Consider the following 115343-nt stretch of genomic DNA (forward strand, 5'->3'; position numbering starts at 1 on the left):
TGGCGAGCAGGACGGCTCCAGCGATCGACGCGCCGACGATCTGCGCGGCGGCGTATGGACCCACGTCACGCCACGGGAAGCGCCGTGCCACGGCGAGGCCGACGGTGACCGCGGGATTGAAATGGGCCCCCGAGATGTGGCCGACGGCGTACGCGCCCGTCAGGACGGTCAGGCCGAACGCGAACGCGACGCCGAGGTGTCCGATGCCCAGGTTGCCGACCTCGGGTGTCACGAAGACCGCTCCGAGGACGGCGGCGCCACAACCGCCGAGCACCAACCAGAACGAGCCGAGCACCTCGGCTCCGAGACGAGCACGTAGATCGGGCGTCATGGATCCCCCCTCGTGGGCGGGACGTCCCCCTGACAGTCCCGTCTCGCATTGTGCTCGCCCTGCGCCCGGTGTGCACCCCGGGTCGTGGCACGCCGGTCGTCAGTCGGCCGGCAGCACCCAGATCGCCTCGGCGGCGCGCAGTCCCAGCTCGGTGGCGATGCCGCCGATCTCGACAGCGAGCGTCCCCGCGAAGTCTCGCCGCTCCACGAGCACCAGGGGACTGTCGAGCACGACGCCGAGCCCGGTGAGGTGGCGCAGGAGGTCGGGATCTGCGTCGGAGACGCGGGCGACGACGAACGTCGCCGGATCGTGCCTCTCGCTCAGGCGTACGGCACCCAGTCCGGGGACGGACCCGTCACGTGAGGGGATCGGGTCACCGTGCGGGTCCCGGACGGGCCGGCCGAGCCTGTCGTCGAGGCGTTCGACGAAGGCGTCCGACACGGCGTGCTCGAGGATCTCCGCCTCGTCGTGGACCTCGTCCCACGCGTAGTCGAGGTAGTCGACGAGGAAGGTCTCGAGGAGGCGGTGGCGACGCACCATCTGCACGGCCGCGGCACGACCGGCCTCGCTGAGCTCGATCGTCCCGTACGGCGCGTGGCGCAGGAGTCCGTGCTCGGTGAGACGGCGCACAGTCTCCGAGACGGTCGACGGCGGCTGGCCCAGCTTGGCGCCGAGCGCCTTGGACGTCACCGGCTCGGCATCCCACTCCGTCATCGCCCAGATGGTCTTCAGATAGTCCTGGTGGGCGGTGGAGAGGGCGGTCACGATCACGCGCCTCAGCGTAGCGGCGAGAAGATTTCGGTGATCCGAACTTTATCCTTCGATCTGCCGTATGCTGTGATGATGGCACCGGAAACCGTGCGGCGCGGCATCGCCGGCCTCCTGCGGACGACCGCCTTCGTGGCGGCCTTCGTCGTGGTGGTCGCGGTGTTGTCGGCCTGGGACTTCTGAGCCCTCCCGCGAGCGAGTGAGCGACCTCACGCCCTGACCTCGGGAATTGTTTTCTCCCCGAACTTATTCTGGAAGGGATGCAGCTCACCGCCTCCCCACCTGGTCGTACCCGCACGCCGCGCGTCCTGCGTGAGCGGCGCGATCGTCGTCCCCGCCTGCTCCTCGCCCTGCTCGCGCTGGCGCTGGGCGGCTTCGCCATCGGGACCACCGAGTACGTCACGATGGGTCTGCTGCCCGAGATCGCCTCCGGGATGGGGGTGTCCATCCCCAGCGCCGGTCACGTCATCTCCGCGTACGCGGTGGGCGTGGTCGTCGGTGCCCCGGTCATCGTCTCCATGACCGCGCGGCTGCCCAAGCAGGCACTCGCGATCGGGCTCGTGGCCGCCCTCGCGCTCGGCAACCTGCTGACCGCGATCGCGCCGTCGTACGAGACCCTGCTCGCCGCACGGTTCCTCGCCGGCCTCCCGCACGGCGCCTACTTCGGAGTGGCCTCGCTGATCGCCGCCTCGATGGTCTCGCCGCAGCGGCGCGGCCGTGCGGTCGCGTCGGTGATGATGGGACTCGCGGCGGCGAACCTGATCGGCGTCCCGGCGAGCACGTTCCTGGGACAGCTGCTCGGGTGGCGCTCGGCCTACTGGGTGGTCGTCGGCCTCGCCGTGGTCACGATGGGCTTCATCGGGGCCTTCGTCCCGCAGCAGCAGCGTGACACCTCCGCGACGGTGCGCCGCGAGCTGCGGGCGCTGCGGCAGCCCCAGGTGCTCCTGACCGCCGGGGTCGGAGCCGTCGGCTTCGGCGGCCTCTTCGCCGTCTACAGCTACATCGCCCCCATCACGACCGACGTCACCCGCCTCAGTGCGGGGTTCGTGCCGTGGGTGCTCCTCGTCTACGGCATCGGGTCGATCCTGGGCACCGAGATCGGTGGCCGCCTCGCCGACCACGCGTTGTTCGCGTGGCTGTGCGCGACGCTCGTGGCGATGGCGTTGCTGCTGGCGCTGTTCGCCTACACCGCGCAGCACGGGATCCTCCTGCTCGGAGGCGTCTTCCTCCTGTCCACGGCCGCCGCCGCACTCGGTCTGCTGCTGCAGATGCGCCTGATGGAGGTCTCGGGCAGCGCCAAGATGCTCGGCGCCGCGCTCAACCACTCAGCGCTCAATGCCGCGAACGCGCTCGGCGCCTGGCTCGGTGGCGCGGCGATCGCGGCCGGCCTGGGATACCTCGCCACCGCGTGGGTCGGCGTGGGTCTCTCGCTCGCCGGACTGATCATCCTGGTCGCCTCGGCCTGGCTGTATCGCGGCGAGCGGCTCTCCCTGTCGCTCTCGCACTGAGCCGGCGCCGCCGTACCCGCGCTGCCTCGGCGTCGGGCCCCCGCGAGAGTGGGCCCGACGCCGGAGCTCACGCGGGTACGGGGGAGTGGGCGCCGTTGACCGGCGCGACCTCACGGAGCCAGACGGTCGACCCCTCGGCGAGCCCACGCTGGAGCGCGTCGTTGCGGGTGAGCTGGACCTGGACCGGGTCGCCGCCGCTCGTCGGCGTGACCTCGAGCCGCACCTCGTAGCCGATCCGCGTCCACCGCGTGATGGTGCCGACGACGGAGTCCGGCACGGGTCCTGCGGCGACCTCGATGTCGTGCGGCCGTACGAGTCGCCCGTCGAGGGTCGTCACCGGGCCGAGGAAGGACAGGACGAAGTCCGACGCCGGCTGGTCGTACAGCTCGTCCGGCGTCCCGATCTGCTCGATCCGGCCCTGGTTGATGACGACGATCTGGTCGGCGACCTCCAGAGCCTCCTCCTGGTCGTGCGTGACGAACACCGTCGTCACGTGGACCTCGTCGTGGAGGCGGCGCAGCCAGTCGCGCAGCTCCTTGCGGACCTTCGCGTCCAGCGCGCCGAACGGCTCGTCGAGCAGCAGCACGCTCGGCTCGATGGCGAGCGCACGGGCGAGCGCCATGCGCTGGCGCTGACCGCCCGACAGCTGGGCCGGGTAGCGGTCGGCGAACTGCTCGAGGTGCACGAGGCGGAGCATCTCGCGGACCCGCTCGGCGACCTGGTCCTTGGGCTGCTTGCGGATCTCGAGCCCGAACGCGACGTTGCGAGCGACCGTCATGTGCTTGAACGCGGCGTAGTGCTGGAAGACGAAGCCGACGTTGCGCTTGCGGGCCGGGAGTCGCGTGGCGTCGTTGCCCTCGATCGTGACCGTGCCGCTGTCGGCGTTCTCCAGGCCGGCGATGATCCGCAGCAGCGTGGACTTCCCGCCGCCGCTGGGCCCGAGCAGGGCGGTGAGCTGCCCGGCGGGGACCGACAGATTGATGTCCTCGAGGGCCACGAAGTCGCCGAAGCGGCGGCCGACCCCTGCGATCTCGATGCTCATGCTGGGTCCTTCTCGGTGGTGAGGGGGGTGGCGACCTCGGCGGACGCCCGAATGGTGGGCGCCGCGGCGTGCCCCGGTCGCAGGAGCGTGACGACGATGAGGGCGAGCACCGCGGCAGCGGCCAGCACGAACGAGGCGGCGTACGCGGCCGTCTGCTCGAAGTTCTGGTAGCGCTCCTCGACTACGAGGGTCGCGGTCTGGGTCTGCCCGACGATGTTGCCGGAGACGATCTTGACCGCCCCGAACTCGCCGAGCGACCGAGCGAGGCTGAGGACGACGCCGTACACGAGCGCCCAGCGGATCGCCGGGAGCGTGATGCGGCGGAACGTCTGCCAGGCGTTGGCCCCGAGGCTGACGGCGGCCTGCTCCTGCTCGGTGCCGATCTCGGTGAGCACCGGGACGACCTCGCGGATCACCAGCGGGAGCGACACGAACGCCGTCGCCATGATGATCCCTGGAGTCGCATAGATGACCTGGAGGCCGGAGCTCTCGAGCGTCGGCCCGAACCAGCCGTTGGTGCCCCCGTAGGCCAGCAGCAGGGCGAGCCCCACGACGACCGGGGAGACCGAGAGCGGCAGGTCGATGAGCGCGGAGAGGATACGGCGGCCGGGGAAGGTGTAGCGGACGAGCAGCACCGAGATGAGGACGCCGAAGACGGTGTTGATGACGACCGCCCAGGCGGCGACGACCAGCGTCAGCTCGAACGCGTCGACGGTGGTCGGCTCGGTGAGGGCGTCCACGAACGCCCCGGTCCCCTCGGCGAACGCGTTCTTGCCGACGAGGAAGACCGGCCACACGATCAGCAGCGTCAGATAGACGAGGACGATCGCGCGCAGGACGTAACGGACGGGACCGCGCTCGTTCATCGTCGGGCCACCCTCCGTGCGATGACGTCCAGGGCGATGATCGCGAAGAGAGCCACGAGGAGAAGCAGCGACGCGACGGAGGCGGCGGCCGCCATGTTGCCGTTCTCGATGTAGGTCAGGATGCGCACCGAGGTGACTTCCGTGCGCATGGGGAGGTTGCCCGACAGCAGCACCAGGGAGCCGTACTCGCTGATGGCGCGGGCGAACGACAGCGCCGCACCGGCGGTGATGGCCGGCGTCAGCGCCGGGAGGAGGACCTTGCGGAAGGTCGTGAGCCGGCTCGCGCCGAGCGACGCGGCGGCCTGCTCGGTCTCCGGGTCGAGCTCGAGCAGGACCGGCTGCACCGTCCGGACCACGAACGGCGTGGTGACGAACAGCAGTGCCAGGAAGACGGCGACGCGGGTGTTGGCGACGTCGATCCCGATCGGGCTGCCGGGACCGTAGAGGCTCAGGAGCACCAACCCCGCCACGATGGTCGGCAGGGCGAACGGGATGTCGATGACGACCTCGAGGATCCCCTTGCCCCAGAAGTGGTCACGGACGAGGACCCAGGCGATGAGCGTGCCGAAGACGACGTTCGTCACGGTCACCAGGACGGCCTCGCCGACGGTGAGCTTGATCGCGGCCCACGTCTGCGGCTGCTGGATCGTCTCGACGAAGGTGGTCCAGCCACCCTCGGTCGTGGTGAGGACGACGGCCGACAGGGGCAGCATCACGAGGATGCTGAACCAGATCAACGCGACGCCCAGCCCCAACCCCGCTGCGGGGGTCAGGGCCGTGGCCGCGCGGGCCCGGCGCCGGGGACCCCGGCGCCGGACCCGCGTGAGGGTGGACGTGGTCACGACTTGCCCGTCTCCTGCTGGATCTTGGTGACGACGCCGTTCTTCTCGTCGAAGAACTTGGTGTTGATGGCTTCCCAGCCGCCGAGGTCACCGTCGATGGTGAAGAGCTTGGACGGCGTCGGGAACGGGTCAGACGGATCGTTCGCGCCCTTGACCTTGCCGACCTTCACGTCGGGGCTGATCGGACGGAAGCCCTTCGAGACGTACAGCTCCTGGCCCTCCTCGCTGAGCACGAAGTCGAGGAACGCCTTCGCCTTCGGGTCGGCCTTCTTGGTGACGGCCCCGGGGTTCTCGATCAGCAGCGTCTCGTCCGGGACGACGTAGTCGAACTTCTCGCCCTGCTGGCGGGCCAGGATCGCCTCGTTCTCGTACGAGATGAGGACGTCGCCGGTGCCGGCCTGGAAGGCTGCGGTGGCGTCGCGGCCCGAGCCCGGGAGCGCGGCGACGTTCTTGAAGAACTTCGTCAGGTACGCCGTGCCGGCGGCGTCGCCGCCGTCTGCCGCAGCCTGCTGCCACCCGGCGAGGATGTTCCACCGTGCGGCGCCGGACGAGCCCGGGTTGGGGGTGACGATGGAGACGCCCGGCTTCACGAGGTCGTCCCAGGTCTGGATGTTCTTGGGGTTGCCCTCGCGCACCACGAGCACGACGACGGAGTCCGTCACGATGCCCTTGTGCTCGCCGTCGTCCCAGGACTCCTCGACCAGTCCCGCCTCGACCAGGCGTGTGACGTCCGGCGTGACCGAGAAGTGCACGTAGTCGGCCTTCAACCCGCCGGCGACGGCGCGGCTCTGGTCGCCGGACGCGCCGTACGACTCCTTCCAGACGACACCCTTGCCCTCGTCGGTCTTCGCAAACTCCTTCTGGGCGGCGTTGTTGCCCGCCTTGGGGACCGCGAAGCCGACCAGCGACAGCGTCGTGCTGGAGCTGTCGGCGTCGGCGCCCCCGCACGCCGACAGCCCCAGCGCGGCGGCGAGCGCGGTGGTTGCGGCGATCAGGCGGGTTGCCCGCTTCCGAGTGAACATGTCGTGCCTTTCGACGTGCGCCTTGTGCGCTGTAATGAGTGAGTTACTAATCCCGAGTAGATTACTCGACTATAGCGACACAGGAACCCGCAGGCGCCCTTTCTCACGATGTGGGCGCGGCGCCTGCGGGTGGGCTGGGAATCTCGGTGCTACCGGCCGGTGGCCGTCCAGGAGGTGTGGGGGTCCGTCCAGCACGACGCCGGCGGGTTGACTTGGTCGTCGTACTTGTCGTCGTACGAGAAGGCGCCGTCGGTGACTTTGCCGGAGCGGACGGTGCCGCGGATCTTCACAGTCTTCGTCAAGCCGGGATCCGCCGGCAGGGCGACCTCGGCATTCACCGTTCCGTCGGCGCTGACCGGCACCGTCGGGACCACGATCTCGCCGAGCCAGTATTCAAATAGTGGAGGATCCACCCAGGGCCACCAGCACGAGCAAGGCGCGTCCTTGACAGTGAAGTTGCGGATCGTCCGGCCGTCGGCGCTCATCGTGAAGCTGAGGGGCGCACGCGTGCCGCCCGGCTGGAGCGAGCCGGTCCATGTCGTGGCGCGTGGAGCGATACTGACGGTCGTCGTGCGCGTGCGTGCTGCCCGGGCGCGGGCGGAGATCTTGACGGTCCGCCTCGCGGTCACGTCGAGCCGCACCCGGACCACGGTCGTGCGCGACTTCCCGGCTCGCAGCGACCCGAGACGTCGAACCGACGGGCGGACGGTCAGTCCGCTGCGCTTCGCGACGCGGACTCGCACCGACCGGGCCGTCGTGCGACCGGTGTTGCGGACCTTCACCCTGATCTTCGTCCACTGACCAGGAGCGAGCGATCGCGAACGGTCACGGACGGTGACGCGAAGCCGCGGTTTGGCGCGCTCCGCCGCGGCGGCGACGACTCCGGCAGCCGGCGGGGCACCAGCTCGGAGATCGGCAGCCGTCGCTGTGGCCGGGCTGCTGTGGGCTGTGGCCGGCAAGACGCTGAGAGTCAGCGCCGCCGCGACGGCCAGGGCAGGTGCGATTCTGGTCATCTTTCACGATAAGAACCGTCCCCGGCGACTGTCGAGGGTTTTTGTGGCAGCTCTTGCCTCAGGGGAAGACGACGGTCCGGGAGCCGTTGAGCAGGACGCGCTGCTCGGCGTGCAGGCCTACGGCCCGCGAGAGCACACGGGTCTCGACGTCGCGGCCCGCCTGCACGAGCGAGGCCGGGTCCTGCTGGTGAGCGACCCGGGTGACGTCCTGCTCGATGATCGGGCCCTCGTCGAGGTCGGCGGTCACGTAGTGGGCCGTGGCGCCGATGAGCTTGACCCCGCGCTCGTACGCCTGGTGGTACGGCTTGGCGCCCTTGAAGCTCGGCAGGAAGCTGTGGTGGATGTTGATCGCCCGTCCCTGGAGCCGCTGGCAGGCGTCGTCGGACAGGATCTGCATGTAGCGCGCCAGGACCACGAGGTCGATCCCGAGCTCGTCGACGAGGCCGAACACCTGCTCCTCGGCCGACGCCTTCGTGCCTGCCGTCACCGGCACGTGGTGGAACGGGACGTCGTACGACCTCGCCAGTCGCTCGAGGGTCGTGTGGTTGGAGACCACGGCACCGATCTCGATGTTGAGAGCGCCGATGCTCTGCCGGAACAGGAGGTCGTTGAGGCAGTGACCCTCCTTGGAGACCATCACCAGCGTCCGGCACGGCGCCTCGGCCACGACCAGGCTCCACGTCATCGCGTGCTCGTCGGCCACCGGAGCAAACCCGCCTCGGAGCGCGTCCACGTCGTACGGGTCACCGACGCTCTCGAAGTGCACCCGCAGGAAGAACCGTCGCGCCGTCGCGTCCGTGAACTGCTGCGCGTCCACGATGTTGCCTCCGCGGTCCACGATCCACGACGAGATGGCGTGCACCAGCCCCGGGCGATCGGGGCAGGTCAGGGTCAGGACGTACGTGGAGGTGGTGGTGGACATGCCGCACAGCGTACGGCGGGCCCACCGTGCGGATGCGCGACAGCCCCCTGGCCACGGGGCCAGAGGGCTGTCGGAGAGTGCGTGCGGAGGGTCAGGCCTGCTGCGCCGGCCCCTGCTGTGCCTGCTGCTCGGCGACCTGGGAACGGACCTCGTCCATGTCGACCTCGCGTACGGCGTCGATCACCTGGTCGAGCGCCTGTGCGGGCAGCGCCCCGGGCTGGTTGAAGAGGAGGATGCCGTCACGGAAGGCCATCAGCGTCGGGATCGAGGTGATCTGGAGCGCACCGGCGAGATCCTGCTCCGCCTCGGTGTCGACCTTGGTGAACTTGATGTCCTCGTTCTTCTCGGCCGCGGCCTCGAACACGGGGGCGAACTGGCGGCACGGGCCGCACCAGGAGGCCCAGAAGTCCACCAGCACGATGCCGTCGGAGGAGATGGTGTCCATGAAGCTGTCGGAGGTCAGGGCAGTGGTTGCCATGTCACGTCCATTTCGATCGGGTGCGTCTGTGCGTCTGCGGTGTTCAACAGCGGTCGGGCCCGCAGGATTCCCACCCGTACCTCCACCCTAGGCAGCCGCCAGGTCAGGCGTCAGGGAGGCGAGCGACATCGGGGTACCCGAGCCGAGGCGACGAATGGTGCGGCGCTCGATGGAAGAAGAGAGCCTCGTATGACTGGAACTGTGTTTCGCGACCCGAAACGGCGGTAGAGTCCGGCCATGTCTCGTCGAGGCGATCGACGGCTCCCGCGCGCGCTGCGAAAGAAGCGCTCCCCGGTCGAGGTCGCGGCCTCCGCCCTCCTGTCGTCGGGTTTAGGGCTGATCGTGGTGGTGATGCTGCCGATCGGTTGGCGGCGAGCGTATGACGGCGCCGTCCTGCTCGGCGGAGTGACGCTGCTCGTCGCGTGGGCGATCGTCGACGTCGTGTCGGCCTCGCGCCGTCCTGATGAACCGCGCTGGTCGTTCGGGGTGCGGCCAGTCGGGCTCGCGCTGAGCCACGCCGGGTTGATCGTCATGCTCGCGGCCACGGGGATGATGTTCGTCTGGCCTGACCCGCCGTTCTGGCTGTGGGTGGTCCGCACCGTCGGCGGCGTCGTCTTCGTCATCTGTGAGTCCGTGGAGCTCTGGGTCCGCCGCGCGGAGCGCGCGCGGGAACGCCTGCGCGAGCGCGAACGACTGGCCTACGAGCAGCGGCGCTGGGAGGCGGCTCGGGTTGTTGCCGAGGCAGCGGCCGAGAGTGCCCGTACGCAGGCCGCCCTGATCGCCCTGGACGGGTACCGGAGCCGAGAAGCCGCCCGGGTCGACGAGGCTACGCCTCGGCGAACCGGTGAGGGTGCGCCGGATAGACGCCCATGACCTGAACGTCGGTCGAGAAGAACGCCAGCTCCTCCAGTGCGCGGGCCAACGCCGGCTCCTCGGGATGGCCGTCGACCTCGGCGAGGAACATCGTCGCCGTGAAGGTGCCGCCGACCATGTAGCTCTCGAGCTTGGTCATGTTGATGCCGTTGGTCGCGAAGCCGCCCAGCGCCTTGTAGAGCGCGGCGGGGATGTTGCGCACGTTGAAGACGAACGTCGTCACGGTCGGCCAGTCGCCCCGCGGAGCGGTCTGCGGCTGCTGTGAGAGGACGACGAAGCGGGTCGTGTTGTGCTCCTCGTCCTCGACCGCGGTGGACAGTGTCTGCAGGCCGTACGTCCTCGCGGCGAGCGGGGTCGCCAATGCTGCCTTGGTCGGGTCACCCCACTCGGCGACCTCGCGGGCGGCGCCCGCGGTGTCGCCGGCGATCACCGGTCGCAGCCCGCGCTCGCGGATGATGCGGCGGCACTGACCGAGAGCGTGGACGTGGCTGTGGACCTCGGTGATGGTGTCGAGTGTCGCCCCGGGCACCGCGAGCAGGTCGAAGTGGATGGGCAGGAAGTACTCCCCGACGATGTGCAGCCCCGACGTCGGCAGGAAGTGGTGGATGTCGGCGACGCGTCCGGCGAGCGTGTTGTCGATCGGGATCATCGCCAACCCGGCTCGTCCGTCGGTCACCGCCGCGAACGCATCCTCGAACGATGCGCAGGCCATCGCCTCCCAGTCGGGGTAGGCGTCGGCGCACGCGATGTGAGAGTTGGCGCCGGGCTCGCCTTGGTAGGCGATGCGGCGGGGGAGGTCCACGTCCTGGGTCACGGCGCCATCATCGCACCGCCACCAGGCGGCGGTGCGCCCGACGACCCGCCGGCGGACGGCGGGCAGACGGGTCAGGAGACGCGCCGTGCCCCGTCGGCCGGCTCGACCACGAACGTGCGGGGCGCGGGGAAGTCGACCCTGGCGAACGCCGCAGCCACGGCCGCCCTCAGTGCGTCGACACCACCGGCCTCCACCAGCGCGATCGCGCTGCCGCCGAAGCCCCCACCGGTCATCCGGGCCCCGAGTGCACCGTGCTCGAGGGCCGCCTCCACGGTGAGGTCCAGCTCGGGGGCGCTCACGTCGTAGTCGTCGCGCAACGACACGTGGGAGGCGGTCATCAGCTGGCCGAGCTGCGGCCAGTCGCGAGCGGCGAGGGCGCGCACCGCCGACCGCACCCGCTGCGTCTCCGTGATCACGTGCCGGAGCCGGGCCTTGAGCGTGGGGTCGTCGACCTTGAGGACGGCGTCGGGCGGTGCGGCGGCCAGCGTCTCCAGGCCGAGGAGCTCGGTCAGCTCGACGGTCTGCGCGCGCCGCTGACCGTACTCGCCGCCGGCGTGGCTGTGCTTGGCCCGCGTGTCGACGACGACCAGGGCGTAGCCGTCGTCCACCCAGTGCGCGGGGACCGGTTTGACGGTCGGCGGTGCAGAGGCCGTCTCGATGAGCAGCGCGTGCCCCTGCTCGCCGCACATCGACGCGAGCTGGTCCATCGAGCCCGTCGGGGCTCCCGCGTAGTCGTTCTCGCCCCGCTGGCAGATCAGGGCCGTCTCGACCGGGTCGACCTCCCAGCCCTCCAGGCCGGCCAGCGCCACCGCGATACCGCACTCGATCGCGGCCGAGCTGGAGAGGCCGGCGCCGAGGGGGACGTCGGAGGAGATCACGAGGTCGGCGCCCCCGGTCGTACGGCCGGACTCTGCGAGGGCCCACACGGTGCCTGCCGCGTAGCGCGCCCATCCGTCGACGTCGCCGGGGGCGGTGTCGGCGCCGAACTCGACCGACCGGTCGGTGATCCCCGACCACACGCGCACACGGCCGTCCGTGCGCCGCCGAGCCTTCACGGTGGTCTGCAGGTCGATCGCGATGGGGAGGACCGGGCCGCCCACGTAGTCGAGGTGCTCGCCGATCAGGTTCACGCGTCCGGGAGCCGCCCAGACACCGACCTGACCATCGGGAACGGGCTCGGCTGCAGTCATGCGAGCCATCCTCGCGCATGGCGTCTCGCTACGCTGGAGGGGTGGACGAGACCCTGTGGAACATCGCCCTCGTGCTCGTGTTCATCCTCCTCGGCGGTGTGTTCGCCGCGGCGGAGATGGCGCTCGTCTCCCTCCGTGACTCCCAGCTCCCCGAGATCGCCAGCCGGGGCAAGCGCGGCGCGACCGTCGCGCGACTGGCGTCGGACCCGAACCGCTTCCTGTCGGCGGTGCAGATCGGTGTCACCCTCAGCGGGTTCCTGTCGGCCGCCTTCGGTGGCGCGACGCTCGCCAACGACCTGAGCCCGCTCCTCGAGGAGCTCGGCCTGTCGTCCGGCGTCGCCTCCGTCGCCGCGCTGATCCTCACCACCGTCGTCATCTCGTACCTGTCGATCGTCTTCTCGGAGCTCACCGCCAAGCGCCTCGCGATGCAGCACTCCGTGGCGTTCGCGCTCGCGCTCGCACCGGGGGTCGACGCGGTCGCCCGGTTCGCGACGCCGGTGATCTGGCTGCTGTCGGTGTCGACGAACGTCGTCGTGCGGATGCTCGGGGGCGACCCGTCGGCAGCCCGGCAGGAGATCACCGACGTGGAGCTGAGGGGCCTGGTCCAGACGACGCAGGGTCTCTCGGACGAGGAGCGCAGCATCGTCGAGGACGTCTTCGCCGCGGGTGACCTCCAGGTCCGGGAGGTGATGCTGCCGCGGACCGAGGTCGACTTCATGGACAGCTCGCTGCCGGTCTACAAGGCCGTGCAGCTGGCCCGCGAGAAGCCACACTCCCGCTACCCGGTGATCCGGGGGACCGCGGACGAGGTCGACGGCTTCGTCCACGTCCGCGACCTGTTCGACCCCGGCATGCGAGACCGCGCCGTACGGGTCGGTGAGCTGGTGCGTCAGGTCGTGATGATCCCCGGGACGCGGCCGGTGCTCGCCGCGATGACCGACATGCGTCGTGCCAACACCCATCTCGCGATCGTGGTGGACGAGTACGGCGGCACCGACGGGATCGTCACGCTCGAAGACCTCGTCGAAGAGCTGGTCGGCGACATCCGCGACGAGTACGACACCGCCGACTCCGAGACGACCCGGTTGCTCGGAGGCGCCGTCGAGGTCGACGGGCTGCTCAACCGTGACGCCTTCGCCGACGAGACGGGGATCGAGCTTCCCGAAGGCCCGTTCGAGACGGTCGCGGGATATCTGGTGGCCCGGCTCGGCCGGATCCCCGAGGTGGGGTCGTCGGTGCCGATCGACGGGTACCGCCTGACGGTGACCGCGATGGACGGGCGCCGCGCCGCGCGCCTGCGGGTCGAGCCCGAGTCCGCCGCAGCGAATCCGGAGGCGCCGCCCGAGGAGGGGCTGGCAGAATCGGAGCATGCCTGACGCCGCTACCTCGCCCCGCCGTGTGCTCTCCGGGATCCAGCCGACCGCGGACGCGTTCCACATCGGCAACTACCTCGGCGCGGTGCGGCGCTGGGTGGCGCTGCAGGAGGACCACGACGCGTTCTACTTCATCCCCGACATGCACGCGATCACCGTCGCGTTCGATCCCGCCGTCGTGCACGCCCGGACCTACCGTGCCGCCGCGCAGCTGATCGCGCTCGGCCTCGACCCGCGGCGGGCGACGCTGTTCGTCCAGAGCCATGTCCCCGAGCACGCTGAGCTCGCGTGGGTCCTCAACTGCATCACCGGGTTCGGCGAGGCCCGCCGGATGACGCAGTTCAAGGACAAGTCGGCCAAGGGCGGCATCGAGCAGGCCTCGGTCGGGCTCTTCACCTATCCGGTCCTGATGGCTGCCGACGTGCTGCTCTACCAGGCCGACGGCGTCCCGGTCGGAGAGGACCAGCGTCAGCACCTCGAGCTGACCCGCGACCTCGCGCAGCGTTTCAACAGCCGCTACGGCGACACCTTCACCGTGCCGAAGCCGCTCATCGTCGCCGACACCGCCAAGATCCTCGACCTGCAGGACCCGACGATCAAGATGAGCAAGTCGGCGTCGTCGCCGAAGGGCATCCTCGAGATCCTCGAGGAGCCCAAGTCGGCGGCCAAGAAGATCCGGGGCGCGGTCACCGACTCCGAGGCGGAGGTGCGCTTCGACGCTGAGGAGAAGCCGGGTGTGTCCAACCTGCTCTCGATCTACTCGGCCCTCACCGGGCGGTCGGTCGACGACATCGTCGCCCAGTACGCCGGCGGCCAGGGCTACGGCACCTTCAAGGTCGACCTCGGTGAGGTCGTCGCCGACTTCGTGACACCGCTGCGCCAACGCACCGAGGCGCTGCTCGCCGACAAGGCCGAGCTGGACGCCGTCCTGCGCGACGGCGCGCAGCGGGCACGCGAGGTCGCGTCCAAGACGCTCGGCGACGTGTACGACCGTGTGGGGTTCGTCCGCGCACGCTGACACGAGCCGTCGGCGGGGATCACTCGCTGCCCGGCCAGCCCGTACGGCCGAGCGCTAGGGTGGTCGCCATGCCCACGATCGGCGTCGCCATTCCCGTCCCCGAACCCTGGGGAAGCGAGCTGCGCGAGCACCGCGCGGAGTTCGGCGACACCCAGGCTGCGCTGATCCCGTCCCACGTGACCCTCCTCCCGCCGATGGAGGTCTCCGAGCGTGCGCTCGAGATGGTCAACGACAAGCTCCGCGTGGACGCTCGTGCCATCGAGCCGTTCGTGATGAGGCTCCGGGGGACGGGCACGTTCCGGCCGGTCTCCCCGGTGGTCTTCGTCGCGGTCAGCGAAGGCATCTCCAGCACCGAGCAGCTCGCCAAGCACATCCGCGACGGGCTGCTCGACGAGGGTGAGCTCGAGTTCCCCTACCACCCGCACGTCACCGTCGCGCACCGCGTGAGCGAGGCCGCGCTCGACCGGGCCTACGAGGAGCTCGCCGACTTCTCGTGCGAGTTCGAGGTCCGCGCGTTCGCGGCGTACCGGCACGACGACGAGGTGGGATGGGTTCCGTACCAGGAGTTCGAGCTCGGCTGAGGTCGCGGACGCGCGGACGGGGGGAGCGTCGTTGGGCAGGCTGATCGAGCGGGTCAAGGCCTGGTTCGCGTCGGTACGTCGTCGACGACCGTTCGTGGACCACGTGGCCCGGACCGTCGCGCACTTCATCGCGGTACGCGGCAACATCCTGTCGGGAGGCATCACCTACTTCGGGTTCCTCTCGGTGTTCCCGATCCTGGCGCTGGCCTTCTTCGTCGTCGGCTACCTCTCCGAGTACGTCCCCGGCGCGCAGGATGCGCTGGAGACCGCGATCGACCAGATCCTGCCCGGCATCGTGACGACGCAGAGCCCCCCGCCCGACGGCATGATCTCCTTCGACCAGATCGCGGCGAGCCGCAACATCGCCGGTGTGCTGGGTGTCCTGGGTGTCCTCTACACCGGCCTCGGCTTCGTCTCGAACCTGCGGACGTCGCTCGAGGCGGCGTTCGTGGTGCCGCCCAAACGGACGTACGGATTCCTGCCCGGCAAGCTGCGCGACCTCGCAACGCTCGTGCTGGTCGGCATCATCCTGCTGCTCTCGGTCGGGATCTCCGGCGCGGTCACCCGCTACACCGGTGACCTTCTCGACCGGATCGGGATCTACAGCCTGCCGGTCGAGATCGCCGTCGGCGTGCTGAGCGTGGTGCTGGGCGTCGCCTCGAGCACCCTCCTGTTCTTCGCGATGTACGCGATCCTTCCGCACACCGACGTGCCCCCGCACGCCCTGTGGCGCGGCGCGTTCCTCGCAGCGATCGGGTTCGAGGCGATCAAACAGCTCGCGTCGTTCGTCCTGGACGCCGCTGCCGGTGGGGGACTCGCGTCCCTGGCGCTCGCGGTGACGCTGCTGGTCTGGATCCACTTCTTCGCCCAGCTCACCATCTACGGCGCTTCCTGGGCGCTGACCTCGCCCGAGTCCCGCACGCGCGGCGTCGTCGTCGAACCCACGATCGTGCCGTCGATCGGCGCAGAGGTCACTCCGGCAGGCCTCGCCCCAGCGCCGCAGGCGGCGCCAGGGCGAGAGGAGACGGCCACGCCGTCGCGCGTCCTCCTGCTCCTCGCCGGCCTGGCTGTGGCAGCGTGGGCCTGGCTCCGGCACGACAAGGCGAGGAACACACTGTGACCAGAAGACTGCCCTCGAACGCCGAGATCGAGGAGGCGTACGCACGGGTGCGCCCGCTGGTGCGCCGCACTCCGGTCGGCGAGATCGACGGTGGAGACGTCGGGGTCGCCGGACGCGTCCTGCTCAAGCTCGAGCTGCTGCAGCACACCGGCTCGTTCAAGGCGCGCGGCGCGCTCAACACGGTGCTGAGCATGCCCGAGGGCACGACAGGTGCCGTGGCCGCGTCGGGCGGCAACCACGGTGCCGCGGTGGCGTGGGCCTGCGGCATCGCCGGCATCGAGGCGGACGTCTTCGTCCCCTCGACCTCTCCGACCGAGAAGGTGCGGCGGATCGAGCAGTACGGGGCGACCGCGCACGTCGTCGACGGCTGGTACGCCGCCGCGTACGAGGCCTCGCGTGCCTGGGCGGAGGGCCGCGCCGTGGTGCCGGTGCACGCCTACGACGAGGACACGATCGTGGCCGGGGCGGCGGGGGTCGGGGTCGAGATCGGCGACCAGGCGCCGTACGCCCGACGGGTCCTGGTGCCGTGTGGTGGTGGCGGGCTCTACAGCGGCACCGCGCTCGCCCTGCGCGACCAGATCCCGGTGGTCCCCGTCGAGCCGGACCGCTGCCCCTCGCTCACCGCCGCGCTGGCCGCCGGTGCGCGGGTCGACGTCGAGGTGTCGGGGGTGGCGGCGGACTCGCTCGGCGCGGCGCGGACCGGTGAGCGGGCGTTCGCGGTCGCCCGCGAGCTCGGAGCCGAGCCGATGCTGGTCAGCGACGACCAGATCCTCGCCGCACGACGTCTGCTGTGGGACGAGTGTCGGGTGCTCGCCGAGCCCGGAGGTGTGACCGCGCTGGCGGCGCTGGTCGCGGGCAAGGCGGACGTCCGCGAGGGCGAGACGGTGGTCGTCGTCATCTCCGGCGGCAACCACCCGACCATCCCCGACGACGTGGTGGCCACGGTCTCTCGCTGACTCGGGGCCGAGGCAGGTTTGAGAGGCAGGGTCAGCCGATCAGGTCCACGTCGACGCCCAGGTCCTCGGCGGCGAGCCCGCGCAGGTGCTCGACGAGGAGGTCGCGGAAGGCGCGGGGGGCCAGCGGGAGCGCCTCCGTACGGCGGTGTGCGAGCGCGATGGTCCGGGTGAGCTCCGGCTCGCCGATCGGGGTGCCGCGCAGCGACGGGCGTGACGGCAGCACCATGCCGGGGACCACCGCGTAGCCGAGCCCGGCCTCGACGAACCGCAGGACCGCGTTCATCTCGCCGCCCTCGATCGCCAGGGTCGGCTCGAAGCCGGCGTCGAGGCAGGCCTTCATCGTGGTGTCGCGCAGGTCGTAGCCCTCGCGGAACATCACCAGCGGCACGCCCTCGAGGTCGCGGACGGCGAGGGGATCTTTGCCGGGAGCCGGCGCGTCTGCGGGCCCGGCGACCACCAGGCGCTCGCGCAGCAGCGGCGTGGCGACGAGGTCGGGATCGTCGCTGCGCAGGGGCACGATCACGAGCGCCAGGTCCAGGTCTCCTCGGCCGAGCGCGCGGGTCAAGGTGCGGGAACCGCCCTCGGTCACCTCGAGCTCGATCCCCGGGTAGGCCGAACGGAAGGCGATCAGGGCGTCGGCCATCAGGCCCTCCCACATCGAGGGCGTCGCCCCGACGCGGACGCGACCGCGTTGGAGGCCGGCCACCTCCCTGACGGCGCGCAGGCCCTCGTCGTGCTCGATGATGATCTCCTGGGCGTGGGGGAGAAGCGCTTCGCCGGCGGGGGTGAGCCGGACGGCTCCACGCTCACGCTCGAACAGCGCGGTGCCGAGCGAGTTCTCCAGGACTCGGATCTGTTTGGACAGGCTCGGCTGAGAGACGCCGCAGTCGTCCGCGGCCTGGGTGAAGTGCCGCGTTCGGGCGACCGCGACGAAGTAGGTCAGCTGCTGGATCTGCACGACTCCAGTGTGCCATGCCTGTTGGCTATGAAAGTGAGCCTCAGTATGACTTAGCGCAGTCGGTGGAGTGCGGCCTATCGTGAGCGGGTGGCGACAACCGAGATCACCAAACCGCGACCGGGCGCCCGACGCTCCACGGTCGCGCTCAAAGCACTCATGGCGGTCAGCGGCCTCATCATGGTCGGCTACCTCCTGCTCCACATGTACGGCAACCTCAAGGTCTTCAGCGGCCAGGCGGCCTTCGACGAGTACTCGCACCACCTGCGCACGCTCGGCGAGCCGCTCCTCCCTTATGAGGGACTCCTCTGGATCATCCGCGTGGTGCTGCTCGCGGCGATCATCGCCCACGTCTACGCGGCCGTGGTGCTGACGATCCGAGACCGCAAGGCGACCCGCACCTCCCCGGGATCCCGCTACAAGTCGAAGAAGAACAAGCGCGGCTTCCAGCGCAGCTACGCGTCGTTCACCCTCCGGTGGGGCGGCGTGATCATCTTCCTCTTCATCATCTTCCACCTGCTGAACCTCACGACGAACGACATCGCCCCGGGCGGCGCCTCGCCGAGCCCGTACGAGCGGGTCCTCAACACGTTCGGCGAGTGGTACATGGTGCTCGCCTACACGGTGGCGCTGCTGGCGGTGGGCTTCCACCTCCGTCACGGCGTGTGGGCCGCGGGCATGACCCTCGGCGCCAACACCAGCGCCAAGGCACGTCGCAACCTCAACCTTCTCGCGTACGCGGTCTCGGGAATCATCACCATCGGCTTCCTGATCCCGCCGTTCGCCATCTTCTTCGGATGGGTGGGCTGACCCCATGACCGTCAACGTCTCGGAACGCACCGACGACTTCACCGACCTCTACGACCTCGGCGCCCCGATCGCCGACACGAAGGCGCCCGACGTCGACGTGACCAAGCGCTGGGAGACCCGCCGCTTCGAGGCCAAGCTGGTCAACCCGGCCAACCGCCGCAAGCTCAAGGTCATCATCGTCGGGACCGGCCTCGCCGGCGCCTCGGCGGCTGCCACCTTGGGTGAGGCCGGCTACCAGGTCACCAGCTTCTGCTACCAGGACAGCCCGCGACGGGCGCACTCGATCGCCGCGCAGGGTGGCATCAACGCCGCCAAGAACTACCGTAACGACGGCGACTCGATCTATCGGCTGTTCTACGACACGGTCAAGGGCGGCGACTTCCGGAGCCGGGAGTCCAACGTCTACCGGCTCGCCGAGGTCTCGGTCGAGATCATCGACCAGTGCGTCGCCCAGGGCGTGCCCTTCGCCCGTGAGTACGGCGGACTCCTCGACAACCGCTCGTTCGGCGGCGTGCAGGTCTCGCGCACGTTCTATGCGCGCGGCCAGACCGGCCAGCAGCTGCTGATCGGCGCCTACCAGGCGCTGGAGCGTCAGGTCGCCGCGGGGACCGTCGTCAACCACACCCGCCACGAGATGCTCGAGGTGATCGTCGCCGACGGCCGCGCCCGCGGGGTCGTGGTGCGTGACATGGTCACCGGCGAGATCGAGTCGCACTTCGCCGACGCCGTCGTCCTCGCGACCGGCGGCTACGGCAACGTCTTCTTCCTGTCGACCAACGCGATGGGGTCCAACGTCACCGCGCCCTGGCGGGCGCACCGCAAGGGCGCCTACTTCGGCAACCCCTGCTACACGCAGATCCACCCGACCTGCATCCCCGTCTCGGGCGCCTACCAGTCCAAGCTCACCCTGATGAGCGAGTCGCTGCGCAACGACGGCCGCATCTGGGTCCCCAAGAAGGCCGGCGACGACCGTCCGGCCGCGGAGATCCCCGAGGAGGAGCGCGACTACTACCTGGAGCGCCAGTACCCGGCGTTCGGCAACCTCGTGCCTCGTGACATCGCCTCGCGCGCCGCCAAGTACGTCTGCGACGAGGGCCGTGGCGTCGGTCCCGGCGGCCTCGGGGTCTACCTCGACTTCGCCGACGCGATCGCCCGCCTCGGACGCGCCACGGTCGAGGCGAAGTACGGCAACCTCTTCGACATGTACGCCCAGATCACGGGCGAGAACCCGTACGAGACGCCGATGCGGATCTATCCGGCCGTGCACTACACGATGGGCGGGCTGTGGGTCGACTACGACCTGCAGAGCTCCATCCCGGGCCTGTTCGTGACCGGCGAGGCCAACTTCTCCGACCACGGCGCGAACCGTCTCGGGGCGAGCGCGCTGATGCAGGGTCTGGCCGACGGCTACTTCGTCCTGCCCAACACGCTGGCGAACTACCTGGCCGACGGCCCGTACGAGCCGGTCGATGAGTCGCACCCCGCTGCCGTCGAGGCCAAGCAGCAGGTCACCGACCGCATCGAGAAGCTGCTGTCGATCAACGGCACCCGGACGGTCGACTCCTTCCACCGCGAGCTCGGCACCATCATGTGGGAGTACTGCGGCATGGCGCGGTCCGAGGGCGGGCTGCTCAAGGCGATCGAGCTCATCCGTGAGCTGCGCACGGAGTTCTGGCGAGACGTCAAGGTGACCGGCGTCAACGAGGACCTCAACCAGACCCTCGAGCGCGCCGGCCGGGTGGCCGACTTCATCGACCTCGGCGAGCTGATGTGCATCGACGCGCTCCACCGCCGCGAGTCCTGCGGAGGCCACTTCCGTGTCGAGAGCCAGACCGAGGACGGTGAGGCGCTGCGTCACGACGACGAGTACGCCTACGTCGCGGCCTGGGAGTTCGGTGGGGACGGCGGCAAGCCGATCCTGCACAAGGAAGCACTGGTGTACCAGAACGTCGAGATGAAGCAGCGGAGCTACAAGTGAAGATCACCATTCGTGCGTGGCGTCAGGCCAACACTTCCGACCAGGGCACGATGGTCGGCTACGAGCTGGACGACGTCTCGGAGCACATGTCGTTCCTCGAGATGCTCGACGTGCTCAACGAGCGCCTCACCCTCGAGGGGGAGGAGCCGATCGCCTTCGACAGCGACTGTCGCGAGGGCATCTGCGGCATGTGCGGCGTGGTCATCAACGGGCTGGCGCACGGCCCGGAGCGTACGACCACCTGCCAGCTGCACATGCGGTCCTTCAACGACGGCGACGTCATCGACATCGAGCCGTGGCGCTCGGCGAGCTTCCCGGTGGTCAAGGACCTCGTCGTCGACCGCGGGGCGTTCGACCGCATCATCCAGGCGGGCGGCTACATCAGCGCTCCGACCGGATCGGCGCCCGAGGCCAACAACCTCCCCGTTCCCAAGGAAGACGCCGACCGCGCCTTCGAGGCGGCCGCCTGCATCAGCTGTGGCGCTTGTGTCGCCGCCTGCCCGAACGGCTCGGCGATGCTCTTCACCGCCGCCAAGATCACCCACCTCGGCCTGCTCCCGCAGGGACAGCCCGAGCGCGCCGAGCGCGTGGTGAGCATGGTGGAGCAGCACGACGCCGAGGGCTTCGGCAACTGCACCAACATCGGCGAGTGCACGGCAGCCTGCCCCAAGGGCATCCCGCTCGAGACGATCTCGCGGCTCAACCGCGACCTGCTCGGAGCGCTCGCCAAGGGCAAGGACTGACCGACGTCCGTCCGACGGCCCGCACCTGGAGCAGGTGCGGGCCGCCGACTTGCCGCCGGCCGGGGCGGTGCGACCGAGACCTCGCGATAACCTGAGGCCATGCCCACGCCCGCGGACCTCGTCGCGGCCGTCGACGCACTCGTGCCCGACCTGCTCGACGTCCGCCGTGACCTGCACGCCCATCCGGAGCTGTCCTGGCAGGAGCACCGCACCACCGACGTCGTGGCGGGCTGGCTGGACAAGTTCGGGATCGAGTCGACGCGACTGGACCCGACAGGGCTCGTCGCCGAGGTCGGTGACGCCGAGGGACCCGTCGTGGCGTTGCGCGCCGATCTCGACGCCCTGCCCATCACAGACAAGACCTCCGACCCGTGGCGCTCGTCCGTGCCCGGTGTGACGCACGCGTGCGGCCACGACGTCCACACCGCGGCCCTCATCGGGGCGGCCGGCGCCCTCGCGCGGCACGCGCACGACGGAGGGCTCCCTGTCCGGGTGCGGCTGGTGTTCCAGCCCGCCGAGGAGGTGATGCCCGGTGGTGCGCTGTCGATCCTCGCCGCGGGCGCGCTGTCGGGCGTCTCTCGGGCGTTCGCGCTGCACTGCGACCCCTCTCTCGACGTCGGGCTCGTGGGGCTGCGAGAGGGCTCCATCACCGGTGCCGCCGACCGGGTGCGGGTCCAGCTCAGCGGCCGTGGGGGCCACACGTCGCGTCCTCATCTCACCCAGGACCTCACCTTCGCCCTGGCGACGCTCTGCACCCAGCTGCCCGCGGCGCTCTCGCGACGGCTCGACCCGCGCGCCGGGGCCAGTCTCGTGTGGGGCAGCATCAACGCGGGCAGCGCTCCCAACGTCATCCCCGCGACCGGCGAGGCCTCCGGGACGCTGCGCATGCTCGACGCCACCGCCTGGCACGAGGCGGAGCACCTCGTGCGGGCGCTCGTCCGCGAGATCGTCTCTCCGTACGGCGTGGATGCCGAGGTCACCTACACCCAGGGCGTCCCGCCGGTCGTCAACGACGTGGAGTCGACCGAGATCCTGCGCGACGCGGTCGCCGTCGCCCTCGGCCCGACCGCCGTGACGACGACCAGCCAGAGCCTCGGAGGCGAGGATTTCGCCTGGTTCGTCGAGTCGGTCCCTGGATCGATGGGACGGCTCGGGACCCGCACACCTGGCGGACCGACGTACGACCTCCACCAGGGCAACCTGCGCATCGACGAGCGGGCCGTGGCGATCGGCGCGAAGGTCCTCGCCATGTCGGCGCTGGCGAGCGCGACGGTCTGACCACCCCGCGCGGACCGGTGTGGCGCCGATAACAAGTGCGCATCTACCTGGGGGTCTGTGGTTCGTGCCGCAGACGTCGGGGTTATGGTTCGAAAATCCTCCGGGCCTGGCCCGGGCACGAACAAATTTCCTGACTGAGGAGTCCCCTTGCGTCGAATGGGCAAGATCACCGCGCTGGCCGCGGTGGCTGCGCTGGCTCTCGCCGGCTGCGGCAGCGACGATGACAGCGATGACGACAACGCGAAGTCGGGCGGCAACGCGCTCGACTGCGCGGCCGCCAAGGGGGACGGCCCCAACGTCGGCATCGCCTACGACGTGGGCGGTCAGGGCGACAAGTCCTTCAACGACGCCGCCGCCGTCGGCGTCAAGAAGGCCGTCGACGAGCTCGACGCCACCTGCACCGAGGCCGAGGCCCAGGACGGCGAGGCCGAGTCCGCTCGTGAGGACCGTCTCCGCCAGCTCGCCGACGGAGGCCACAACCCGATCCTCGCGGTCGGCTTCCTCTACAGCGAGTCGGTCAACAAGGTCGCTCCGGACTACCCGGAGGTCAACTTCGACGTCGTCGACGGCTTCGATCCCGACGACCAGCCCAACGAGAACGTCGCCTACCTCGGGTTCGCCGAGGAGCAGGGCTCGTTCCTCGTCGGCGCTGCCGCGGCACTCAAGTCCAAGACCGGAACCGTCGGCTTCGTCGGCGGCGTGAACTCCGACCTCATCAACAAGTTCGAGGCCGGATACGTCGCAGGCGCCAAGCAGGCCAAGCCGGACATCAAGGTCCAGGTGAAGTACATCGAGGAGTCCGACGCGAGCGGCTTCAACGATCCCGCCGGGGGCAAGGCCGCCGCAACCGGGATGTTCGACCAGGGCGCCGACGTGGTCTACCACGCCGCCGGCGGCTCGGGTGCCGGTGTCTTCCAGGCCGCTGTCGAGGCCGGTGACGGCATGTGGGCCATCGGCGTCGACTCCGACCAGTGGCTGACCGCCTCGAAGTCCGAGAAGCCGCACATCCTGACCTCGATGCTCAAGCGCGTCGACGTCGCCAGCTTCGACGCGATCAAGGCAGTCGACGAGGGCAAGCCGCTCGTCGGCTACAAGGTCTACGATCTCAAGTCCGACGGCGTCGGCTACGCCACCTCCGGTGGGTACGTCGACGACATCGAGGGTGAGCTCAACGGCTACGCGGACGAGATCAAGAGCGGCAAGATCAAGGTTTCGGCAGCGCCGTGATCGCCAGGTAGGGCCTCGAGTCCTATCGTGACGGTCGTGGCAGCGGACCCGGGGTGGCGTCCAGTCACCCCGGGTCCGAGCCCGTTCAGCTGGAGTTCAGAAGGAGCACGATGACGACCTCCGCGGTGGAGCTCCAGGGAATCGAGAAGCGCTTCCCCGGCGTAGTCGCGAACCACGACGTCAACATGCGGATCGCGCCGAGCACGGTCCACGCCGTCATCGGCGAGAACGGCGCGGGCAAGTCGACGTTGATGAAGATCCTGTACGGGGTGCAGAAGCCGGACGCGGGGACCATCCAGGTCGACGGTGAGGTCGTCTCGTTCTCGAGCCCGTCCGATGCGATCGCGCACGGGATCGGGATGGTCTTCCAGCACTTCATGCTGGCCGACAACCTGACGGTCCTCGAGAACGTCGTCCTCGGGGCCGAGAAGCTCCATGGCACCGGCGCGAAGGCTCGTGCCGAGGTCCGAGCGATCTCCGAGCGATTCGGGTTCCACCTGGACCCCGACGTGCTCGTCGAGTCGCTGGGCGTCGCCTCCCGGCAGCGGCTCGAGATCCTGAAGGTGCTGTACCGCGGCGCCAAGATCATCATCCTCGACGAGCCGACCGCCGTGCTCGTCCCGCAGGAGGTCGAGGCGCTCTTCGCGAACCTCGAAGGACTGAAGGCCGAGGGTCACACCATCCTGTTCATCTCCCACAAGCTCGACGAGGTCCTGTCGATCGCCGACGCGATCACGGTCCTGCGTCGCGGGACCACCGTCGGCCACCCCGACCCGTCGAGCGCCACCAAGCGGCAGCTGGCCGAGCTCATGGTCGGGTCCGAGCTGCCGTCGCCCGCGACCGAGGAGTCGACCGTCACCGAGACCGTCCAGCTGTCGGTCGAGGACCTCACGATGGTCGACGAGTTCGGCCGTACGGTCCTCGAGGGGATCAACCTGCAGATCCACCGCGGCGAGGTTCTGGGCATCGCCGGCGTGGAGGGCAACGGGCAGAACGAGCTCGTCGAGGGCATCCTCGCCATGCGGCCCGCCACCGGCCGGGTGCGCCTCGGGGACGAGGACATGTCCCGCTGGGGGACACGACGCCGGCGCGCAGCAGGTGTGGGCTACATCCCGGAGGACCGGCACCGGCACGGACTCCTCCTCGACTCCCCGCTCTGGGAGAACCGCATCCTCGGGCACACCTACGAGGACGTCGCCGTCAAGGGCGGCTGGATCAACCGCGGTGGATCGCGGCGGGACGCGGAGCGGATCGTCGAGCAGTACGACGTCCGGACCCCCGGCATCGACACGATCGCCCGCGCGCTGTCCGGCGGCAACCAGCAGAAGTTCATCGTCGGGCGCGAGCTCTCCGGTGAGCCGAGCCTGCTCATCGCCTCCCACCCCACCCGAGGCGTCGACGTCGGTGCCCAGGCAGCGATCTGGGACCAGATCAAGGACGCCCGCCGGGCTGGCCTCGCGGTCCTGCTGATCTCTGCCGACCTCGACGAGCTCATCGGCCTCTCCGACCGGATCGAGGTCATCCTGCGGGGTCGCCTCGTCGGCACCTTCGACCCGCGTACGGTCACCCCGCAGGACCTCGGTGAGGCCATGACGGGCGGACAGGAGGAAGAATGAACCGCCTGCGCAACATCGCCGTGGCCGTGGCCGCGCCCCTCCTCGCGATCGCGTTCTCGCTCGCGGTCACGAGCCTGGTCATCGAGATCTCCGGCGGCTCTGCCGCTGACTTCATCGGGATCATCTTCTCCTGGCCGGCCGACCGGATCCTGGTCAACATCGCCAACCAGACGTCGTTGATCTACCTCTCCGCGCTCGCCGCCGCCGTCGGCTTCCGGATGAACCTCTTCAACATCGGTGTCGAGGGCCAGTACCGCATGGCCGCGTACGCCGGTGCGCTGTTCGCGGGGGCTGCGCTCCTGCCCGGTGCTCTCAACGTGATCGGGGCGCTGCTGGTGGCCGTGGCGGCCGGCGCCGCCTGGGCCGGGATCGCAGGCCTGCTGCGCGTGACGCGCGGCGTCAGCGAGGTCATCTCGACGATCATGCTGAACGCCATCGCGGTGACGATCACCGGCTACCTGATCAACACCTACGGCGTCAAGGCCGGTGACTCCCGCCGTACCGAGGTGATCCCCGAGTCCAGCCAGGTGCCGGGCTGGCAGCCCTTCGAGAAGGCCGCCGGGGAGGTCTGGACCCTCGGCCTGCTCGCCGTCCTCGCGGGAGTCGCCTTCTGGCTCGTGCTCAACAAGACACGGTTCGGCTTCGACCTGCGAGCCACCGGGCAGTCGGAGTCCGCCGCGGTCGCGAGCGGTGTGAACACCAAGAAGATGACGATCCTGACGATGCTCATCTCCGGCGGCATCGCCGGCCTCATCTGGATGCCGTCGCTGTTCGGCAGCGCCCACTACTACGGCACCACCTTCCAGGTCGGTCTCGGCTTCACGGGCATCGCGGTGGCACTCCTCGGGCGCAACCGAGCGCTGCCGATCGCCTTCGCCGCCCTGCTGTTCGCCTATCTCAACGAGCAGTCGAACCGCCTCACGATCGAGGCCGGCATCTCGGTCGAGGTCATCCAGATCACCCAGGGCATCATCGTGCTCGCCGTGGTCATCGCCTACGAGCTGGTGCGTCGATATCGCGTCCGGTCCGAGGAGCAGAGGGTCGCCCAGGCCCGCCAGGACGCGACCACCGAGGAGGTCCCGGCATGAGCACCGTGGTCACGACGACGACGCCGCCGCCTCCTCCCGCACCGTCGGCCTCGGTCGGACGGTCGTACCGCTGGCTGATCGTCACCTTCGGCTTCCTGGCGATCGTGTCGTCGGTGCGGCTGATCAGCGGCGCCCACGAGATCGACTCCGTGGGCACCATCCAGGCCGCTCTGATCGCGACCTGCCCGATCCTGCTCGCCGCGCTCGGCGGCGTCTGGGCCGAGCGCGCCGGCATCGTCAACATCGGGCTCGAGGGACAGATGATCCTCGGGACCTGGGGTGCGGCCTACTTCACCTACTTCTACGGTCCGTGGGGCGGCCTCCTCGGTGCCGCGCTCATGGGCGCCCTCGGCGGCCTCCTTCACGCCGTCGCCACGGTGACGTTCGGGGTCGACCACATCGTCTCCGGTGTCGCGCTCAACATCATCGGCGCCGGAGCCGTCGCGTTCCTCGCCGAGGCCTACTTCCGGGACCTCGACGGCGGCGGCATCAAGCAGCTCACCGGTCTCGAGACGCCACCCAAGGTGGAGATCCCCTGGCTGGGCGACGCCGCGGCCGAGCTCGCCGGCAAGCACTGGTTCGTGATCTCCGACCTCGCGGCGGTGGTCGCAGCGCTCACCCGCAACATGTCGATCATGGTCTACCTGGTGGCGGCACTCGTGCTGTTCACGGCATGGATCCTGTGGCGCACGACCTTCGGACTCCGGCTGCGCTCGTGCGGAGAGAACCCGCAGGCTGCGGAGACCCTCGGGGTCAACGTCTATCTCTTCAAGTACGTCGCGGTCGTCATCTCCGGTGTCTTCGCCGGTCTCGGTGGCTACATGCTCGTGCTCGTGGCCTCCAGCGGCTTCGTCACCGGGCAGACCGGTGGCCGTGGCTACATCGGGCTCGCGGCCATGATCTTCGGCAACTGGCGACCGTTCGGCGCCGCGGGCGCCGCGACGATGTTCGGCTACACCGACGCGATGCAGCTGCGCAACGCCGACGCCGTGCACGCGCTGCTGCTCCTGGTCGCGGTGCTGCTCCTGGTCTTCACCGTCCTGCGCCTGCGGCAGGGCGACCGCAAGAACGCGATCCTCTTCGCCGCCGTGGGTGTCGGCTTCCTGGCGTGGTTCCTGCTGAGCGACGAGGTGCCGCGCGAGTTCGCCGGCATGACGCCGTACGTCGCGACGCTGCTGGTGCTCGCGCTCGGAACACAACGGCTGCGGATGCCCGCGGCCGACGGGAAGCCGTACCGGAAGGGGCAGGCAGGATGACGGACGCAACACCCACGGTGACCGTCGACTGGCCCGCCCTGCGCGAGGCGGCTGTCGCGGTGATGGAGCGCGCGTACGCTCCGTACTCGCGCTACCGCGTGGGTGCGGCGGGCCTGGTCGACGACGGCCGTGTCGTGGTCGGCTGCAACGTCGAGAACGCGGCGTACGGGGTCGCGCTCTGCGCCGAGTGCGGGATGGTCTCGGCGCTGCACTCCACCGGAGGTGGTCGCCTAGTCGCCGTGGTGTGCGTCGACGGCCATGGCGACCCGGTGATGCCGTGCGGTCGGTGCCGTCAGCTGCTCTGGGAGAGCGGTGGGCCCCAGATGCTCCTGGACGGGCCGCGTGGCGTCGTGCCGATGACCGAGGTCCTCCCGGACGCCTTCGACGACGGCGACCTCGCGACGGGCCGCTGAGCGCCGCGGGCGATGATGGAGGCGTGAAGACCGACGTCGACCTCAGCGATCCCGCGTTCGTCGCGGATCCGTACCCGGTGCTCGCCGAGCTGCGTGCCGCAGGCCCGCTGCTGTGGCACGAGCCGTCCCGGCGCTGGCTCGCCACCACCCACGACGCGGTCAGCCAGACGCTGCGCAACCGACGGCTCGGCCGCCTGTGGCGGGACTGGGAGCCGGTCGACGACATGGAGCCGTTCAACGCTCTGCACCGCAACCAGATGATGGAGAACGAGCCGCCCGCACACACGCGGCTGCGGCGGCTCGTCGCCGGTGCCTTCGGGCGCGGCCACGTCGAACGGATGCGGCCACGCGTCGAGGCGCTGACCGCAGGGCTGCTCGACGGGCTCTCGGGCACGGCCGACATCCTCGGCGACTACGCCGAGCCGCTGCCGGTCTACGTGATCTGCGACCTGCTCGGTGTGCCGGGCGCCGACCACGCGCAGCTGCGCGCGTGGTCGCAGGCCATCGTGCACATGTACGAGCAGGGCGTCGACGACACGACCAAGCGGGAGGCCATCGAGGCGAGCGTGGCCTTCAGCGCGTACGTCGCCGAGCTGGTGGACGAGCGCAAGGCGCAGATGGCGCGGGGCATCCGCGGGGAGGACCTTCTCACCGACCTCATCGCCGAGCGAGACACCGCCTCGGGCGGCGCGGCCCGCCTCAGCGAGGACGAGCTGGTCGCCACCGTGGTGCTGCTGCTCAACGCCGGTCACGAGGCCTCGGTCAACGTCTTCGGCAACGGAGTCCATGCGCTCCTGTCGCACCCCGAGCAGCGTGACCGCGTGCTCTCCGGGGAGGTGTCGGTGACCACGGCGCTCGAGGAGATGATCCGTTACGACGCGGCGCTGCAGATGTTCGAGCGGACGGCGACCGAGGACGTCGACGTCGCCGGCACCCTGGTCCGCGAGGGCGACACGGTCGCCTGTCTCATGGGATCGGCCAACCGTGACGCCGCCGTCTTCACCGACCCCGAGGCGTTCGACGTCGCCCGCGATCCGAACCCGCACGTCGGCTTCGGGATGGGACTGCACTTCTGCCTCGGTGCACCGCTGGCCAGGATGGAGCTCGAGATCTCGATCTCGCGCCTCCTCCAGCGGTTCCCCCGGCTGGAGCTGACCGGGGTCGCCCCGCGTCGGCCCACCTGGGTGCTGCGAGGCTTCGAGTCCGTACAGATCAACCTCGGGGAGGCAGCATGACGATGTCAGGGCACGACGCGGTCGAGGTGATCGCGGCGAAGCGGGACGGCCACGTGCTGACCGGATCTCAGATCGACTGGGTCGTCGACGGCTTCACCAGCGGTGAGGTCGCCGACGTGCAGATGGCCTCGCTGGCGATGGCGATCGTGCTCAACGGCATGGAGTTCACCGAGATCGCCCGGTGGACCGACGCGATGATCCGCAGCGGTGAGCGGATGGACTTCTCCGGTCTCTCGTGGCCGACCGCGGACAAGCACTCGACCGGGGGAGTGGGCGACAAGATCACGCTCCCGCTCGCCCCGCTCGTCGCGGCCTGCGGCGTCGCGGTCCCGCAGCTGTCGGGCCGTGGACTGGGCCACACCGGTGGCACCCTCGACAAGCTCGAGTCCATCCCGGGCTGGCGCGCCGAGATCTCCAACGAGGAGATGATGGCCCAGCTCGAGGACGTGGGCGCCGTGATCTGCGCGGCGGGCAAGGGGTTGGCGCCGGCCGACAAGAAGCTCTATGCGCTGCGCGACGTCACCGGCACCGTCGAGTCGATCCCGCTGATCGCGAGCTCGATCATGAGCAAGAAGATCGCCGAGGGGACGGGCTCGCTGGTCCTGGACGTGAAGGTCGGGTCCGGCGCGTTCATGAAGGACCTCGACGCCGCACGCGAGCTCGCCCGCACGATGGTCGCGCTCGGCAAGGACGCAGGCGTCGACACCCGCGCCCTGGTCACCGACATGTCGACACCTCTCGGGCTGACCGCGGGCAACGCGATGGAGGTGCGCGAGTCGGTCGAGGTGCTCGCGGGCGGTGGTCCCGCGGACGTCGTGGAGCTCACGGTCGCCCTGGCGGGGGAGATGCTCTCGGCCGCCGGCCGAGAAGACGTCGACCCGGCCGACGTGCTGGCGTCCGGTCGCGCGATGGACGTCTGGCGCCGGATGATCACGGCCCAGGGTGGGGACCCCGATGCCGAGCTGCCTCGTGCCCGCGACATCCAGGTGGTCGCTGCCGAGCGTGACGGCTTCGTCACCCGGCTGGACGCGATGGCCGTCGGGCTCGCCGCCTGGCGCCTGGGCGCAGGCCGCTCGCGGCCCGGGGAGTCGGTGCAGGCGGCGGCCGGTGTCGAGCTGCACGTGCGGCCCGGTGACGCCGTGCGCGAGGGGGAGCCCCTCATGACGCTGCACACGGACACGCCGGAGCGGTTCCCCCGCGCCCTCGCCGCGCTCGAGGGTGGCTACGACATCGGCGACGCGGCGCCCTCCGTGGCCGGCTCCCCGGTCCTGGAGCGCATCGTCTGACAGCGGCGAACTAGGCTGACCCGATGGTCAGTCCCGAGCAGATCGCACGCGTCCCGAAGGTCCTCCTGCACGATCACCTCGACGGCGGTGTGCGTCCGTCGACCGTCGCCGACATCGCGGACCGCACAGGGCACGAGCTGCCGGTCGACGATCACGCCGCGCTCGGGCAGTGGTTCGCCGACGCCGCGAACTCGGGCAGTCTCGTGCGCTACCTCGAGACGTTCGAGCACACGGTCGGTGTCATGCAGACCACCGAGGACCTCGTGCGTGTGGCGCGCGAGTGCGCCGAGGACCTCGCCGACGACGGCGTCCTCTATGCCGAGGTGCGCTGGGCGCCCGAGCAGCACCTTCGTGAAGGGCTCTCGCTGACCGGCGCCGTCGACGCGGTACGCGAAGGCTTCGCCCAGGGAACGGCGGAGGCCGCACGTCGCGGCCGCACGATCCACGCGCGGCAGATCCTGACGGCCATGCGGCACCAGGCGCGGTCGTTGGAGATCGCCGAGCTGGCGGTCGCCTACCGCGATCGCGGTGTCGTCGGTTTCGACATCGCCGGAGCGGAGGCCGGCTATCCTCCGACCCGCCACCTCGACGCCTTCGAGTACATGCATCGCGAGAACGCCCACTTCACCATCCACGCGGGTGAGGCGTTCGGGCTGCCGTCGATCTGGCAGGCGATCCAGTGGTGCGGTGCCGACCGGCTCGGTCACGGCGTGCGCATCATCGACGACATCGACATCAGTGACCCAGAGCGTCCCGGACTGGGCCGGCTGGCGGCGTACGTCCGTGACAAGCGCATCCCGCTCGAGCTGTGCCCGTCGTCGAACGTGCAGACCGGGGCGGCCGCGTCGATCGCCGAGCACCCCATCGGCACGCTCGCTCGGCTCGGCTTCCGGGTGACGGTGAACACCGACAACCGCCTCATGAGCCAGACCTCGTTGTCACGCGAGATGGGCCTTCTGGTGGACGCCTTCGGCTACGACCTGGACGACCTCAGATGGTTCACGGTGAACGCGATGAAGAGCGCGTTCCTGCCGTTCGACGAGCGCCTCGCACTGATCCAAGATGCGATCAAGCCTGCTTATGGTATTTAGCAATTCGGACTCTGCTACCTTGTGCGCAGTCGTGTGTGAAACGTGCCACGAGTTAGGGAGATTCTATGGGCGGGCGTCATGCCGTTGCCAAGGAGTCCGATTCCGGCCACAAGTGGCAGTACGGCATCGGGCTCGTGGTCATCGCCACCATTTTGACCGGGGTGTTCGTCCTTCAGGAGGACGACAACCCCGCTGCTGCGTCGTGCTCCACGACGCGCGACGTCACCGTCGCGGCCGCGCCTGAGATCGCGCCGGTCGTCGAGGCGGCGACCAAGCGCGTCAGCGGCGACGCGTGCGCGAAGTTCACGGTCGAGCCACAGGCTCCCGCTCTCGTCGCGCAGACGTTGGCGATCGGCGAAGGCGCACCCGATCTCTGGATCCCGGACTCGTCGCTCTGGCTCGCCCGCGTCAGCGCGCAGCTCGTCGAGGGCGCGCAGGGGCCTCAGGAGATCGCCAAGTCGGTTGCCCTGTCACCGATCGTCCTGGCGCTGCCCAAGGACGGCCCCGGGCGTCCGGAGACGTGGCTCCAGGCGATGTCGGACCCGAAGTTCACGACCGGGGACGCGCTCGCCACGACCTCGGCGGCTGTCCCTCTGCTTGCGGCGCAGGCCGAGGCGGCCAAGGGGCTGACGAGTGCCGACCAGGTCAGCGCGACGATGGTCACCATCGCCCAGCGGCAGTCGGTCACCACACCCAAGACCAATCCGTCGGAGCTCCTCGCGGAGGTTGCGAAGGCCGGGGGCAGCACGGTCGTGAGCGAGCAGGCGTTTGCCGCGCAGGAGGCCAGCCCGTTCGTCGCGGTCGTCCCCCAGACGGGCAGTCTGCTACTCGACTACCCGATGGCGGCGACGTCGGACAACCCGGGCAACAAGGAGGTCGGCAAGGCGCTCGCCTCGGCGCTCGGTTCGGCCGACGGCGTCAAGGACCTCACCGCCGCCGGGTTCCGGACCCCGAAGGGCGAGCCCCTGCCCGAGGGCGTGGGCGTCGGCAAGTTCGCCCCCATCACGATCGACAACCCTCAGCTGGTCGCGCAGACGTTGCGCAAGTGGTCCGTCATCGCCCTGCCGGCGCAGATGCTCTCGGTGGTCGACGTGTCGGGCTCGATGGAGGCGCAGGCCGGTGACTCGAGCCGGATGGCGTTGACCGTCGAGGCGGCGCTGACCGGCCTTTCGCTGATGCCCGACTCCTGGTCGGTCGGCTCGTGGGCCTTCTCCCACCGGATCGACGGCACGCAGGACTGGAAGAAGCTCGCCGCGATCCGCAAGCTCGGCACCGTCACCGATGGCGTCAAGCACCGTGATCTCGTCGTCGACGCGACGCGATCGATGCCCTCGCTCGTCGGAGGCGGCACCGGCCTGTACGACACGACCCTCGCGGCGTGGCGCACGGTGCAGGCGCAGTACGACCCGAAGTCGATCAACTCGGTCGTGATCCTGACCGACGGAAAGAACGAGGACGCCAACAGCCTCTCGCTGTCGGAGCTGCTCGCCACGCTGCAGCGCGAGCGTGACCCCGCTCGCCCGGTGATCGTCATCACGATCGGCATCACGAAGGACGCGGACGCATCGGCGCTCGAGAAGATCGCGAAGGCCACGGGCGGCCAGTCCTACATCGCCCGTGAGCCGGACGAGATCGCGAACGTGTTCGTCAAGGCACTGGAAGCCCGCGGTTAGCTCCACCCGCATGCCGTCGCTCCGCCCGGGACATCGGGGCGGAGCGGCGGCGTCGAGGGACGCCGCCGGCAGCCGTTCACGAGTCAAGGAGCAGACATGGGCGGGCGACACGCCGGGGACAAGGACCTGGGGGCTCGCGGGGGCCTGAAGTACGCGGTCGGTGCCGTGGCGCTCGTGGTCGCGGTCGCGGTGGTCGGCGTTCTGGTGGCTCGCCACGACGACCCTTCCGCATCAGCAGGGTGCGGCTCGGACGTGGTGGTCCGGGTCGCCGTCGCCCCGGAGGCGGAGGATCTCGTCGCCGCGGCAGCACGACGTGTGGATCGCGGCTCGTGCCTCACCTATGACGTGGTGGGAGAGCCCCCGGCGCTCACCGCGCAGTCGGTGGCGATCGGTGACGGCGCGCCGGAGCTGTGGGTCCCGGACTCGTCGGTGTGGGTGTCGCGGGTGTCGTCCCAGCTCGTCGAGGGCGTCGCTGCGCCGAAGACGGTCGTGCGTTCGATCGCCAGCACCCCTGTGGTCCTGGCGTGGCCGAAGTCAGACGGACCCCACCCCTCGTCCTGGCTCTCGGTGCTCACCAGCGCGACGTTCACCGCGGGCGACCCGCTCGCCACTGCCACCGCCGCGGGGCCGCTCCTCGCTGCCTACGCGGAAGCTGCCCGCGGAGTCTCGCCCACGACGTTCAACACCGTGAGTGCCGCTCAGGTGAGGCTCGCGCAGCGCCAGTCCGGCAACCCGCCTCCGACCGATCCCGCGGCGCTGCTCGCGGCGGTCGCGAAGTCGGGCGGCAGCACGGTCGTCAGCGAGCAGGCGTTCAACGCCTGGTCCGAGTCGTCTGCCGCGTTCGACCCGGTGCTGCCGACCTCGGCCAGCCTCGCGCTCGGCTATCCGCTGGTGGCGGTCTCCGGTGACTCCGAGCACGACGAGGCGGCGGAGGCACTGGGTGATGCGCTGATGTCGAAGCCTTCACAGGCCGCGTTCACGAAGGCCGGGTTCCGCTCTCCTCTGGGTGAACCCTTGGAGTCGGGACGGAGCGTCGGTGACTTCGAGGCGATGTCCCTCTCGGACGACGCGATCGTCGCCGACACCATCAAGCGGTGGTCGCTCATCGCGATGCCGGCCCGGGCGCTCGCGGTGATCGACGTGTCCAAGCAGATGAAGGCGCGTGCTGGCGGGTCGACCAAGATGGCGCTGACCGCGCAGGCCGCACTCAAGGGCCTTGGCCTGATGCCGGACTCGTGGGCGCTCGGTACGTGGGTGTTCTCCGAGAAGCTCGACGGCAAGAAGGACTGGAAGGCGCTCGCATCGATGCAGCGCCTGGACGCGAAGGACGGGGCGGGCACCCAGCGCCAGAAGGTGACCCGTGTCATCCAGAGTCTGCCCAAGCGGGTCGGTGGGCGCACCGGGCTCTATGACGTGACGCTCGCGGCCTACCGTGAGGTGCAGGCGTCCTACGATCCCAAGACGGTCAACTCGGTGATCATCCTGACCGGCGGGCGCAACGACGACCCCGGGAGCATCTCCCAGGGCGAGCTCGTGGCGGCGCTGCAGCGCGAGCGGGACCCAGCCCGTCCGGTCGTGGTGGTGGCGATCGGTATCACCCAGGACGCGGACGGCTTCGCCCTGCAGAAGATCGCCACGGCCAGCGGCGGGCAGGTCTACCTCGCGCGCGAGCCGGACGAGATCGTGGACGTCTTCATCAACGCCTTGCAGTCGCGCTACTGAGCCTTCGCGCTACTGAGCCGTCACCCTCGTCGCCGCCGTCACCGTCGTGTGGCGGCGGCGACGATGTCGATGTGGCGCTCGGCCCGGCGTGGCGTCATCGGGCGGCAGCCGTGGTCGACCGCCTCCGCGACGACGGTCGGTTCCTCCCGCATGAGGTGCCAGCCGCGTCGGAGGAGAACGGGGAGCGGCTTGCGCTTCTCGCGCAGGTCGCGCACGAGCCGGAGGACGAATGTGACGACGCGGTGGTGCCGCACGCAGATGGCGTCGGCGAGGAGCCCGCGCCGCGCGAGCTCGGCGACGACCGCCTGGGCGAACAGCCCTTCGGCCACCACCGTTGTGGCGTCACCGAGAGCGACCGTGTGCCTCCCCGTCTGCCGGCTGAGGGCGATGTCGTACACAGGGACCTCGACCTCGCCGGTCGTGCACAGGCGCTCGAGGGCGTCGCACGCGGCGGCGGCGTCCCACGATCGGGCGTCGTCCCAGTCGACGACCTCGGTGTCGCCGAACGTGATGGTCGGCAGCAGCGGGTCGTCGCCCTCGCGGTAGAAGTCGTCGAGCCGGACCACGGGCAGGCCGCTGCGTTCGGCCACGCGGGACTTGCCGGAGCCTGACGGCCCGGTGAGGACCACGACCCCGGGGGAGCGGTGAGCGGTCACACGCCGACGGGGTGCCAGACGGTCTTCGTCTCGAGGAAGGCCGTCATCCGGGAGAGCGACGGCTCTGCAGCCCAGTCGGGCCTGCTCGGGCGTACGACGCGCTTCAGGTTGACGGCGGCCTCCGCCTCGAGGTCGGTGGCGAGCGAAGCGTCGTCGACGCCGGTGAGGTCGAGCCCGTTGACGTCCAGATGACCGGCGAGCCACGGGGCGACGTCCGCTGCGTCCGCAGTGAGGATGTTGACGACCCCACCGGGCACGTCGGACGTGGCGAGGACCTCGGAGAGCGTCACCGCGGGGAGCGGGCGGGCGTACGACGTCACGACCACCGCGGTGTTGCCGGAGACGATGACGGGAGCCAGCACGCTGACGAGCCCGAGGAGGCTGTCGTCCTGCGGCGCGACCGCGACGACCACGCCCGTCGGCTCGGGGGACGACAGGTTGAAGTAGGGGCCGGCCACCTGGTTGGCGTTGCCGGTGACCTGCGCGAGCTTGTCGGCCCACCCTGCGTACCAGACCCACCGGTCGACCGCGGCGTCGACGACCTTCGAGGCCTGCTGGGTGCTGAGGCCCTCGGCCGAGACGACGTCGGACGTGAACTGGTCGTGGCGACCCTCGATCATCTCAGCCACCCGATAGAGGATCTGTCCGCGGTTGTAGGGGGTGCGGGCGCTCCAGCCGCCGAAGGCCTTCCGGGCCGCACCGACCGCGTCTCGGCCGTCCTTGCGCGACGCCTTGGCGGCGTTGGCGAGGAAGCGTCCCTCGGTGTCGAGGACCTCGTAGGTGTGCCCCGACTCCGACCGCGGGAACGACCCGCCGATGTAGAGCTTGTAGGTCTTGCGCACGTCGAGCCGGCTCATGCGGTCTCGCCCTCCTGCAGGTATGCGGCGAGGCCCTGGCGGCCACCCTCGCGGCCGTAGCCGGACTCCTTGTAGCCGCCGAAGGGCGACGCCGGGTCGAACTTGTTGAACGTGTTGGCCCACACCACGCCGGCTCGCAGCCGGTCGGCGATGGCCAGGATGCGCGAGCCCTTGTCGGTCCACACTCCGGCCGAGAGGCCGTACGGGGTGTTGTTGGCCTTCGCGACCGCCTCGTCGGGTGTCCTGAAGCTGAGGACCGACAGCACGGGGCCGAAAATCTCCTCGCGCGCGATCCGGTGCGCCTGCGTGACGCCGGTGAACACCGTCGGTGCGTACCAGAAGCCGGAGCTCGGCAGCTCGCACGGTGGCGACCAGCGCTCGGCACCCTCGGCGTCACCCGCGTCGGCGAGCTCGGTGATGCGCTCGAGCTGCTCGCGCGAGTTGATCGCCCCGATGTCGGTGTTCTTGTCGAGCGGGTCGCCCACGCGCAGGGTCGCCATCCGGCGCTTGAGCCGTTCCATCACCTCGTCGTAGACGTTCTCCTGGACGAGCAGCCGCGACCCGGCACAGCAGACGTGGCCCTGGTTGAAGAAGATGCCCGAGACGATGCCCTCGATCGCCTGGTCCATCGGCGCGTCCTCGAAGACGATGTTGGCAGCCTTGCCGCCGAGCTCGAGGGTGAGTCGCTTGTTCGTGCCCGCGACCGCACGGGCGATCTGTCGACCCACGTCGGTGGAGCCGGTGAACGCGACCTTGTCGACGCCCGGGTGCGACACGAGCGTCTGACCGGTCGTTCCCGCGCCCGTCACGATGTTGACGACGCCCGGCGGGAGATCGGCCTGCTGGCAGATCTCGGCGAACAGCAGCGCGGTGAGGGGCGTCGTCTCGGCCGGCTTGAGGACGACGGTGTTGCCGGCGGCGAGGGCCGGCGCGATCTTCCAGCTGAGCATGAGCAGCGGGAAGTTCCACGGGATGACCTGTGCGGCGACGCCGAGCGGGCGCGGGTTGGCGCCGAGGCCGGCGTACGACAGCTTGTCGGCCCATCCCGCGTAGTAGAAGAACCACTGCGAGACCAGCGGGATGTCGACGTCGCGCGACTCGCGGATCGGCTTGCCGTTGTCGAGCGACTCGAGCACGGCCAGCTCTCGGCTCCGCTCGGCGAGGATGCGGGCGATCCGGTAGAGGTACTTCGCGCGCTCGCGGCCCGGCATCCGGGACCAGCCGGCGAACGCCCGCCGCGCGGCGTCCACGGCGAGGTCGACGTCGGCCTCGGTGGCCTCGGTGACCTCGGCGAGGACCTCTTCGGTGGCGGGGTTGACCGTCTTGAACGTACGGCCGTCGCTGCCCTCGGTGAACGCGCCGTCGATGAACAACCCGTACGAGGGCTGGAGGTCGACGACGGAGCGCGACTCGGGGGCGGGCGCGTAGTCGAGCCCGGTCGGGGGGACAACGGGGGGATCGGTGAACTCAGCCATCGGTGCCTCAGTCGATCGTCACGTAGTCGGGGCCGGAGTAGCGACCGGTCTTGAGCTTCTGTCGCTGCATCAGCAGGTCGTTCAGCAGGCTCGACGCGCCGAACCGGAACCAGGTCGGCGTCATCCAGTCGATCCCTGCGGTCTCGTTGACCGTCACGAGGTACTTGATCGCGTCCTTGGTGGTGCGGATCCCGCCGGCGGGCTTCACGCCCACCTGGCGGCCGAAGGCGTCGCGGTAGTCGCGGACCGCCTCGAGCATCAACAGGGTGACCGGCAGCGTGGCGGCCGGGGAGACCTTGCCCGTGCTCGTCTTGATGAAGTCGGCGCCGGCCAGCATCGCCAGCCACGACGCCTTGCGGACGTTGTCGTACGTCGCGAGCTCGCCGGTCTCCAGGATGACCTTGAGGTGGGCGTGGGTGCCGTCGGGGCGCTCGCACGCGGCGCGGACCGCGACGATCTCCTCGTAGACCTTCTGCAGGTCGCCGGCGAGGAAGGCGCCCCTGTCGATGACCATGTCGATCTCGCTCGCGCCGGCAGCGACGGCGTACTCGGTGTCGATCACCTTCACCTCCAGCGGTGCGCGGCCGGAGGGGAACGCGGTCGCGACGCTGGCCACGCCGACAGGGGCGTCGCCGAGGGCCTCGCGCGCTGTGCCGACGAGGTCGGGATAGACGCAGACGGCGGCGACACGGGGGCAGGTCGGGTCGGAGGGGTCCGGACGCAGCGCCTTGGCGGCGAGGGAGCGGACCTTGCCGGGGGTGTCGGAGCCCTCGAGGGTGGTCAGGTCGACCATCGAGATCGCGAGGTCGATCGCGGTGCGCTTGGCGTCCTTCTTGATCGATCGGGTCGCGAGCGCGGCGGCGCGTGCCTCCAGTCCGACCTGGTCGACGCCCGAGAGGTCGCCCAGCACGGTCCGGACGTCAGCGGCGTTGCCGAGGTCGGTCGGTGTCGTGGTCACCCCGACAGTCTAGGCGGGGGCCTTGGGGCGCCGTCCCCGCGCTGCGGGCATGCTGGGGTCATGACTGACGCACACGCACCCGTCCTGGTCGGTATCGACGGTTCCGACGACAGCATCCGAGCACTCCGCTGGGGCATGCGGTACGCGCGAGCGGTGGGAGCGCCGGTGCGCGCAGTCGGCGTCCTCACCGACGACCTGGCGGCCTCCGAGGCCGCCGACGAGGTCGAGGAGAGCCTTCTCGCCGAGGCTCGCGCCCTCCTCGACGGTGACGGCGTGCCGTCGTACGAGGTCGAGACCCGCACCGGCAAGCCGGCCGAGCAGCTCGTCCGCTGCGCCGAGGAGTCCTCGGTGGTCGTGATGGGCAGCCGGGGGCACAGCACGCTCTCGGACCTCGTCGTGGGGTCGGTCAGCCAGCACGTCGCCCGGCAGTCCCCGCGCCCGGTCATCGTCGTCCGTGAGCAGGCGCAGGCTCAGGCGACCCGCGTCGTGGTGGGCACCGACGGCTCGGAAGGCAGCCGCCCCGCCCTCGAGTGGGCCTTCGCGTATGCCGAGGCCGCGGGCGTCGAGCTCGCGGTGGTCTACGGGTTCCAGACGTCGGCGTCGAGCCCGGCGATCCTGTCCGGCTTCATTCCCACCACCGTGGGGGACGAGATCGCCGTCGCGGAGGACATGCTGAAGGACGTGGTGGCGCCGTACGCGGCTCGTTTCCCCGGCGTCGCGGTGACGCGAGAGGCGATCACCGTCCCGGCCTCGGTCGCGCTCGCGGAGGCCTCGGAGACCGCGGCGCTGGTCGTCGTCGGGTCCCGTGGCCGCGGGGCCTTCGAGGGCATGCTCCTGGGCTCGGTGAGCCAGGGCCTGCTGCACCGCGCACGCTGCAGCGTGGCCGTCGTGCGCTGAGGGGTAACGAACGAGGACCAGGGATCGTGGCCGCCACCGGCCGCGATCCCTGGTCCCTTTGTCACACCCCAGAGTTCTTGTGTCCGGTTTGTCATGATATGTAGGCTTGACCCATTGGAGAACGGCCGAGGTTCTGGCCGTGTGTGCTGAGACCCCGGTCCCCCGACGGGTGGTGGTCGGCGCAGGATGACGACGATCCGCTCCTGACGTCCGGCGCCCGCCGGTCAATCCGTACGCCGTGACCCCCGGAGCGTACGAGCACCTCCGTAAATGCCGAGACCCCTCGGCTGCTCGTGCCTGTCTTCCCTGCTCCTCCGTGGTCGCGGAACCCCCGCCCCGGAACAGGAGAAGTCCATGGCGACCCATGCCCTCGCCCTCACGACTCGCCGCGCGATCACGATCGCCCTGGCAGTCATCACCGTGCTCGGCCTCACAGCCTTCGCGTCGCCCTCGACGGCCTCCGCCGCCATCGACGACTCGGCCCGCAAACAGGCCGTCCGCGGGATCGACGTCTCGGGTCACCAGCACCCCCGTGGCCGTGCGATCAACTTCCGCAAGGTCCGCAAGGCCGGCTACGGCTTCGCGTTCGTCAAGGCCACCGAAGGCCGCGGCTTCGTCAACGAGTACGCGAAGGTGGACGGCCGCGCCAGCGCCCGAGCCGGCCTCGCGACCGGCTTCTACCACTTCGCGCGACCGACGAGCTCCGCGCGTGCACAGGCTCGCCACTTCGTCCGGCAGGTGCGGCGGACCGATGTGAAGGCGCCGATGCTCGTGCTGGACCTCGAGGTCTCCGACGGCCGCTCGCCGGCCCACATCCGAGCGTGGACCAAGACCTGGCTCACCACCGTCGAACGGCTCAGCGGCCAGCGGCCGATCATCTACACCGGTCCCGGGTTCTGGTCGAGCAACGTGGGGGCGCGTCGCACGTTCGCGCGCTACCCCCTGTGGGTCGCCCATTACGGGACCAGGCTGCCGAAGGTGCCGTCCCCGTGGAACAAGTACGCGATCTGGCAGCACTCCAGCACCGGTCGCGTCCCGGGTGTCCCCGGTCGTGCTGACGTGAACATCGCTCCCCGCAAGGTGCTCAACGCGCTGGCTGCCGGGGAGACCCTTCCCGGGCGCGCCACGGCGCCGCCGGTGAGCCGCAGTGCGAAGCGCCCGGCAGCGGGCACGGCCAAGGCTCCCGCGCGTCAGCCCGCCGCCAAGAAGCCGGCTGCCACGAAGCCGGCGGCCAAGCCGCTCCCGGACTTCGTCCGGATGGCGCCGGTGCCGGACTTCCTCTCGCACGTCGGCCCGCACCTCGGGATCACGATCCCCTCGCAGGCCGACTGACGCTCGACCCGACCCTCGGCCCTCGACGGCCCTCGCGCTTCTCGGCGAGAGGGCCGTTGACGTCTTACTCCCGCAGTAATACTCTGAGTCGGGTACTCGATTTCGAGGAGAAGGTGGCCATGGCCGTGCGCCGACCGTCCAACGCGCTCGCGCTGGCGGTGCTGTCGCTGCTGTCGGAGCGCCCGATGCATCCGTACGAGATGTCGAGCACACTGCGCCAGCGTCACAAGGAGGAGAGCATCCGTCTCAACTACGGCTCCCTCTACTCCGTCGTCGAGTCGCTGCAGAAGAAGGGCCTGATCTCCGCGCGCGAGACGGTGCGCGAGGGGCGACGCCCTGAGCGGACGGTGTACGAGATCACCCCAGACGGTCAGGTCATGATGACCGACTGGCTGAGCGAGCTCTTGAGCGAGCCGACGGCGCAGTTCACCGACTTCGAAGCGGCGCTGTCGCTCGTCGCGACGCTGCCACCGGAGGACGTCGTGCCGCTCCTCGAGCGCAGGCTCGCCGAGCTCGCCTTCCAGAGACGGGCGTACGAGGCGATCCGCGCGGCGGTCCCCGGCGGCTTCCCGCGGCTGTTCGTCGTCGAGAGCGACTACCAGCAAGCCCTGCGCGACGCCGAGCACGCGTTCGTCTCCGGCCTCCTCGCGGAGATCCGCGAGGGATCCTTCGGCGGGCTGGGCGTGTGGAGGCGCATGCACGAGCTGCGCGACGAGGGCCTCTCGCCCGACGAGACGCAGCAGCGGCTCGTCGAGGAGTTCCCCGAGCTGAGCAACCCGATGCCCGAGACCTGACCCACGACACCCGTACGCCGCACCCGCGGCCGTACGGACACAAGCGCGGTCCCCGACCGACTGGCATCGACCGGGGACCGTGACCATCGAGTCCGACGCTGACGCCGAGCCACGACGGCTGCACCTCAAGGCTACGGCACCAGCGGTGGACTCCTCACCTCAAGGAGCACCACCATGTCCACCACGACCGATCCTCGGTCGGCGATCACGGTCGCCGATCTGACGAAGACCTACCGTGCCCGGGACCGTGAGGTCCGGGCGCTCGACGGTGTCGGCTTCACCGTCGACGCCGGCACCGTCCTCGGACTTCTCGGCCCCAACGGCGCCGGCAAGTCGACCGTCGTCAAGATCCTCACCACCCTCTCCCAGGCCGACTCGGGGACCGCCACCGTGGCGGGCTACGACGTCCGTCGCGACGGACGGCACGTACGACGGGCGATCGGCTACGTGTCTCAGAAGCCCGGCTTCGACCCCCTCGGCACAGGCGTGGAGAACCTCGTCCTGTCCGGACGGATCTACGGCATGTCGCCACGAGCCAGCCGCGGACGCGCTGAGGAGCTGCTCGAGCGGTTCGGGCTCGCCGACGCGGGACGCCGTCTCGCCCGTACCTGGTCCGGTGGCATGCAGCGCAAGCTCGACGTCGCCATGAGCCTCGTGCACCGGCCCCACGTCCTGTTTCTCGACGAGCCCACCACCGGGCTGGATCCCGAGGCACGGGCCGACCTCTGGGCCGAGATCAGCCGTCTCGCCTCCGACGACGGGCTCACCGTCCTGCTCACGACCCACTACCTCGAGGAGGCCGACCACCTCGCCCAGCGGCTGGTGATCGTCGACCACGGTCGTGTGGTCGTCAGCGGGACACCAGAGGCGTTGAAGCGCGGGCTCTCGGGGGACGCGATCGCGGTGGACCTCGCCGACCGCGACGATGCCGACCGCGCCGTCGGCATCCTCGGGCGACTCGGCGGCGTACGCGAGCTGACCCGCGACGTCGGCACGCTCCGCGCGAGGGTCGATGACGGTGCCGCCGCACTCCCACCGGTGATGGCGGCACTCGACGCCGCCGGTCTCCGGCTCGCCGCCGTCACGGTGTCGAGGCCGTCGCTGGACGACGTCTACCTCCGCTACGCGGGGCGTTCCTTCGACGCCGCTGCCGAGAGCGCCGCGTCGAGGCCTGACGGGACGGGGCCTGACGGGACGAGCGCGGAGGTGGCGGCATGAGCACGTCGCTCGTGCACACGCGGCTGCTCACCGAGAGATCGCTGCGGACCCTCGCACGCCAGCCTGCGTACCTCGCGTTCACGCTCGTCCAGCCGCTGGTCTGGCTGCTGCTGTTCGGGCAGCTCTTCCGCAACGTCGTGGAGCTTCCCGGCTTCGGGTCCGACAACTACCTGACCTACCTCACTCCGGGAGTCGTCGTCATGACGGCGATGTTCTCCGCAGGCTGGGCAGGGACAGGGTTCATCGTGGCGATGGACCGAGGCGTGATGGACCGTGACCTCACCTCGCCGGTGAGCCGCGCGGCGCTGATGGCGGGTTCGCTGACCTCGCAGTCGGCCACCGTCGTCGTGCAGACGCTGATCGTGATGGTGGTGGGAGTGGTCGCGGGGGCACGGTTCGACGGCGGTCCGCTCGGGTGGATCGTCGTGGTGGCCGCCGCGGTCCTTCTCGGCTGTGTGTTCGCTGCCCTGTCGAACGCCGTCGCGCTGCTCGTCCGCCAGCAAGAGGCGCTGATCGGCATCTCACAGTTCCTCGTCCTGCCGCTGACCTTCCTGTCGTCGGTGATGCTCGCGCCGTCCCTGATGCCTGAGTGGGTCGCCGACGTGTCGCGGTTCAACCCGGTGGACTGGGCGGCAGTCGCGTCACGAGAGGCGCTGTCTGCCGCACCGGACTGGTCGGTCGTCGGAGGTCGGCTCGGCCTCCTGCTCGTGCTCGCCGTCGGGATGGCGTGCCTCGCGACACGGGCCTTCGGGAGCTATCGACGCTCCGTCTGACCGACGATCCTAGGCGCCGAGCTCCGTCCGCCAGCCCTGCAGCACCCGGTGGAGGGAGTCGGCGCCGAGGATCGAGGCGGGCGGGGCGCCGAGGTCGGCCGGTGCCAGCAGCACGGCCCGGTCCTGCCAGCCGCCCAGCCCGCCGTGGCTGCCCACCAGCTCCTCGAAGGCGTGGACGGCGCCGGTCGACACGTCACACGCACTGATCACGTAGAGGTCCGGGGCCACCGCACGGTCCGCGGCGGGGAGCAACCGCTCGCACGCACCGGCGCCGTACGCTGCCAGCGGGTCGCACCCGCCGACCACGGCACCGGTGCGGAGCACGTGGAGGCCGTCGGGCCCGATCGCCACCGGGCCGTCGGCAGCAGTCATCGCGACCACGCACCCGATGGTCGGGCGGGCGACGAGCCCTGGCACCAGCCCCGGCCACCGCTCGTCGATCTCGTGCAGGAGAAGACGGCGCTCGGTACGGGCCTGGATCAGCCCGAGGTTGCCCGAGGCGAGCACCAGGAGGTCGCTGTCGGCGGCCGCGGCCGGTGCATTCTCGCCGTCGGCCACGGTACGGCCGGGCGGGACGCCGCCCGGGGTCGCGCCACCGTCCGCAACTACCGACGTCCGCTCGTCGAGCCGGGCGGCGGCACGCCGCGCCGCGCCCGAGCCGGCGCCAGTCTCGGCCATGTCCTCGGCGAGAGCACGCAGCCGGGCGTAGTCCTCGCCGGTCGTCTGCACCGCCTGCACCGAGCCCGACGTGAGCTCGGCGACGGTGTCTGCGAGCGTCACGCCGTCGGCCTGGAGAAACGTGTCGCCCTGGGACTGCCCGTGGTCGCTGACGACCACGATCCGATACCGGCGCGACGCCGTCTCGGCCACCGTCTCGAGCGTGGCGAGGACCGTGTCGAGCGTCGCGAGGACGGCGAGCGACTCCTGGCGGAACAGGCCGGCATGGTGAGCCACCTCGTCGTAGTCGACGTAGTCGACGTAGACGATCGGCGTCCCCCGCAGCATCTCCTGGGCTACCACGGCGGTGGAGAGGTCGCGGATGACGCCGTTGGTGACCGCCCGCAGCAACGCGAACGCCCAGTCCCTCGTGATCCGCGGTCGCAGGTCGCGCCGGACCTGGCGCCTCGCCTGGGTGCGCTCGCGCACGATCTCGCCGACGGCGCGAAAGAGGCTGCGCGCGAACCCGTCGGGCCGTAGGAGGAACCACGCCACCGCCTCCCGGGTGATCGTCGTGCCGCGTGCGACGCGCAGGCGCGACAGCACCATCGCCGAGCGGTCGGCGCCGCCGCTGAACAGGTTGGACACCGAGACGCCACCGTCGGCCAGCAGCCCTGGCCCGGGCGCGCGGGCCTCGATGATCGCGGCGTCCGCCGGATGGTTCGCGGTGAGGACCCGCCCCAGCTCGCGGTCGTACCACCGGAAGGCCGGCACCGGCTCCACCGTCCCGTGCAGGATCCCGAGCTGGCTGGCCGGGGTCGTCGCCGGGACGGTCGGCCGCCACTCGTGGAGCGTGTGCGAGCCGTCGCGCAGCCAACGGTCGACGGTCGGGGCGTTGCCGGCGGCGAGCGCCCACGTGAGGACCGGGTAGGGCAGACCGTCGAGCTGGACCACCAGAAGGCCGTCGGGGAGAGGGCCGTCCGTACGCGGCCGGGACCGTCGACCGCGGCGCGCCAGTGAGACGGCGAACCCCTCGTCGGTTCCTGCCGTCCCCAGCCAGGCCAGCACCGAGCCGACCAACGCGGCCAGCCATGCACTGATGACAGGGGCCCACCACGACTCCACCTCGACACCCGGGACGACCGCGAGGGCGACGGCGACTACGAGTGCCTGGCCCACGACGGCGAGCGCGATCACGGCGAGCCATCCCACCCGCGCCGCGACGGCGACGAGCAGCGGGTGCAGCACGAAGCCGATGAGACCGATCACCGCCGACGCGACGATGGGCGTCCACCAGGCGGTGAACCGGAGGTCGTCGAGCAGGACGTCGACGACCACCAGGGTGACGGTGCCCGCCACCCAGGCGACGAGGAGCCGCGCCACGTCTCCTCTGCGAACGCGGAGGATCCTCGTCGGCGCGGCCACGTCAGATCCCCAGCGCCGCCGACAGGTCGCCACGGATCGCGTCGAGGCGGGCGGCCGCGGCGATACGTGCGGCGCCGGGCCCGTCAGGTGTGGGGACCACCACCTCGAGATAGCACTTCAGTTTGGGCTCGGTCCCCGACGGACGCACCACCACGCGCGCTCCCTCCGCGAGCACGAACCTCAACCCGACGGTCGGTGGAAGCGTGCGTGATCCGCGCTCCAGGTCGTCGACGCGCTCGACGTCGAAGCCGCCGAGCCTCGGCGGCGGCGCCTCGCGCAGGCGCGTCATGGCCGCGCCGATCAGGCTGAGGTCGTCCACGCGGACCGACAGCTGCGCGGTGGCGTGCAGGCCGAAGCGCTCGGCGATCTCGTCCAGACGGTCCACGAGGCTGCGCCCCTCGGCCCGGAGCTCGGCCGCCAGCTCGAGGATGCGGACCATCGCACTGATGCCGTCCTTGTCGCGGGCGATCTCAGGCGCCACCGCGTAGCCGAGCGCCTCCTCGTACCCGTAGGCCAGACCCGGCACGCGTCCGATCCACTTGAATCCGGTCAGGGTCTCGGCGTACGGCTGGTCGTACGCCGCCGCGAGTCGGCCGAGCAGGGACGAGGACACGATGGTGGTGGCGTACGTCCCCTCGACGCCGCGGCGCAGGAGGAAGTCGGCGAGGAGCACACCGACCTCGTCGCCGGTGAGCGCGTGCCATCCGTTCGCGGTCGGGACGGCGACGGCGCACCTGTCCGCGTCGGGATCGTTGGCGACGGCGAGGTCGGCGCCGGTCCGCTCGGCCAGGGCGAGCAGGAGGTCGGTGGCGCCCGGCTCCTCGGGGTTCGGGAAGGCCACCGTCGGGAAGTCTGGATCGGGGTCGGCCTGCTCGGCCACCACGTGGAGCGGAGCGAAACCGGCCGCCTCGACCGCACGCTCGGCGGTCACGCGGCCGACACCGTGCATCGGCGTGTAGGCGACGGTGAGCTCACGAGCCCCGGGGGCGGCAAGGGCTGCCACCGCCGCGACGTACGCGTCCTCGACCTCGCTCCCGAGCACCGCGTACGAGGTGTCTCGGGGGAGGGCGTCGACAGGGCCGACCGCCGCGATCGCCGCCGCGATGTCACGGTCGGCCGGGGCGACGATCTGGCTGCCGTCGCCGAGATAGACCTTGTAGCCGTTGTCCTGCGGAGGGTTGTGGGACGCGGTCACCATCACGCCGGCGTCGGCGCCGAGGTGCTGGATCGCGAAGGCCAGCACGGGTGTCGGCAGCGCCTCGGGCAGGAGGAGAGCACGGATGCCCATCGCCTGGGCGATCTCGCAGGTGTCGCGCGCGAACACGGCCGAGTTGTGCCGCCCGTCGAAGCCGACGACCAGCGCGGGGGACCCGCTCTCGGCCCGCGACAGGACGTACGCCGCCAACCCCGCGGCGGCCTGGGCGACGACCACGCGGTTCATCCGGGTCGGGCCGGCGCCGAGCGGCCCGCGCAGGCCGGCGGTGCCGAACTCGAGACGGCCGCCGAACCGTACGGCGAGCCCCGCCTCGTCACCCGCAGCGAGCAGGGCCTCCAGCTCGGCGCGCGTGTCCGGGTCAGGATCCTGGTCGATCCAGGCGCGCACCTCGTCCTCGAGGGGGGTCGTCATCAGATCGCCTTCCCGAGCGGCATCACGGCGAAGGGCCCGCCTGCGTACGCGCCCTCGCCCTCGTCCTCGCTGCGCGCGCCGATCTGGTCGGCGTACGCCTCTGCGTCGTCGCGCGGCTCGTAGCCGAGACGTCGCCCGGCCTCCAGGTCCCACCAGGCGCGGGAGTTCGCGGAGATGCCGTAGACGGCGGCGAACCCCTCCACCGGGGCAGTGAGCGCGGCGTCGACGAGGCGGACCGCGTCGCCGTACGACAACCAGGTCGACAGCTCGCGCACGGTCGTCGGCTCGGGCAGGAACGAGCCGATGCGCAGCGCGACGGCGGCGATGCCGAAGCGGTCGGCGTACAGGCTGAGCAGGCCCTCGGCCGCGACCTTGGCGACACCGTAGAACGTGTCGGGCCGTGGGCGTGCGTCCGCGGCGAGCAGGTCCGTGCGCGGAGAGAGCCCGACCGCGTGGTTGCTGCTGGCGAAGACCATCCGCGGCACGCCCGCCTCGACCATCGCGTCGAGGAGCGCCGCGGTCGTGTGGGCGTGCGAGGCGAGCGACTCCGGCAGCGTCGCCTCGTCCGGGTGGCCCGCCAGGTGCACGACGGCGTCGACGTCCGACACGACACTCGCCGCGACCACCGGGTCCGTCACGTCACCGACCACGGCGCCCAGGGGCAGGAGCCCGGTCAGCTCCGTGTCGGCCTCGGTCCTGTCGACCCCGCGCAGGGCGTGCCCCTGCGAGGAGAGGCCGGAGACGACCGTCCGGCCGATCGCGCCGGACGAGCCGGTGACGAGGACGCGCATCAGATGCGGTCCACCACGCTGGCGAGAAGGTGCCCCATCGTCTCGGCCGACGCAGCCCCGGCGGCGAGGACCTCGTCGTGGTCGAGCGGCTCCGCGGAGACACCCGCAGCGAGGTTGGTCACGAGCGAGATGCCGAGCACCTCCAGATTGGCGGCACGGGCCGCGATCGCCTCGAGCGCCGTGGACATGCCGACGAGGTCGCCTCCGATGGCGCGCACCATGCCGATCTCGGCCGGCGTCTCGTAGTGCGGGCCGGGCACCTGGACGTAGACACCCTGGGCGAGCGTCGGGTCGACGTCGAGGCAGAGGGCGCGGAGCCGGGACGCGTAGAGGTCGGTCAGGTCGACGAAGTTGGCGCCGTGCAGCGGCGACGTCGCCGTCAGGTTGATGTGGTCGCTGATCAGGACGGGGGTGCCGGGCACCCACTCCTCGCGGAGCCCGCCGCACGCGTTGGTGAGGACCACCGCGCGGCAGCCGGCCGCCGCTGCGGTACGGACGCCGTGGGCGACCGCGTCGACGCCGTGGCCCTCGTAGAGGTGGGTGCGACCGAGGAAGACCAGCACCCGGGCGTCACCGACGCGGACCGAGCGGATCGTCCCGCCGTGCCCTGCGACCGAGGGCGCACGGAAGCCGGGAAGGTCGGTGGCGGGGATCTCGTGCTCGGGCTCACCGAGGATGTCGGCAGCGGGACGCCAGCCCGACCCCATCACGAGCGCGACGTCGTGGTCGCCTCCGGTGCGCTGGCGCAGCACCTCTGCGGCGGCGGTCGCCATCTCTTCGGGGGAACGGGGCTGGGGGCTCTCGGCTGCGACACTCACCTCGGTACATTAACCCAGCCTCACCGACACCCCGGTAGGTTGTCGGGGTGCCGAAGATCATCGGGGAGAGCCTGGCCGAGCACCGCGTCGAGACCCGACGTCGGGTGCTCAGCGCGTTCGGCGACCTCCTGACCGAGCGCGGCTACGATGCCGTGCGGCTCGCCGACGTGGCCACCCGCGCCGAGATCGGGCGTACGGCGATCTACAACCATTTCGCCGACAAGGAAGCCGTCCTCCTCGCCTTCGCGATGGAGGAGACCGAACGCTACGTCGGGGCGATCCGTTCCGCGCTCGAGGACGTCGCCGATCCGGTCGGACGTCTGCGCACCTACGTCCGCATGCACGTGGCGCTCTCGCGGGAGATGCACATGGGTCTCGGACCGCAGCTGTACTCGGTCCTCTCGCGCGATGCGCTGCTCCACATGCGCGAGCACGTGATCGTCGTCGAGGAGCTGCTCCGTGACGTGCTCGAGGACGGGATGGCGCAGGGAGCGTTCGTCGTCGACGACCTGCGAGCGACGACCGGGCTCGTCCTGGCCTGCCTGCAGAGCCGACAGGTCACGCACCCCGAGGCGTCCGAGCGTGACGCCGCGGTGGCGGTCACGGAGCGGTTCGTGCTCCGCGCCGTCGGTGTGGCCGCCTGACACCGCCCCGCCCCCCGCTGGCAAGAGGACCCGACGCCCCACCCGCTGCGGGGAGGAACGCCGGGTCCTGATGCCGGATGGCCGTCGTCAGCGCGCGACCTTCACCTTCACGGTCTTCTTCGAGCCCGAGTGGGTGCTGGTCGCGGCGAACGTCGCGGTGACCTTGTAGGTGCCCTTCTTCTTGAGCTTGGGCAGTGTCACGACGACCTTGCCGTTGCGCACCGTCGCGCGAACGGTCTTCTTGATGCCCTTGCCCTTGATGACGAGAGTCACCCGGCCCTTCGCCTTCGGCGTGCCCGAGACGGTGACCCTGGCCTTGCCGGCCTTCTTGCGGGTCGGCTTCTTCGTCACCTTCAGAGCGGTCCTGGTGGCGACCTTGGCGATCGACAGCGTACGGACGGCCGAGGAGGACGACCTCACGACCGGAACGTTGCCCGACACGAAGCGGGCCGACAGGCGGTGAGCGCCGACCGTGAGGTTCTTCGGGAGCGTGAACGACACTCTGCCCGCGCCGACGGGACGGGTGCCCAGGACCCTGGTGCCGTCGAGCAGCTGGATCGAGCCCGTCAGAGCCCTGGATGCCCGGACGGTCACCGTCGCCGTGCCGGTACGGCCGTACGTGAGCTTCGTCGGGGCGGACAGCGTCGTCGTGGACGCGACCGCGGGCGCGAAGGTGATCGGGGTGAACGTCTCGTACAGCGCCTGCTGCGGACCGCCACCGGCGTACGTGTAGATGCCGAGGTTCGCGAGCTTGTCCTTGGACGCGTCGATCGCGGCCTTGGAGATCGAGAACGAGGTCGTGAAGGTCCCGTCGGGCTTCAGCTCGATCGCCCCGGCGGCCGGCCCGCCGATGGTGGCCATGTCCTCGGCGAGGACGGCCCACCTCTGCGTGATCGCCTTGCGTGCGCTCGACGGCGCGCCCGCGCTCGGCCTCCACACGTCGGCGACGGTGCCGAGGACGACGTAGGCGCCGGTGGGCTTGCCTGCGAGCGGCGGGCGGGTGCCCGTGGCGAGCGACGGGTCGAAGCCGCTGCCCTTGACCGTGACCTGATGGGTGCCGGTGTCCGGGATCGTGGTGCTGCTCACCGTCACCTTGGCCGGGCCGGGGAACGACACGGTGAGGGGGAGAGGAGTCTTGTTCTTGTCGACCGAACCGCCGGTGGAGTACCAGTACGCGGCCTGGCCCGTCGGCTCGACGAACGTCACGAACGACGAGGGCCACGATCCCCAGCCCGTGGTCGTACGGCTCTGCGGCACGGCGGTGCTCTCGTACTCCACGCCGGCGAAGTCAGGGGTGACCGTGATGCCGGCGGGCGTCACGTCGACTCCGGAGAACGTGGCGAGGGTGACCCTGGCGCTCTCGAGGTCGGTCCACACGGAGGTGTCGTCCTGCTTGGTCCCGTAGCCGTCCAGCGTCGCGGTGACCGTGCCGACGCCGTCGTCGACGCTCAGCGTGGGGTCGGAGACGTAGAAGAACGTCATGCCGGAGTAGCCCAGGACGGTGAAGTCGCCGCTCCAGGTGATCGTGGCGTCGTCCGCCGCGACATCGGCAGAGCCGGTGCCGCCCTTGATCGCCACGCGGTGGTCGCTGAAGGTGCTGCTGGTCGGGGGCGAGATCGACGCGCCGCTCGGGCTGGTCTTGAGGCCCGCCCACATCGCGGTCGCGTATCCGCCGGCGACGGTCTTCTTCTGGATCTCGACGTTGCCGGCCCTGGCGCTCCAGCCGGCGGCCGCGCCGTTGCTCCACGAGGTCGCCGACGTCAGCGTCTGACCTCCCACACCCGGGTTGGCGATCTTGCCGGCCGAGAGCATGTTGGCGGTGCCCGGCGCGAATCCGGCGTTGTTGGCCTCGTTGGAGAGGCCCCAGGCGAACACAGCGCCGGCGACCGGCGTGGTGGCCGCCTGGGCGGGCGCGGCCATGGCGGCCAGCGAGCCCGCCGCGAGTGCCGTGGCGGCGGTGGCGGCGACGAGACGCCGCAACCGCCGGGGGAGGGACGTGGACATGGTGTTGCTTCCCTTCGTGTGGGTGAGGAGGTTCAGCTCAGGGGGTACGCGCGGTGAGGACTCGCGCGCCTGCGGTGACGGCCAGCGCCGCGACGACCAGACCCCCGCCGAGCCACCACGGCCAGGCCGGGAACGAGCCGCCGAGCGGTTGGGCGACGGGACGGATGCCTTCGGTGGTGCCGACGGGGACGGTGGCGCCGTGGACGGTGCCGGGTGTCGTGGCCGCAGCGGGGACCCCGCCGATCGGGACGGGACCGGCAGCGCGCCCGCCTGCGCCCGGCCCGCTCGCGGACGTGCTCGTCGTGCCTGTCGTACCCGTCGCCTGCGGGCCGCCGCCGCCCGACCCGCTCGTGGGGGCCGCCGCGGGACGGTCGGCGTCATAGCTCACGGTGATCGGCAGGGCGGCCTTGAACCGGTCCGTCGCGGCGCCGCTGGTGTACCAGTACGCTGCGGTGCCGACCTGCTCCTGGAACCGGACGAACGACGTGGGGAAGGCGCCCCACCCCGGCGTGCTCCGGTTCTGGGCGGCCGCACCGGCCGGAGGGTCGTACCGGACACCGGCGAAGCGCGGCGTCGTGCTGAACCCGCGCGCGTTCGAGAGGCTCGGGACGCGTGCGTCGGCGAGGCGCACCCTTTTCGGTGCGAGGGGCTCCCAGAGCGAGGCGTCCTCGCGGTCCGAGGCGTAGCCGCCGAGGGTGCCGTCGAGCCGCGCGGTGCCCGCGGTCACGGTGAGGACAGGGTCGGTGACGGTGAAGGTCGACAGCCCGCTGTAGAGCACCACCGTGAACGTGCCCGTCCAGCGGATCGTCGCGGTCTTCGTCGCGGGGTCGACCGTTCCCGTCCCGCCGTCGATGACGACGGTGTGGTTGCTGAGCAACCCGTTGGTCGCCGACCCGAGCGGGCGGCCGTCGGGGGTGGTGCCGAGGCCGGGCCACGTCGCGAGCCGGTGCCCTCCGCCGGCAGTCTGCTTCTCGATCCGGACGTTGCCGCGGCGGGCCGCCCAGTCGCCGGCGGCGACCGACGTGCCCCCGCGTCCTGGGTTGCGGATCGTGCCTGCGGAGAAGAAGTTGCGTGTGCCCGGGGCGAACGCCGAGTTGCTCATCTCGTCGCTGAGGCCCCACCGCAGCTGGGCGTCGGAGACCGTGAACGCCTTCGTGGCCGTGCCGCCGGGCCGTGGGGAGGTGGGCGGGGTGGTCGTCGGCGCGCCGCCTGGTGAGGGCGCGGGCGTGGCGGGCTCCGGGTCGACCGGGACTCCGGGGTCGTCCGGGTCGGAGGCGAGGGGATCGCCCAGCGACCACGCGAAGGTCACGGGCAGCGGGGGCTTGTTGGCGTCGATCGCTCCGCCGGAGGTGTACCAGTACGAGGAGGTGCCGGTCTCGGCGAGCCACGCCACGAAGGAAGCGGGCCACGATCCCCAGCCGGGCACCGTGGTCAGCTGGTCGGAGGCACCGTTCTTCACACCCGCGTACGCCGGCGTGACGGTGACACCGCCCTCACCGATCTCGACCTCGGGGAACGTCGCGAGCGTGACCTTCTTCGGGGCCACGGTCTTCCAGACCGACTGGTCGTCGAGCGAGGAACCGTAGCCGCTGAGCGTCGCGGTGAGCGTGCCGGAACCGTCCCGGCCGACGTTCAGCTGGGGGTCTGCGACATAGAAGAAGAGCATCCCGGAATAGAAGACGACCGAGAACGATCCCTTCCAGGACAACGACGCCCGACCCGTCTGCGGGTCGGCCCAGCCGGCGCCACCGGAGAGCACCACCTGGTGGTCGCTGAAGCTCCGGCTCGTGGGCGGGTTGATCGACCCGCCGGTGGGCGACGTCGTCAGTCCGCTCCAGGTCGCCGGTGCGTATGAGCCGCCGGCGGTCTGCTTCTCGATCGACACCGCGCCTGCCGAGGCCTTCCAGCCCGCAGCCCTGCCGTTGGTCCACTCTGCAGCGTTCTTGAGCGTCTGGCCGCCCGCTCCCGGGTTGCCGATCTTGCCGGCGGACAGGAAGTTGTACGTCCCCGGCGCGTACGCGGAGTTGTGGACCTCGTTCGACAGGCCCCAGCGCAGCGTGGCGCCGCTGACGGCGCGGGCCGTGGTCTCGCTCTCCCCCTCGGCATCGGCGGCGACAGGGGCGAACGGCACCGTGAGCGCGACGAGCGCGACGGAGGCGAGCAGGGCGAGTCGGCGCATCATCGGGTCACCGTCGTGGGAGTCGGCGTGGTCGTCGTGGGGGGAGCCTGCGCGCTCGGGGTCTCGGGAGCACGTCGCGCGCGGCGCACCCGCAGCACGGCGGCGACGACCGCGACGAGCAGGAGGACGGCAGCCGCGGCGAGGAAGATCCACGCCGCTGCGGTCGGTTCCTCGTCCGCGACCGGCGCCGTGGCGTCGACGACCGGGGTGCCGGCGGCGACCGGGAAGGCGATCTCCGGCGCGGCGCCGCTGGCAGCACCGGTCAGCCGCAGGACGTGCGTGCCCGGCTGGATCGAGGCGGGGAGCTGGAGGACCCCGGCGACCTCGCCGGACTGCCCGGCCGCGAGCGGACCGACCGCGGCGACACCGTCGTCGAGGGTCGCGACGACCTGCTCGCCTGGCTGGAAGGACGTGCCGGTGAACGTCAGGACGCGACCGACCACGGCCGTGGCACGGTCGACGGCGACCGACGGCGTGCCCCTGCGGGCCGGTGCAGCCGGTGTCGTCGCTGCGGCCGGCGCCGGTGCCGCGGTGGGCGTCGTGCCACGCGGTGCCGACAGCGCGGCGTCGCCTCGGGTCGACGCGGCGAACCGCACCGGCGTGAAGGTCTCGTTGCGGGGGTTCTTGATGCCGTGGGCACCGATCGTGATCACGCCGCAGGTGACCGTGGTGCAGTCCACCATGACGGTCCTGCCCGCTCGGTCGACCGACGAGAAGCGGGCGCCCGGCAGGCTCACCGTGGTGGTGAAGCTGCCTGAGGCGCGGAGCGTGCCGTTCGCCGAGGAGGCCGTGTCGGAGCCGGGGAAGGCCAGGTAGCGCTGGTGGCCCTCGTTGTCGGCCGACTCGCTGTCGGGCACGTAGCGGTAGTCGTCACCTGTCGCGCCGCCGCGCGAGGGCTTCCAGGAACCGCCTCGGGGGTCGGAGACCCACCCGAACGCGACGTAGATGCCGCCGGCACCGCCCTTGATCGACTGGAACCCTCGGCCCTTGACGGTGAGCGTCGTGGGACCGTCGACCGCGGCGGTCGGCGTCCCGGCGGAGCTGGTGACGGTGACCTGGGGGGCCGCGTGGGCCGGGGCAGCGGTGAGCGCGAGCGCAGACGCCGCGAGCGCGACAGTGGCGGCGCCGGCGAGCCTGCGTCGGAGCATGCTTCTCATCGGACGACCTCCTCGACGGATGTCCGCAGCGGGGTGATCACCAGGTCGCCCGTACGCGGATGGGTGAAGACGTCGACGGGGTGGCCGTAGACGTCGCTGAGCAGGTCGGGTCGGAGCACGTCTCCCGGCGCTCCGTCAGCGCGCACCCGACCGTCGGCGAGGAGGCAGATCCGGTCGGCGTACGCGGCGGCGAGCGAGAGGTCGTGCAGCACGGCCACGACCGAGTGGCCCTCCCGAGCCAGCCGGCGCGCCTCGGTGAGCAACGCCTCCTGGTGCGCGATGTCGAGCGCCGCGGTCGGCTCGTCGAGCAGCACGACCGGCGCCTCCTGGGCCATCACGCGAGCGAACGACGTACGCCCCTTCTCTCCGCCAGAGAGCGTGGGGAACTTGCGCGTGGCGAGTCGCTCGACGTCGGCGCGCCGCATCGCGTCGGCGACGACCGCCTCGTCGGAGTCGGACTCGTCGCGCCCGTGCCACGGCGCGCGACCCATCGCGACCACCTCGGCCACGCTGAACGGGAAGGAGAGCCGGTGCTCCTGGAGCAGCACCGAACGTCGCCGGGAGAGCTCGCCGGCACGTCGCGAGGCGATCGGCTCCCCGTCGAGCAGGGCCTTGCCGCGTGAGAGCGCGACGTCACCGGAGAGGACCCCGAGGAGCGTCGACTTGCCGGCGCCGTTCGGGCCGACCAGCACGAGCAGCTCGCCGGGGCGGACGTCGAGGTCGATGTCACGAAGGATGGTGGCCTGCCCGTACGAGACGGAGCCGCCGAGCACCTGGAGCGTCGCGCGGGTCCTCATGCCCAGCCTCCCGCCGTACGACGGGTGCGGCGAAGGAGCCAGAAGAACATCGGGCCTCCGAGGAGCGACGTCAGCATGCCGATCGGCAGCTCGGCGTACGGGACGGCGGTTCGGGCGACCAGGTCGGCCGCGAGCAGCAGGACCGCGCCGCCGAGCACGCTGGCCGGCAGCAGCAGCCGGTGGCCGGGGCCGACCACCATGCGCATGAGGTGCGGGACGACCAGGCCGACGAACGCGATGATCCCGCAGAAGGCGACAGCAGCGGCGGTGAGGAGCGCGACCAGCGTGATGGCGACGAGGCGCAGCCGCTCGACGTCGACGCCGACGTGACGTGCCGCCCGGTCGCCCAGCGCCAGCAGGTCCAGCCTGCGGCTGAGCACGAAGGCGCCGGCGATGCCCACGAGGGCGAGCGGCGCCACGACGCCGACATACTGCCAACGGGTGCCGTTGAGGCTGCCGAGCTGCCAGAACACGATCTCCTCGCGCGCCTGGGTGTCGGCGAGGAACATCATCAGAGCCAGCAGCGCGCCGGTCACCGCGTTGACGGCGATGCCGGTGAGCACGAGGGTGACGACCTCTGTCCGGCCGTCGGAGCGTGAGAGAAGATAGACGGCCACGGTGGTGATCAGGCCGCCGACGAAGGCGAGCGCCGGCACGGTCCACGTCCCGAGCGCGGTGAGCCCGAAGACCATGGCGCACGCCGCGGCGACGGCGGCGCCCGAGGACACCCCGATCACGCCCGGCTCGGCGAGCGGGTTGCCGAAGACGCCCTGCATCAGCGCTCCGGCTGCTGCGAGCGCCGCGCCGACGAGGAGGGCCATCACGACGCGCGGGAAGCGGATGCTCCACAGCGCGGCGTCGCCCTGGGGGTGCGCGGGCATCGGGCCGGCGTCGATCCCGAGCCGGTGCAGGAACGAGCCGAGGACCTCGGCCGGCGGGATCGAGAGCTGGCCGGTCCCGGCCGAGAGGACGGCCAGCACCACAAGGGCGACCGACAGGGCAGTGAAGAGGACGAGCGTCGCGCTGAGACGGAACCTGACCGAGATCGTCGGGTCGACGACGGTCATCGCAGCGACTCCGGGGCGTACATCGCCACCGCGAGCGCGTTGAGCACGTCGGCGCTGCGGGGGCCGAAGCTCAGGATCTGGCTGTCCGGCATCGTGATGAAGCGGCGGTTCGAGCCGGCCGGGGTGTTGGCCAGCGACGGGTAGCGCTCGAGCAGGCCGTCCACGCCGCCGGCCGACTCCAGCCCCTTGGTCATCATGATGATGGCGTCGGGCTGCGCGGCGACGAGTCCTTCGTCGTTGAGCGGCTTCATCCCCTTCCACCCGATCTCCTCGGAGACGTCGTACGCCCCCGTGGCCGAGATCAGGGAGTCCGCGCCCGAGTCCTGGCCGAACATGTAGTAGACGCCGCTCTGCCCGCGCACATAGAGGAACACCGTCCGGAGCTTGTCCTGGACCGAGCTCGGTGCCTTCTCGTCGATGACCGCCCGGACGGCGGCGACCTCGTCGGCCGTCCTCTTCGCGAGCGCCGTGCCGGTGTCGGTGACGCCGAGCGCGGAGGCGACCTGGCCGACCAGGTCGGCGATGTTGTCGAGGTTGCGCGCGCTGTCGACGACCACGACCGGGACACCGGCGTCGCGGACCTGCTCGATGACGTCCCACGGACCGAGCGAGGTGTCGGTGATGATCAGGTCGGGGGAGAGGTCGAGGATCGCCTCGCCGTTGAGCTCGTGCCCGTTGTGGGTGACGAGCGGGAGGTCCTTGGCCTGCGTGAACTGCGTCGAGAGATCGCGCCCGACGAGCGCGTCGCCGAGCCCCAGCTCGTACGTGATCTGCGCCAGCGTGCCGTACTGGTCGAGCGCCAGGACCCGCTCGGCGGTCTTCACGGTGACGCGGCTGCCCTGGCTGTCCTTGACGGTGACGGGGAGGCTCTGGGCCGGGTCCTCGACGATCGGCGTGGGCTCGTCGGCCCCGAGGTCGAGGTTGATCTCGCCGGAGAGGTCCTTCGCGGCGCCGGAGACATCGACGTCGCTGAGCCGCGGGATGGACGTCACGGCCTCGGGGCTCTTCGTCTCACCGCTCTGCGCGGGCCCGCACGCTGAGGCGAACGCCGTACAGACGCAGAGGAGGGCGACGATGAAGGGGCGGCGGCGTGGCACGACATGCTCCGATTCCGAGGGAAGTCAGGTTTCCCTAACCTCGACGGAAAGTAGCATAGGTAAGGCTTGCCTCGCTAACCAGCCCCGGATAAGGTGACACATCGTCAGGTTGGTCCTGACGCGGCGTCTCCTCGATGATGACGCCGTGTCATATTGGTCCCCGGACATCCGTCCCGCTCGCGCCCATCTCGTGGAGGCCCCCCGATGACCGTCACTGCCACGCAGGAGACGACCGTTCCCAGCTCCGAGCTCTCCGCACTGATGCGAGAAGGCTCCCGCGCCGAGCACACGTCGGCGGAGAACTCGACCTTCATGTCCGATCTCCTCGAGGGCCGCTCGTCGGTCGAGCGCTACACGGTCTTCCTGCGTCAGCTGGCCGTCGTCTACGAGGCGATCGAGTCGGTCGGCACGGTGCTCGCCGCCGACCCGGTCGGGTCGGCCGTCGTCGACGCCGCCGTGGAGCGGTCGGCCGCCATCGAGGCCGACCTCGTGTTCCTGGCCGGGGAGGACTGGCGCGACATCCCTGTCGGCCCCGCGGCCACGGCGTACGTGCAGCGGGTCGGTGAGACCCAGGACGATGCCGTGCGCTTCCTGGCGCACCACTACACGCGCTACCTCGGTGATCTGTCCGGCGGGCAGGCGATCGGCCGCATCCTCCAGCGCGAGTACGGCCTCGCCGAGGGTGGCGTGACGTTCTACGACTTCCCGCTCGTGCCGAAGCCCAAGCTGTACAAGGACGCCTACCGTGCGCGCCTCGACACCCTTCCCCTCGACGACGCTGCCAAGCAGCGCGTCGTCGACGAGGTCAAGGTCGCCTTCGCCCTCAACGAGGCGCTGTTCGCCGAGATGAGCGCCTGAGCGACGAGCGCCACATCGGCACGACGCGTGCGCACGCCGCCGCGTGCCGCTCGTCCGAGGTGCGAGACAATGACGGCGTGAATCGCGTCGTGATCGTCGGTGGTGGACCTGGTGGGTACGAGGCTGCGCTGGTCGCGGTACAGCTCGGGGCGGAGGTCACCGTCGTCGAGCGCGACGGGCTCGGCGGGTCGACCGTCCTCACCGACTGCGTCCCCAGCAAGACGCTGATCGCGACCTCCGACCTGATGACCGACGTGGCCGGTTCTGCCGAGCTCGGACTCGTCGGCGCCGGTTCGGAGTCGGTCGACCTCCGTAGGGTCAATCAACGGGTCAAGCGGCTCGCCCTCGCGCAGTCCGACGACATCCGGCGGCGCATCGAGCGGGAGAACGTCGAGGTCATCGCCGGCACCGCCCGTCTCGACGGGCCCGAGACGGTCCTCGTGGACCGCGCTGACGGTGGTTCGGAGGAGCTGCACTCGCAGGTGGTGCTGCTGGCGACCGGCGCCCACCCGCGGGTCGTGGACACCGCGATCCCCGACGGCGAGCGCATCCTGACCTGGGAGCAGGTCTACGAGCTCGACGAGCTGCCCGAGCACCTGGTCGTCGTCGGTTCCGGTGTCACGGGCGCCGAGTTCGCCGGCGCCTACAAGGCTCTAGGCTGCGAGGTCACGCTGGTCTCCAGCCGTGACCGCGTCCTCCCCGGCGAGGATCCGGACGCGGCCGTCGTCCTGGAGGAGGTCTTCACGCGGCGCGGCATGAACGTGCTGTCGCGCTCGCGGATGGAGTCGGTCGAGCGCAAGGGCGACCGCGTCCTCGTGCGTCTCACCGACGGCCGCGAGGTCGAGGGGTCGCACTGCCTGCTCGCTCTCGGGTCGATCCCCAACAGCGAGGGACTCGGACTGGAGTCGGCAGGCGTCGGGGTCGACTCCGGCGGCTTCATCGAGGTCGACCGCGTCTCGCGGACCTCGGCCCGCGGGGTGTACGCCGCTGGCGACTGCACTGGCGTCCTCATGCTCGCCTCCGTCGCGGCCATGCAGGGACGGATCGCGATGGCGCACGCCCTCGGCGACGCCGTGCACCCGCTGCGTCTGCGGACTGTCGTCTCCAACGTGTTCACCGCGCCGGAGATCGCCACGGTCGGGGTGACGCAGAAGGAGATCGACGCCGGCGAGGTCGACGCCGAGTCGGTCACCCTGCGGCTGTCGGGCAACCCGCGCGCCAAGATGCAGGGCGTGCGCGACGGCTTCGTCAAGCTGTTCTGCCGGGCCGGCGGCGGCGCCGTGATCGGCGGTGTCGTGGTGGCACCGCGTGCGTCGGAGCTCATCCACTCGGTGTCGCTCGCGGTCTCGACCGGACTCACCACCGACCAGGTCGCGAACGCGTTCACGGTCTATCCGTCGATGAGCGGCTCCGTGGCCGAGGCTGCCCGCCGCCTGCACCAGCCCCGCTGACCCGCCCCGTCCCCGATTTGTGCAGCTGGTCCAGGAACTGTTGGCCCGATTCTGCGACCAACTGCACACAGCGCGGACGGGTACGAGGCGTCAGGCGAACCAACGGGTCCACATCGCGTTGAAGAGCGGTCGTGCGCCCTCGTACCCGTTGTCGCGCAAGGCCGTGTGGACGCGCCAGACGATCGCCTTCGGACTCCTGAGGTCGTCCTCGAGGACCACGACGACCGTCCAGCCGAGGCGTTCGAGGTTCTCGCGGCGCGTACGGTCCCGAGCGCGCTGCTGCTTCGAGCGCTCGTGCCACGCGCCGTCGTACTCCACGATCACCCGCCATCGCCAGTAGACGAGGTCGCACCGCGCGACGAACCTCTCGCACGCGTCGAGGATCTCCTGGTTGCACTCCGGCTCGGGGAGACGAGCGAAGACGAGCATCAGCCTGATCAGCGTCTCCATCGGTGATTCGGCCCGCTCCCGGACGTAGGCGAACGCGCGCCTGGCACGCACGACGCCGTCGAGGTGGCACCGGTCGAGGTACGACCGCAGCTGCGAACGTGACGTGTGTCCGCGGTGGATGAGGTGGTCGGCAGCCTGGACCAGCTCGACCAGACTGACGATCGTGGCGAGGTCGACGTACGTGCGGTCCGGTCCCGTGCACCCGATGTGATCTCTGACGGCCATCCGCAGCCGGCCACGCCGCCGGTGGAGACGGATCTCGTCGCGTCGGACCTGCGCTGCGGTGTTGGTGGAGAAGTGCAGCGGCAGCACCGATCGGACGCCGAGGCCCCAGAGGCGGAGGGCGGTGAGGTGGCTCGCGAGGGCGTCGTCGGGAAGGACGAGGAGCGCCGCCCTGACGAGGAGGGCAAACGACACGGGCAGGTCCGCCGCGACGTGGACGCCGCGGAAGAGCCGCCGGAACCGCGCGCCCGTCAGGTCCTGGGCGCTGAAGCCGAGAGAGCGTGCGGTCGCGTTGGTGAAGGGGCCGTCGCGCAGCTCCTCGGGCACGGGTTTCATGCCGGGAGCGTGGTGCCGCTAACGCGACTGAGGACACCCGATCTGTCGCCTGTGGAGATCCCGTCCCCGATTTGTGCAGTTGGTCCAGGAAGTCGGCAGGGGATTCCTTGATCAACTGCACAAATCGCGGACGGGACGGGACGGGGCGGGAGCTAGCCCAGGACGAGCAGCAGGTCGCCGCCCTCGGACTGGCGCGGGCCCTCGATCACCAGGCGCGACACCGTGCCGCCGTTGGGTGCGGTGATCGCGGCCTCCATCTTCATCGCCTCGATCGTCGCGACCTGCTGGCCGGGCTCGACGGTGTCGCCGACCCCGACCGAGGGGGTCACGACGCCGTCGAACGGCACCGCGACCTGCAGCGGGTCGGCCGGGTCGGCCTTCTCGGCGGTCACGACGTCGCTGGACACCGAGCGGTCACGCACCGTCACCGGACGGAGCTGGCCGTTGAGCCGGCAGAGCACGTTGCGGAGCCCCCGCGCGTCCGCGTCGCTGATCGCCTCGAGCCCGAGGATCAGGGTCTTGCCCTCCTCGAGCGTCACCTCGACGTCAGCGCCGGGCCGCAACCCGTACCAGTACGCCTCGGTCGGCAGCACCGACACGTCGCCGAACTCTCCGCGCGCGTGCTCGAAGTCGCGCGTGGGTCCGGGGAAGAGCAGCCGGTTGAGCGTGGGCCGCGGGTCGGCCTCGAGACCGGCGCGGTCCTCCGGTCCCAGCTCCGTCTCGCCGATCTTGACCGTACGGCCCTCCAGTGCCTTGCTGCGGAAGGGCTCCGGCCATCCACCGGGCGGGTCGCCCAGCTCGCCCGCGAGGAAGCCGATCACCGAGTCCGGGATGTCGTAGGCCTGCGGGTTGTCGGCGAACTCCTTCGGGTCCGCGCCGACCGCGACGAGGTGCAGCGCGAGGTCGCCGACGACCTTCGAGCTCGGCGTCACCTTCACGATGTCGCCGAGGATGTCGTTGGCAGCGGCGTACATGTCCTCGATCTGCTCGAACCGGTCGCCGAGCCCCAGCGCGATCGCCTGCTGCCGCAGGTTGGAGAGCTGCCCGCCCGGGATCTCGTGGCGGTAGACGCGGCCGGTCGGCGAGGGCAGTCCCGCCTCGAACGGCGCGTACAGCTTGCGGACGGCCTCCCAGTACGGCTCGAGGTCACCGACCGCCTCGAGCGACAGGCCGGTCGGCGCCGTCGTGTGCTGCAGGCCCGCCACCAGCGCCGACATCGGCGGCTGCGACGTGGTCCCGGCCAACGATGCCGAGGCGGTGTCGACGGCGTCGACACCGGCGTCGATCGCGACCATCAGCGTGGCGAGCTGGCCGCCGGCGGTGTCGTGGGTGTGCAGGTGGACCGGCAGGTCGAAGCGCTCGCGCAGGGCGGTGACCAGACGCCAGCCGGCCGGCGCCCGCAGCAGCCCGGCCATGTCCTTGATCGCGAGCACGTGCGCGCCGGCGTCGACGATGCGTTCGGCGAGCCGCAGGTAGTAGTCGAGCGTGTAGATCGGCTCGTCCGGATCCATCAGGTCGCCGGTGTAGCAGAGCGCGACCTCCGCCACCGCCGTGCCGGTCGCGCGCACCGCGTCGATGGCGGGACGCATCTGCTCGACGTCGTTGAGTGCGTCGAAGATCCGGAACACGTCGATGCCGGTCGCGGTCGCCTCCGCGACGAAGGCGTCGGTGACCTCGGTCGGGTACGGCGTGTAGCCGACCGTGTTGCGTCCACGCAGCAGCATCTGGAGGCACACGTTGGGGATGGCCTCGCGCAGCTCCGCGAGACGCTGCCACGGGTCCTCCTTGAGGAACCGCAGCGCCACGTCGTACGTCGCGCCGCCCCAGGCCTCGATCGACCACAGCTGTGGCGTCGCCCGTGCGACGACCGGCGCCGCAGCGAGCAGGTCGAACGTACGGACCCGGGTGGCGAGCAGCGACTGGTGCGCGTCTCGGAACGTCGTGTCGGTGACCGCGACGTGAGTCTGCTCGCGCAGTGCCCGGGCGAACGCCTCGGGCCCGACCTCGAGCAGCTGCTGACGCGTGCCCGCCGGCGCCGCCGCGCCGAGGTCGACCGGCGGGAGCTTCTCGCGGGGATCGATCACGTCCGGCGCCGGGCCGTGCGGTCGGTTGACCGTCACGTCGGCGAGGTACGTGAGCAGCTTGGTGCCGCGGTCGGCAGACGGCAGCGTGTCGAGCAGCTCCGGGTGGCGGTCGATGAACGAGGTGGTGACACCGCCTGCGACGAACTCGGGGTTGCCCAGCAGCGCCTGGAGGAAGGTCAGGTTGGTCGTGACGCCGCGGATCCGGAACTCCGCGATCGCACGCCGCGCGCGCTCCACCGCGGCCTCGAAGGTGCGGCCCCGACAGGTGAGCTTGGTGAGGAGCGAGTCGAAGTAGGCGCCGATCTCGGTGCCGGAGTAGGTGGTGCCGCCGTCGAGACGGACGCCCGCGCCGCCGGGGGAGCGGTACGTCGTGATCCGGCCGGTGTCCGGGCGGAAGCCGTTGGACGGGTCCTCGGTCGTGATCCGGCACTGCATGGCGACGCCCCGGACGGCGATCTCGTCCTGGCGGAGCCCGAGGTCGACCAGGGTCTCGCCGGCGGCGATCCGCAGCTGCGCCTGCACCAGGTCGACGTCGGTCACCTCCTCGGTGACGGTGTGCTCGACCTGGATGCGCGGGTTCATCTCGATGAAGACGTAGTTGCCCTGGGGGTCGAGGAGGAACTCGACCGTGCCGGCGCAGGTGTAGCCGATGGACCGGGCAAACGCGACGGCGTCGGCGCACATCCGGTCCCGGATCTCCGGGTCGAGCCGCGGGGCGGGGGCGATCTCGACGACCTTCTGGTGGCGCCGTTGGACCGAGCAGTCGCGCTCGAAGAGGTGGATCACGTCACCGGTCGCGTCGGCGAGGATCTGCACCTCGATGTGGCGCGGGTCGACCACGGCCTGCTCGATGAAGCAGGTCGGGTCGCCGAACGCGCCCTCTGCCTCCCGCATCGCGGCGTCGACCGCGTCGCGCAGCTCGGCCGGGTCCTCGACGCGCCGCATGCCGCGCCCGCCGCCACCCGCGACGGCCTTGACGAACAGCGGGTACGGGAGGGCCTCGGCGGCGGCGACCAGCTCGTCGCGGTCACGGCTGGGTGGCACGGACGCGAGCACCGGCACACCCGCCTCGCGTGCCGCCTCGATGGCTCGCGCCTTGTTGCCGGTGAGGCGCAGGACCTCCTCGGACGGGCCGACGAACGTGATGCCTGCCTGCGCGCAGGCGCTCGCGAGCGAGGGGTTCTCCGAGAGGAAGCCGTATCCCGGATAGACGGCGTCGGCCCCGGCGCGTACGGCCGTGGCGACGATCTCGTCAGGGTCGAGATAGCTGCGGACCGGGTGGCCCACCTCACCGATCTGGTAGGCCTCGTCGGCCTTCAGACGGTGCTCGGAGCCACGGTCCTCGTACGGGAAGACGGCGACGGTGCGGGCGCCGAGCTCGTAGGCGGCGCGGAAGGCGCGGATCGCGATCTCGCCGCGGTTGGCGACGAGGACCTTGCGGAACATGGGGGTACTCCGATCGAGCGCATCAGGTCCGGTCGGCCGCCGCGACGGTGGGGCGGCCGGCTCTCAAGGTACCGGGTGCTGTCCGGGCTTGGCCGCGAAGACCGGGACCGGCGCATCGAGCAGCAGCTTCTGGGCGACGCTGCTCATGATGAGCTTGCCGACGGGGGTGCGGTGGCGGATGCCGATCACCAGCAGCTCGGCGCCCTCGTCCTCGACGGCCTCGATGATGAGGTCGCCGATGCCGGGTCCGACGGGCTGCCGCAGGCGGTGGCCGGGGAGTCCGGCACCGGCCAACCGGTGCCGCAGCTGCTCGAGGTCGTACCCGTGGACGAAGTCGGGGTCCTCCTCGAACCGGGAGTGCTTCGCGACGTTGACCACGACGAGCCGTGCATCGTGGGAGCGAGCCCAGGCGATGCCGTGCTCGAGGGCGACCTCGCCGTACTCGTCAGGGGTGTAGGCAACCGCGATCGTCATGGGGAGCACCATGGCACAGCGCTCGGGTCCCTGTCTGCAACGTCAGTCCTTGATCTCGACCACAACGGCGCCGGCGGTGACCGTCTCGCCCGCGATCGCGACCAGCCCGGTGATGGTGCCGGCCTTGTGCGCGTTGAGAGGCTGCTCCATCTTCATCGCCTCGAGGACGACGACGAGCTCGCCCTCCGTGACGGCCTGCCCCTCCACGACCGCGACCTTGACGATCGTGCCCTGCATCGGGGAGACCAGCGCGTCACCACCGGCCGCGGCGCCAGCCTTCTTGCCGGCCGCCCGCTTCGGCTTCTTGGCGCCGGCTCCGGCGGCAGCACCGGCGGCACCGAGCCCCGCGGGAAGCACGACCTCGAGTCGCTTGCCGCCGACCTCGACGGTCACCGTTTCGCGCTCCTCCGCCTCAGGCGCCTCGCCGGCGGCACCGTCGTACGGCGGGATCGTGTTGTCGAACTCGGTCTCGATCCAGCTGGTGTAGACGCCGAACCCCTCGCCGTCACCGAGGTAGGCCGGGTCGTCGAGGACCCGGCGGTGGAACGGGACCACCGTCGGCATGCCGTCGACGCCGAACTCGTCGAGCGCGCGGCGCGACCGCTCGATGGCCTGCTCCCGGCTCGAGCCGGTCACGATGAGCTTGGCGATCAACGAGTCGAACGAGCCGGGGATCGTCTCGCCGACGACGTAGCCGGAGTCGACGCGTACGCCCGGGCCCGACGGGGGATCCCACGTCGTCAGGGTCCCCGGGGCGGGCAGGAAGTTGCGTCCGGCGTCCTCGGCGTTGATCCGGAACTCGATCGAGTGGCCGCGGATCTCCGGGTCGTCGTAGCCGAGCTCCTCGCCGGCGGCGATGCGGAACATCTCACGGACCAGGTCGAGGCCCGTGACCTCCTCCGAGACCGGGTGCTCGACCTGGAGGCGGGTGTTGACCTCGAGGAAGGAGATGGTGCCGTCGCGGGCCACGAGGAACTCGCACGTGCCCGCGCCGACGTAGCCGGCCTCGCGGAGGATCGCCTTCGACGAGGCGTACAGGCGCTCGATCTGGTCGTCGGTCAGGAACGGCGCGGGCGCCTCTTCGACGAGCTTCTGGTGACGGCGCTGCAGCGAGCAGTCGCGGGTGGAGACGACCACGACGTTGCCGTGCGCGTCGGCCAGGCACTGGGTCTCGACGTGACGCGGCTGGTCGAGGAACTTCTCGACCAGGCACTCGCCACGCCCGAAGGCCGTGACGGCCTCGCGGACGGCAGAGTCGTACTGCTCGGGGATCTCCTCGAGCGTGCGAGCGACCTTGAGACCGCGTCCGCCGCCGCCGAAGACCGCCTTGATCGCGACCGGGAGGCCGTGCTCCTTGGCGAAGGCGACGACCTCGTCGGCGTCGGCGACCGGGTCTTTGGTCCCCGGTGCCAGGGGGGCATCGGCCCGCGCAGCGATGTGCTTGGCCTTGGCCTTGTCGCCGAGGGCTTCGATGGCGTGCGGCGGGGGGCCGATCCAGATCAGCCCGGCGTCGATGACGGCCTGCGCGAACGCCGCGTTCTCGGCGAGGAACCCGTAGCCGGGGTGCACGCTGTCGGCGCCGCTGCGCTGCGCGACGTCCAGGATCTTGTCGATCGACAGGTAGGTGTCGGCGGGGGTGGCGCCACCCAGCGCGTACGCCTCGTCGGCGAGCCGGACGAACAGCGCGTCACGGTCGGCGTCGGCGTACACCGCGACGCTGCCGATCCCCGCGTCCTTGCAGGCGCGGACGACGCGGACCGCGATCTCGCCACGGTTGGCGATGAGGACCTTGGTCAGCGGCCGGATGCCTTCGTTGTTGCTCACAGGTGTGCTCCTCGACGTGCCTGGGGGCTGCGTGCCGAGTCTAAGCGGCACCCTGACGGTTGCCGTCAGGTGCTCGGGGACTGAGCAGGAGCGGCCCGCTCACGACCCGCCTGCCGCCGCTCTCGGAGGGCGCTCGCTGCGGATAGGGTGAAGGCCGTCATGACGAGTCCCGAGATCGACGCGAACACCCGCGCGCAGGCCGAGCTGTACGGCGAGCCGCTCGGGATCATCGTGCGCCGGTGCGTCCAGACGTTCGGGGTCACGCAGGCGCGCATGGCGTCGTTGCTGGGCATCTCGGCGCCCATGCTCTCGCAGCTGGTCAACGGTCACCGCGTCAAGATCGGCAACCCGGCGGCGGTGGCCAGGCTGCAGGCCGCGTACGACATCGCGGGCCGCGTCACGCGCGGCGAGACCACGTCCGAGGAGGGCCTGGCCGAGCTGGAGCGCGAGGTAGCGGGAGGGGTCGTCACGCACCGCAGCACCGAGGCCGCTGTGCTGCGGACCGTGCTGAGCGTCGCGGGCGATCCCGACGAGTACGAGGCCGCGGCGCTGCTGCTCGACGCCGACCACCCTCTGATCGCCCAGCTCCTCCGTCAGTACGGGGGCCACGGGCGTGGGTGAGGTGTTCGCCGGCCGGTACGAGCTCCTGGAGCCGATCGGTGCCGGTGGCATGGGGACGGTGTGGCTGGTCCACGACCGTCGGGACGACCACCTCCGGGCGGCCAAGCTCGTCCGTCAGGTCGACGCGTCGCTGCTGCTGCGGTTCATCCGCGAGCTGAGCACCCGGATCGAGCACCCGCACACGGTCGTGCCGCGGGGCTGGGCCGGCGAGGACGACACGGTGCTGTTCACGATGGACGTCGTACGGGGCGGGTCGGTGCACCACCTGATCGAGGACTTCGGGGCCCTCCCGGCGCCCTGGGCCGCATGCTTGCTCGACCAGCTGCTCGACGCGCTCGAGGCCGTCCACCGGGCCGGCGTCGTGCATCGTGACGTCAAGCCCGCCAACCTCCTGCTGGAGCCGACCGGCCGCGGCCGGCCGTACCTGCGACTGAGCGACTTCGGGGTGGCGGTGCCCCTGCACGAGCCCCGGATGACCGCCCCGGCGATCGTCCTCGGCACCCGCGGCTACCGCGCGCCCGAGAGCACGGTCGGGGCCGACCCGCTGCCTGTGCAGGACCTCTACGGCGCCGGTGTGGTCCTGGCGGAGATGCTGACCGGCGAGCGGCCCGAGGACGGCCGCGCCCTGCAGTCGGCGCCGCCGCCCGGGGTCGACCGACGGCTGTGGGACCTCGCGCGGGCCCTGGCGGAGCCCGACCCGGCGCGCAGGCCGCCGAGCGCGGCGCGGGCACGCAGGATGCTGCACGACACGGGCCTCGTCCCCCCGGCCGGTGCAGCGCCCGGCGACGACGGAGCGGAGATCGAGGTCTTCGAGCACGTGCGGCTGCACGGGACCGACGCGGCCCCCGCACTCCGCACTGTCCCCCTGCCGCCGACGGCGCCCGAGCCGCTGCCCTCTCCGTCCCCGTCGCCGGGTCTTCCACCGGGCCTTCCGCGACCGCCGGCGTCCACCCGGCGGCCGAGCCCGCTGGCCGCGTTCGGCCTGCTGAGCGTCGGCGCCGGGGGACTCGTCATCGTGCTGGCGATCCTCATGCTGCTCGGCTGAGCAGCATCACCAGCCGTCGCCGGGACGCTCGCCCCGGCTCGCCGGCGGCGGGCTGTACGGAGCCTGCTGCCCGCCGTACGGCTGCGGATAGTCCTGCGGCGCGTCGGGCGGGGTGTAGCCGCCGTACGGGGTGGCCTCCGCGCGTGCGCCGGCCGCGCGCCGTCGTGCGATCAGCACCGCTGCCACACCAGCGAGGACGAGAAGCACCCCGAGGCCGACGAGCACCCACGTGAGCCAGCCCGAGGAGCCGCCGTCGAGGTCCGGGCCGATGACGGCCGCCTGGTCGCCGAGGTCGGGGGTGCCCGACACCTCGCCGTTGACGGCGACGCCGAGTGTGAAGCCGAGGTCGGCTCCGGCGGCGCCGGAGCCCTCCTCGACGGGCGGTGCCGCGACGACCACGTAGTACGGGCCGGCGGACGAGACCGCCGTCGCTGTGCCGTAGGAGTTCTCGCGGGCGTTGTAGAGCACGAACGGCGTGGTGGAGCGCAGCTCGGGCGAGGAGTACTCGTTGAGGCGACCGTACGTGTACGAGATGCTGTCGGTCGCGACCGCCCGCGACGGCGCGTACGTCACGAGGCTGGTCTGGACGTCCTCCCCGTCGAAGGACGTGGCCTGCGCCGCCGTGACCGGGGCGAACTGCGCGACGGTGTCGAGGCTCTGTCCCCAGTCGAGGTCCACCCGGTAGATCTGGGTCTCGCCCGGGCTGATGGTGCCCTCGTAGGCCCCCGGGTCCAGGGAGACGGCCTCGTCGAACGACACTCCGCCGGCCGGGAGCTCCTCGGGATCGGACAGCGGCGGCTTCTTCTCGGGCAGCTCGGCGGACTTCGTGGGGAGCTGCTCGGCATCCTTGGCCGTCGGCTCCTCCACCACCCGGATCTCGAGCGTCTCGTCCGTCTGCTCCTCGCTGCCCTCGGACACCTCGCGCGTGACGCTGAAGGTGATGGCGTCACCGTCGACGCACTCGTCCGAGTCGCCGGCCCCCGCGGCGGCGCTGGCCACGACGATCGGCTGGTGCCCTCCTCCTGCCGAGGAGGAGTCGCCCTTGCCGCAGCTCGTGTTGCCCGCGAACGCCTCGACCGTGACCTTGTGCTTGGCGGTCGGCGCCCCGGACGGCACTGCTGCGGCGAAGCGGACGGTCGAGCCGTCGACGGTCCGCTTGACCGTGTACCAGCGTTGGCCCTCTGCGGTGCCGGTGAGGCCGATGGTGTCCTTCCAGTCACCCGCCTCGAGCCCGGTCGCGTCGCCGGCGCTGGCGCCGCCGTCGACCGACTTCCCGGCCTGCTCGTACGTCGCCGCGTCGTCGGCCGCGGCCGGCAAGGGCGTGGTGAGGACGACGGTCGCGGTCAGCGCCGCGGCTGCGACGAGGACTGGGGTCCGGAGAGGGAGTGCGTGTCGGTGCACGGTGGTCCTTTCGTGGATCTCGAGCGGGGAGAGGGCGGTCAGGCAGGTCTTCACTGGTACGGGCTCGCGCCGCCCGGCCCCTCCCAGGGCTGGTAGGCCGGCGGAGCCTGCTCCGCCGACTGGCGTCGCCGGCGACGGACGACGAGCAGGGCGGCGACACCGCCCAGGACCAGGACGGCTCCTGCCCCGGCCAGGGCGAACGGGAGCCAGCCGGCGCCGTCGTCGGAGTCTGTCGCCGAGCTCGCGGACGTGTCGCTCGCGTCGGCCTCGCCGGAGTCGTCGTCGCCGGGGTCGACCGTCTCGCTCGTCTCGCCGCCGAACTGCGGCGCCTCGCCGTCGTACTCCGGCACGCCCTTGCGCTCCCCGTTGCGGGCGAGGCCGAGGGTGAACCCGAGCTCGACACCTGCCGCTGCGCCCTCGACGGTCCCGCCGTTCTCGCCGGCGACGCCGAGGACGAGGTAGTACGGTCCGGCGATCGAGGCCGCGGCATTGCCGTCGGCGGTCGAGCGGCGCTCGTTGTAGGTCACCACCGGGGTCACCGCGGCCAGCTCGGGCGACGAGAAGTCCGTGAGCCTGCCCTGGGAGTCGGAGACGAACGGTGCTCGCGCGATGGCGCGCCCGGGGGAGAACGTCCACAGCGTGGTGTTGAGGTCGACGTCGCCCAGAGCCTGCTTCTGGGTGTCGGTGATCGGGTCGAACTGGATCACCGAGGACAGGCTCTGGCCCCAGTCGAGGTCGATGCGGAAGATCTGGGTCTCGCCGGGCACGATCGACCCTCGGAAAGCGCCGGGGTCGAGCGGCGCCGCGTCGCCGAAGGAGACTCCGCCGGTCGGGAGCGGGGTCGGGTCGGACATCGAGGGCACGTCCTCGGACGCCTTCGGGGCCGAGGCGGGCAGGCTCGCGGCGTTGGCCGCGGGCGGCTCCTCGATGATGCGGATCTCGACGAGCTCCTCCGTACGCCGTGACACGTCGCCGGACTGCTTGCCACGGGTCACGTTGAAGGTGATCTCGGAGCCGTCCTTGCACTCGTCGTTGTAGTCGCGGTTGCCGGGGACGGCCTCGGTCGCGACCAGGATCGGCTGGTAGCCGGTGCCCGCCTGTGAGTCCGCGCCGGTGCCGCAGTCCTCGCTCCCGACGAACGTCTCGACGTACAGGCCGTCGTCGACCTCGTACCCTCCGGTCGGACCGGCGATCGCCGCGGAGACCCGCACCGTCGACCCGGGGATCGTGCGGGTGAACCGGAACCAGCGCTGCCCCGGGACCGTGTGCTGCGGACCGAGGACGTCGCGCCAGTCGCCGGTGGTGATCGGCGTGGCGTTCGCGGCGTCGGGGCCGCCGGTGATCGGGGTGCCGATCGCGGTCCACGGGCGCGCGGCGCGGACGGCCGCCGTGTCGAGCGCACCGGACAGCTCGCCGGCGTCCTCGGCGTCGTAGTAGCGGCCGTTGCCGGCCTCGGCGATGCAGCGCAGCTGCTTGCGGGTCTTGGCGTCCACGGACAGGCCGACGACGTCGACGGTGAGGTCGATGCCTTGCTTGGAGATGCGCGCGGCGACCTTGCACGGGTCGGGAGCGCAGGTGGACTCCCCGTCCGAGACGAGGACGATCGATCGCCGCCCTTCGTCGCCGAGGTCGCGTGCGGCCTCGAGCAGCGCCGTGCCGATCGGCGTCTCGCCGTACGGCTTGTAGGCGCTGATCGCGGCTCGCAGCGCGTCGCGGTTGTCGGTGCCGGGGTCGACGACCTTCTGGGTGTCGGTGCAGGCGCCCTTGTCGTTGCGCGAGAAGACCGTCGCGCCGAAGACACGCATCCCGACGTCCTGGGAGTCGGACAGCTTGTCGACGACGCTCTCGAGGGCGGTCCGGGCTGCCTCGATCTTCGTCGCGCCGTCTCCCGCCTTCTCCTTCATCGACCCCGAGGAGTCGAGAACCAGCATCATCCGTCCCGTGTCGTCGGCGTCGGCAGATGCCAGCGCCGGGGCGGAGGACGAGACGGCGGAGGCGCCGGTGGCAAGAGCCGTGGAGGCGATGAGAGCGCCACCGAGGACGGTCGTGGCGATGCTGGCTGTGCGGCGGGCCAGGACGTGGGGGAGTCGCACGGGGTTCCTCTCGGAGGGGCGGCCGGGGAGGCGCAGAGGCGATATTTGCGATTGCGAACACGACCATATGTTTGCGATTGCGAACACGTCAAGTCTCGGAGGAAGCATTCCATGCTCCGAGACGACCCCCTTGCGGTGGTCGGTGCGCGGACGACGACACTTCCTCGTCAGGTTAACGACTGTTAACATCGGCGGATGGCGTACAGCACCCTCTCCGCAGAGCACGAGGCCTTCCGCAAGGTCGTCCGCGACTTCGCCCAGGCCGAGATCGCCCCGCACGTGGCGCAGTGGGACAAGGGCCACCACTTCCCGGTGGACCTCGTCACGACGATGGGCGAGCTCGGACTCTTCGGGCTCACGGCCCCGGAGGAGTACGGAGGCTCGGGCGGCGACTTCACCAGCCTCTGCGTCGCCATCGAGGAGCTCGGTCGCGTCGACCAGTCGATCGGCATCACGCTCGAGGCCGCGGTGGGGCTCGGCATCAACCCGATCCTCACGTACGGCACGGAGGCGCAGAAGGCGCAGTGGCTCCCTGACCTCGTCGAAGGGCGGGCGCTCGCCGGGTTCGGGCTCACCGAGCCTGGCGCGGGGTCGGATGCGGGCGCCACCGCCACCAAGGCCACTCTCGAGGCCGGCGAGTGGGTGATCGACGGCGCCAAGCAGTTCATCACCAACTCCGGTTCGGCGATCACCTCCGTGGTCACGGTGACCGCCCGTACGGGCGTCCGTGACGGCGGCCGGCCCGAGATCTCGACGATCATGGTGCCCGCCGGCACGCCCGGCTTCGTCGCCGAGCCCGGCTACGACAAGCTCGGCTGGCACATCTCCGACACGCACCCGCTCACGTTCACCGGCTGCCGCGTGCCGGAGGAGAACCTCCTCGGCGAGCGTGGCCGGGGCTATGCGCAGTTCCTCGCCACTCTCGACGACGGACGCATCGCGATCGCCGCGCTCGCGGTCGGGTGCATCGAAGCCTGTCTCGATCTCGCCCGCGAGTACGCGCTCGACCGCCAGACCTTCGGTGGTCCGATCGGACGCAAGCAGGGTGTCGCGTTCCAGATCGCCGACCTCGCCGTGGCTGCCCGGGCGGCGCGCGCGCTGACGTACGAGGCGGCGGCGATGAAGGACGCCGGTGTCGGCGGGCAGGAGCTGAAGCAAGCCGCCTCGATCGCCAAGCTGTACGCGACCGAGCAGGCCGTCACCGCGACGCGGATCGCGACGCAGGTGTTCGGCGGGTACGGCTTCATGGAGGAGTATCCGGTCGCCCGTTTCTACCGTGACGCCAAGATCCTGGAGATCGGTGAGGGTACGTCGGAGGTCCAGCGCATGCTCATCGCGCGTGGGCTCGGGCTGCCCGTCGAGTAGCCACGCGGTCTCGCCACGGGGCGGATCGCGTTGGTTCATCTGCACGCGTCGGCGGGTGGCGTCACTGCGTGCCTCCTGGGTGCGTCGACACGAGCCATCCTGCCGAACGATGACCGGGCGAGAAGAGTCCAGGTCGCGCGATCGAGACCTGTCGGTGGGCATCGTTAGAGTCGTATCTATGTTCGATACCGAGGTGCTGGCCGGGCTGGAGGCGATGCTCGACGCGCTCGCCGACCTACCTGTCGCCTCGGCCTCGGATGCTCAGACGTGCGAGACGCTCCGACGGCTCGCGCACGCTGCCGACCGGCTCGCCGGTCTCCAGGCGGTGTGGCTGGATCAGATGCAGGAGCGGGCCGCGTACGAGGCGGAGGGTGCCTCGTCGACGGCCGGGTGGGCACGTCGAGAGCTGCGCTGGGACGTCCGGCAGTCGCGAGCGGCGATCGCCGCGGGACGGACGCTGCGCGTGCTGCCCGCGGTCGGCGCCGCGCACCGCGCGGGAGAGATCCGCCGGGCACACGTGGACGCGTTCACGGTTGCGCTCAAGAAGGCCGATCGTGAGGTCGTCGAGGCGGCCGAGGACGTCATGCTCGACGTCGCCCGCGTGTGCGAGCCGGGCGAGCTGACGGCACAGCTGACGATGCTCGTGGAGGTAGCGCACCCCGAAGACCTTGACCGCGCCTACGTCGCCGGGATGGACAAGCACGATCTGACGATTGCACGGTGTGGAGAGGGCTATCACGTCAACGGGTTCCTGGACGCCGTCAACGGCACGCGCCTGCGGACCTGGCTGACGGCGGCGTCGGCCCCGCGAGGGACCGAGGACGACCGGACCCCGGCCCAGCGACGCGTCGACGCGGTCGGCGATCTTGCTGCCGCAGCGCTGGAGCACGGCCTGCCCTCCGATCGCGGCGCCCGCCCGCAGGTCAACGTGATGGTGGACGCCGCCTGGCTGGCAGGCCTGCCCGGGGCGGAGCCGCCGGTCCTCACGGGCTGGGGGCCGGTGGGGCCTGCACTGTTCGACTACCTCGCCTGCGGTGCGGACCGCACCGACGTCCTCGTCGCGGGAGTCACCTCGTCCACGACGCCGCAGGCCGACGTCCTCAACGTCGGGCGCACCCACCGGCTGGCGACCTACAAACAGCGGCAGGCCGTTCTCGCGCGTCAGGGTGGGGTCTGTGCCAACCCGGCGTGCGGCGGCACCCACCTCGAGCTCCACCACGTCGCGTGGTGGGACCGGGACGGCGGCCGGACCGACCTCGACAACCTTGCCGGGCTGTGTCCTCGCTGCCACCAGCTCGTCCACGCCGGCAAGCTCTGGGTCGAGGCCGACGGCCAGAGAGGGTTCGTCTTCAGCCGCCGCAAGGGAGCGAGGATCCTCGCGATCGAGGACCACCACCGCGTCCAGCGTCAGCGGCTGAGCGCGCGCCTTCGTGGCCTCCGCGAGACGAGGGACGCCCCTGTCGCGCCGCCGGCGCCCCCTCCCGCCCGCGAGCCTGTCCGGGCGCGTCGCTGCTCCCGTCCCCGACCGGACCCGCTCTCACGGATCGAGAGCCATCTCGATCGACTCCTCCGGCTGAGGACCTGAGCGGCGACCGTCCGTGCCCGCGTGCACCCACGCGTGCGCTCGCCAGGTCACCCGCGCGACGCGTCCCAGAGGTCGGTCCACCGGACACCGAGTCCGGCGAGCATCCTGCGCAGGAGCGGGAGCGACAATCCGACGACGTTGTGGTGGTCGCCCTCGATCCGCTCGACGAACGGGCCGCCCAGCCCGTCCACCGTGAAGGCTCCAGCGACCTGCAGCGGCTCGCCGGTCGCGACGTACGCCTCGATCTCCGCGTCGTCGAGGTCGGCGAAGTGCACGGTCGTCGCGCCGTCGTCGGAGATCTCGCGCTCCCCGAGCCGCACGCAGTGTCCCGTGTGGAGGACCCCGGAACGGCCGCGCATCGCCCGCCAGCGTTCGACCGCGGTCTGCGGGTCGGACGGCTTGCCGAGGATCTCCCCGTCGAACGCCAGCACCGAGTCACAACCGATCACGAGGGTGTCGTCCGGGCTCGCGAGCCGGTGGGACACCGCCCGGCACTTCAGCCGCGCGAGCTCGGTGGCCACGACCACCGGGTCGTCGGACACGACGACCGACTCGTCGACTCCGGAGACGATCACGTCCGGCTCCAGGCCGGCGCTGCGCAGGGTCGCGAGACGGGCGGGGGACTGCGAGGCGAGGACGAGGCGTGGTCGAGTCACGCGGGCCAGCGTACGGCTCCGGATCGGCCGTACGGGTGGGCGGACACGGCTCGTAGCCTCGCCGCGTGATGCAGGGTCGGGAACGCGTTCTAGCGCGCGAAGGCCGACCTGCGCCACCCGTCGTGCCCGTGGGCGTGCGGCGGGCGCGTGGCGAGCGAGGGGTCCCCCCACGCGGATCGCCGCGTCGGAGGAGCCAGCTCCGAGGCGGCTCCGTGTGCGGCGACGACGGCGACGAGCGCCGCGAGCTCCTCCGGCGACGGGTCACCCTTGACGACCCGCAGCAGCGGCGCTGCGGCGGTGTCCTCTTGCCCGGTGCTCACAGCGGGATGTTCCCGTGCTTCTTGGGCGGCAGCGTCTCGCGCTTGCTGCGCAGGAGCCGCAGCGCACGCACGATCTCGATGCGGGTCTCGTGCGGCTGGACGACCTGGTCGACGTAGCCGCGCTCGGCGGCGACGTAGGGGTTCGCCAGCGTCTGCTCGTACGCGTCGATCAGCTCCGCACGCTTCGACTCGGGGTCGTCGGCCGCGGCGAGCGTCTTGCGGTGCAGGATGTTGACCGCGCCCTGCGCGCCCATGACGGCGATCTGGGCGGTCGGCCACGCGATGTTGAGGTCGGCGCCGAGGTGCTTGGAGCCCATGACGTCGTAGGCGCCGCCGTAGGCCTTGCGGGTGATCACCGTGACCAACGGGACGGTCGCCTCGGCGTAGGCGTATATGAGCTTGGCGCCCCGGCGGATGATGCCGTTCCACTCCTGGTCGGTCCCGGGGAGGAAGCCCGGCACGTCGACGAAGGTCAAGACCGGCACGTTGAACGCGTCGCACGTGCGGACGAAGCGCGCGGCCTTCTCGGACGCGTCGATGTCGAGCGTGCCGGCGAACTGCATCGGCTGGTTCGCGACGATGCCCACGCTGCGCCCTTCGACCCGGCCGAAGCCGATGAGGATGTTGGGCGCGAACAACGGCTGGACCTCGAGGAAGTCGCCGTCGTCGAGGACGGACTCGATCACCGTGTGCATGTCGTACGGCTGGTTGGTCGAGTCGGGGATGAGCGTGTCCAGCGCGCGGTCGACGTCACTGATCTCGAGGTCGGCAAGCCCGTCGTACGCCGGCGCGTCCTCCATGTTGTTCTGCGGGAGGAAGGAGAGGAGCGCCTTGACGTACTCGATCGCGTCCTCCTCGTCGGCGCCCATGTAGTGGGCGTTGCCCGACTTGGTGTTGTGCGTACGAGCGCCGCCGAGCTCCTCCATCGTCACGTCCTCGCCGGTGACGGTCTTGATCACGTCGGGGCCGGTGATGAACATGTTGGAGGTGCCGTCGACCATCACGGTGAAGTCGGTGACGGCGGGGGAGTAGACGTGACCGCCCGCGCACGACCCCATGATCAGGCTGATCTGCGGGATGACCCCCGAGGCGTGCACGTTGCGCCGGAAGATCTCGCCGTACAGGCCGAGGGAGACGACCCCCTCCTGGATGCGCGCGCCGGCGCCCTCGTTGATGCCCACGATGGGGGAGCCGGTCTTGATCGCGAGGTCCATGATCTTGGTGATCTTCTCGCCGTAGACCTCACCGAGACTGCCGCCGAAGACGGTGAAGTCCTGGGAGAACACGCACACCTGACGGCCGTCGACCGTGCCGTAGCCGGTGATCACGCCGTCGCCGTAGGGGCGGTTCTTCTCGAGGCCGAACGCCGTCGAGCGGTGCCGCGCCAGCTCGTCGATCTCGACGAAGGAGCCCTCGTCGAACAGCATCTCGATCCGCTCGCGGGCCGTCTGGCGTCCCTTGGCGTGCTGCTTCTCGACGGCCTTCGCCGACCCGGCGTGCACCGCCTCGTCCAGGCGCCGGTCGAGGTCGGCCAGCTTGCCGGCGGTGGTGTGCGTGTCGATCTGACCCGGTTCAGGTGCCACTGCTTCGCTCACGCGCTCAGGGTAGCCGCCGGTCCGCTCGCCCCGACGAGGGGCGCGGATCATGGGACAGTGGGGACATGAGCGACTCACCGCCAGCCGACTCTCCTCTCGCCCGCCGTCCACTCGACGCCGCCGGTCTCGAGCAGGCCCTGATCCGACCGACGTCGTGGTGGCAGGAGGTGCGCGTGGTCCCCGAGACCGCCAGCACCAACGCCGACCTCGCCCGGCTGGCCCGGGAGGGCGCGCCGGAAGGCACGCTGCTGACCACCGACCACCAGACGGCAGGGCGTGGACGGCTCGACCGGACCTGGGAGATGCCGCGCTACTCCGCGCTGGCCGTCTCGGTCCTCGTGCGCCCGCGCATCGACGGCTACCGATGGACGTGGCTCCCCCTGCTGACCGGCGCCGCCGTGGTCGCCACCGTGCGTCAGGCGGGGGTCGTCGCCCAGCTGAAGTGGCCCAACGACGTCGTCGTCGAGGACCGCAAGCTCGCCGGCATCCTCGTCGAGCGGGTCGACACCCCGACCGGGCCGGCCGCGGTCGTCGGGTGCGGGATCAACGTGTCGACGACCCCTGAGGAGATCGGTGTCCCGAACGCGACCTCGCTGACCATCGAAGGCTCACCGACGGCGGAGAGGACCGGGCTGCTGAGCGGCTTCGCCGCCGCCTTCGAGGCCCTGTACGTGCCGTGGGCCGACGCCGGCGGCGATCCCGACATCGGCATCCGGCAGGCGTACGAGCGGAGCAGCGCGACCCTCGGACGCGAGGTGTCGGTGGAGCTTCCCGACGGCCAGCGGATCGAGGGCGAGGCCGTCGGACTCGACGACAGCGGCCGGCTGGAGATCTCGGTCAACGGCGAGGTGACCACAGTCAGTGCCGGAGACATCACGCATCTGCGGTCCCGGGCATGACACCATGACCCCGTGGGTGTCTCCAAGAAGCTGTTGATCGGCGGCGAGAACGAGGTCCTGACGGTCAGGACACACGTCAAGGCGCTGTTCGGCGCCGTCTTCGTCCTCGTGGTCGCTGCCGCTGCCGGTGGGTTCGGAGCGGCGGTCACGGACGGGCCCGTGCGCTCGGTCGTCGTGGTGGTCGCGCTGCTCGTCGTCCTGATGTGGGTGGTCCTCCCGTTCCTGGGCTGGTTCACCTGGACGTGGACCGTGACCAACCGACGTCTCATCGAGCAGCGCGGCATCCTCACCCGCACCGGTCGGATCATCCCGCTCAACCGCATCAACGACGTCTCGTTCGAGAAGCAGCTCACCGACCGCCTGCTGGGGTGCGGGACGCTGATCGTCCACGCCGCCAGTGAGCAGGACGGCCTGCGTATCCGCGACGTCCCTCACATCGAGGACGTCCACCGGCAGCTCAGCTCCCTCGTGTTCGAGGCGCACCAGCCGATGACGAGCGACGAGCAGATCTGACGTGCCCGACGACCTCGCCCGCGCCATCCTCGGTGCGGATCCCATCTTCAGCAGCGACGAGGTCGCCGCGGCAGCAGGAGTCTCGTACGAGGAGGCGAGACGACTCTGGCGAGCGCTCGGGTTCCCCGACTCGGCCGACGCCAAGGCGTTCGTCCCTGCCGACCTCGACGCGCTGAAGACGGTACGCGCCGTCGTCGCCTCGGGGGTGCTCGACGACGACACGGTCGTCCGGTTGACCCGCGCCCTCGGTTCGACCATGTCGCGCCTCGCCGAGTGGCAGGTGTCGACCCTCGCCGAGGTCCTCGAGCGGCGCAACCAGTCCGAGGAGGACCGTCGGCGGTGGCCATCGTCGGGTCGTTCGGTGGCGGAGACGATGGGGCCGGTGTTCGAGCGCCTGCTGGTGTACTCGTGGCGCCGGCACCTGGCCGCGTCGGCGACGCGCGCGGAGGCGCTGGCCGCCGACGAGGAGGACGTGCTCCGGATGGTCGTCACCGTCGGCTTCGCCGACCTGGTGGCGTTCACCAAGCTGTCGAACGGGCTTGACGACGACGGCCTGGCCGATCTGGTCGAGGAGTTCGAGACACGCTGCATCGACCTCGTCACCGAGGGCGGCGGTCGGCCGATCAAGACTCTCGGCGACTCCGTCCTCTATCTCGCGGAGTCCCCCGAGGTCGCGGCCGACATCGCCTTCTCCATCGTGGCCGAGATCGGTGGCGACAAGAACCTGCCCGACGTGCGCGTCGGTCTGGGGACGGGGCCGGTGATCTCGCGGCTCGGAGACGTGTACGGTCCACCGGTCAACCTCGCCGCGCGGCTCACCGGTGTCGCCCGCCGCAACCGTGTGATCATCGACGCGGCGACCGCCGAGGGCCTCGGGGACAGGTTCGAGACCCGGGCGATGGCCCAGCGCAACCTGCGGGGATTCGGCAACGTCGAGCCGCTCACGGTGCGGCACCGCTGGTCCTACAACGGCTGAGGTTCTCCCACGACGAGCTCCTACGACGGCTCAGCCGGCTCGCCGTCGGGAAGGACGAACCGCCGATAAGCCCAGAACCGGAACAGGGTGCCGAGACCCAGCCCGACGACGTTCGCGGAGATGTTGTCGGCGAGGGCGCTGTCGAGTCCCAGGACGTAGTGCGAGAACGCCAGGCACCCGACGGCGAGGAGCATGCCGATGCCGTTCATCACCACGAAGAGGACGACCTCGCGGTGGACGCTGCGAGTGCTCCGACCGCGCCACGTCCACTGCCGGTTGCCGACGTAGGTCACGATCATCGCGACGGCCACGGAGAGGATCTTCGCCGTCACGGGCTTGTGCTCCAGGACTCCCGGGTCACCGGCGTACCGGAGCAGGTTGAAGACGACGACGTCCGTGACGTAGCCGGCGAGACCCACCGTCCCGAACCTCGCGACCTCACCGAGCCGAGTGGTGACGCGCGACGGCGACAGAGAGGAAGTCACGGGTTCAGCCTACGGAGTCCTCTCTGCCGCCTCGCTCGACTGCCGTGTCGTCAAGGACAGACGTAGAGGTCTTGCGCGGCGAGCGTCCCCTTGAAGGTTCGCGAGTACGGCTTGGTCGCGCGCTGGGTCTTCTTGAAGTAGTAGCGCGGGACGCGCACCGTGCCCGGGCCGGTCGGATCGTCGACCCGTGAGTAGCGGACGACGACTCGCCTGGTGAAGCGAGACGCCTGCGTGCCACGCAAGCAGGGGGTCGCCCGCTTGGCCTTGCGTGCTGCTGCGTCGCTGACTCGGCTGCCGACCGCCTTGCCGCGGTAGCGGGCGACGATCATCGGGACGGCGTTGAGCACTGTGGTCGACGCAGCCTTCGGGTTCCGCTCGACGAAGAAGGTCAGACCGGCGGTGCGGTCGGTACGCACGGACCAGCGGACCTTGCCGTCACGGACCCTCTTGGCCTTCCCCGTCCAGGCGGACTTCCCCCGGACCGCCTGCGTCGGACGGAGGCGACAACCCTCGCAGCCCGCGATCTTGAGAGTGATGACCGTCCGTGGCGCCTTCCGTACGGCATCGTCAGCCGACGGAGTGCTCGTGCCCTGCGCGGTGGCCGGCGGGCTCTGGACGGCGCCGGCGTAGGCGGGAGCGCCGACGGCCAGCGCGGTCGCAGCGACCATCACCAGGATCGCCGTGCGAGCTTGTCGTTGTGCCTTCTTCATGTTTCCCCCGGATTTGATCGTGGCGCGCCCGACACGGTCGCGTGAGCGCCCGGCCAAGGTAGCCTCGCCTCGGGTCACGCCCCGCGCCTTTTCGGCCGCGTCCAGCACGCCCGATAGCATGACCGCGTGCAGAGGCCGATCGACAGCCCCGCGCTCGCCATCGTCGGGGGCGGGCAGCTGGCTCGGATGATGGAGCAGGCCGCCGTCTCCCTCGCGGTGCCGGTCCATCTCCTCGCCGAAGGGCCGGACGTGAGCGCCGCCCAGGTGAACCCGGCGACCACCGTGGGCGACTACCGCGACCTCACCACGCTCCGAGGCGTGGCCGAGGGGTGCGCGGTCGTGACCTTCGACCATGAGCACGTGCCGCCCGAGCACCTCCGTGCCCTCGACGCGGAGGGTCACGCCTGTCGTCCAGGGCCGCACGCCCTGCTCTTCGCCCAGGACAAGCGCGAGATGCGGGAGCGGCTCACCGCACTCGGCGTGCCGTGTCCTCGCTGGGCGCCGGTCTCGGACGCCGCAGGGCTCGACCGCTTCGCCGCCGACGGTGACGGTTACCCGGTCGTCGTCAAGACCACGCGCGGCGGGTACGACGGCAAGGGCGTGTGGGTCGTCGAGGACGCAGGAGCGGCAGCCGAGGTCTTCGCGGCCGGTGTGCCCTTGATCGCCGAGGAGCTGGTCGACTTCCGTCGCGAGCTGTCGGCACTGGCCGCGCGTTCGCCCTCCGGGCAGGTCGCGACCTACCCGGTGGTGGAGTCGAAACAGGAGAACGGCATCTGCCGCGAGGTGATCGCGCCCGCCCCTGGTCTGGACCCCGAACGCGCTGCAGAGGCGGAGATGCTCGCGATGAGGGTGGCCGCTGAGCTCGACGTCGTCGGGATCCTCGCGGTCGAGCTCTTCGAGACCGCCGACGGCCGCATCCTCGTCAACGAGCTGGCGATGCGTCCGCACAACACCGGCCACTGGACCATGGACGGCGCGGAGACCAGCCAGTTCGAGAACCACCTGCGCGCCGTGCTCGACCTGCCGCTGGGCTCGCCACGGGCGCGGGCCCGGTGGACGGTGATGGTGAACATCCTCGGCGGCGAGGTGGGGCACCTGTACGACGCCTACCCGCACGTGATGGCGCGCGACCCCGGGCTCAAGGTCCACCTGTACGGCAAGGACGTCAAGCCCGGGCGCAAGGTCGGCCACGTGAACGTCTACGGCGACGACCTGGATGATCTCCTTGCGCGGGCGAGGCACGCCGCAGCCTGGTTCGAGGGGCGGCTGGACGACGACGTGGACCCAGACGACGAGGACCGAGACGACGTGGACCCAGACGAGTGGGACAGGGGGAGCACCGGTGAGTGAGACACCACAGGTCGGGATCGTGATGGGGTCGGACTCCGACTGGCCGACGATGAAGGCGGCGGCAGAGGCGCTCGAGGAGTTCGGTGTCTCGTACGAGGCTGACGTCGTCTCGGCCCACCGCATGCCGGACGAGATGATCGCGTACGGCCGCGAGGCCCACGGCCGCGGCCTCCGGGTGATCGTGGCCGGTGCCGGAGGAGCGGCTCACCTGCCGGGCATGCTGGCGTCGGTGACGCCGTTGCCGGTGATCGGTGTGCCGGTCGCCCTGAAGTATCTCGACGGCATGGACTCGCTGCTGTCGATCGTCCAGATGCCCGCCGGCGTGCCGGTGGCGACCGTCGCCGTCGGCAACGCACGCAACGCCGGTCTCCTCGCCGTACGCATCCTCGCGGCGTCCGACCCCGCGCTCGCGGACGCGATGGTCGCCTTCCAGTCACGCCTCGCCGACGCCGCGCGGGCGAAGGGCGCAGCCGTCCGGGGTCAGCGGCCGGGCGCCGCTCAGTAGAGGTTCTTGGAGTACGCCTCGCCGTAGTAGGCCTCGAGTGCGCCCAGCGACTCCTCCGGACGCTCGAGGCGCTTGGCGATCTCGGCGCGGGTCGCGAGGACCTCGGGGTGCCAGGAGTCCTGGTTCCACAGACGCGAGCGCAGGAACGCCTTGGCACAGTGGAAGAAGACCTCCTCGATCGAGACCTCCAGCGCCATGATCGGCCGGTGGCCCTTGACGGTCATCGCGTCGAAGTAGGGGGCGGCGGAGACGATCCGCGCCCGGCCGTTGACCCGTAGCGTGTCGCCGCGTCCGGGGACGATGAACAGCAGACCGACGTGCGGGTTCTCGAGCACGTTCAGGTAGCCGTCCACCCGCTTGTTGCCGGGGCGCTCGGGGATCGCGACCGTGGTGGCGTCGACGACGTGGCCGATGCCGGCCGGGTCTCCCTTCGGAGACACGTCGCACCGCCCGGAGGCGTCCGAGGTCGCGACGAGGCAGAACGGGGATGCCTCGAGCCAGGCGACGTGGTCGTCGACCAGCGTCGACATGACCTTGTCGCGCACACGGGGGAGGGGCTCGCCGACGAGCGCGCGAAGCTCCTCGAGGGAGGTGATCTCGGTGACGTGGGCAGCAGGCTCGGCAATCGCGGTCATGCGACCAGGTTAGGGCCCTGCTGGTCGCTGGTTAACACTCATTAGCATGGAGGGGTGACCAACGACCAGCCCATGTATGCCCTGTCCGAGGAGCACCAGGCTATCCGCGAGGCCGTCCGGGCCGTCTGCGACGCCAAGGTCGCCCCGTACGCCGCCGCCGTCGACGAGGAGGTGCGCTTTCCTCAGGAGGCCTACGACGCGTTGGTGGCGTCGGACTTCCACGCGCCCCACGTCGGCGAGGAGTACGGCGGCGCTGGGGCAGACGCCCTCGCGACCGTGCTCGTGATCGAAGAGGTGTCGCGCGCCTGCGTGTCGTCCTCGCTGATCCCCGCCGTCAACAAGCTCGGCAGTCTGCCGGTGATCCTGTCCGGCGGCGAGGAGCTCAAGAAGAAGTACCTCACGCCGCTGGCCGCTGGCACGTCGATGTTCTCCTACGCGCTGTCCGAGCCCGACGCGGGCAGCGACGCCGCGGGCATGAAGACCCGTGCCGTCCGTGACGGTGACCACTGGGTCCTCAACGGCGTCAAGCGTTGGATCACGAACGCCGGGGAGTCCGACTTCTACACGGTCATGGCGGTCACCGACCCGACGAAGCGCTCGAAGGGCATCAGCGCCTTCGTGGTCGAGAAGTCCGACGAGGGTGTCTCGTTCGGGGCGCCGGAGAAGAAGCTCGGCATCAAGGGCTCCCCGACCCGCGAGGTCTACCTCGACAACGTCCGCATCCCCGCCGACCGCATGATCGGCGCGGAGGGCACCGGCTTCGCCACGGCGATGCGCACCCTCGACCACACCCGCGTCACGATCGCGGCACAGGCCGTCGGCGTCGCCCAGGGCGCGCTCGACTACGCGCTGGGCTACGTCAAGGAGCGCCAGCAGTTCGGCAAGGCGATCGCCGAGTTCCAGGGGCTGCAGTTCATGATCGCCGACATGGGCATGAAGGTGGAGGCGGCCCGCCAGCTCACGTACGCCGCCGCCGGTCGCAGCGAGCGCGGCGACAAGGACCTCACGTTCTTCGGGGCTGCCGCCAAGGCGTTCGCCTCCGACACGGCGATGCAGGTCACGACCGACGCGGTGCAGCTGCTCGGTGGCTACGGATTCACGCGCGACTACCCGGTCGAGCGGATGATGCGCGACGCGAAGATCACGCAGATCTACGAGGGCACCAACCAGGTCCAGCGCATCGTGATGGCGCGTCAGCTCCTCGCCGGGATCCAGTCGCAGCTGTAGTCAACATCCGGGCATCCGCACATTCCATCCCCAAGGGCACTGCGCCCTTGGGGATGGTCTGTCTCGGCGAGCGGAACGGCTATGTCGTCAGCTCGGCCAGGCCGGCGCGCGCGAACTCGAGCACGCGGTCGACCAGGGAGGGCAGCTCTTCGCGGCTCGTTTCGTCGGCCACAAAGACCTGGCGTAGGACGCCCAGGCGCAGGCCGCCCACCAGCGTGTACGCGGTGAGGCGGGGGGCGAGCGCATCTGGCGACATGTCCAGCTCCTTCCCGAGTGCCTGGGCAATCACGTTCTCGAGCTCGGCGTAGAAGACCTGTGCCCGGCTGCTCAGATCCGCGTCCTCGGCGATCAGGGCAGCGCGCTTCGCGTGCAGGGAGAACATCTCGCCGGGCGATCGGCCCTGGTCCGTGTCGTCTTCGCCGAGGGCGTGCATCGTGTCGTGCATCCATACGCTAAAGGCGTCGAGCGTGTCGCCGGTGCGGTCGGCGAGGCGGGCAGCCAGCGACTCCGGTGCGAACGGATCCTCGTCGGCGAACAGCAGGTCCGCCTTGGTGGGAAAGTGCAGCGTGACCGTCCGCGTCGCGACGTCCGCGTGTTCGGCGATCGCCGCGATGGTGGTGTTCCTGTAGCCGTGCGCGGTGAACAGCTCCAGCGCCGAGGCCCGGATCCGATCTCGGGTCTGCTTCTTTTTCCTGTTGCGTCTGCCTTCCATGTGGACAAAAATAGCATCTAGCCAATTAATGCAGTCCATGCTACTTTTACGTAGAACCTATTCAGTGAGAGGGGTGGAGACGGGGTCTCTCACGACGCGCCGCTCGGGGCGCCGCCGCGATCGGTCCTCAGGGTCGGCTCGTAGGGCACCGGTCTCGGCGCTCGAGGCACGGGCTGACTCGCACTCACCCGTCCGCGAGCTCTCCGAAAGGGGTCGTCATGACCACCGTCGCCTCACCCACTACCTCACAGTTCGAGCACGGCCTGCGTCGGCTGTACTACGCCAGGTTCGGGTTCGCCATCGTCTGGGCAGCACTGCTGTTCCTCAGCAGCTCCGACCTCAACCCGGTCAGCGTCGTCCTGCTCGTCCTCTATCCCGCCTTCGATGTCGCCGCAGCTGTCGTCGACCTTCGCTCCTCCCATGCCGCGGAGCAAGCTCGTGGGCTGTACGTGAACATCGCGGTGAGCGCGCTCGCCGCCGTCGGCATCGCCCTCGCCTGCACGTCGGACGTGTCTACTGTCCTGCGCGTGTGGGGGGCCTGGGCCGTCGTGTCTGGGCTCGTGCAGCTCAGTGTCGGGATCGCGCGCCGCACCCTGGGGGGCCAGTGGCCGATGATCCTCAGCGGCGGCCTCTCGGTGCTCGTCGGCGTTGGGTTCATCCTCGCGGCCGGCGCCGATGACCCGTCCCTTGCCGGCCTGGCCGGCTACGCCGCTCTCGGCGGGGTCTTCTTCCTCATCTCAGCCCTGCGCCTCGGCCGCGTCGCGCAGGAGAGCTGACATGGACACCACGACATACGACGTCATCATCATCGGCGCAGGTCCGGTCGGCGAGAACGTTGCGGACCGCGTGACGCAGGGCGGTCTCAGCGCTGCCATCGTCGAGCGCGAGCTGGTCGGCGGTGAGTGCTCGTACTGGGCGTGCATCCCGACAAAGGCGCTGCTGCGCAGCGGGGCGGCGTTCCGGGCGGCTCGGGACGTGCCCGGAGCGCGGGAAGCGCTGACGGGCGGCCTGGACGTGGCGGCCGTGCTCGGCCGGCGCGACGCCTTCGCCGCGCACTGGAAGGACCAGAACCAGGTGTCCTGGCTCGACCAGGCGGGCATCTCGCTGTACCGCGGGCAGGGACGGATCAACTCCACCCGAACCATCGAGGTGACCGGTGACGACGGTGCGACCACTGTGCTGACCGCACGCCACGCGGTCGTCATCGCCACCGGGAGCGGCGCACTGGTCCCTGACATCGCCGGTCTGCGCGAGGCCGAACCGTGGACCAACCGGGAGGCGGCCGCCGCTGCTGCGGTTCCCGACCGGCTGGCCATCCTCGGCGGCGGTGCGGTGGCAGCGGAGATGGCGACCGCGTTCGCCGGGCTAGGGGCGTCGGTGACGATGCTGGTCCGTGACGGCGTGCTGCCGCGCGCGGAACCGTTCGCCGGCGACCTGGTCGTCGAGTCGCTGCGGGACGCCGGCGTGACGGTACGGCTCGGCACGGAGGCCACATCCGTGACGCGCGAGGCCGACGGAACGGTGCGCATCAGTCTCACCGACGGTGAGCAGATCGAAGCCGACGAGCTCCTCGTCGCGACCGGCCGCGTACCGAATACTCAGGACGTCGGACTGGACGCCGTCGGTCTGACTCCGCGCGCGTGGCTCGAGGTCGACGACACCCTGCGCGTCCTCGCCGCCGACGGCGCACCGATCGGAGGCGGCTGGCTGTACGCCGCCGGTGACATCAACCGGCGCGTGCTGCTGACCCACCAGGGCAAGTACCAGGCCCGAGCCGTGGGAGACGTCATCGTGGCACGCGCCAAGGGCGACCCGGTCCAGGACCGCCCGTGGGGCCGGCACGTGGCAACGGCCGATCAACGTGCGGTGCCTCAGGTGGTCTTCACCGAACCGGAGATCGCGTCGGTGGGATTGACCGCGGCCGCCGCCGCGGCGACCGGGCTGCGGATCCGGGTCGTCGACCAGGACCTGGGCGCCGTCACCGGCTCCACCCTGCACGCCGACGGATACCGCGGCCAGGCGCGCATGGTCGTCGACGAGGAGCGACAGGTCATCGTCGGCTTCACGCTCGCCGGGCCCGACGTCGCGGAGCTGCTGCACGCGGCGACGATCGCGGTCGTCGGCGAGGTTCCCCTGGACCGGCTCTGGCACGCGGTTCCGGCCTTCCCCACGATCAGCGAGGTGTGGCTCCGGCTGCTCGAAGCCTACGGCCGCTGAATGTCCGGGCGACTGAACGCCCGGCGAGTGAACGTCCCGCCGCGACCGCGGCGGGTGAAGGAGACAGCACGACCCCATCAGGAAGGAAACCTCTGTCATGCGTATTCACACCCTCAAGGGAGCCCTCATCGGCACCGCCGCGGCCGCCCTGCTCGCCGCTTCCATACCGGCGACGGCGACCGGCGCCACACCCGCGGGCGGGAAGCACCCCACGTCACCCAAGCCGACGATCGTGCTCGTCCACGGCGCGTGGGCGGACTCCTCCAGCTGGAATCCGGTCATCAAGCGGCTGCGAAAGGACGGCTATCCGGTCCGGGCCATCGCCAACCCGCTGCAGGGCCTCACGAGTGACACCGCCTACCTCAGCAGCTACCTGGCCGCGATCGAGGGACCCAAGGTGCTCGTGGGCCACTCCTACGGTGGCGCCGTCATCACCAACGCCGCCACCTCGGTGCCCGACGTCAAGTCCCTGGTGTACATCGCCGCCTTCATCCCCGCCAAGGGAGAGACCCTCGCCGGGCTCACCGAAGGGTCCGGCATCCCGCTGATCTACACGCCGGTCCCCGGCGGTGTGGACGTCGCCATCGACCCGGCGGAGTTCCCGGAGGTGTTCGCCGGCGATCTCGACAAGACGACCGCCGCCGACCTCGCCATCACCCAGCGGCCCGCCAACTCCGCGACCGTCACCGACGCCAGCGTCGTGGACGGCTACCGCACCATCCCCTCCTGGGCCCTCCTCACCCGCCGTGACCACGCCATCGACCCCGCCCTCCAGCGCATGATGGTCGGCCGCGCCGGCGCCTACGTCACCGAGGTCGACGCCTCTCACGCGGTCATGCTCAGCCGTCCCGGCGTGGTGACCGACGTCATCGAGCGAGCCGCGAGGTGAGCCCTGCGTCCGCCAGCGGGACCTCGTTCGACGTGACAAGCCCGATCCATCCCATCGACGAAAGAAGGACACCATGACCGCCAAGCTCACCATGATCTACGCCAACCCGGTCGACGAAGAGGAGTTCGAGCGTCGCTACAAGGCGCACAAGGAGCTCGTGTCACAGGTTCCGGACCTCCTGCGCGCGGAGTACGGCAAGGTCTTCCCCAAGGAGGACGGCACCCCGCGGCCGCGGTGGCGCACTGCCGACCTGTACTTCGCCGACTACGACACGGCCGTCGCTGCCTTCGACCACGAGAACGGAATGGCTGTGGGGCGCGACGCCTTCGACCTCGCCACCGGCGGTGTCGAGTTCCTGCTCTCTGACATCGAAGACTGAACCCACCGCCCAGACGGGTGGGCACGGGTCTCGGCCCGTGCCCACCTGCCTCAGCTCACGACCTGAGGTCGTACTTGCGGTAGGTGACCACGAACTGGTCCAACCGGACGGGCTTCTTGCCCTTCCAGATGACCTTGAGCCGCAGGCGCCCGTCGGCGCCGACCTCCCGCTCAGCGGCATCGAAGGCGAGGTGGCGTCGCGTGCTGGGGAGATGGCGGAAGGGGAGGGTCCGCCCTCGTGGCGTGACGACGGCGATCCTGATGTCGTTCTGCGTGCCCCAGGTGCCTCGCAGACGCACACGAGCGGCGAACCAGAGATCACGGTTGCGGTCGCCAGGGATCCGCAACGAGTGCAGGGTCGTCACGCGTCCCAGTCCCCGCCCTCCCGCCTTCCGCACGAATCGCACGTTGCCATGCCTGGCGCGCTTGACGCGGGCGTTCCGCTTCACCAGGGTGCGCTTCAACGTGGAGCGCGCGGAGGCTCTCACCGTCGTCTTGATGAGCTTTGGCGGGGTGGCGCGGACCGTGAACGGAGCCGACACCGGCCCGTACACGTACTCGCATCCGGTGTGGGTGCAGTTCCGCGTTCTCACGAGCTCGAGCCGGTAGCGTCCACTGGGCGCCACGGTCGCCACGCCGTCCTTCCAGTAGCGACCGTTCCACTCCAACGCACCCGCGATACCCAGGAGCGGCGTGCTGCCGCCCAGGGGTTTGCCGTTGCTCGCGAGGATCCTGTAGCGGATGTCGCCGTACCTCGCCTCGATGGGGTCGAGCGCAGGGCTGAACCTCATCACGGTCGGCACCCCGGAGCCAGGGCCGACGCCAGCGAACGGGTAGAAGAAGGGCGTCGTCGGCGTCAAGCTCGTGATCTTCGCGGCGTTGCTCACGAACAGCGGCACGCTCTTGCGGGCGGACTTCGTGAAGTCGGTGGCCGTCGCGGTGACCTCGACCTCGAACCGGTACTCACCGGCCGGCAGAGGACGACCCAGACGTGCCTTCGGGTCGATCAGGACGCGCAAATTGGTCCCCGCCCAGTTTCCGCCGAATTGTCCCGCCCGGATCTCGTCGGCGGTGAACTCGTACGGGCCGGCAACCGTGGCACCGGCAGTCGAGATGATCCGCCAGCGGGCAGTGAGCGGAGTACGGGAGTCCAGGCTCACGTGGCTGGTCGCGGTCTCCCACAGGCCGTCGCCGTTCTGGCTCAGCAGCATCGGCCCCGGACTCGACAGGGTGATGTCCGGTTCCTTGCGAACCCTGAGGGAGAGGCCCGCTCCCTCGCACACCGCCGCATTGAGCGGACTGCACTGCTGCAGCGAGACGTAGACGTCGACACTCGATGTGCTCGGGATGTCGACATCGATCACGTCGCCGTCACGGACCTGCCTGCTCCTGACGCCGCCGTCGACCGTCGCCGGAAACCCCCCGAGACCTGTGGCCCGCAGCGAGACCCGCTTGATGACCGACGGGTCGATCACCGACGGCAACGGCTTGGTCGGTGTGAGCGTCGGCCGCAGCCCCAGCACCGGGACGGCCTCGCTGGCGGTGGTGCACGACTCCAGGCTCGCATCGGAGCATGCCCGGACCCATGCGACGAACCGTGGGGGGAGCCCGGCTGTCGGCAGGGTGCCGCGGAAGATGCCGTCCGCGCCGGCAGCCACCGGCGTGCGCCGGACGATCCACGACGAGCTTGCCGACGTCGCCAGCTCGAAGACCACGTACGGCGACTCCGACGTCGCGGCGAGCTCGGCCGTCCCGCCGACCTCCGACTCCGCAGCCGGGGAGGTCAGAACCGGCGGCGCTGAGCCGGACACCGCCGTCTCCGCCGCCCCTGCAGGAACCTGCCCCGCTCCGGACGCCACCAGCACGGCAGCAGCAACCAACCCCACGACAACACGACGTGCCACAGCGGTTTCCGATCAGTTCGAGGCATCGCTGCCCACGCCGAAGAATGGCGCTGAACCTAGCAGAGACCGGGCGGGGTCAGCGCGCGGGTAGACCATCCTTGGTACAAACGGCCTTGGTGATCTTGTCGGTCTCGCCGGCCTTGATGTAGCCGAACAGCTCGAGCGCCCGCTTCTTGTCCCACCGGACCGAGGCGTCGGCGATCGGGACCGTGCAGTTGTGACCCGAGCCGCCCATCGCCGCCGACAGGCTCCACGCGAACCGGCCCAACGAGATCGGGCCGACGTTGTCGCCGATCCGCAGCGAGTCGGTCGCTGCCGTCACGACGCCGGCGTACCGGAACGGGTTCAAGAACGTCGACGGCGACTTCACCGCGCCCGCGATCGCTCCGAGCACCTCGCGCTGGGACTGGACCCGCTGGAGGTCCTGCGTCGCGTACGAGTGGCGCGAGCGGGCGTACCCGAGGGCCTGCGCGCCGTCGACCTCCTGGCAGCCCTTCTTGAGCTTGAGGCCGGCGTCCTTGTCCTTGATCCCCTGCTTCGGGCAGATCTCGACGCCACCGACGGCGTCGACCATGTTGACGAAGCCGCCGAAACCGATCTCGACGTAGTCGTCGATACGGACGCCGGTGGACTGCTCCAGAGTCTCGACGAGCAGCTTGGGCCCGCCGTACGCGTACGCCGCGTTGATCTTGGTACGGCCGTGGCCGGGGATCGGGACGATGGAGTCGCGCGGGATGGAGACGAGCGTCGTCGGTCCGCCACCGACGTGCATCATCATGATCGTGTCGGTACGCCTTCCTTCGGCGTTGCCGGTCGCGAGCTTCTTGCGCTGGGCCTTGGTCAGCCCTTCACGGCTGTCCGAGCCGACGAGCAGGTAGGTCGTGCCCGGCTGGTCGGCGGGACGCTCACCACCCGGCGTGGCGTCGACCTTCTCGATCTTTCCCCACGCCCACACGGGCACCGCGATCAGGAAGATCAGCCATGCCACCAGGAGCAGGGGGATGATCCGGCGCGGCCGGAGCCACCGGCGGCCCGCGCCTCCGCCTCCGCCCGAGCGGCGCGGCGTGGCGGCCGGCCGGCGCTCGTCGGGGAACTGCATCGGGGGCAGGTCCGACGGCCGCTGCTGCGGCTGGCCGGGGTGCGGCTGCTGGTGCGGAGGACCGTACGGCGGGCCACCGTACGGTTGCGACGACGGGCCTCCGACGACCCGCGTGGCGTCGTCGCCAGGGCCGTAGAGCCAGTCGAAGTCGTCGCCGTCACCGCGGCGCGGATCTCGATCGGGCATGCGGTCGAAGGTACCGGACAGGTCGTTCGACCCGCCGACGTGTCGGCGCGTCGCCCCGGGACGCCACCCTCCGGTGGTGATACTGGCGTGGCGTCCACTCGGGGCCGGCGCAGCACGACAGCGACGTCATGGGGGTACATGTCCGACTACGCAGATGCCTACGGGCGGACGCAGGCCGAGGAGCAATCGGCCCGCATCCGCTTCCGTCGCGCACTCTCGTTGATGCTCATGACGCTGGTCGCTCCGGGCTCGGCCCAGGTCGTCGCCGGCCATCGCAGGATCGGGCTGCTCGCGCTGCGGGTCTGGGGAGCGGTCTGGGGTGTCGTGGTGATCGCGGTGCTGCTGGGGCTGCTCGACCGCGGGATCATCATCTGGCTGCTCACCTCGTCGGGGATCCTCTGGCTGCTGCGGTTCGGCCTGATCATCCTCGCGCTCGCGTGGGTGGCGCTCTTCGCCGACGCCTGGCGACTCGGGTCACCGCTGCGGCTGGAGCGTCGCCAGAGGCTCGCGCTGAGCGGAGTCAGCGGCGTGCTGTGCTTCGTGACCGCCGGCGCGCTGTTCGTCGCCTCCAACCTGATGGCCGTCCAGCAGGACTTCATCACCACGGTCTTCGGTTCGTCGGCGGTCAGCGGGACCGACGCGGGGCGCTACAACGTGCTGCTCCTCGGTGCGGACTCCGGCAAGGGCCGTGACGGACTCCGCCCGGACTCTCTCACCATCGCGAGCATCGACTCCGAGACCGGTGACACCGTCCTGGTGGGCCTTCCGCGCAACCTGGCCAACGTGCCGTTCCCCGAGAGCTTCCCGATGCATGACGAGTTCCCGGACGGCTTCGACTGCGAGGGCTGCTACCTCAACAGCGTGAACACCTGGGCCGACGGCCACCCCGAGATCTTCGGCGGCAAGGGGCACGAGGGCATCGCCGCCACGGAGGCGGCGATCGAGGAGATCACGGGGCTCGAGATCAGCTATCACGTGCTGGTCAACATGAAGGGCTTCGCCTCCCTCGTCGACGCCGTCGGTGGGGTGAAGGTCCGGGTCCGCGAGCGCACCGCCATCGGTGGCATCGGCTCGCCGATCACCGGCTGGATACGCAAGGGCAGGCAGGTCCTCGACGGCAAGCAGGCGCTCTGGTACGCCCGCAGCCGCGTGCAGAACTCCGACTACTCACGGATGGCACGGCAGAAGTGCCTGATGAACGCGATGCTCCAGCAGCTCGACCCCAACACGGTGCTGCTCAAGGCGACGGGCATCGCCGAGTCGAGCAAGCGGATGCTCAGCACCGACATCCCCGCCGGTGAGCTCGACACCTTCGTCGACCTCGCGCTCAAGGCGCGGGGTGCGAAGATCTCGACGGTCTCTCTGGTGCCGCCCCAGGTCGACACGGGTGATCCGGACTTCGGCAAGATCCGGAAGATGGTGTCGAAGGCGGTGAAGCGCTCCGAGGACGGGGCCGGCGAGTCCGGCGGCGGCTCCGCCACCAAGGCCGGGTCGTCCGGTCGCCCAGCGGTGACGAAGACCGGGGGCGACCCTGCTGCCGAGCGAGCGGCCCGGGCGAACCAGGCCGAGGACCTGGCGGACGCCTGCTGACGATCACGCGTCGGTCGGCCCGGTGGCCTGCGTGCCTGTCAGCCGACGGTGACCCGCTCGGTCTCGGCGATCGCCGCGATGCGGTCGGCGTCGGACTCCGGCGAGCGCGAGCGAACGAGCACCAGGGAGCCCTTGGCGTGAAGGGCCCCGAGGATCGCGGGCATCAACGCCGCGGTGTCGCGGTCTCCCACCAGCAGCACGCGGGCGCCGTCGGGGTAGCGGTCGGCGGAGTCGGCGACCAGGTCGGCGTGCGTGACGATGCCGTCGGCGTCGCGAACCGCGACGGAGGAGCTGCGCGGCGGGTAGTACGCAGTGAACCGGTCGCCGTGCCCGCCCACGTCAGCGTTGTAGTCGATCACCCCTGGCGGCAGCGGTGACGTGAAACGGCCCCCGAGCGGACGCAGCGACAGCGCGACGATGTCGTCGGCGTCGCCGGCCACCTCGAGCGTCTCCGGGTCGACGACCACGACGGGATGGCCGGGCTCGAGGCTGACCGCAGACCCGACCACCCAGACCGCGAGCAGCCACACGACGGTCTCCCAGTGGATCGGGAGGAGCACCCCGACGGTGCTCTCGTCGTCGGCGCCCAGGGTGTCCTGCAGCATGTTCGCCGTCTTGGCCACCCAGTTCATCGTGGTCGTCAGGCTCAGCTCGGTGCGCTCACCCGTCTCGAGGTCGTAGAACGTCACCACGGGCCGCGACGGATCGGCTCGAGCGGCACTCGTGAGGAGGTCGGCGATGGTCACGCAGCCACCTTAACGGCCCGCGGTGAGCGTGGTCCTCACCTCGACCTCGACCTCCAGACGGTACGCGGCGGCACCGATGCGCAGGCGCTCGGCGACACGTCCGGCCTCGACCATGGCGGCCGCGCCGCCACCGAGGGGCGTCACGTGGAAGGTGCCCTCGGCGTGCGTGACGGCGACAAGGTCCTCGTCGGGGGCCGCGAGCTCGTGGACGCGGTCGGCCGCGCCGTCGCCGGCGGGGGAGAAGCCCGCGGGCTGACTCTCGGTCAGCACCGCCTCGACCGCGTCACGGGCGCCCAGGCCGAAAAGGTCCTCGTCCTCGGGGCGAAGGAGGTCGCGCGCCCCGGTGCCGGCCGTCGTCCAGTGGTCCCCGACCCAGTGACGCGGGAGGCCGCGGACGACCACGAACGGGGTGTTGCTCGTCTTCCCGGCGACCAGCTCCGCCGCGCCGGCGATCTCGTCGGCGACCGCGGGCTCGGTCACGTGCAGGGCGTTGCCGTAGGAGTCCTGCGTACCCGACAGCGAGTTCATCACCTTCAGACCCGCGCTCCCGATCGCGATGTCGGTCTGCCCGCGCCGCCAGGCCCGGCCCGCGGTGTCGGAGAGCACCAGGCCGATCTCCACCCCTGCCCGCCGCCGGAGCGCCCGCCAGAGGTCGTACGCCGTCGCGTCGGGGTCGTCCGGCAGTGTCAGGACCGTGCCCGGCGTGGTGTTGCTGGCGTCGACGCCGGCCGCGGCCATCGTGAGGCCCGCGCGGTTGCGCACGATGCGGGTCGGACCGCGGCGCGCGACCACGCGGACGGTCTCGCGATCGATCACGGTCTCGCGGTCCCCGCTCGTCACGAGGCCGAGTGCCTTGCTGACGACCTTGCTCGTCACCACGACGACGTCACCGTCGCGGAGCGGCTCGTCGAGACGGCCGAGGAGGAGGTCGACGAGGTCGTCGCCCGGCCGCACCTCGCGCACACCGGTGACCGGCCACAGCGTGAGGCTCATCGGGCGACGCCGACCTCACGTGCGAGAGCGAGCGCGTCGGCGGCGAGCGTGCGGGTGGTCTCGGCGTCGGACATGTAGAGCGGCACCGCGCGGGCGACGAGGCCTGCCTCCTCGAGCGGGCCGAGCTGGTCGGCGTCACCGGTGTCGACGAGCCAGCCGTCGAGCACGCCACCGGTCTTACGGGCGCCGTAGCGGACCCCCACGGCGCCGGCGCTCACACCGACGCCGAGCGCGGTGAGCAGCTGGTCGGCCATGCCTCGCACCGCACCGCCGGCGATGATGGGGGAGATGCCGATCACGGGGGCACGGGTGGTCCGGAGCGCGTCCGAGACACCGGCCACGGCGAGGATCGGCCCCACCGACACGACGGGGTTCGACGGCGGGACGAGGACCACGTCGGTGTCCATGACCGCCTCGATCACACCGGGGGCGGGCTTGGCCTCCTCGATGCCGATCATGACGACGTCGTGGGCGGGTACGGCGGCTCGGAGGCGCACCCAGTACTCCTGGAAGTGGATCGCGCGGCGCTGACCCTCGTTCTCGACGACGACGTGGGTCTCCACCCGGTCGTCGGTCATGGGGAGCAGCGTGACACCGGGTTGCCACCGCACGCAGAGCGCGCGGGTGACGTCGCTGAGCGGGTAGCCCGCCTGCAGCATCTGCGTACGCACGAGGTGGGTGGCGACGTCACGGTCGCCGAGTCCGAACCAGGTGGGTTGCGCGCCGTACGCGGCGAGCTCCTCCTTGACGCTCCAGGTCTCGTCGGACCGGCCCCAGCGGCGCTCCTCGTCGATCCCGCCGCCGAGGGTGTACATCAGCGTGTCGAGGTCGGGGCAGACCTTCAGTCCGAAGAGCCACAGGTCGTCGGCGGTGTTGCCGACGACGGTGACCTCGGCCTCGTCGCCTACCTCGTCGAGCAGGCCACGGACGAACGCGGCGCCGCCGATACCTCCGGACAGAACGGTGATCCTCATGCGGACATTCTCCCTGTCCGGTCCTGATCCGACGCACTCCCGGCCGGACGAATGGACTGTCTCGTGCGTAGGGTAGGTCCGTTCGTTGGGCCAGGGCACGACCCTGCGCCCGATCCAGGAGATGGGGATCTGTGTTCGACTCACTACGCAAGTACCGCGACATCTTCTCGTACGCGTTGCTGGGGATCGTTGCCGCGACGTTGCTGGCGCACTTCATCGCGCTGCTCGACGACCGCGGCTGGGGTTCCTGGGCGAACGCCGCCCTCAACCCGGGCCTCGTGCTGGTCACCGCCCTCGCCGTCGCGATCGCCGCACCGCGCAAGGACGACCTGAGCTCGGGAGCGCGCACGATCACGATCGCCGCGATCGCGGTGCTCGGGGTGAGCATCGCGCTCGGCCTGTGGGGGCTCATCAAGGCGCTCAGCGAGGACCTCTACCCCAACAAGGCGTCCTTCACGATCCTCGTGCTGGCGACACTGGCGCTCAACGGCCTCGTGATCTTCGCTGCCGTCACCCTTCTCCGCGAGCTGCCTGCTCCGGCGCGCGCGCCGAAGCACCAGCAGGCGTGGGGCGGCCAGCAGCAGGGGCCGTGGGGGCAGCCGCAGGGCGGCCAGCAGGGCTGGCCCGCGCAGCAGCAGCCGCAGCCTCAGCAGTGGGCCGACCAGGGTGGCTGGCCGCAGCAGGGCCTCCCGCAGCAGCAGAGCCCGCAGGCGCCTCAGCCGCAGCAGCAGAGCTGGCAGGGGTACGGAGCGGGCGCGGCAGGTGCCGCCGCCGGCTACGGTGCGGCCGAGGCCGCGCAGCACTCGCCCTCGTGGGGCACCCCCTCGTACCCGGCGCCCGAGGCGCCCGCCCCCGAGGAGCCGGCCGAGCAGTCCACGGCCGTGTGGACCCCGCCGGCTGAGGAGCCCTCGACCGATCTACGGTCGCAGAGCCCGGGCCAGGAGCAGCCGGCCTCGGCGTGGGGGGCGCAGCCGCCCGAGCAGCAGCCGAACGCCGACTGGGGAAGCAGCGCACCGGACGCCGGATGGGGGCGTGACTCGCAGTGGTCGCCGCCCGAGCAGCCGATCCCGAGCACGTGGGCACAGCCGGCGACCGAGCAGCCGACGTGGCAGCCGCCCAGCGAGTACGGATCGACCTGGCCGCAGCCGCCGCAGCCGCCGCAGCCCGAGCAGCAGTCCTATACGCCGCCTGAGCAGCCTGCCCAGCCGACGTGGCAGGGCGAGGGTGGCGGATGGGGCAGCTCGTCCCCCTCGACGGGTTGGTCCGCTCCCACGACTGAGCCCGAGGGCGATCAGCCGGTCGCACGCCTCGGAAACGCCACGTTCGATGCTGTTCCCGAGACGGACGCCACGTACGAGGCAGGGACGTCGACTGGCGAGTCGTCGGACAAGCCGACCGACGGCGAGGACGGTGGCGACGAGCCTCGTTCCTCGTCCTGGTGGACGCCCGGAAGCGGCTCCTGATCCATCTCGGAGCTTGACGAAGGCCCGTACCACGGATGGTGCGGGCCTTCGCATTAGCACTACTCGGCTTGACGGATGGGTATTGACAGGCTTGTAATTTCACTAGTGTCGTCCTCTTGGACGGCTCAGGTGCACGATCGGGACTCTCACGAGCCACGATCACGGTCCACGAGGGGTCGAGGACTGGCGCCGGGGCCGGGGGCGGTACGGACCACGGGGACTATCAGGGGCAGGAGGCGAGACTGATGGAGGACATCTTCCATGCAGACGCCGAGGAGATGGGCTGGCAGGATCGCGCCCTGTGTGCGCAGACCGATCCAGAGGCGTTCTTCCCGGAGAAGGGCGGCTCGACACGCGAGGCGAAGCGGGTCTGCCTGACCTGCGACGTGCGTGGCGAGTGCCTCGAGTACGCGCTGCAGAACGACGAACGGTTCGGGATCTGGGGCGGACTCTCCGAGCGCGAGCGTCGCAAGCTCAAGAAGCACGCGATCTAAGTCGCCGCGGGGCCGGTCCACGACCGGCCCGCGGACGACGCCCGGCGAGCGCCGTCGCGCCAGGGCTGGACCGGCCCGGTGAGCGCTCTGGCGTCATGGCTAGACTCGCCCACCTATGATCGAAGGCGTCGAAGAGGGCTTGGTTCCCTCCCGTGACTGGACCGCCTCGCCCCCCAGCGTCACCGCCGTCATCGTGTGCCGCAACGGCGCGCGGTGGCTCCCTCAGGTTCTCGACTCGCTGGCGTCCCTGTCCCACCTCCCGACCGCGGTCGTCGCGGTCGACGTGGCCTCCACGGACGAGACGCGCGAGATTCTCGCCCGTTACCTGCACCCCGCATCGATCAGGACCGCCCCGGCCGGCACCGGCTTCGGTGACGCCGTCCGTGTCGCCCTCGACGGCGCCCAGCCGACCGAGTGGGTGTGGCTGCTCCACGACGACTCGTCGCCCGGCCCGGATGCTCTCGCCCACCTGCTCGACCAGGCGACCCAGTCCGAGCGCATCGGCATCGTCGGGCCGAAGCTCCGCGAGTGGCCGTCGCTCAAGCGCCTGCTCGAGGTCGGTGTGTCGATCACCGGCACCGGGTCACGCGAGACCGGACTCGAGCGCGGTGAGCCGGACCAGGGCCAGCACGACCGCCCACGCGACGTCCTCGCGGTCAGCACGGCCGGCATGCTCGTCCGCCGCCGCGTCCTCGACGACCTCGGCGGGTTCGACCCGAAGCTCCCCCTCTACTTCGACGACGTCGACCTCGGCTGGCGTGCCGCGCGGCGCGGCTACCGCGTCCGCGTGGTCCCGAAGTCGGTCTTCTTCCATGTGGAGGCGAGCGCGACCGGCGTACGCCGAGGCTCTCTCTCCCGGCGCCCACGGCGCGATGCGAGACGGGCGGCGACCTACACGTTGCTGGCCAACGCCAGCCGAGCCGGTTTCTGGTGGCAGTCGGTGCGGCTGCTCCTCGGCACCTTCTTGCGGGCGCTCGCGCTCCTCGTCGCCAAGGCTCCGCGCGAGGCCGTCGACGAGATCCTCGGAGTCCTGACGGTCTACACGCGTCCGACCACGATGATCTCGGCGCGCCGCCGGCGCAACGCCGCCGCGCGGGTCGACGAGAAGACCGTGCGCGAGACGCTGCTGCCGCCACCGCTGATGCCGTACCGCCACGGTCTCGACGCCGTGGGCGAGCTGGTCAACACGCTGGTCGGGCCCGCGCCCGAGATGACGGGGCGTCGCGCAGCGGTCGAGGCCCGCCCGGAGGACGAGGACGACGCGCTGCCCGTCAGCGGGTCCTTCCTGTCGCGCCACCCGTGGGCCGCAACGGTCCTGCTCCTCCTCCTCGTCTCGCTGGTCGCGGCACGGTCGGTGATCGGCCCTGGACTGCTGGCCGGCGGCGCGCTGCTGCCCGCACCGGACGGCACCGGCGACTGGTGGTCGTTCTTCGTCTCCGGCTCCCACGACGTCAGCATCGGCAGCGACGTGCCGGCTCCGGGCTACCTGGTCCCCCTCGCCCTCCTCGGCACCCTGCTCGGAGGCAACGCCGACCTCGCGGTCTCGATCGTCGTCCTCGCCGGCGCGGTCCTCGCCGCGCTCACCGCGCACCGCCTCGCCCGGAGGCTGTTCGTCTCACCGGGCGTGCGGTTGTGGTGGGGAGTGACGTACGGCGTGCTCGTCGCGACGTCCGGCGCGGTCGCCCAGGGCCGCATCGGGACGGTGGTCGCCCTGGCCGCCGTGCCGGCGATCGTGAACTCGGCCTACCTGCTGATGACCCGCCCCAAGGTCACCGACGGGCTCCGGCTCGGCCTGTGGCTCACGCTGGCGACCGCCTTCGCGCCGCTGGCCTACCTGCTGACCGCCGTGCCGCTGCTGCTCGCCGGTGCGCTGCTCCTGCGTCGCCGTGGGTGGCCGAGCATCAGCACCGCGCTCGTCCTGCCGTGGCTCCTGCTCGGCTCGTGGATGTGGCGACGAGCCCTCGACCCCGGCGCCTGGTGGTGGGAGGCGGGACGGGCCGACGCCCACGTGGGTCCGCTCGACCCTCCGACGTGGCAGCTCGCGCTCGGGCACGCCGGCGGTCCCGGCGCCGCAACCTACGCAACGGGCGCGCTGGTCGTCCTCGGCCTCCTCGCCCTTCTTCGTAGCGAGCGTCGCGGTCCCGTCCTCGTCGCGTGGGCCGCGGGCCTGTGGGGGCTGGCGTGGGCGAGCCTGGGGGCCGGGTCGCGCTTCACCGACGGCATCTCGACCGGCCCGGCCTGGGTCGGTGTCCCCGCGACGCTGTGGGTCGCCGCCCTCGCCGCCGCAGCGGGCATGGCGGCCGACGGGCTGAGCGACCGCTGGTCCGGCCGGCCGTTGCGCCGGCGGGTCCTCGCGGTCGGCACCGCGCTCGCGATCGCCGGACCGCTCCTCGCGACCGGGTGGTGGGTGGTACGCGGCGTCGACGACCCCCTCGAACGCGGTGCGGTCGACCAGGTCCCCGCGTATCTGGCGTCCCGGGCGAAGGACGGCGCCTCCACGCTCGTCCTGAGCGGGTCGCGCGAGGAAGGCGTGACCCAGCAGGTCTACTCCGGCGACGGGATGCGGCTCGGTGACGAGGCGGTGCTGCCGGGACCGGAGGCCTTCGGTCCCCTCGACGCCGACGTGCGACAGCTCTTGTCCAACCCGTCGACCGGTGTGCTCGAGCGGCTCGGCGCGTACGGCATCGAGGCGATCTACGTCCCCGCGCCGGCCGATCCCGACCTCGTCGACGCACTCGAGGTCGCACCAGGGCTCGAGCCCTCCGGAGGGCCCGAGGGCTCACGGGTCTGGACCTTCACGACGACGGGGGAGCCGCGGGCCCTCCCGGACTCCGCCACCCGTCCGCTGATCGCGTGGGTCCAGCTGGGTCTTCTCGTCGTCGTCGTCATCGCGGCGGCGCCCGGACGAACGAGGGAGGTGCGATGAGCCCGCGGAAGTCCAAGCGCAAGGCCGGCGGCCGCCGCGTCAAGGACCAGGTCGTCGAGACCACCTCGGCGGCACTCGCCCTCGGTGCACAGTCGGGACGGCTGGTGATCGGGGCGATCGTCGTCGCGGCGCTGCTGCTGGTCGTCGGGGAGATCCGTACCGCGTCGTCGGGGGAGTCCCCCGAGCCGCCGTCGGAGCAGCGTGTCAGCGCGCTCACGTACGGGTGCCCGGCCTTCCTCCAGTCCCGTACCGCCTCGTCGACCACCGTCGCGGTCGCCTCCCTCCCGGGTGAGAAGCGCGACGGTGGATCACGCACGGTCGTCCGGCTCCCCGGGGGCGATCCTGTCGCCGGCCTCGCCGATGCGCCGCGCGGGACGTGGGCGACGGCGTCCGCCGGACGTGGGACCCGTGCCGTCCTCGTCGACGCCGCGGGCGCCCAGGCGCCCGGCACCGTCGCGTACTCGGCCTCCCGAGCGACGCTCGCCGACGGCGGGGGTCTCGCGGTGGCGGCCTGTCCGCGCCCGGCGCCCGAGCGCTGGTTCGTCGGTGCCGGGAGCACGCCTCAGCGCAGCACCGCGCTCGTGCTGACGAACACGTCGAGCTCGCGGGGCGTCGTGGACCTGACCCTGTACGGCGACGGTGGACCGATCGAGGGGGTCGGCACCCGCGGGATCGTGGTCGACGCCGGCAGCGCTCGGGTGCTCCGGCTCACCCAGCTCACCTCGGACGACTCCGAGCTCGCCGTCCGCGCGGTCGTCCGCCGGGGAGCGGTGGCCGTCGGCGCGGTCGACATCGCGGCGGGTGCTTCTCCGGGCAGCGAGTTCCTTCCCGGATCGGCGCTTCCCGCGACCGACCAGACCGTGGCCGGAGTGCCCGCGCAGCGTGGCTCGCGGACGCTGCTCATCGCCAACCCCTCGGACCGGACGGCCACCGTGGGCCTCTCGATCGCGACGAACGACGGCGTCTTCACCCCCTCGGGCCTGGAGTCCGTCGACGCCGCTCCCCAGTCGGTGACCTCGGTGACGCTTCCCGCCGACATCAGCCCTCGGGCGTACGCGGTGCGACTCGCCTCGGACGTTCCCGTCACCGCGTCGGTCCGCACCCGCTCCGGGCGGGACCACGCCTACTCCGTCGCCGCGGTGCCGTGGCAGGGGACCGCGGCGATGCCCGTCCAGATCGGCTCGTCGTTGCGACCCGGCGGCTCCGCGCTCGTGGTGAGCGCCGACGGCGACCGTCCTGCGGCGCTGACGGTGACCGCTCACGCGGAGGACGGCTCCGAGCTCGGCACGGCCGACGTCAAGGCGCCGGCAGGGACGACGACGTCGCTCGACCCGTTCGGCTCCGGCGGCGTCGGTGTCGCCGCAGGCAAGGTGTCGTACCTGACGATAGAGACGACGAGCGGCTCGGTGCGGGCGGCCGCCTCGTACACCGGCGGCGGGCTCGCCGTCACGCCGTTGAGCGCCGCGCCGGTTCGTGAGGCGGCTCCTGTCGTGCGGGCCGGGGCGCCCTGACCGGTCAGGCGCGCGGGTCGACCTCGTCGGGGTCGACCTGCCAGAACGCCGCGAGCTGGTCGACGAGCACGCTCAGCACCAGGTCGTCGAGCTCTGCTCGCGACGTCGCCCGGTGCTGGACGGGCTGACGGAAGAGGACGACACGCGGCCGCCCGCGGTCGGCGACGACCGTTCCGAGCGGCACCTCCTCGCGCCACCGCCGTGGCAGCACCGGGACGTCCTCGACCGCGACGTCGACCTGCTCGAGCGCCGACGAGTGCCGGGTCCGCAGGCGGGCGATCGCTCCGAGGACGGCGGTGTCGAACTGTGCCCGGCGGTCCCACGCACCTGGGACACCCTCGGGCGAGAGCGGGCCGGGCAGCGCCACCGGTCCGCGGAACCCCCGGCCGCGGCGGTCCCGCCGGCTCCCGCCGCGGGGCTCCACCAGCGGAGGGACCCGCGGATGCGAACGAGCGCTCCTCATCCCTCCTTCTATCCCGCGGGCCGACGGTGCGCAAGGACGCCGTCGGTGCGGTGCCGGACAGTCGTCGCGGCGGTGCGCCGCGTCCTGGACGGCGGATGCGGCACGCTACCCTCGCGGGGTGAGCCCCCTGCGTCGATGCACCCGCCCCGCGTGCGTGCGACCCGCCGTGGCGACGCTGACGTACGTGTACGCCGACAAGACCGCCGTGCTGGGTCCGTTGGCCGTCTACGCCGAGCCGCACAGCTACGACCTGTGCGAGAACCACGCCGAGCGCCTGTCGGCGCCCAAGGGCTGGGAGGTTCTCAGGCTCGAGATCGACCTCGCCGTCCAGGCGCCCTCACCGGACGACCTCGAGGCGCTCGCCGACGCCGTGCGCGAGGCGGCCCAGGCGCCGCCGCCGGTCGCCGGCCCCACCGAAACGACACGACGCGGGCACCTCCGCGTCCTGGGACCACAGGACTGATGATGACCCCTGACACTCTTGCCGCGCGCCTCTCTGTCCTCGTGAAGTCGTACGACGTGCGCGGCGCGTCTCCGGAGGTGCTCGACGCCGACGTGGCGAGGGCGCTCGGCGCTGCCTTCGCCGTCGAGACCGGCGCCGCCCCCGGGGACGACGGGGCTGCAGGCTCGGTCGTCATCGGCCACGACATGCGCGTCACCTCGCCCGAGCTGGCAGACGCCCTCGCCGAAGGCGTCACGAGCACCGGTGCCGACGTGGTCGCGATCGGGCTCGCGTCCACCGACATGCTCTACTACGCGTCCGGGGCGTGGGAGCTGCCGGGGATCATGGTCACCGCCAGCCACAACCCGAGCGGCGACAACGGGCTCAAGCTCTGCCGCGCCGGCGCTCGGCCGATCGGTCGCGACACCGGCCTGTCCGCCATCGCCGAGCGCGCCGTCAAGGGCGTCGACCCCGTCGTGGCGCGGGGTTCGGTCGTGGCGCGCGATGCCCTGACCGCCTACGCGCTGCGGGTCACCGAGCTGGTCTCGGTGCCCGCCGGGCCGCGGCCGCTCAAGGTCGTCGTCGACGCCGCCAACGGGATGGGCGGACTCATCGTCCCCGCCGTCTTCGCGCGCCTCGACGTCGAGCTCCACGGCCTCTACATGGACCTGGACGGCACCTTCCCCAACCACCCCGCCGACCCGCTCGACCCGGCCAACCTGGTCGACCTCCAGCGGGCGGTGCGCGAGCAGGGTGCCGATGTGGGTCTGGCCTTCGACGGCGATGCCGACCGCTGCTTCGTCGTCGACGAGCGCGGCGAGCTGGTGTCCCCGTCGGCGGTGACCGCGTTGATCGCCGCCCGCGAGCTCGCGACTCACCCCGGCGAGACGGTCCTCCACAACGTCATCACCTCGCGAGCGGTGCGGGAGGTGATCCTCGAGAGCGGCGGCACCCCTGTCCGTACCCCGGTGGGTCACTCCTTGATCAAGGCGGAGATGGCGCGCACCGGCGCCGTCTTCGGCGGCGAGCACTCCGGGCACTACTACTTCCGCGACTTCTCCCTCGCCGACTCCGGCATGCTCGCCGCGCTGCACGTGATGGCGGCGATGAACGCTGCCGGGTGCCCGTTGTCCGACGTCGTCGCGCAGTACGAGCGCTACCCGTCCTCGGGAGAGATCAACAATCGCGTCGCCGATGCCGCGGCCGTGACGGCCCGCGTGGCGGCGGCGTACGCCGAGTACGACCAGGACCGCCTCGACGGCCTCACCGTCACCGCGGACACCTGGTGGTTCAACCTCCGCAGCTCGCAGACCGAGCCGCTGCTGCGGCTCAACGTCGAGGCCGACGACGAGGCGACGCTGGCCCGCGTCCGTGACAACGTCCTCACGCTCATCCACCAGGAGGAGACCCCATGAACCTCGACCCCGCGCTGCTCGACATCCTCGTCTGCCCCCAGTGCCGCGCCACGCTCGCCGTGGACGTGGACCGCGACGAGCTGGTCTGCCACCTGTGCCGGCTCGCCTATCCGGTCCGCGACGACATCCCGGTGATGCTCGTCGGCGAGGCCCGCAGCCTGGCCGACTGACACAGGCATCGGACGAGCCGTGTTCGACGACGCGCTGCTGGACGACGAAGGCGCCCTGACGCGCGCCGACCCGGTCCTGCGTGAGCTGGCCCAGTCCGGCGCGCGGGTCAGGATGGACACCCACACCGCGGCGGAGGTCGTCGCGTCGCTCGCGCACGACGACGACCAGCGTCCTCGGGCGGTCGTCGCCGCAGGCCCGGCCGCCCGCCTGCTGCGCGCCGTGCTCGAGCCCGTGTGCCCCGTGCCGTTCGTCGCCTGGCCCGGGCCCGGCCTGCCCGGATGGGCAGGCAACCTCGACCTGGTCGTCGCGCTGGGTGCTCCCGACGGTCAGGCGGCCCACTCGACGGCCGCCGAGGCCGTACGCCGGGGGTGCCCGATGCTGCTCGTCACCGCGGCGACCTCTCCGCTCGCCGAGGTCGGCGCCTCTCGCTGGACGACCCTGCTGCCGACCGCGACCTCCGACGGGCTGACGTCGTCGGTCGTGGCTCTCCAGGCCCTCGCTGCGCTCGGGCTCGCCCCGGCCGTCGACGCCGACGAGGTGGCAGCGGCGCTCGACACGGTGGCGGTCGAATGCTCGCCGTTCCACGACCTCGGTTCCAACCGGGCCAAGCAGCTCGCGTCAGGGCTCGGTGACACGGTCCCGCTGGTGTGGGGCGGCAGCGTCCTCGCGGCACGGGCCGCGCGCCGGTGGGCGGAGGGGCTGCGTCGGGTCTCCGCGCGCCCGGCTCTCGCGGCGGAGGCCGACGACCTGGTCGCGGTGCTGCAGGCCAGCCCGCGCCGGGACGTGTTCGCCGACCCCTTCGAGGACCCGGTCGAAGGCGCCTCCCCGTACCTCGTGCTGCTCGACGACCAGGTCGACGCGCCGACGGTGCGGGTCGACCGGGGCCGCGTCCTGGGTGCGGCGCAGAGCCAAGGGGTGCGGCACGACGAGGTGGCGTCGGTCGGGGGCGGGGAGGTGGCGCGGTATGCCTCGCTGGTGGCAATCGGCGGCTACGCGGCGGCGTACCTCGCGGTCGGTCTCGGACGATGAGCGGCGGCGGGGCGTCGTAGCCTGCGGAGATCGGTGACCCGGCACATCGACACGGTGGCCCGGATGCTTCACCAGCCTGGCTACGATGGAGGAATGGACTTTTCGGTTGCTGATCTGACCCTGGCCGACCGCGGCCGCACGGAGATCACCCTTGCAGAGCACGAGATGCCCGGCCTCATGGCGATGCGGGCGCGCTACGGCGACAGCAAGCCGCTCGCAGGGGCCCGCATCGCGGGGTCGCTGCACATGACGGTGCAGACCGCCGTCCTCATCGAGACCCTCGTCGATCTCGGCGCCGACGTGCGCTGGGCCAGCTGCAACATCTTCTCGACGCAGGACGAGGCCGCTGCCGCGGTCGTCGTCGGTCGGAGCGGCACGGTCGACGACCCGCAGGGCGTCCCGGTGTTCGCCTGGAAGGGCGAGACCCTCGCCGAGTACTGGGACCTCGCCGAGCAGATGCTCGTCTGGCCCGGTGACGAGACCCCCAACATGATCCTCGACGACGGCGGCGACGCGACCCTCCTGCTGCACCTCGGCGTGGAGTACGAGAAGGCCGGCGAGGTGCCGTCCCCGGACACCACCGACAACGCCGAGCTCAAGGAGGTCCTTCGGGTCCTCGGTCGCAGCATGGAGTCCGACCCGCAGCGCTGGACCCGTATCGGCAACAGCGTCCAGGGCGTCACCGAGGAGACGACGACGGGAGTGCTGCGGCTGTACGAGCGCTTCAAGGAGGGCACGCTCCTCTTCCCGGCGATCAACGTCAACGACTCGGTCACCAAGTCGAAGTTCGACAACAAGTACGGCTGCCGCCACTCGCTCATCGACGGCATCAACCGTGCGACCGACGTGCTCATCGGCGGCAAGGTCGCGGTCGTCTGCGGCTACGGCGACGTCGGCAAGGGCTGCGCCGACTCGCTGCGTGGCCAGGGTGCGCGCGTCATCGTGACCGAGATCGACCCCATCTGCGCGCTGCAGGCGGCGATGGACGGCTACCAGGTCGCGCGCCTGGACTCGGTGATCGAGCACGCCGACATCGTCATCACCGCGACCGGCAACAAGGACGTCGTGACCGCCGAGCAGATCGGTCGCATGAAGCACCAGGCGATCCTCGGCAACATCGGCCACTTCGACAACGAGATCGACATGGCCGGGCTGGCGGCGACGCCCGGGGTGAAGCACAAGAACGTCAAGCCGCAGGTCGACCTGTGGACGGTGCCGAGCGGCAGCACCGTGATCGTGCTGAGCGAGGGGCGCCTGCTCAACCTCGGCAACGCGACGGGCCACCCGTCGTTCGTCATGTCCAACTCGTTCACCAACCAGGTGCTGGCGCAGATCGAGCTCTTCACCAAGAACGAGGAGTACCCGGTGGGTGTCTACACGCTGCCGAAGCACCTCGACGAGGAGGTCGCGCGTCTGCACCTCGATGCGCTGGGCGTGGAGCTCACCGAGCTCAGCGAGGACCAGGCGAGCTATCTCGGCGTCCCGGTGAGCGGACCCTACAAGTCCGACCACTATCGCTACTGAGCCTTCGGCGGAGGAGACACACGTGGACGGCAACGGCGCTGTCAGGGAGCCGGTGGTCAATGACGACCAACCGGCCCCTGCCCGGTACGGCGGCAAGATCCTCGTGGTCGACGACGACCGTGCGTTGGCGGAGATGTTGACGATCGTCCTGCGCGCGGAGGGCTTCGACACGGCGGTGGCCTCCACGGGCACCGCCGCCATCGAGGTGTTCCACAGCTACCAGCCGGACCTGGTGCTGCTCGACGTCATGCTGCCGGGCATGAACGGCATCGACGTCGCCAAGGTGATCCGGGCCGAGTCTGGTGTGCCGATCGTCATGCTCACCGCCAAGAGCGACACCGTCGACGTCGTCCTCGGGCTCGAATCGGGTGCCGACGACTACGTGGTGAAGCCGTTCAAGCCCAAGGAGCTCGTCGCCCGGGTCCGCGCGCGGACCCGGGTCCACCACCAGCCCGACCCCGAGGTTCTTGCCGTCGGTGACCTGGAGATCGACGTCCGCGGTCACGTGGTCCGTCGGGGTTCCCAGGAGCTGTCGCTCACCCCGCTGGAGTTCGACCTGCTGGTCTGCCTGGCACGCAGCCCGCGGCAGGTCTTCACCCGTGAGGTGCTCCTGGAGCGGGTGTGGGGCTACCGGCACGCGGCCGACACCAGGCTCGTCAACGTGCACGTCCAACGACTGCGCTCGAAGGTCGAGCCCGATCCCGACAACCCGACGGTCGTCGTCACGGTCCGCGGGGTCGGCTACAAGGCCGGGAGCTCCTGACGGCCATGGCGCGACGGGCGCCGAGGTGGCTGCGTCGAGGGCTGCTGCGGGTGCGCAACGCGTTGTTGCCCGCGGTGTCGCTCTGGCGACGGTCCATCCAGGCCCGGGTCGTCATCACGACGATGGTGATCAGCGCGCTGGTCATCGGCGGCGTCGGCTGGCTCATGCTCCAAGGTGTCGCCGACGGCATGGTCGAGGCGCGGCGCAACGTCGCGCTCTCGGAGGCCCGCGCCGGGTTCAGCGCCGCCCAGCAGACGCTCGACGTGAGCGCGATCTCCGACGCCTCGGCCGAGACCGACGTGCTGCGCACCCTCGTCACCGACCTGGCGTCGCGGTCGGGCTCGCCGCCGTCCTACCAGGTCCTGCTCGAGGGTCCGCTCGACGGGACGGGCAACGCCGACGCCGCCGTCGTCTCGTCGTCGGGCATCGCGTCGCAGAGCATCCCCGACGACCTGGCGCGCTCGGTCGCGGCCGGTGACGGTGTCGCGTACACCTTCAGCCGCATGCAGGTCGACGGCAGCGACGAGGAGTCGGCGGCCATCCTCGTGGGTGACGTGCTCCGGATGCCCGACGGCACCCAGTCCTACGCGTTGTACTACGCCTTCCCGATGGCAGACCAGGCTCGGACGCTGGCGCTGGTGCGCAACTCGCTGCTGTACGCAGGGCTGGCGCTGGTCCTGCTGTCCTCCGGGGTCGCGTGGCTGGTGACGCGGCAGGTCGTCACGCCTGTGCGGCTGGCGCGCCGGATCGCCGAGCGGCTGGCCGACGGCCGGCTCGAGGAGCGGATGGTGGTGCGTGGCGAGGACGACATCGCCCGCCTGTCGTTCTCGTTCAACCGGATGGCTGAGAGCCTCCAACGGCAGATCCGGCAGCTGGAGGAGCTGTCGCGGTTGCAGCACCGTTTTGTCTCCGACGTCTCGCACGAGCTCCGTACGCCCGTCGCGACCGTCCGGATGGCTGCGGACCTCCTCTACGACAACCGCGAGCACTACGATCCCGCGTCCCAGCGCTCCGCCGAGCTGCTCCAGGCCGAGCTCGACCGCTTCGAGTCCCTGCTCGCGGATCTGCTGGAGATCAGCCGCTTCGACGCGGGCGCCGCGCGGCTCGAGGTCGACGCGGTCGATCTGGTGGAGCTCGTCGAGGGAGTGTGCGTCCACTACGGCCCGCTCGCCGAGCGGCACGGTGTCGAGCTGAGCGTCGTCAACCGCGACGGTCCAGCCGTGGTCGAGGCCGACGTGCGGCGTATCGAACGGATCGTCCGCAACCTCGTCGCGAACGCGATCCACTACTCGGGCTCGGACCGCGTGGAGCTGATCGTCGCCCACGGCCCCACCAGCGCGGCGATCGCCGTGCGCGACTACGGCGTCGGGCTGGAGCCCGGCCAGTCGCAGCTGGTGTTCAACCGGTTCTGGCGCGCCGACCCGGCCCGCGAGCGCAGCCGCGGAGGGACCGGCCTCGGGCTCGCGATCGCTCTGGAGGACGCCGTCCTCCACGGGGGTTGGCTGCAGGCGTGGGGCGAGCCGGGGCTCGGGGCGCAGTTCCGGCTCACGCTGCCGAAGCAGGCGGGCGACGACCCGCAACGGTCCCCGCTGCCACTCGTGCCGACCACCAGCGGTCCTGACACGCGTCGCCGGACGGGAGGTGTCCGATGAAGATCTCGACAGAACAGCAGCCGTCGCGGCGCGCGGCCGGCCGTATGTTCGTGGCGCTCGTCGCGCTCGCGACCGTCCTGAGCGGATGCGTCTCGATCCCGGACAGCGGGGCCGTCCGCTCGGTCGAGGACGGTCGACCCGAGCAGGCATCCCCCGCCCGCTTCCGTCCCGCGGGGCCGGTCGACGGCGCAACTCCCAATGACGTCGTCAACAGCTTCCTCCAGGCGATGATGGCTTCGCCGGTGCGCTACGACATCGCCCGCCGGTTCCTCACCGAGGGGGCGTCGGACGACTGGCGTCCCCGAGACTCCGTGACGGTGTACTCGCAGACGTCGGTGTCGCTGCCGGAGACCCGCACCGGCGGCGAGAGCGTGGGCGTCGACCTCGTGCGCGAGGCGGTCCTCTCCGACCAGGGGCGGTTCACCGTGCCGACGTCGCGCGAGCAGCACCTGGATCTCACGCTGGTGAAGGAAGAGGACCAGTGGCGGATCGCCGATCCTCCGCAGGGCGCGATGATCAAGCAGGACTTCTTCGAGGACTACTACGACTCGTTCAACAGCTACTTCTTCGACGCCTCGGGGAGCCAGCTCGTGGCGGAGCCGGTGCACCTGCCCGACGACGAGAACCTCCCGACGTATCTCGTCTCCTCGGTCCTCAAGGGGCCTCGGGGTGCCGTAGGCGGCCAGGCGCGTTCGTTCCTGCCCGAGAGCTGGGTGCTGGCACGCCAGGTCGAGATCGACGACGCGGGCGTCGCCGTCATCCGGTTCGACGGCTCGCCCGCCGAGGTCCCGCTCAAGGACCGCGAGCGTCTCTCGGCCCAGCTCGTCTGGAGCCTGCGGCAGATCCCCGCGGTCACAGCCGTCGAGATCGTCGTCGGTGAGCGGGCCGTGGCACTGCCGGGTACGCCACGACGCCAGGCGGTGGATGCCTGGACCGAGTACGACCCAGCGGCGGACCGGTCGACGGAGCTGTTCGCGATGGTCGACGGCCGGCTCCGCGTCGTCGACCGGACCCGCACGAGTCCGTTCGGGGGAGTGTGGGGGAGCGACCCGGTGGAGTCCGACGACTTCCGCGTCTCTGTCGACCGCGACCGCATCGCCCTCGTGACCGACGGGCGGAAGGTGGTCCGGGTCTCGCCGTTGACCGGTGAGCCGAAACCCGTCGTCGTCCGTCAGGGCTCCGACCTGCTGCGGCCGAGCTGGGACGCCGCCGGTCGGCTGTGGACCCTCGACCGGACGCGGCGCGGGTCCACCTTGACCGTGGGACGGCCCGGCGAGCGCGCTCGCATCGTTGGTCTCGGGCCGTTGGTCGGGGGCCGGGTGACCGGGTTCGAGCTGTCGCCGGACGGCGCACGATTCGTCGCGACGGCGCGCGTCGCCGGGCGTGACGGGGTGTACGTCGGTGCGGTCCGCTACGAGCCCGAGTCCGAGACGGTGGTGGCCCTGGTCGACGTCAGAGAGATCCCTGTTCCGGCTGAGTCCGGTGTCCCGATCTCGGCTGCCTGGCGCTCGAGCACGTCCCTGGCGCTCCTCGCACGCGCTGCCCAGCGGGCGCCACAGGTGACCCTCGTCGCGATCGACTCCTCGAGTGCGGCTACCGGAGCGGTCCGCGTCGGTCTGCTGCCGCAGGACGGTGCCCGTCAGGTCCTCGCGCCGGGCCTGGTCTCGGCGCCGCTCTACGTGCTCGACGCGCGAGGCATGCTGTGGACGCAGAACAACGACGGCCGGTGGCAGCAGCCCGGGAGCGACCCGGTGGGTTCGGCAGGCTTCGCCGGCTGAGCCCTTCGTGCCGCTCGCGGCGCTCGGTCGTCCCCAGGCCCGCACGTTGCTCGATCGTCCCCAGGACGTCCGAGGGTCGCGGCCCGGCCGGCCGCCGGCCAGCACCCTGAGGACGTGCGCGAACTCCTGAGGGCGGCGGCCGACCTGGTGCTCGGAGTGAGGTGTGCCGGATGTGGTCTGCCCGGCCTGGTGCTCTGCGAGCGGTGCCGTCGAGCGGTCGGTGGCCGACCCGGCATCCGTGCGCCCGACCCCGTCCCGCTCGCACTGCTGCGGCCCTCCTTGGTGGTCCCGGTGTCGCTCACCGCCTACGAGGGCGTCGTCGTCGAGCTGCTGCACGCCTACAAGGAAGAGCCGCGGACGGCTCTCGCACGTCCGTTGGGGGCCCTCCTGGCGGTGGCGGTCCTCCTCGCGCTCGGGGTCGCCGAGGAGCGCGGGTTCGCACTCGGGAGGCGCCAGACCTGGTCGGTCGTCCTGGTCCCGGTGCCGTCGCGGCGTCAGGCGGTGCGCGCACGTGGGTTCGACGCGGGAGCGCAGCTCGCCCGTGCGACCGCGTCGGCCTTGAGGCGACAGGGGGTCCGCGCCCGCGCCGATCCGGTCCTGCGGGTCGGCAGGATCGCCGACCAGGCAGGGCTCGGCGCGGCCGAGCGCGCGGCGAATCTGGCCGGTGCCTACCGCGTACGACGGCCGGTGGCGGGTGGGGCGGCGGTGGTCGTCACCGACGACGTGGTGACGACGGGGGCCAGTGTCGGCGAGGCGGTCCGCGCGCTCACGGCGGCCGGGTCACGGCCCGTCGCAGTGGCGACCCTGGCGGCTACGCGCCGTCTTCGTCGTCCTTCGCAACGTCCCCTAGGGTGACCCGTGACCGCGTTCGCCGCTTCGGTGGAGAAATGCGACGCGGCGGTCTACGGTCGAGATATGTGAACCACCCCCGCCCCGCGTCGGCACCGTCAGCGGTGGCCGACGCTGACCCGAGGAGGCCTCGTGGAAGTTGTCGTGAAGGGTCGAAACTGTGAGATCACCCAGCGTTTTCGTGACTACGTCGACGAGAAGATACCTCGCATCGAGAAGTACGACCAGCGCAAGAAGATTCAGCGCGTCGACGTCGAGCTGACCAAGGAATACAACCCTCGCCAGAGCGGGCGCTGCGAGCGGGTCGAGATCACGCTGCGCAGCCGTGGGCCGGCCATCCGCGCCGAGGCCTGCGCCGACGAGCCTCTCGCGGCACTCGACAAGGCTGTCGACAAGCTCGAGGCCCAGGTGAGGAAGGCCCAGGACCGCAAGCGCGTCCACCGTGGCAGCCGGACCCCGATGTCCGTCGCCGAGTTCGCCTCGACAACCGCGCAGGACTCGCCGGCCGACGAGGAGGAGCCGATCGACGCCGTCCGCTACGCCGGTCCCGTCGAGGTCCGCGGAGAGGGCCCGCTCGTCGTCCGCGAGAAGACGCACCGTGCGAGCCCCATGACTCTCGACCAGGCTCTCTACGAGATGGAGATGGTCGGCCACGACTTCTACCTGTTCGTGGAGAAGGACTCCGGTCAGCCGAGCGTCGTCTACCGGCGCCACGGCTACGACTACGGCGTGATCCACATCGACCCCGAGACCGACGCCGACACGCTGGACACCGCGGTGAGCTGACCTGGCTCGTGGCATGATCGGCTGCGATGAGCTCCGCAGCCGATCATGTCGAGTCGATCCGGGTCCTCCTGGTCGACGACCAAGAACTGTTCCGGCGCGGTCTCCGGATGGTTCTCGAGGCAGACCCAGGGCTCGAGGTGGAGGAGGCCCAGGACGGGCCCTCCGCCGTCGCTCAGGCGACCGCGAGCCCACCGGACGTGGTCCTGCTGGACGTCCGGATGCCCGGGATGAACGGGCCCGAGGCGGCCGCCGCGATCAAAGAGGCGGCCCCGTCGGCCCGCATCGTGATGCTCACGGCCAGCGACGAGGAGAGCGACCTGCTCGGCTCCATCCGCAACGGTGCGTCGGGCTACCTGCTCAAGGACTCCTCGGTCGACCAGGTCAGTGATGCCGTCCGGCGGGTCGCCTCCGGTCAGTCGCTCATCAGTCCGCAGGTCGCGACCCGCCTGCTGGAGGAGTTCCGGCAGCTGGCGACGCGCGGCGAGCCGGAGCCGCGAGGCACCAGGCTGAGCGACCGCGAGCTCGAGGTCCTGCGCCTCGTCGCGCTCGGACACAACAACCGCGAGATCGGTCGCGCGCTCTTCATCAGCGAGAACACCGTCAAGAACCACGTCCGCAACATCCTCGAGAAGCTCCAGCTCAGGTCGCGCGTCGAGGCGGCGACCTACGCGGTCCGGGAGCGCCTGCTCGATCCGCCGTGAGCCGGCCGGAGGAGATGTCGGCGGCGACCGCTCGCCGTACGGTCCTGGCTGCGCAGGGGTTCACCGACCGGCCGCACAACCGAGTGACGATGCGGACGCTCGACCGCGCGCTCGTGCGGACCGGAGTTCTCCAGATCGACTCGGTCAACGTGCTTCAGCGCGCCCACTACCTGCCCCTCTTCAGCCGGCTCGGTCCGTACGACACCACGCTCCTGCATCGCGCGGCGGAGAAGCGTCCACGCCGCCTCGTC

General features: G+C 71.0%; 105 protein-coding genes (2 of these 105 running past the window's edge). 60 read left to right on the plus strand and 45 right to left on the minus strand.

The window, feature by feature from the left end; translation table 11 throughout:
• Window positions 1–331 carry the beginning of an aquaporin Z gene (aqpZ, locus tag KV097_RS02425; protein WP_220341963.1) on the minus strand. 425 nt of this gene lie to the left of the window's left edge, so 331 of the gene's 756 nt are visible here — the first part of the coding sequence; its start codon is at window positions 329–331; its stop codon lies beyond the left edge, outside the window.
• A 99-nt stretch (window positions 332–430) separates the two neighbouring features.
• Window positions 431–1102: a metal-dependent transcriptional regulator gene (locus KV097_RS02430; RefSeq protein ID WP_308289309.1), complete on the minus strand. Its 672-nt coding sequence runs from the start codon at window positions 1100–1102 to the stop codon at window positions 431–433.
• Between the two features lie 257 nt (window positions 1103–1359).
• Here KV097_RS02430 and KV097_RS02435 point away from each other — a divergent pair, with 257 nt between their 5' ends.
• The gene (locus KV097_RS02435; protein WP_220341962.1) at window positions 1360–2607 is read left to right on the plus strand and encodes an MFS transporter; all 1248 of its coding nucleotides are present in this window, start codon (window positions 1360–1362) and stop codon (window positions 2605–2607) included.
• Between the two features lie 67 nt (window positions 2608–2674).
• Here KV097_RS02435 and KV097_RS02440 read toward each other — a convergent pair whose 3' ends face one another.
• From KV097_RS02440 to trxA, 7 genes are all read right to left on the minus strand, one after another.
• Complete coding sequence (locus KV097_RS02440; protein ID WP_220341961.1) at window positions 2675–3649, minus strand: sulfate/molybdate ABC transporter ATP-binding protein; 975 nt, start codon at window positions 3647–3649, stop codon at window positions 2675–2677.
• Window positions 3646–4515 (minus strand): sulfate ABC transporter permease, encoded by an 870-nt coding sequence (locus tag KV097_RS02445; protein ID WP_220341960.1) that lies wholly within the window; start codon window positions 4513–4515, stop codon window positions 3646–3648. The genes KV097_RS02440 and KV097_RS02445 overlap by 4 nt, the downstream gene beginning before the upstream one ends.
• The gene (gene cysT, locus KV097_RS02450; protein ID WP_220345276.1) at window positions 4512–5357 is read right to left on the minus strand and encodes a sulfate ABC transporter permease subunit CysT; all 846 of its coding nucleotides are present in this window, start codon (window positions 5355–5357) and stop codon (window positions 4512–4514) included. The genes KV097_RS02445 and cysT overlap by 4 nt, the downstream gene beginning before the upstream one ends.
• Window positions 5354–6379, minus strand: a complete 1026-nt coding sequence (locus KV097_RS02455; RefSeq protein ID WP_220364976.1) for a sulfate ABC transporter substrate-binding protein — start codon at window positions 6377–6379, stop codon at window positions 5354–5356. Before KV097_RS02455 ends, cysT begins: the two co-directional genes overlap by 4 nt.
• 149 nt (window positions 6380–6528) lie before the next feature.
• A complete protein-coding gene (locus KV097_RS02460) occupies window positions 6529–7392 on the minus strand; it encodes a hypothetical protein (RefSeq protein WP_220364977.1) in 864 nt (287 codons plus the stop codon).
• A gap of 58 nt (window positions 7393–7450) precedes the next feature.
• Window positions 7451–8314 (minus strand): formyltetrahydrofolate deformylase, encoded by an 864-nt coding sequence (gene purU / locus KV097_RS02465; RefSeq protein WP_220364978.1) that lies wholly within the window; start codon window positions 8312–8314, stop codon window positions 7451–7453.
• Window positions 8315–8405: 91 nt separating this feature from the next.
• Window positions 8406–8792, minus strand: a complete 387-nt coding sequence (trxA, locus tag KV097_RS02470; RefSeq protein WP_220341956.1) for a thioredoxin — start codon at window positions 8790–8792, stop codon at window positions 8406–8408.
• Window positions 8793–9029: 237 nt separating this feature from the next.
• On the opposite strand from trxA, the gene KV097_RS02475 reads away from it, so the two are divergent.
• On the plus strand, window positions 9030–9665 hold the full coding sequence (locus KV097_RS02475; protein ID WP_220345274.1) for a hypothetical protein: 636 nt from the start codon (window positions 9030–9032) through the stop codon (window positions 9663–9665).
• Here KV097_RS02475 and KV097_RS02480 read toward each other — a convergent pair.
• Window positions 9619–10479, minus strand: coding sequence for a prephenate dehydratase (locus tag KV097_RS02480; RefSeq protein WP_308289310.1), 861 nt, complete (start codon window positions 10477–10479; stop codon window positions 9619–9621). The genes KV097_RS02475 and KV097_RS02480 overlap by 47 nt on opposite strands.
• Before the next feature lie 71 nt (window positions 10480–10550).
• Window positions 10551–11669 (minus strand): galactokinase, encoded by a 1119-nt coding sequence (gene galK, locus KV097_RS02485; protein ID WP_220364979.1) that lies wholly within the window; start codon window positions 11667–11669, stop codon window positions 10551–10553.
• Between the two features lie 41 nt (window positions 11670–11710).
• On the opposite strand from galK, the gene KV097_RS02490 reads away from it, so the two are divergent.
• From KV097_RS02490 to KV097_RS02510, 5 genes are all read left to right on the plus strand, one after another.
• A complete protein-coding gene (locus tag KV097_RS02490; RefSeq protein ID WP_220364980.1) occupies window positions 11711–13045 on the plus strand; it encodes a hemolysin family protein in 1335 nt (444 codons plus the stop codon).
• Window positions 13038–14060, plus strand: coding sequence for a tryptophan--tRNA ligase (gene trpS / locus KV097_RS02495; RefSeq protein ID WP_220364981.1), 1023 nt, complete (start codon window positions 13038–13040; stop codon window positions 14058–14060). Before KV097_RS02490 ends, trpS begins: the two co-directional genes overlap by 8 nt.
• Before the next feature lie 68 nt (window positions 14061–14128).
• Window positions 14129–14641, plus strand: coding sequence for a 2'-5' RNA ligase family protein (locus KV097_RS02500; RefSeq protein WP_220341951.1), 513 nt, complete (start codon window positions 14129–14131; stop codon window positions 14639–14641).
• Between the two features lie 31 nt (window positions 14642–14672).
• A complete protein-coding gene (locus tag KV097_RS02505) occupies window positions 14673–15761 on the plus strand; it encodes a YihY/virulence factor BrkB family protein (RefSeq protein ID WP_220364982.1) in 1089 nt (362 codons plus the stop codon).
• Window positions 15758–16717 (plus strand): serine/threonine dehydratase, encoded by a 960-nt coding sequence (locus tag KV097_RS02510; protein ID WP_220364983.1) that lies wholly within the window; start codon window positions 15758–15760, stop codon window positions 16715–16717. The genes KV097_RS02505 and KV097_RS02510 overlap by 4 nt, the downstream gene beginning before the upstream one ends.
• A 31-nt stretch (window positions 16718–16748) precedes the next feature.
• Here the strand turns inward: KV097_RS02510 and KV097_RS02515 are convergent, their stop codons facing one another.
• A complete protein-coding gene (locus KV097_RS02515) occupies window positions 16749–17675 on the minus strand; it encodes a LysR family transcriptional regulator (protein WP_220364984.1) in 927 nt (308 codons plus the stop codon).
• An 87-nt stretch (window positions 17676–17762) separates the two neighbouring features.
• Here KV097_RS02515 and KV097_RS02520 point away from each other — a divergent pair, with 87 nt between their 5' ends.
• The 14 genes from KV097_RS02520 to KV097_RS02585 all read left to right on the plus strand — a co-directional run bounded on the left by KV097_RS02520 (window position 17763) and on the right by KV097_RS02585 (window position 35088).
• On the plus strand, window positions 17763–18482 hold the full coding sequence (locus KV097_RS02520; RefSeq protein ID WP_220341947.1) for a succinate dehydrogenase cytochrome b subunit: 720 nt from the start codon (window positions 17763–17765) through the stop codon (window positions 18480–18482).
• Between the two features lie 4 nt (window positions 18483–18486).
• Window positions 18487–20460, plus strand: a complete 1974-nt coding sequence (locus tag KV097_RS02525; RefSeq protein ID WP_220364985.1) for a fumarate reductase/succinate dehydrogenase flavoprotein subunit — start codon at window positions 18487–18489, stop codon at window positions 20458–20460.
• On the plus strand, window positions 20457–21203 hold the full coding sequence (locus KV097_RS02530) for a succinate dehydrogenase/fumarate reductase iron-sulfur subunit (RefSeq protein WP_220341945.1): 747 nt from the start codon (window positions 20457–20459) through the stop codon (window positions 21201–21203). The genes KV097_RS02525 and KV097_RS02530 overlap by 4 nt, the downstream gene beginning before the upstream one ends.
• 99 nt (window positions 21204–21302) lie before the next feature.
• Window positions 21303–22481 carry an amidohydrolase gene (locus KV097_RS02535; RefSeq protein WP_220341944.1) on the plus strand — a complete coding sequence of 393 codons (1179 nt, stop codon included), beginning with the start codon at window positions 21303–21305 and terminating at the stop codon, window positions 22479–22481.
• A gap of 156 nt (window positions 22482–22637) precedes the next feature.
• Window positions 22638–23708: a BMP family protein gene (locus KV097_RS02540; protein WP_220341943.1), complete on the plus strand. Its 1071-nt coding sequence runs from the start codon at window positions 22638–22640 to the stop codon at window positions 23706–23708.
• Between the two features lie 110 nt (window positions 23709–23818).
• The gene (locus tag KV097_RS02545) at window positions 23819–25324 is read left to right on the plus strand and encodes an ABC transporter ATP-binding protein (protein ID WP_220364986.1); all 1506 of its coding nucleotides are present in this window, start codon (window positions 23819–23821) and stop codon (window positions 25322–25324) included.
• Window positions 25321–26412: an ABC transporter permease gene (locus KV097_RS02550; RefSeq protein WP_220341941.1), complete on the plus strand. Its 1092-nt coding sequence runs from the start codon at window positions 25321–25323 to the stop codon at window positions 26410–26412. Before KV097_RS02545 ends, KV097_RS02550 begins: the two co-directional genes overlap by 4 nt.
• On the plus strand, window positions 26409–27668 hold the full coding sequence (locus KV097_RS02555) for an ABC transporter permease (RefSeq protein WP_220341940.1): 1260 nt from the start codon (window positions 26409–26411) through the stop codon (window positions 27666–27668). The genes KV097_RS02550 and KV097_RS02555 overlap by 4 nt, the downstream gene beginning before the upstream one ends.
• A gap of 17 nt (window positions 27669–27685) precedes the next feature.
• Window positions 27686–28081, plus strand: coding sequence for a cytidine deaminase (locus KV097_RS02560; protein ID WP_220342527.1), 396 nt, complete (start codon window positions 27686–27688; stop codon window positions 28079–28081).
• Window positions 28082–28104: 23 nt separating this feature from the next.
• Complete coding sequence (locus tag KV097_RS19505; protein ID WP_220364987.1) at window positions 28105–29316, plus strand: cytochrome P450; 1212 nt, start codon at window positions 28105–28107, stop codon at window positions 29314–29316.
• Between the two features lie 2 nt (window positions 29317–29318).
• Window positions 29319–30602, plus strand: coding sequence for a thymidine phosphorylase (locus tag KV097_RS02570; protein WP_374106977.1), 1284 nt, complete (start codon window positions 29319–29321; stop codon window positions 30600–30602).
• Window positions 30603–30625: 23 nt separating this feature from the next.
• The gene (locus tag KV097_RS02575; protein ID WP_220364989.1) at window positions 30626–31693 is read left to right on the plus strand and encodes an adenosine deaminase; all 1068 of its coding nucleotides are present in this window, start codon (window positions 30626–30628) and stop codon (window positions 31691–31693) included.
• Between the two features lie 65 nt (window positions 31694–31758).
• On the plus strand, window positions 31759–33366 hold the full coding sequence (locus tag KV097_RS02580; RefSeq protein ID WP_220364990.1) for a substrate-binding and VWA domain-containing protein: 1608 nt from the start codon (window positions 31759–31761) through the stop codon (window positions 33364–33366).
• Between the two features lie 96 nt (window positions 33367–33462).
• Entirely contained in the window at window positions 33463–35088 is a 1626-nt protein-coding gene (locus tag KV097_RS02585; protein WP_220345268.1) for a substrate-binding domain-containing protein, read from the plus strand.
• Between the two features lie 38 nt (window positions 35089–35126).
• On the opposite strand, the gene KV097_RS02590 is transcribed toward KV097_RS02585, so the two are convergent.
• From KV097_RS02590 to deoC, 4 genes are read right to left on the minus strand one after another with little or no spacing between them, the layout of a single operon-like run.
• Window positions 35127–35744, minus strand: coding sequence for an ATP-binding protein (locus tag KV097_RS02590; RefSeq protein ID WP_301021513.1), 618 nt, complete (start codon window positions 35742–35744; stop codon window positions 35127–35129).
• Complete coding sequence (locus tag KV097_RS02595) at window positions 35741–36601, minus strand: aldehyde dehydrogenase family protein (RefSeq protein WP_220364991.1); 861 nt, start codon at window positions 36599–36601, stop codon at window positions 35741–35743. Before KV097_RS02595 ends, KV097_RS02590 begins: the two co-directional genes overlap by 4 nt.
• On the minus strand, window positions 36598–38076 hold the full coding sequence (locus KV097_RS02600; protein ID WP_220341933.1) for an aldehyde dehydrogenase family protein: 1479 nt from the start codon (window positions 38074–38076) through the stop codon (window positions 36598–36600). The genes KV097_RS02595 and KV097_RS02600 overlap by 4 nt, the downstream gene beginning before the upstream one ends.
• 7 nt (window positions 38077–38083) lie before the next feature.
• A complete protein-coding gene (deoC, locus tag KV097_RS02605) occupies window positions 38084–39034 on the minus strand; it encodes a deoxyribose-phosphate aldolase (protein ID WP_220345266.1) in 951 nt (316 codons plus the stop codon).
• Between the two features lie 60 nt (window positions 39035–39094).
• On the opposite strand from deoC, the gene KV097_RS02610 reads away from it, so the two are divergent.
• From KV097_RS02610 to KV097_RS02630, 5 genes are all read left to right on the plus strand, one after another.
• Complete coding sequence (locus tag KV097_RS02610; RefSeq protein ID WP_220364992.1) at window positions 39095–39931, plus strand: universal stress protein; 837 nt, start codon at window positions 39095–39097, stop codon at window positions 39929–39931.
• A gap of 354 nt (window positions 39932–40285) precedes the next feature.
• On the plus strand, window positions 40286–41263 hold the full coding sequence (locus KV097_RS02615) for a glycoside hydrolase family 25 protein (RefSeq protein ID WP_220364993.1): 978 nt from the start codon (window positions 40286–40288) through the stop codon (window positions 41261–41263).
• A gap of 119 nt (window positions 41264–41382) precedes the next feature.
• Complete coding sequence (locus KV097_RS02620) at window positions 41383–42057, plus strand: PadR family transcriptional regulator (protein WP_220341929.1); 675 nt, start codon at window positions 41383–41385, stop codon at window positions 42055–42057.
• A gap of 174 nt (window positions 42058–42231) precedes the next feature.
• Complete coding sequence (locus KV097_RS02625) at window positions 42232–43275, plus strand: ATP-binding cassette domain-containing protein (protein WP_220364994.1); 1044 nt, start codon at window positions 42232–42234, stop codon at window positions 43273–43275.
• Window positions 43272–44048 (plus strand): ABC transporter permease, encoded by a 777-nt coding sequence (locus KV097_RS02630; protein WP_220364995.1) that lies wholly within the window; start codon window positions 43272–43274, stop codon window positions 44046–44048. The genes KV097_RS02625 and KV097_RS02630 overlap by 4 nt, the downstream gene beginning before the upstream one ends.
• Before the next feature lie 9 nt (window positions 44049–44057).
• Here KV097_RS02630 and KV097_RS02635 read toward each other — a convergent pair whose 3' ends face one another.
• From KV097_RS02635 to KV097_RS02650, 4 genes are read right to left on the minus strand one after another with little or no spacing between them, the layout of a single operon-like run.
• Window positions 44058–46088, minus strand: a complete 2031-nt coding sequence (locus KV097_RS02635; RefSeq protein ID WP_220364996.1) for an alkaline phosphatase family protein — start codon at window positions 46086–46088, stop codon at window positions 44058–44060.
• Window positions 46089–46131: 43 nt separating this feature from the next.
• Entirely contained in the window at window positions 46132–47757 is a 1626-nt protein-coding gene (locus KV097_RS02640) for a phospho-sugar mutase (RefSeq protein ID WP_220364997.1), read from the minus strand.
• The gene (locus KV097_RS02645; RefSeq protein WP_220364998.1) at window positions 47757–48548 is read right to left on the minus strand and encodes an NAD(P)-dependent oxidoreductase; all 792 of its coding nucleotides are present in this window, start codon (window positions 48546–48548) and stop codon (window positions 47757–47759) included. The genes KV097_RS02640 and KV097_RS02645 overlap by 1 nt, the downstream gene beginning before the upstream one ends.
• A complete protein-coding gene (locus tag KV097_RS02650) occupies window positions 48548–49321 on the minus strand; it encodes a purine-nucleoside phosphorylase (protein WP_220342525.1) in 774 nt (257 codons plus the stop codon). The genes KV097_RS02645 and KV097_RS02650 overlap by 1 nt, the downstream gene beginning before the upstream one ends.
• 92 nt (window positions 49322–49413) lie before the next feature.
• On the opposite strand from KV097_RS02650, the gene KV097_RS02655 reads away from it, so the two are divergent.
• A complete protein-coding gene (locus KV097_RS02655) occupies window positions 49414–50010 on the plus strand; it encodes a TetR/AcrR family transcriptional regulator (protein ID WP_220345260.1) in 597 nt (198 codons plus the stop codon).
• Between the two features lie 87 nt (window positions 50011–50097).
• On the opposite strand, the gene KV097_RS02660 is transcribed toward KV097_RS02655, so the two are convergent.
• From KV097_RS02660 to KV097_RS02685, 6 genes are read right to left on the minus strand one after another with little or no spacing between them, the layout of a single operon-like run.
• The gene (locus KV097_RS02660; RefSeq protein WP_220364999.1) at window positions 50098–52014 is read right to left on the minus strand and encodes an Ig-like domain repeat protein; all 1917 of its coding nucleotides are present in this window, start codon (window positions 52012–52014) and stop codon (window positions 50098–50100) included.
• Window positions 52015–52051: 37 nt separating this feature from the next.
• Complete coding sequence (locus KV097_RS02665) at window positions 52052–54196, minus strand: hypothetical protein (protein ID WP_220365000.1); 2145 nt, start codon at window positions 54194–54196, stop codon at window positions 52052–52054.
• Complete coding sequence (locus KV097_RS02670; protein ID WP_220365001.1) at window positions 54193–55350, minus strand: hypothetical protein; 1158 nt, start codon at window positions 55348–55350, stop codon at window positions 54193–54195. Before KV097_RS02670 ends, KV097_RS02665 begins: the two co-directional genes overlap by 4 nt.
• On the minus strand, window positions 55347–56147 hold the full coding sequence (locus tag KV097_RS02675; RefSeq protein WP_220365002.1) for a heme ABC transporter ATP-binding protein: 801 nt from the start codon (window positions 56145–56147) through the stop codon (window positions 55347–55349). The genes KV097_RS02670 and KV097_RS02675 overlap by 4 nt, the downstream gene beginning before the upstream one ends.
• Entirely contained in the window at window positions 56144–57214 is a 1071-nt protein-coding gene (locus KV097_RS02680) for an iron ABC transporter permease (protein WP_220341918.1), read from the minus strand. The genes KV097_RS02675 and KV097_RS02680 overlap by 4 nt, the downstream gene beginning before the upstream one ends.
• Window positions 57211–58311, minus strand: a complete 1101-nt coding sequence (locus tag KV097_RS02685; RefSeq protein ID WP_220365003.1) for an ABC transporter substrate-binding protein — start codon at window positions 58309–58311, stop codon at window positions 57211–57213. Before KV097_RS02685 ends, KV097_RS02680 begins: the two co-directional genes overlap by 4 nt.
• 204 nt (window positions 58312–58515) lie before the next feature.
• Between KV097_RS02685 and KV097_RS02690 the strand changes: the two genes are divergently transcribed.
• On the plus strand, window positions 58516–59169 hold the full coding sequence (locus KV097_RS02690) for a heme oxygenase (biliverdin-producing) (RefSeq protein ID WP_220365004.1): 654 nt from the start codon (window positions 58516–58518) through the stop codon (window positions 59167–59169).
• 77 nt (window positions 59170–59246) lie between these two features.
• The gene (locus tag KV097_RS02695) at window positions 59247–60620 is read left to right on the plus strand and encodes an NAD(P)H-quinone dehydrogenase (protein WP_220365005.1); all 1374 of its coding nucleotides are present in this window, start codon (window positions 59247–59249) and stop codon (window positions 60618–60620) included.
• Window positions 60621–60710: 90 nt separating this feature from the next.
• Here the strand turns inward: KV097_RS02695 and KV097_RS02700 are convergent, their stop codons facing one another.
• The 4 genes from KV097_RS02700 to KV097_RS02715 all read right to left on the minus strand — a co-directional run bounded on the left by KV097_RS02700 (window position 60711) and on the right by KV097_RS02715 (window position 67456).
• Complete coding sequence (locus KV097_RS02700) at window positions 60711–61628, minus strand: DUF559 domain-containing protein (RefSeq protein ID WP_220365006.1); 918 nt, start codon at window positions 61626–61628, stop codon at window positions 60711–60713.
• A 152-nt stretch (window positions 61629–61780) separates the two neighbouring features.
• Window positions 61781–65158: a pyruvate carboxylase gene (locus KV097_RS02705; RefSeq protein WP_220341913.1), complete on the minus strand. Its 3378-nt coding sequence runs from the start codon at window positions 65156–65158 to the stop codon at window positions 61781–61783.
• A 63-nt stretch (window positions 65159–65221) separates the two neighbouring features.
• Window positions 65222–65632, minus strand: coding sequence for a universal stress protein (locus KV097_RS02710; protein ID WP_220341912.1), 411 nt, complete (start codon window positions 65630–65632; stop codon window positions 65222–65224).
• Window positions 65633–65674: 42 nt separating this feature from the next.
• Complete coding sequence (locus tag KV097_RS02715) at window positions 65675–67456, minus strand: biotin carboxylase N-terminal domain-containing protein (protein WP_301022187.1); 1782 nt, start codon at window positions 67454–67456, stop codon at window positions 65675–65677.
• A 159-nt stretch (window positions 67457–67615) separates the two neighbouring features.
• On the opposite strand from KV097_RS02715, the gene KV097_RS02720 reads away from it, so the two are divergent.
• Together KV097_RS02720 and KV097_RS02725 are read left to right on the plus strand one after the other, a co-directional pair.
• Window positions 67616–68077, plus strand: a complete 462-nt coding sequence (locus KV097_RS02720; RefSeq protein WP_220341911.1) for a DNA-binding protein — start codon at window positions 67616–67618, stop codon at window positions 68075–68077.
• On the plus strand, window positions 68070–69122 hold the full coding sequence (locus KV097_RS02725) for a serine/threonine-protein kinase (RefSeq protein WP_220365007.1): 1053 nt from the start codon (window positions 68070–68072) through the stop codon (window positions 69120–69122). Before KV097_RS02720 ends, KV097_RS02725 begins: the two co-directional genes overlap by 8 nt.
• A 6-nt stretch (window positions 69123–69128) precedes the next feature.
• Here KV097_RS02725 and KV097_RS02730 read toward each other — a convergent pair whose 3' ends face one another.
• Both KV097_RS02730 and KV097_RS02735 read right to left on the minus strand, forming a co-directional pair.
• The gene (locus tag KV097_RS02730; RefSeq protein WP_220365008.1) at window positions 69129–70523 is read right to left on the minus strand and encodes a hypothetical protein; all 1395 of its coding nucleotides are present in this window, start codon (window positions 70521–70523) and stop codon (window positions 69129–69131) included.
• A gap of 50 nt (window positions 70524–70573) precedes the next feature.
• Entirely contained in the window at window positions 70574–72616 is a 2043-nt protein-coding gene (locus KV097_RS02735) for a VWA domain-containing protein (RefSeq protein WP_220365009.1), read from the minus strand.
• Between the two features lie 195 nt (window positions 72617–72811).
• Here KV097_RS02735 and KV097_RS02740 point away from each other — a divergent pair, with 195 nt between their 5' ends.
• Both KV097_RS02740 and KV097_RS02745 read left to right on the plus strand, forming a co-directional pair.
• On the plus strand, window positions 72812–73981 hold the full coding sequence (locus KV097_RS02740; RefSeq protein WP_220365010.1) for an acyl-CoA dehydrogenase family protein: 1170 nt from the start codon (window positions 72812–72814) through the stop codon (window positions 73979–73981).
• Between the two features lie 178 nt (window positions 73982–74159).
• Window positions 74160–75566, plus strand: coding sequence for an HNH endonuclease signature motif containing protein (locus tag KV097_RS02745; RefSeq protein WP_220365011.1), 1407 nt, complete (start codon window positions 74160–74162; stop codon window positions 75564–75566).
• Window positions 75567–75613: 47 nt separating this feature from the next.
• On the opposite strand, the gene KV097_RS02750 is transcribed toward KV097_RS02745, so the two are convergent.
• The 3 genes from KV097_RS02750 to KV097_RS02760 form a co-directional block, all read right to left on the minus strand.
• Window positions 75614–76222: a nucleoside triphosphate pyrophosphatase gene (locus KV097_RS02750; protein ID WP_220365012.1), complete on the minus strand. Its 609-nt coding sequence runs from the start codon at window positions 76220–76222 to the stop codon at window positions 75614–75616.
• An 89-nt stretch (window positions 76223–76311) separates the two neighbouring features.
• Window positions 76312–76542, minus strand: coding sequence for an acyl-CoA carboxylase subunit epsilon (locus KV097_RS02755; protein ID WP_220341904.1), 231 nt, complete (start codon window positions 76540–76542; stop codon window positions 76312–76314).
• Window positions 76539–78137 carry an acyl-CoA carboxylase subunit beta gene (locus tag KV097_RS02760; RefSeq protein ID WP_308289311.1) on the minus strand — a complete coding sequence of 533 codons (1599 nt, stop codon included), beginning with the start codon at window positions 78135–78137 and terminating at the stop codon, window positions 76539–76541. Before KV097_RS02760 ends, KV097_RS02755 begins: the two co-directional genes overlap by 4 nt.
• Window positions 78138–78202: 65 nt before the next feature.
• Between KV097_RS02760 and KV097_RS02765 the strand changes: the two genes are divergently transcribed.
• From KV097_RS02765 to KV097_RS19630, 3 genes are read left to right on the plus strand one after another with little or no spacing between them, the layout of a single operon-like run.
• Window positions 78203–79036: a biotin--[acetyl-CoA-carboxylase] ligase gene (locus KV097_RS02765; RefSeq protein WP_220345248.1), complete on the plus strand. Its 834-nt coding sequence runs from the start codon at window positions 78203–78205 to the stop codon at window positions 79034–79036.
• A 12-nt stretch (window positions 79037–79048) separates the two neighbouring features.
• Window positions 79049–79549: a PH domain-containing protein gene (locus KV097_RS19625; RefSeq protein ID WP_220345247.1), complete on the plus strand. Its 501-nt coding sequence runs from the start codon at window positions 79049–79051 to the stop codon at window positions 79547–79549.
• A 1-nt stretch (window position 79550) separates the two neighbouring features.
• A complete protein-coding gene (locus tag KV097_RS19630) occupies window positions 79551–80525 on the plus strand; it encodes an adenylate/guanylate cyclase domain-containing protein (protein ID WP_220341900.1) in 975 nt (324 codons plus the stop codon).
• Window positions 80526–80545: 20 nt separating this feature from the next.
• Here KV097_RS19630 and KV097_RS02780 read toward each other — a convergent pair whose 3' ends face one another.
• Both KV097_RS02780 and KV097_RS02785 read right to left on the minus strand, forming a co-directional pair.
• Window positions 80546–81010 (minus strand): GtrA family protein, encoded by a 465-nt coding sequence (locus KV097_RS02780; protein WP_220365014.1) that lies wholly within the window; start codon window positions 81008–81010, stop codon window positions 80546–80548.
• A 50-nt stretch (window positions 81011–81060) separates the two neighbouring features.
• The gene (locus KV097_RS02785; RefSeq protein WP_220365015.1) at window positions 81061–81798 is read right to left on the minus strand and encodes a hypothetical protein; all 738 of its coding nucleotides are present in this window, start codon (window positions 81796–81798) and stop codon (window positions 81061–81063) included.
• Window positions 81799–81846: 48 nt separating this feature from the next.
• Between KV097_RS02785 and KV097_RS02790 the strand changes: the two genes are divergently transcribed.
• Both KV097_RS02790 and purE read left to right on the plus strand, forming a co-directional pair.
• Complete coding sequence (locus KV097_RS02790) at window positions 81847–83070, plus strand: 5-(carboxyamino)imidazole ribonucleotide synthase (protein WP_308289312.1); 1224 nt, start codon at window positions 81847–81849, stop codon at window positions 83068–83070.
• Window positions 83063–83575, plus strand: a complete 513-nt coding sequence (gene purE, locus KV097_RS02795) for a 5-(carboxyamino)imidazole ribonucleotide mutase (RefSeq protein ID WP_220342576.1) — start codon at window positions 83063–83065, stop codon at window positions 83573–83575. Before KV097_RS02790 ends, purE begins: the two co-directional genes overlap by 8 nt.
• Here the strand turns inward: purE and KV097_RS02800 are convergent.
• Complete coding sequence (locus KV097_RS02800; RefSeq protein WP_220365016.1) at window positions 83569–84210, minus strand: pyridoxamine 5'-phosphate oxidase family protein; 642 nt, start codon at window positions 84208–84210, stop codon at window positions 83569–83571. The genes purE and KV097_RS02800 overlap by 7 nt on opposite strands.
• Before the next feature lie 72 nt (window positions 84211–84282).
• On the opposite strand from KV097_RS02800, the gene KV097_RS02805 reads away from it, so the two are divergent.
• Window positions 84283–85437, plus strand: coding sequence for an acyl-CoA dehydrogenase family protein (locus KV097_RS02805; protein ID WP_220342522.1), 1155 nt, complete (start codon window positions 84283–84285; stop codon window positions 85435–85437).
• Window positions 85438–85516: 79 nt separating this feature from the next.
• Here KV097_RS02805 and KV097_RS02810 read toward each other — a convergent pair whose 3' ends face one another.
• Window positions 85517–86149, minus strand: coding sequence for a TetR/AcrR family transcriptional regulator (locus KV097_RS02810; RefSeq protein ID WP_220365017.1), 633 nt, complete (start codon window positions 86147–86149; stop codon window positions 85517–85519).
• A gap of 218 nt (window positions 86150–86367) precedes the next feature.
• Here KV097_RS02810 and KV097_RS02815 point away from each other — a divergent pair, with 218 nt between their 5' ends.
• The 4 genes from KV097_RS02815 (at window position 86368) to KV097_RS02830 (ending at window position 89634) form a co-directional block, all read left to right on the plus strand.
• Complete coding sequence (locus tag KV097_RS02815; RefSeq protein ID WP_220341895.1) at window positions 86368–86925, plus strand: hypothetical protein; 558 nt, start codon at window positions 86368–86370, stop codon at window positions 86923–86925.
• Window position 86926: 1 nt separating this feature from the next.
• Window positions 86927–88366 carry an NAD(P)/FAD-dependent oxidoreductase gene (locus KV097_RS02820; protein ID WP_220365018.1) on the plus strand — a complete coding sequence of 480 codons (1440 nt, stop codon included), beginning with the start codon at window positions 86927–86929 and terminating at the stop codon, window positions 88364–88366.
• Between the two features lie 97 nt (window positions 88367–88463).
• On the plus strand, window positions 88464–89255 hold the full coding sequence (locus KV097_RS02825; protein WP_220365019.1) for an alpha/beta fold hydrolase: 792 nt from the start codon (window positions 88464–88466) through the stop codon (window positions 89253–89255).
• A 73-nt stretch (window positions 89256–89328) separates the two neighbouring features.
• The gene (locus KV097_RS02830) at window positions 89329–89634 is read left to right on the plus strand and encodes an EthD family reductase (protein WP_220365020.1); all 306 of its coding nucleotides are present in this window, start codon (window positions 89329–89331) and stop codon (window positions 89632–89634) included.
• 55 nt (window positions 89635–89689) lie between these two features.
• On the opposite strand, the gene KV097_RS02835 is transcribed toward KV097_RS02830, so the two are convergent.
• Both KV097_RS02835 and KV097_RS02840 read right to left on the minus strand, forming a co-directional pair.
• The gene (locus tag KV097_RS02835; RefSeq protein ID WP_220365021.1) at window positions 89690–91537 is read right to left on the minus strand and encodes a hypothetical protein; all 1848 of its coding nucleotides are present in this window, start codon (window positions 91535–91537) and stop codon (window positions 89690–89692) included.
• Window positions 91538–91613: 76 nt separating this feature from the next.
• A complete protein-coding gene (locus KV097_RS02840; protein WP_220345240.1) occupies window positions 91614–92822 on the minus strand; it encodes an LCP family protein in 1209 nt (402 codons plus the stop codon).
• 138 nt (window positions 92823–92960) lie between these two features.
• Between KV097_RS02840 and KV097_RS02845 the strand changes: the two genes are divergently transcribed.
• Window positions 92961–94412, plus strand: coding sequence for an LCP family protein (locus KV097_RS02845; RefSeq protein ID WP_220365022.1), 1452 nt, complete (start codon window positions 92961–92963; stop codon window positions 94410–94412).
• 38 nt (window positions 94413–94450) lie between these two features.
• Here KV097_RS02845 and KV097_RS02850 read toward each other — a convergent pair whose 3' ends face one another.
• The 3 genes from KV097_RS02850 to cofD are packed head-to-tail and all read right to left on the minus strand — an operon-like array spanning window position 94451 to window position 97125.
• Window positions 94451–95158, minus strand: coding sequence for a TIGR03089 family protein (locus KV097_RS02850; RefSeq protein WP_220365023.1), 708 nt, complete (start codon window positions 95156–95158; stop codon window positions 94451–94453).
• Between the two features lie 9 nt (window positions 95159–95167).
• Entirely contained in the window at window positions 95168–96151 is a 984-nt protein-coding gene (gene cofE, locus KV097_RS02855) for a coenzyme F420-0:L-glutamate ligase (RefSeq protein WP_220365024.1), read from the minus strand.
• Entirely contained in the window at window positions 96148–97125 is a 978-nt protein-coding gene (gene cofD / locus KV097_RS02860; protein ID WP_220365025.1) for a 2-phospho-L-lactate transferase, read from the minus strand. The genes cofE and cofD overlap by 4 nt, the downstream gene beginning before the upstream one ends.
• A gap of 131 nt (window positions 97126–97256) precedes the next feature.
• On the opposite strand from cofD, the gene KV097_RS02865 reads away from it, so the two are divergent.
• From KV097_RS02865 to KV097_RS02880, 4 genes are all read left to right on the plus strand, one after another.
• Complete coding sequence (locus KV097_RS02865) at window positions 97257–98588, plus strand: hypothetical protein (RefSeq protein ID WP_220365026.1); 1332 nt, start codon at window positions 97257–97259, stop codon at window positions 98586–98588.
• 245 nt (window positions 98589–98833) lie between these two features.
• On the plus strand, window positions 98834–99082 hold the full coding sequence (locus KV097_RS02870; protein WP_220341884.1) for a WhiB family transcriptional regulator: 249 nt from the start codon (window positions 98834–98836) through the stop codon (window positions 99080–99082).
• A 115-nt stretch (window positions 99083–99197) separates the two neighbouring features.
• Window positions 99198–102008, plus strand: a complete 2811-nt coding sequence (locus KV097_RS02875; protein ID WP_220341883.1) for a glycosyltransferase family 2 protein — start codon at window positions 99198–99200, stop codon at window positions 102006–102008.
• Window positions 102005–103519 (plus strand): DUF5719 family protein, encoded by a 1515-nt coding sequence (locus tag KV097_RS02880; RefSeq protein WP_220365027.1) that lies wholly within the window; start codon window positions 102005–102007, stop codon window positions 103517–103519. The genes KV097_RS02875 and KV097_RS02880 overlap by 4 nt, the downstream gene beginning before the upstream one ends.
• 4 nt (window positions 103520–103523) lie before the next feature.
• Here the strand turns inward: KV097_RS02880 and KV097_RS02885 are convergent, their stop codons facing one another.
• A complete protein-coding gene (locus tag KV097_RS02885; RefSeq protein ID WP_220365028.1) occupies window positions 103524–103982 on the minus strand; it encodes a metallopeptidase family protein in 459 nt (152 codons plus the stop codon).
• Between the two features lie 118 nt (window positions 103983–104100).
• Here KV097_RS02885 and KV097_RS02890 point away from each other — a divergent pair, with 118 nt between their 5' ends.
• From KV097_RS02890 to KV097_RS02945, 12 genes are all read left to right on the plus strand, one after another.
• Window positions 104101–104445, plus strand: coding sequence for a DUF3499 domain-containing protein (locus tag KV097_RS02890; protein ID WP_220341880.1), 345 nt, complete (start codon window positions 104101–104103; stop codon window positions 104443–104445).
• A 2-nt stretch (window positions 104446–104447) separates the two neighbouring features.
• Complete coding sequence (locus tag KV097_RS02895) at window positions 104448–105839, plus strand: phosphomannomutase/phosphoglucomutase (protein WP_220365029.1); 1392 nt, start codon at window positions 104448–104450, stop codon at window positions 105837–105839.
• The gene (locus KV097_RS02900) at window positions 105836–106009 is read left to right on the plus strand and encodes a Trm112 family protein (RefSeq protein ID WP_220341878.1); all 174 of its coding nucleotides are present in this window, start codon (window positions 105836–105838) and stop codon (window positions 106007–106009) included. Before KV097_RS02895 ends, KV097_RS02900 begins: the two co-directional genes overlap by 4 nt.
• 19 nt (window positions 106010–106028) lie before the next feature.
• Window positions 106029–107039 (plus strand): SIS domain-containing protein, encoded by a 1011-nt coding sequence (locus tag KV097_RS02905; protein WP_220365030.1) that lies wholly within the window; start codon window positions 106029–106031, stop codon window positions 107037–107039.
• 93 nt (window positions 107040–107132) lie between these two features.
• Entirely contained in the window at window positions 107133–108563 is a 1431-nt protein-coding gene (gene ahcY / locus KV097_RS02910) for an adenosylhomocysteinase (protein WP_220341876.1), read from the plus strand.
• Window positions 108564–108615: 52 nt separating this feature from the next.
• A complete protein-coding gene (mtrA, locus tag KV097_RS02915; protein ID WP_308289328.1) occupies window positions 108616–109326 on the plus strand; it encodes an MtrAB system response regulator MtrA in 711 nt (236 codons plus the stop codon).
• Window positions 109327–109331: 5 nt separating this feature from the next.
• A complete protein-coding gene (mtrB, locus tag KV097_RS02920) occupies window positions 109332–110978 on the plus strand; it encodes an MtrAB system histidine kinase MtrB (protein ID WP_220365031.1) in 1647 nt (548 codons plus the stop codon).
• Complete coding sequence (locus KV097_RS02925) at window positions 110975–112756, plus strand: LpqB family beta-propeller domain-containing protein (RefSeq protein ID WP_220365032.1); 1782 nt, start codon at window positions 110975–110977, stop codon at window positions 112754–112756. The genes mtrB and KV097_RS02925 overlap by 4 nt, the downstream gene beginning before the upstream one ends.
• A gap of 114 nt (window positions 112757–112870) precedes the next feature.
• On the plus strand, window positions 112871–113611 hold the full coding sequence (locus KV097_RS02930; RefSeq protein ID WP_220365033.1) for a ComF family protein: 741 nt from the start codon (window positions 112871–112873) through the stop codon (window positions 113609–113611).
• Window positions 113612–113737: 126 nt separating this feature from the next.
• Complete coding sequence (gene hpf, locus KV097_RS02935) at window positions 113738–114391, plus strand: ribosome hibernation-promoting factor, HPF/YfiA family (protein ID WP_220341872.1); 654 nt, start codon at window positions 113738–113740, stop codon at window positions 114389–114391.
• Window positions 114392–114417: 26 nt separating this feature from the next.
• Window positions 114418–115092: a response regulator transcription factor gene (locus KV097_RS02940; RefSeq protein WP_220341871.1), complete on the plus strand. Its 675-nt coding sequence runs from the start codon at window positions 114418–114420 to the stop codon at window positions 115090–115092.
• Window positions 115089–115343: the beginning of a DNA glycosylase AlkZ-like family protein gene (locus tag KV097_RS02945; RefSeq protein ID WP_308289314.1), read on the plus strand. The gene runs 990 nt beyond the window's last position; only the first 255 of its 1245 coding nucleotides appear in the window; its start codon is at window positions 115089–115091; the stop codon falls past the right edge of the window. Before KV097_RS02940 ends, KV097_RS02945 begins: the two co-directional genes overlap by 4 nt.

This window comes from Mumia sp. zg.B17, assembly GCF_019550915.1.
Lineage (GTDB): Bacteria > Actinomycetota > Actinomycetes > Propionibacteriales > Nocardioidaceae > Mumia.

What these genes read in the sequence shown, in the direction of transcription:
- KV097_RS02435 (WP_220341962.1), top strand. Translation starts at nt 1,360, where the DNA reads ATGCAGCTCACCGCCTCCCCACCTGGTCGTACCCGCACGCCGCGCGTC.
- KV097_RS02440 (WP_220341961.1), bottom strand. Translation starts at nt 3,649, where the DNA reads ATGAGCATCGAGATCGCAGGGGTCGGCCGCCGCTTCGGCGACTTCGTG.
- KV097_RS02445 (WP_220341960.1), bottom strand. Translation starts at nt 4,515, where the DNA reads ATGAACGAGCGCGGTCCCGTCCGTTACGTCCTGCGCGCGATCGTCCTC.
- KV097_RS02455 (WP_220364976.1), bottom strand. Translation starts at nt 6,379, where the DNA reads ATGTTCACTCGGAAGCGGGCAACCCGCCTGATCGCCGCAACCACCGCG.
- KV097_RS02460 (WP_220364977.1), bottom strand. Translation starts at nt 7,392, where the DNA reads ATGACCAGAATCGCACCTGCCCTGGCCGTCGCGGCGGCGCTGACTCTC.
- purU (WP_220364978.1), bottom strand. Translation starts at nt 8,314, where the DNA reads ATGTCCACCACCACCTCCACGTACGTCCTGACCCTGACCTGCCCCGAT.
- trxA (WP_220341956.1), bottom strand. Translation starts at nt 8,792, where the DNA reads ATGGCAACCACTGCCCTGACCTCCGACAGCTTCATGGACACCATCTCC.
- KV097_RS02475 (WP_220345274.1), top strand. Translation starts at nt 9,030, where the DNA reads ATGTCTCGTCGAGGCGATCGACGGCTCCCGCGCGCGCTGCGAAAGAAG.
- galK (WP_220364979.1), bottom strand. Translation starts at nt 11,669, where the DNA reads ATGACTGCAGCCGAGCCCGTTCCCGATGGTCAGGTCGGTGTCTGGGCG.
- trpS (WP_220364981.1), top strand. Translation starts at nt 13,038, where the DNA reads ATGCCTGACGCCGCTACCTCGCCCCGCCGTGTGCTCTCCGGGATCCAG.
- KV097_RS02500 (WP_220341951.1), top strand. Translation starts at nt 14,129, where the DNA reads ATGCCCACGATCGGCGTCGCCATTCCCGTCCCCGAACCCTGGGGAAGC.
- KV097_RS02525 (WP_220364985.1), top strand. Translation starts at nt 18,487, where the DNA reads ATGACCGTCAACGTCTCGGAACGCACCGACGACTTCACCGACCTCTAC.
- KV097_RS02535 (WP_220341944.1), top strand. Translation starts at nt 21,303, where the DNA reads ATGCCCACGCCCGCGGACCTCGTCGCGGCCGTCGACGCACTCGTGCCC.
- KV097_RS02540 (WP_220341943.1), top strand. Translation starts at nt 22,638, where the DNA reads ATGGGCAAGATCACCGCGCTGGCCGCGGTGGCTGCGCTGGCTCTCGCC.
- KV097_RS02545 (WP_220364986.1), top strand. Translation starts at nt 23,819, where the DNA reads ATGACGACCTCCGCGGTGGAGCTCCAGGGAATCGAGAAGCGCTTCCCC.
- KV097_RS02550 (WP_220341941.1), top strand. Translation starts at nt 25,321, where the DNA reads ATGAACCGCCTGCGCAACATCGCCGTGGCCGTGGCCGCGCCCCTCCTC.
- KV097_RS02555 (WP_220341940.1), top strand. Translation starts at nt 26,409, where the DNA reads ATGAGCACCGTGGTCACGACGACGACGCCGCCGCCTCCTCCCGCACCG.
- KV097_RS02570 (WP_374106977.1), top strand. Translation starts at nt 29,319, where the DNA reads ATGTCAGGGCACGACGCGGTCGAGGTGATCGCGGCGAAGCGGGACGGC.
- KV097_RS02575 (WP_220364989.1), top strand. Translation starts at nt 30,626, where the DNA reads ATGGTCAGTCCCGAGCAGATCGCACGCGTCCCGAAGGTCCTCCTGCAC.
- KV097_RS02580 (WP_220364990.1), top strand. Translation starts at nt 31,759, where the DNA reads ATGGGCGGGCGTCATGCCGTTGCCAAGGAGTCCGATTCCGGCCACAAG.
- KV097_RS02585 (WP_220345268.1), top strand. Translation starts at nt 33,463, where the DNA reads ATGGGCGGGCGACACGCCGGGGACAAGGACCTGGGGGCTCGCGGGGGC.
- KV097_RS02595 (WP_220364991.1), bottom strand. Translation starts at nt 36,601, where the DNA reads ATGAGCCGGCTCGACGTGCGCAAGACCTACAAGCTCTACATCGGCGGG.
- KV097_RS02600 (WP_220341933.1), bottom strand. Translation starts at nt 38,076, where the DNA reads ATGGCTGAGTTCACCGATCCCCCCGTTGTCCCCCCGACCGGGCTCGAC.
- KV097_RS02610 (WP_220364992.1), top strand. Translation starts at nt 39,095, where the DNA reads ATGACTGACGCACACGCACCCGTCCTGGTCGGTATCGACGGTTCCGAC.
- KV097_RS02615 (WP_220364993.1), top strand. Translation starts at nt 40,286, where the DNA reads ATGGCGACCCATGCCCTCGCCCTCACGACTCGCCGCGCGATCACGATC.
- KV097_RS02620 (WP_220341929.1), top strand. Translation starts at nt 41,383, where the DNA reads ATGGCCGTGCGCCGACCGTCCAACGCGCTCGCGCTGGCGGTGCTGTCG.
- KV097_RS02625 (WP_220364994.1), top strand. Translation starts at nt 42,232, where the DNA reads ATGTCCACCACGACCGATCCTCGGTCGGCGATCACGGTCGCCGATCTG.
- KV097_RS02630 (WP_220364995.1), top strand. Translation starts at nt 43,272, where the DNA reads ATGAGCACGTCGCTCGTGCACACGCGGCTGCTCACCGAGAGATCGCTG.
- KV097_RS02640 (WP_220364997.1), bottom strand. Translation starts at nt 47,757, where the DNA reads ATGACGACCCCCCTCGAGGACGAGGTGCGCGCCTGGATCGACCAGGAT.
- KV097_RS02645 (WP_220364998.1), bottom strand. Translation starts at nt 48,548, where the DNA reads ATGCGCGTCCTCGTCACCGGCTCGTCCGGCGCGATCGGCCGGACGGTC.
- KV097_RS02650 (WP_220342525.1), bottom strand. Translation starts at nt 49,321, where the DNA reads ATGGCGACCGCCGCCGCAGAGGTGCTGCGCCAGCGCACCGGAGGCGAC.
- KV097_RS02660 (WP_220364999.1), bottom strand. Translation starts at nt 52,014, where the DNA reads ATGTCCACGTCCCTCCCCCGGCGGTTGCGGCGTCTCGTCGCCGCCACC.
- KV097_RS02665 (WP_220365000.1), bottom strand. Translation starts at nt 54,196, where the DNA reads ATGATGCGCCGACTCGCCCTGCTCGCCTCCGTCGCGCTCGTCGCGCTC.
- KV097_RS02670 (WP_220365001.1), bottom strand. Translation starts at nt 55,350, where the DNA reads ATGAGAAGCATGCTCCGACGCAGGCTCGCCGGCGCCGCCACTGTCGCG.
- KV097_RS02675 (WP_220365002.1), bottom strand. Translation starts at nt 56,147, where the DNA reads ATGAGGACCCGCGCGACGCTCCAGGTGCTCGGCGGCTCCGTCTCGTAC.
- KV097_RS02680 (WP_220341918.1), bottom strand. Translation starts at nt 57,214, where the DNA reads ATGACCGTCGTCGACCCGACGATCTCGGTCAGGTTCCGTCTCAGCGCG.
- KV097_RS02690 (WP_220365004.1), top strand. Translation starts at nt 58,516, where the DNA reads ATGACCGTCACTGCCACGCAGGAGACGACCGTTCCCAGCTCCGAGCTC.
- KV097_RS02700 (WP_220365006.1), bottom strand. Translation starts at nt 61,628, where the DNA reads ATGAAACCCGTGCCCGAGGAGCTGCGCGACGGCCCCTTCACCAACGCG.
- KV097_RS02705 (WP_220341913.1), bottom strand. Translation starts at nt 65,158, where the DNA reads ATGTTCCGCAAGGTCCTCGTCGCCAACCGCGGCGAGATCGCGATCCGC.
- KV097_RS02710 (WP_220341912.1), bottom strand. Translation starts at nt 65,632, where the DNA reads ATGACGATCGCGGTTGCCTACACCCCTGACGAGTACGGCGAGGTCGCC.
- KV097_RS02720 (WP_220341911.1), top strand. Translation starts at nt 67,616, where the DNA reads ATGACGAGTCCCGAGATCGACGCGAACACCCGCGCGCAGGCCGAGCTG.
- KV097_RS02740 (WP_220365010.1), top strand. Translation starts at nt 72,812, where the DNA reads ATGGCGTACAGCACCCTCTCCGCAGAGCACGAGGCCTTCCGCAAGGTC.
- KV097_RS02745 (WP_220365011.1), top strand. Translation starts at nt 74,160, where the DNA reads ATGTTCGATACCGAGGTGCTGGCCGGGCTGGAGGCGATGCTCGACGCG.
- KV097_RS02765 (WP_220345248.1), top strand. Translation starts at nt 78,203, where the DNA reads ATGAGCGACTCACCGCCAGCCGACTCTCCTCTCGCCCGCCGTCCACTC.
- KV097_RS02800 (WP_220365016.1), bottom strand. Translation starts at nt 84,210, where the DNA reads ATGACCGCGATTGCCGAGCCTGCTGCCCACGTCACCGAGATCACCTCC.
- KV097_RS02805 (WP_220342522.1), top strand. Translation starts at nt 84,283, where the DNA reads ATGTATGCCCTGTCCGAGGAGCACCAGGCTATCCGCGAGGCCGTCCGG.
- KV097_RS02810 (WP_220365017.1), bottom strand. Translation starts at nt 86,149, where the DNA reads ATGGAAGGCAGACGCAACAGGAAAAAGAAGCAGACCCGAGATCGGATC.
- KV097_RS02815 (WP_220341895.1), top strand. Translation starts at nt 86,368, where the DNA reads ATGACCACCGTCGCCTCACCCACTACCTCACAGTTCGAGCACGGCCTG.
- KV097_RS02820 (WP_220365018.1), top strand. Translation starts at nt 86,927, where the DNA reads ATGGACACCACGACATACGACGTCATCATCATCGGCGCAGGTCCGGTC.
- KV097_RS02825 (WP_220365019.1), top strand. Translation starts at nt 88,464, where the DNA reads ATGCGTATTCACACCCTCAAGGGAGCCCTCATCGGCACCGCCGCGGCC.
- KV097_RS02830 (WP_220365020.1), top strand. Translation starts at nt 89,329, where the DNA reads ATGACCGCCAAGCTCACCATGATCTACGCCAACCCGGTCGACGAAGAG.
- KV097_RS02840 (WP_220345240.1), bottom strand. Translation starts at nt 92,822, where the DNA reads ATGCCCGATCGAGATCCGCGCCGCGGTGACGGCGACGACTTCGACTGG.
- KV097_RS02845 (WP_220365022.1), top strand. Translation starts at nt 92,961, where the DNA reads ATGTCCGACTACGCAGATGCCTACGGGCGGACGCAGGCCGAGGAGCAA.
- cofE (WP_220365024.1), bottom strand. Translation starts at nt 96,151, where the DNA reads ATGAGCCTCACGCTGTGGCCGGTCACCGGTGTGCGCGAGGTGCGGCCG.
- cofD (WP_220365025.1), bottom strand. Translation starts at nt 97,125, where the DNA reads ATGAGGATCACCGTTCTGTCCGGAGGTATCGGCGGCGCCGCGTTCGTC.
- KV097_RS02870 (WP_220341884.1), top strand. Translation starts at nt 98,834, where the DNA reads ATGGAGGACATCTTCCATGCAGACGCCGAGGAGATGGGCTGGCAGGAT.
- KV097_RS02875 (WP_220341883.1), top strand. Translation starts at nt 99,198, where the DNA reads ATGATCGAAGGCGTCGAAGAGGGCTTGGTTCCCTCCCGTGACTGGACC.
- KV097_RS02880 (WP_220365027.1), top strand. Translation starts at nt 102,005, where the DNA reads ATGAGCCCGCGGAAGTCCAAGCGCAAGGCCGGCGGCCGCCGCGTCAAG.
- KV097_RS02885 (WP_220365028.1), bottom strand. Translation starts at nt 103,982, where the DNA reads ATGAGGAGCGCTCGTTCGCATCCGCGGGTCCCTCCGCTGGTGGAGCCC.
- KV097_RS02895 (WP_220365029.1), top strand. Translation starts at nt 104,448, where the DNA reads ATGACCCCTGACACTCTTGCCGCGCGCCTCTCTGTCCTCGTGAAGTCG.
- KV097_RS02900 (WP_220341878.1), top strand. Translation starts at nt 105,836, where the DNA reads ATGAACCTCGACCCCGCGCTGCTCGACATCCTCGTCTGCCCCCAGTGC.
- ahcY (WP_220341876.1), top strand. Translation starts at nt 107,133, where the DNA reads ATGGACTTTTCGGTTGCTGATCTGACCCTGGCCGACCGCGGCCGCACG.
- mtrB (WP_220365031.1), top strand. Translation starts at nt 109,332, where the DNA reads ATGGCGCGACGGGCGCCGAGGTGGCTGCGTCGAGGGCTGCTGCGGGTG.
- KV097_RS02925 (WP_220365032.1), top strand. Translation starts at nt 110,975, where the DNA reads ATGAAGATCTCGACAGAACAGCAGCCGTCGCGGCGCGCGGCCGGCCGT.
- KV097_RS02940 (WP_220341871.1), top strand. Translation starts at nt 114,418, where the DNA reads ATGAGCTCCGCAGCCGATCATGTCGAGTCGATCCGGGTCCTCCTGGTC.